General features: G+C 46.9%; 116 protein-coding genes, 2 tRNA genes and 1 riboswitch (2 of these 119 running past the window's edge). Of the genes, 31 read left to right on the forward strand and 87 right to left on the reverse strand.

Going from position 1 to position 115,343, the window contains the following annotated elements:
- The 4 genes in view from E3D00_RS01850 to E3D00_RS01865 are tightly spaced (at most 24 nt apart) and all read left to right on the forward strand, a layout consistent with a single transcriptional unit that may run on beyond the window.
- A protein-coding gene (locus tag E3D00_RS01850; protein WP_141459430.1) for an efflux RND transporter periplasmic adaptor subunit crosses the window boundary here: on the forward strand, positions 1-210 show its 3' end. The gene continues 993 nt to the left of window position 1, outside the view; only the last 210 of its 1,203 coding nucleotides appear in the window; its start codon lies beyond the left edge, outside the window; the stop codon is at positions 208-210.
- Positions 211-234: 24 nt separating this feature from the next.
- Entirely contained in the window at positions 235-3,420 is a 3,186-nt protein-coding gene (locus tag E3D00_RS01855; RefSeq protein WP_141459432.1) for an efflux RND transporter permease subunit, read from the forward strand.
- On the forward strand, positions 3,417-6,698 hold the full coding sequence (locus tag E3D00_RS01860; protein ID WP_141459434.1) for an efflux RND transporter permease subunit: 3,282 nt from the start codon (positions 3,417-3,419) through the stop codon (positions 6,696-6,698). The genes E3D00_RS01855 and E3D00_RS01860 overlap by 4 nt, the downstream gene beginning before the upstream one ends.
- Complete coding sequence (locus tag E3D00_RS01865) at positions 6,698-8,257, forward strand: efflux transporter outer membrane subunit (RefSeq protein ID WP_141459436.1); 1,560 nt, start codon at positions 6,698-6,700, stop codon at positions 8,255-8,257. Before E3D00_RS01860 ends, E3D00_RS01865 begins: the two co-directional genes overlap by 1 nt.
- A 57-nt stretch (positions 8,258-8,314) precedes the next feature.
- On the opposite strand, the gene E3D00_RS01870 is transcribed toward E3D00_RS01865, so the two are convergent.
- The 48 genes from E3D00_RS01870 to E3D00_RS02100 all read right to left on the reverse strand — a co-directional run bounded on the left by E3D00_RS01870 (position 8,315) and on the right by E3D00_RS02100 (position 50,289).
- Positions 8,315-8,542, reverse strand: a complete 228-nt coding sequence (locus E3D00_RS01870) for a hypothetical protein (protein ID WP_246091464.1) — start codon at positions 8,540-8,542, stop codon at positions 8,315-8,317.
- Positions 8,543-8,645: 103 nt separating this feature from the next.
- A complete protein-coding gene (locus tag E3D00_RS01875) occupies positions 8,646-9,956 on the reverse strand; it encodes an MFS transporter (RefSeq protein ID WP_141459438.1) in 1,311 nt (436 codons plus the stop codon).
- 291 nt (positions 9,957-10,247) lie between these two features.
- A complete protein-coding gene (rplQ, locus tag E3D00_RS01880; RefSeq protein ID WP_141459440.1) occupies positions 10,248-10,667 on the reverse strand; it encodes a 50S ribosomal protein L17 in 420 nt (139 codons plus the stop codon).
- Positions 10,668-10,684: 17 nt separating this feature from the next.
- Positions 10,685-11,704 carry a DNA-directed RNA polymerase subunit alpha gene (locus E3D00_RS01885; protein WP_141459442.1) on the reverse strand — a complete coding sequence of 340 codons (1,020 nt, stop codon included), beginning with the start codon at positions 11,702-11,704 and terminating at the stop codon, positions 10,685-10,687.
- The gene (locus E3D00_RS10495; protein ID WP_181441980.1) at positions 11,655-11,822 is read right to left on the reverse strand and encodes a hypothetical protein; all 168 of its coding nucleotides are present in this window, start codon (positions 11,820-11,822) and stop codon (positions 11,655-11,657) included. Before E3D00_RS10495 ends, E3D00_RS01885 begins: the two co-directional genes overlap by 50 nt.
- Before the next feature lie 8 nt (positions 11,823-11,830).
- Positions 11,831-12,223, reverse strand: coding sequence for a 30S ribosomal protein S11 (gene rpsK / locus E3D00_RS01890; RefSeq protein WP_007282744.1), 393 nt, complete (start codon positions 12,221-12,223; stop codon positions 11,831-11,833).
- A gap of 60 nt (positions 12,224-12,283) precedes the next feature.
- A complete protein-coding gene (gene rpsM, locus E3D00_RS01895; protein WP_141459444.1) occupies positions 12,284-12,661 on the reverse strand; it encodes a 30S ribosomal protein S13 in 378 nt (125 codons plus the stop codon).
- Between the two features lie 228 nt (positions 12,662-12,889).
- Positions 12,890-13,456, reverse strand: a complete 567-nt coding sequence (locus E3D00_RS01900; RefSeq protein WP_141459446.1) for an adenylate kinase — start codon at positions 13,454-13,456, stop codon at positions 12,890-12,892.
- Positions 13,453-14,838, reverse strand: coding sequence for a preprotein translocase subunit SecY (secY, locus tag E3D00_RS01905; protein WP_141459447.1), 1,386 nt, complete (start codon positions 14,836-14,838; stop codon positions 13,453-13,455). The genes E3D00_RS01900 and secY overlap by 4 nt, the downstream gene beginning before the upstream one ends.
- Before the next feature lie 99 nt (positions 14,839-14,937).
- Complete coding sequence (rplO, locus tag E3D00_RS01910; RefSeq protein ID WP_141459449.1) at positions 14,938-15,423, reverse strand: 50S ribosomal protein L15; 486 nt, start codon at positions 15,421-15,423, stop codon at positions 14,938-14,940.
- Between the two features lies 1 nt (position 15,424).
- Positions 15,425-15,613 (reverse strand): 50S ribosomal protein L30, encoded by a 189-nt coding sequence (rpmD, locus tag E3D00_RS01915; RefSeq protein WP_141459451.1) that lies wholly within the window; start codon positions 15,611-15,613, stop codon positions 15,425-15,427.
- Positions 15,606-16,178 (reverse strand): 30S ribosomal protein S5, encoded by a 573-nt coding sequence (gene rpsE, locus E3D00_RS01920; RefSeq protein WP_141459453.1) that lies wholly within the window; start codon positions 16,176-16,178, stop codon positions 15,606-15,608. Before rpsE ends, rpmD begins: the two co-directional genes overlap by 8 nt.
- A gap of 12 nt (positions 16,179-16,190) precedes the next feature.
- Positions 16,191-16,553, reverse strand: coding sequence for a 50S ribosomal protein L18 (gene rplR, locus E3D00_RS01925; protein WP_141459455.1), 363 nt, complete (start codon positions 16,551-16,553; stop codon positions 16,191-16,193).
- Positions 16,553-17,089, reverse strand: a complete 537-nt coding sequence (gene rplF / locus E3D00_RS01930) for a 50S ribosomal protein L6 (protein WP_141459457.1) — start codon at positions 17,087-17,089, stop codon at positions 16,553-16,555. The genes rplR and rplF overlap by 1 nt, the downstream gene beginning before the upstream one ends.
- Positions 17,090-17,099: 10 nt before the next feature.
- Entirely contained in the window at positions 17,100-17,498 is a 399-nt protein-coding gene (gene rpsH, locus E3D00_RS01935; protein WP_141459459.1) for a 30S ribosomal protein S8, read from the reverse strand.
- Positions 17,499-17,510: 12 nt separating this feature from the next.
- Entirely contained in the window at positions 17,511-17,816 is a 306-nt protein-coding gene (gene rpsN / locus E3D00_RS01940; protein WP_141459461.1) for a 30S ribosomal protein S14, read from the reverse strand.
- 133 nt (positions 17,817-17,949) lie between these two features.
- Complete coding sequence (rplE, locus tag E3D00_RS01945; protein ID WP_141459463.1) at positions 17,950-18,513, reverse strand: 50S ribosomal protein L5; 564 nt, start codon at positions 18,511-18,513, stop codon at positions 17,950-17,952.
- Positions 18,514-18,524: 11 nt separating this feature from the next.
- Positions 18,525-18,845 (reverse strand): 50S ribosomal protein L24, encoded by a 321-nt coding sequence (rplX, locus tag E3D00_RS01950; protein ID WP_141459464.1) that lies wholly within the window; start codon positions 18,843-18,845, stop codon positions 18,525-18,527.
- Entirely contained in the window at positions 18,845-19,213 is a 369-nt protein-coding gene (gene rplN, locus E3D00_RS01955) for a 50S ribosomal protein L14 (protein WP_007282731.1), read from the reverse strand. Before rplN ends, rplX begins: the two co-directional genes overlap by 1 nt.
- A gap of 12 nt (positions 19,214-19,225) precedes the next feature.
- On the reverse strand, positions 19,226-19,498 hold the full coding sequence (rpsQ, locus tag E3D00_RS01960) for a 30S ribosomal protein S17 (RefSeq protein WP_141459466.1): 273 nt from the start codon (positions 19,496-19,498) through the stop codon (positions 19,226-19,228).
- Between the two features lie 13 nt (positions 19,499-19,511).
- Positions 19,512-19,745 (reverse strand): 50S ribosomal protein L29, encoded by a 234-nt coding sequence (gene rpmC, locus E3D00_RS01965; protein ID WP_141459468.1) that lies wholly within the window; start codon positions 19,743-19,745, stop codon positions 19,512-19,514.
- Between the two features lies 1 nt (position 19,746).
- Positions 19,747-20,163, reverse strand: a complete 417-nt coding sequence (gene rplP / locus E3D00_RS01970; protein WP_141459470.1) for a 50S ribosomal protein L16 — start codon at positions 20,161-20,163, stop codon at positions 19,747-19,749.
- Positions 20,164-20,219: 56 nt separating this feature from the next.
- Positions 20,220-20,897 carry a 30S ribosomal protein S3 gene (gene rpsC, locus E3D00_RS01975; protein WP_141459472.1) on the reverse strand — a complete coding sequence of 226 codons (678 nt, stop codon included), beginning with the start codon at positions 20,895-20,897 and terminating at the stop codon, positions 20,220-20,222.
- Between the two features lie 3 nt (positions 20,898-20,900).
- A complete protein-coding gene (gene rplV, locus E3D00_RS01980) occupies positions 20,901-21,308 on the reverse strand; it encodes a 50S ribosomal protein L22 (RefSeq protein ID WP_141459474.1) in 408 nt (135 codons plus the stop codon).
- A 5-nt stretch (positions 21,309-21,313) separates the two neighbouring features.
- The gene (gene rpsS, locus E3D00_RS01985; RefSeq protein WP_007282725.1) at positions 21,314-21,592 is read right to left on the reverse strand and encodes a 30S ribosomal protein S19; all 279 of its coding nucleotides are present in this window, start codon (positions 21,590-21,592) and stop codon (positions 21,314-21,316) included.
- 16 nt (positions 21,593-21,608) lie between these two features.
- Positions 21,609-22,439: a 50S ribosomal protein L2 gene (rplB, locus tag E3D00_RS01990; protein ID WP_141459476.1), complete on the reverse strand. Its 831-nt coding sequence runs from the start codon at positions 22,437-22,439 to the stop codon at positions 21,609-21,611.
- Positions 22,440-22,455: 16 nt separating this feature from the next.
- Positions 22,456-22,797 (reverse strand): 50S ribosomal protein L23, encoded by a 342-nt coding sequence (locus E3D00_RS01995; RefSeq protein WP_141459478.1) that lies wholly within the window; start codon positions 22,795-22,797, stop codon positions 22,456-22,458.
- On the reverse strand, positions 22,794-23,408 hold the full coding sequence (gene rplD, locus E3D00_RS02000; RefSeq protein ID WP_141459480.1) for a 50S ribosomal protein L4: 615 nt from the start codon (positions 23,406-23,408) through the stop codon (positions 22,794-22,796). The genes E3D00_RS01995 and rplD overlap by 4 nt, the downstream gene beginning before the upstream one ends.
- 11 nt (positions 23,409-23,419) lie before the next feature.
- Positions 23,420-24,103, reverse strand: coding sequence for a 50S ribosomal protein L3 (gene rplC, locus E3D00_RS02005; protein ID WP_141459482.1), 684 nt, complete (start codon positions 24,101-24,103; stop codon positions 23,420-23,422).
- A 10-nt stretch (positions 24,104-24,113) separates the two neighbouring features.
- On the reverse strand, positions 24,114-24,422 hold the full coding sequence (gene rpsJ / locus E3D00_RS02010) for a 30S ribosomal protein S10 (protein WP_007282720.1): 309 nt from the start codon (positions 24,420-24,422) through the stop codon (positions 24,114-24,116).
- 126 nt (positions 24,423-24,548) lie between these two features.
- The gene (gene tuf, locus E3D00_RS02015; protein ID WP_141459484.1) at positions 24,549-25,739 is read right to left on the reverse strand and encodes an elongation factor Tu; all 1,191 of its coding nucleotides are present in this window, start codon (positions 25,737-25,739) and stop codon (positions 24,549-24,551) included.
- A 102-nt stretch (positions 25,740-25,841) separates the two neighbouring features.
- A complete protein-coding gene (rpsG, locus tag E3D00_RS02020) occupies positions 25,842-26,318 on the reverse strand; it encodes a 30S ribosomal protein S7 (RefSeq protein ID WP_141459485.1) in 477 nt (158 codons plus the stop codon).
- A gap of 12 nt (positions 26,319-26,330) precedes the next feature.
- Positions 26,331-26,702, reverse strand: a complete 372-nt coding sequence (gene rpsL, locus E3D00_RS02025; protein WP_010502158.1) for a 30S ribosomal protein S12 — start codon at positions 26,700-26,702, stop codon at positions 26,331-26,333.
- Between the two features lie 384 nt (positions 26,703-27,086).
- The gene (gene rpoC / locus E3D00_RS02030) at positions 27,087-31,406 is read right to left on the reverse strand and encodes a DNA-directed RNA polymerase subunit beta' (RefSeq protein WP_141459487.1); all 4,320 of its coding nucleotides are present in this window, start codon (positions 31,404-31,406) and stop codon (positions 27,087-27,089) included.
- A gap of 80 nt (positions 31,407-31,486) precedes the next feature.
- Complete coding sequence (gene rpoB, locus E3D00_RS02035; protein WP_141459489.1) at positions 31,487-35,659, reverse strand: DNA-directed RNA polymerase subunit beta; 4,173 nt, start codon at positions 35,657-35,659, stop codon at positions 31,487-31,489.
- Between the two features lie 238 nt (positions 35,660-35,897).
- On the reverse strand, positions 35,898-36,269 hold the full coding sequence (gene rplL, locus E3D00_RS02040) for a 50S ribosomal protein L7/L12 (protein WP_141459491.1): 372 nt from the start codon (positions 36,267-36,269) through the stop codon (positions 35,898-35,900).
- A gap of 67 nt (positions 36,270-36,336) precedes the next feature.
- On the reverse strand, positions 36,337-36,855 hold the full coding sequence (rplJ, locus tag E3D00_RS02045; protein ID WP_141459493.1) for a 50S ribosomal protein L10: 519 nt from the start codon (positions 36,853-36,855) through the stop codon (positions 36,337-36,339).
- 303 nt (positions 36,856-37,158) lie between these two features.
- On the reverse strand, positions 37,159-37,851 hold the full coding sequence (rplA, locus tag E3D00_RS02050; RefSeq protein ID WP_141459495.1) for a 50S ribosomal protein L1: 693 nt from the start codon (positions 37,849-37,851) through the stop codon (positions 37,159-37,161).
- A 4-nt stretch (positions 37,852-37,855) separates the two neighbouring features.
- Entirely contained in the window at positions 37,856-38,290 is a 435-nt protein-coding gene (gene rplK, locus E3D00_RS02055) for a 50S ribosomal protein L11 (RefSeq protein WP_141459497.1), read from the reverse strand.
- Between the two features lie 136 nt (positions 38,291-38,426).
- The gene (locus tag E3D00_RS02060; RefSeq protein ID WP_141459499.1) at positions 38,427-40,028 is read right to left on the reverse strand and encodes an efflux transporter outer membrane subunit; all 1,602 of its coding nucleotides are present in this window, start codon (positions 40,026-40,028) and stop codon (positions 38,427-38,429) included.
- Complete coding sequence (locus E3D00_RS02065) at positions 40,028-41,314, reverse strand: efflux RND transporter periplasmic adaptor subunit (RefSeq protein ID WP_141459500.1); 1,287 nt, start codon at positions 41,312-41,314, stop codon at positions 40,028-40,030. The genes E3D00_RS02060 and E3D00_RS02065 overlap by 1 nt, the downstream gene beginning before the upstream one ends.
- On the reverse strand, positions 41,311-44,478 hold the full coding sequence (locus E3D00_RS02070; RefSeq protein WP_141459502.1) for an efflux RND transporter permease subunit: 3,168 nt from the start codon (positions 44,476-44,478) through the stop codon (positions 41,311-41,313). The genes E3D00_RS02065 and E3D00_RS02070 overlap by 4 nt, the downstream gene beginning before the upstream one ends.
- A gap of 166 nt (positions 44,479-44,644) precedes the next feature.
- On the reverse strand, positions 44,645-46,051 hold the full coding sequence (locus E3D00_RS02075; RefSeq protein ID WP_141459504.1) for a sensor histidine kinase: 1,407 nt from the start codon (positions 46,049-46,051) through the stop codon (positions 44,645-44,647).
- Positions 46,038-46,763: a response regulator transcription factor gene (locus E3D00_RS02080; RefSeq protein WP_281279651.1), complete on the reverse strand. Its 726-nt coding sequence runs from the start codon at positions 46,761-46,763 to the stop codon at positions 46,038-46,040. Before E3D00_RS02080 ends, E3D00_RS02075 begins: the two co-directional genes overlap by 14 nt.
- Positions 46,764-46,816: 53 nt before the next feature.
- A complete protein-coding gene (locus tag E3D00_RS02085) occupies positions 46,817-48,025 on the reverse strand; it encodes a DNA recombination protein RmuC (protein WP_141459508.1) in 1,209 nt (402 codons plus the stop codon).
- 70 nt (positions 48,026-48,095) lie between these two features.
- Positions 48,096-48,341 (reverse strand): hypothetical protein, encoded by a 246-nt coding sequence (locus E3D00_RS02090; RefSeq protein ID WP_141459510.1) that lies wholly within the window; start codon positions 48,339-48,341, stop codon positions 48,096-48,098.
- 87 nt (positions 48,342-48,428) lie between these two features.
- Complete coding sequence (locus E3D00_RS02095; RefSeq protein ID WP_246091509.1) at positions 48,429-49,562, reverse strand: BaiN/RdsA family NAD(P)/FAD-dependent oxidoreductase; 1,134 nt, start codon at positions 49,560-49,562, stop codon at positions 48,429-48,431.
- A 58-nt stretch (positions 49,563-49,620) separates the two neighbouring features.
- Positions 49,621-50,289 carry a glutathione S-transferase family protein gene (locus E3D00_RS02100; RefSeq protein WP_141459514.1) on the reverse strand — a complete coding sequence of 223 codons (669 nt, stop codon included), beginning with the start codon at positions 50,287-50,289 and terminating at the stop codon, positions 49,621-49,623.
- A gap of 78 nt (positions 50,290-50,367) precedes the next feature.
- Here E3D00_RS02100 and minC point away from each other — a divergent pair, with 78 nt between their 5' ends.
- From minC to E3D00_RS02125, 5 genes are all read left to right on the forward strand, one after another.
- Positions 50,368-51,105: a septum site-determining protein MinC gene (gene minC / locus E3D00_RS02105; RefSeq protein WP_141459516.1), complete on the forward strand. Its 738-nt coding sequence runs from the start codon at positions 50,368-50,370 to the stop codon at positions 51,103-51,105.
- Between the two features lie 157 nt (positions 51,106-51,262).
- Complete coding sequence (gene minD / locus E3D00_RS02110) at positions 51,263-52,081, forward strand: septum site-determining protein MinD (protein WP_141459518.1); 819 nt, start codon at positions 51,263-51,265, stop codon at positions 52,079-52,081.
- The gene (minE, locus tag E3D00_RS02115) at positions 52,078-52,362 is read left to right on the forward strand and encodes a cell division topological specificity factor MinE (RefSeq protein WP_141459521.1); all 285 of its coding nucleotides are present in this window, start codon (positions 52,078-52,080) and stop codon (positions 52,360-52,362) included. The genes minD and minE overlap by 4 nt, the downstream gene beginning before the upstream one ends.
- A gap of 83 nt (positions 52,363-52,445) precedes the next feature.
- On the forward strand, positions 52,446-52,799 hold the full coding sequence (locus tag E3D00_RS02120) for a YidB family protein (protein ID WP_141459523.1): 354 nt from the start codon (positions 52,446-52,448) through the stop codon (positions 52,797-52,799).
- Positions 52,800-52,984: 185 nt separating this feature from the next.
- Positions 52,985-55,459: a TonB-dependent receptor plug domain-containing protein gene (locus E3D00_RS02125; protein WP_408909357.1), complete on the forward strand. Its 2,475-nt coding sequence runs from the start codon at positions 52,985-52,987 to the stop codon at positions 55,457-55,459.
- Between the two features lie 23 nt (positions 55,460-55,482).
- On the opposite strand, the gene holA is transcribed toward E3D00_RS02125, so the two are convergent.
- The 8 genes from holA to E3D00_RS02165 form a co-directional block, all read right to left on the reverse strand.
- Positions 55,483-56,481 carry a DNA polymerase III subunit delta gene (gene holA, locus E3D00_RS02130; protein ID WP_141459525.1) on the reverse strand — a complete coding sequence of 333 codons (999 nt, stop codon included), beginning with the start codon at positions 56,479-56,481 and terminating at the stop codon, positions 55,483-55,485.
- Positions 56,482-56,484: 3 nt separating this feature from the next.
- Positions 56,485-57,162 (reverse strand): LPS assembly lipoprotein LptE, encoded by a 678-nt coding sequence (locus E3D00_RS02135; protein WP_141459527.1) that lies wholly within the window; start codon positions 57,160-57,162, stop codon positions 56,485-56,487.
- Between the two features lies 1 nt (position 57,163).
- Positions 57,164-59,761, reverse strand: coding sequence for a leucine--tRNA ligase (gene leuS / locus E3D00_RS02140; RefSeq protein WP_141459529.1), 2,598 nt, complete (start codon positions 59,759-59,761; stop codon positions 57,164-57,166).
- Positions 59,762-59,768: 7 nt separating this feature from the next.
- Positions 59,769-60,221 (reverse strand): DUF3576 domain-containing protein, encoded by a 453-nt coding sequence (locus E3D00_RS02145; RefSeq protein ID WP_181442006.1) that lies wholly within the window; start codon positions 60,219-60,221, stop codon positions 59,769-59,771.
- 329 nt (positions 60,222-60,550) lie between these two features.
- Entirely contained in the window at positions 60,551-61,459 is a 909-nt protein-coding gene (locus E3D00_RS02150; protein ID WP_141459531.1) for an NAD-dependent epimerase/dehydratase family protein, read from the reverse strand.
- Positions 61,460-61,634: 175 nt separating this feature from the next.
- Entirely contained in the window at positions 61,635-61,916 is a 282-nt protein-coding gene (locus E3D00_RS02155; RefSeq protein WP_246091466.1) for a cupin domain-containing protein, read from the reverse strand.
- Positions 61,917-61,946: 30 nt separating this feature from the next.
- Entirely contained in the window at positions 61,947-62,468 is a 522-nt protein-coding gene (locus E3D00_RS02160; RefSeq protein ID WP_141459533.1) for an RrF2 family transcriptional regulator, read from the reverse strand.
- A gap of 939 nt (positions 62,469-63,407) precedes the next feature.
- Positions 63,408-64,316, reverse strand: a complete 909-nt coding sequence (locus tag E3D00_RS02165; protein WP_141459535.1) for a hypothetical protein — start codon at positions 64,314-64,316, stop codon at positions 63,408-63,410.
- A gap of 659 nt (positions 64,317-64,975) precedes the next feature.
- On the opposite strand from E3D00_RS02165, the gene E3D00_RS02170 reads away from it, so the two are divergent.
- The 5 genes from E3D00_RS02170 (at position 64,976) to E3D00_RS02190 (ending at position 66,580) form a co-directional block, all read left to right on the forward strand.
- On the forward strand, positions 64,976-65,470 hold the full coding sequence (locus E3D00_RS02170; RefSeq protein WP_141459537.1) for a hypothetical protein: 495 nt from the start codon (positions 64,976-64,978) through the stop codon (positions 65,468-65,470).
- Between the two features lie 23 nt (positions 65,471-65,493).
- Positions 65,494-65,733, forward strand: coding sequence for a hypothetical protein (locus tag E3D00_RS02175; RefSeq protein WP_141459539.1), 240 nt, complete (start codon positions 65,494-65,496; stop codon positions 65,731-65,733).
- Positions 65,734-65,835: 102 nt separating this feature from the next.
- Complete coding sequence (locus E3D00_RS02180; RefSeq protein WP_141459541.1) at positions 65,836-66,144, forward strand: hypothetical protein; 309 nt, start codon at positions 65,836-65,838, stop codon at positions 66,142-66,144.
- The gene (locus E3D00_RS02185; RefSeq protein WP_141459543.1) at positions 66,144-66,377 is read left to right on the forward strand and encodes a hypothetical protein; all 234 of its coding nucleotides are present in this window, start codon (positions 66,144-66,146) and stop codon (positions 66,375-66,377) included. The genes E3D00_RS02180 and E3D00_RS02185 overlap by 1 nt, the downstream gene beginning before the upstream one ends.
- Positions 66,374-66,580, forward strand: coding sequence for a hypothetical protein (locus tag E3D00_RS02190; RefSeq protein WP_141459545.1), 207 nt, complete (start codon positions 66,374-66,376; stop codon positions 66,578-66,580). Before E3D00_RS02185 ends, E3D00_RS02190 begins: the two co-directional genes overlap by 4 nt.
- A gap of 142 nt (positions 66,581-66,722) precedes the next feature.
- On the opposite strand, the gene E3D00_RS02195 is transcribed toward E3D00_RS02190, so the two are convergent.
- The 4 genes from E3D00_RS02195 to gatC form a co-directional block, all read right to left on the reverse strand.
- Positions 66,723-66,814, reverse strand: a tRNA-Ser gene (locus tag E3D00_RS02195).
- Positions 66,815-66,899: 85 nt separating this feature from the next.
- Positions 66,900-68,357, reverse strand: coding sequence for an Asp-tRNA(Asn)/Glu-tRNA(Gln) amidotransferase subunit GatB (gene gatB / locus E3D00_RS02200; RefSeq protein ID WP_141459547.1), 1,458 nt, complete (start codon positions 68,355-68,357; stop codon positions 66,900-66,902).
- Positions 68,354-69,841 carry an Asp-tRNA(Asn)/Glu-tRNA(Gln) amidotransferase subunit GatA gene (gene gatA / locus E3D00_RS02205; RefSeq protein ID WP_141459549.1) on the reverse strand — a complete coding sequence of 496 codons (1,488 nt, stop codon included), beginning with the start codon at positions 69,839-69,841 and terminating at the stop codon, positions 68,354-68,356. Before gatA ends, gatB begins: the two co-directional genes overlap by 4 nt.
- Entirely contained in the window at positions 69,841-70,128 is a 288-nt protein-coding gene (gatC, locus tag E3D00_RS02210) for an Asp-tRNA(Asn)/Glu-tRNA(Gln) amidotransferase subunit GatC (RefSeq protein ID WP_141459551.1), read from the reverse strand. The genes gatA and gatC overlap by 1 nt, the downstream gene beginning before the upstream one ends.
- A 69-nt stretch (positions 70,129-70,197) precedes the next feature.
- Between gatC and ruvX the strand changes: the two genes are divergently transcribed.
- Entirely contained in the window at positions 70,198-70,665 is a 468-nt protein-coding gene (ruvX, locus tag E3D00_RS02215) for a Holliday junction resolvase RuvX (RefSeq protein WP_141462330.1), read from the forward strand.
- On the opposite strand, the gene E3D00_RS10500 is transcribed toward ruvX, so the two are convergent.
- Positions 70,658-70,807, reverse strand: a complete 150-nt coding sequence (locus E3D00_RS10500) for a hypothetical protein (protein WP_181441981.1) — start codon at positions 70,805-70,807, stop codon at positions 70,658-70,660. The genes ruvX and E3D00_RS10500 overlap by 8 nt on opposite strands.
- Positions 70,808-71,055: 248 nt before the next feature.
- Between E3D00_RS10500 and E3D00_RS02220 the strand changes: the two genes are divergently transcribed.
- The gene (locus tag E3D00_RS02220) at positions 71,056-71,823 is read left to right on the forward strand and encodes a DUF421 domain-containing protein (RefSeq protein ID WP_141459553.1); all 768 of its coding nucleotides are present in this window, start codon (positions 71,056-71,058) and stop codon (positions 71,821-71,823) included.
- 48 nt (positions 71,824-71,871) lie between these two features.
- Here the strand turns inward: E3D00_RS02220 and rlmB are convergent, their stop codons facing one another.
- Positions 71,872-72,699, reverse strand: a complete 828-nt coding sequence (gene rlmB, locus E3D00_RS02225; protein WP_141459555.1) for a 23S rRNA (guanosine(2251)-2'-O)-methyltransferase RlmB — start codon at positions 72,697-72,699, stop codon at positions 71,872-71,874.
- A gap of 34 nt (positions 72,700-72,733) precedes the next feature.
- On the opposite strand from rlmB, the gene E3D00_RS02230 reads away from it, so the two are divergent.
- Positions 72,734-72,819 (forward strand) — tRNA-Tyr (locus E3D00_RS02230).
- A 15-nt stretch (positions 72,820-72,834) separates the two neighbouring features.
- Positions 72,835-72,914, forward strand: a riboswitch (Fluoride riboswitch).
- 36 nt (positions 72,915-72,950) lie between these two features.
- Positions 72,951-74,306, forward strand: coding sequence for a voltage-gated chloride channel family protein (locus E3D00_RS02235; RefSeq protein WP_141459557.1), 1,356 nt, complete (start codon positions 72,951-72,953; stop codon positions 74,304-74,306).
- Between the two features lie 19 nt (positions 74,307-74,325).
- On the opposite strand, the gene E3D00_RS02240 is transcribed toward E3D00_RS02235, so the two are convergent.
- From E3D00_RS02240 to gap, 7 genes are all read right to left on the reverse strand, one after another.
- Positions 74,326-75,723, reverse strand: a complete 1,398-nt coding sequence (locus E3D00_RS02240; RefSeq protein WP_141459559.1) for a cytochrome c — start codon at positions 75,721-75,723, stop codon at positions 74,326-74,328.
- Between the two features lie 23 nt (positions 75,724-75,746).
- Entirely contained in the window at positions 75,747-77,933 is a 2,187-nt protein-coding gene (locus E3D00_RS02245; RefSeq protein WP_141459561.1) for a PQQ-dependent dehydrogenase, methanol/ethanol family, read from the reverse strand.
- A 315-nt stretch (positions 77,934-78,248) separates the two neighbouring features.
- Entirely contained in the window at positions 78,249-79,514 is a 1,266-nt protein-coding gene (locus E3D00_RS02250; protein WP_141459563.1) for a class I SAM-dependent methyltransferase, read from the reverse strand.
- A gap of 87 nt (positions 79,515-79,601) precedes the next feature.
- On the reverse strand, positions 79,602-80,171 hold the full coding sequence (locus tag E3D00_RS02255) for an NADPH-dependent FMN reductase (RefSeq protein ID WP_141459564.1): 570 nt from the start codon (positions 80,169-80,171) through the stop codon (positions 79,602-79,604).
- A gap of 32 nt (positions 80,172-80,203) precedes the next feature.
- Positions 80,204-80,836, reverse strand: a complete 633-nt coding sequence (locus E3D00_RS02260; protein WP_141459565.1) for a glutathione S-transferase family protein — start codon at positions 80,834-80,836, stop codon at positions 80,204-80,206.
- Between the two features lie 162 nt (positions 80,837-80,998).
- Complete coding sequence (locus tag E3D00_RS02265) at positions 80,999-82,216, reverse strand: phosphoglycerate kinase (protein ID WP_141459567.1); 1,218 nt, start codon at positions 82,214-82,216, stop codon at positions 80,999-81,001.
- Between the two features lie 2 nt (positions 82,217-82,218).
- A complete protein-coding gene (gene gap, locus E3D00_RS02270; RefSeq protein WP_141459569.1) occupies positions 82,219-83,241 on the reverse strand; it encodes a type I glyceraldehyde-3-phosphate dehydrogenase in 1,023 nt (340 codons plus the stop codon).
- A 191-nt stretch (positions 83,242-83,432) separates the two neighbouring features.
- On the opposite strand from gap, the gene E3D00_RS02275 reads away from it, so the two are divergent.
- The gene (locus tag E3D00_RS02275) at positions 83,433-83,891 is read left to right on the forward strand and encodes a hypothetical protein (RefSeq protein ID WP_141459571.1); all 459 of its coding nucleotides are present in this window, start codon (positions 83,433-83,435) and stop codon (positions 83,889-83,891) included.
- 85 nt (positions 83,892-83,976) lie between these two features.
- Here the strand turns inward: E3D00_RS02275 and E3D00_RS02280 are convergent, their stop codons facing one another.
- Entirely contained in the window at positions 83,977-85,017 is a 1,041-nt protein-coding gene (locus E3D00_RS02280) for an exodeoxyribonuclease VII large subunit (protein ID WP_141459573.1), read from the reverse strand.
- Between the two features lie 88 nt (positions 85,018-85,105).
- Here E3D00_RS02280 and E3D00_RS02285 point away from each other — a divergent pair, with 88 nt between their 5' ends.
- Positions 85,106-85,510 carry a DUF4186 domain-containing protein gene (locus E3D00_RS02285; RefSeq protein WP_141459575.1) on the forward strand — a complete coding sequence of 135 codons (405 nt, stop codon included), beginning with the start codon at positions 85,106-85,108 and terminating at the stop codon, positions 85,508-85,510.
- Here the strand turns inward: E3D00_RS02285 and E3D00_RS02290 are convergent.
- The 5 genes from E3D00_RS02290 to E3D00_RS02310 form a co-directional block, all read right to left on the reverse strand.
- Entirely contained in the window at positions 85,486-86,820 is a 1,335-nt protein-coding gene (locus E3D00_RS02290) for an amino acid permease (RefSeq protein WP_141459577.1), read from the reverse strand. The genes E3D00_RS02285 and E3D00_RS02290 overlap by 25 nt on opposite strands.
- Positions 86,821-86,898: 78 nt before the next feature.
- Complete coding sequence (locus E3D00_RS02295) at positions 86,899-87,081, reverse strand: hypothetical protein (protein WP_141459579.1); 183 nt, start codon at positions 87,079-87,081, stop codon at positions 86,899-86,901.
- A gap of 294 nt (positions 87,082-87,375) precedes the next feature.
- Complete coding sequence (locus E3D00_RS02300) at positions 87,376-87,729, reverse strand: arsenate reductase (RefSeq protein WP_141459581.1); 354 nt, start codon at positions 87,727-87,729, stop codon at positions 87,376-87,378.
- Positions 87,730-87,741: 12 nt separating this feature from the next.
- The gene (locus E3D00_RS02305; RefSeq protein WP_141459583.1) at positions 87,742-88,953 is read right to left on the reverse strand and encodes an MFS transporter; all 1,212 of its coding nucleotides are present in this window, start codon (positions 88,951-88,953) and stop codon (positions 87,742-87,744) included.
- 87 nt (positions 88,954-89,040) lie between these two features.
- Complete coding sequence (locus E3D00_RS02310; protein ID WP_141459585.1) at positions 89,041-90,393, reverse strand: RsmB/NOP family class I SAM-dependent RNA methyltransferase; 1,353 nt, start codon at positions 90,391-90,393, stop codon at positions 89,041-89,043.
- A 76-nt stretch (positions 90,394-90,469) separates the two neighbouring features.
- On the opposite strand from E3D00_RS02310, the gene E3D00_RS02315 reads away from it, so the two are divergent.
- The 5 genes from E3D00_RS02315 (at position 90,470) to E3D00_RS02335 (ending at position 95,996) form a co-directional block, all read left to right on the forward strand.
- Entirely contained in the window at positions 90,470-91,144 is a 675-nt protein-coding gene (locus E3D00_RS02315; RefSeq protein ID WP_141459587.1) for a YggS family pyridoxal phosphate-dependent enzyme, read from the forward strand.
- 130 nt (positions 91,145-91,274) lie between these two features.
- Positions 91,275-93,281 carry a potassium transporter Kup gene (locus E3D00_RS02320; protein WP_408909352.1) on the forward strand — a complete coding sequence of 669 codons (2,007 nt, stop codon included), beginning with the start codon at positions 91,275-91,277 and terminating at the stop codon, positions 93,279-93,281.
- Positions 93,278-94,429 carry a radical SAM family heme chaperone HemW gene (hemW, locus tag E3D00_RS02325; protein WP_141459592.1) on the forward strand — a complete coding sequence of 384 codons (1,152 nt, stop codon included), beginning with the start codon at positions 93,278-93,280 and terminating at the stop codon, positions 94,427-94,429. Before E3D00_RS02320 ends, hemW begins: the two co-directional genes overlap by 4 nt.
- A 37-nt stretch (positions 94,430-94,466) precedes the next feature.
- Complete coding sequence (locus E3D00_RS02330) at positions 94,467-95,546, forward strand: nucleoside hydrolase (protein WP_141459594.1); 1,080 nt, start codon at positions 94,467-94,469, stop codon at positions 95,544-95,546.
- Between the two features lie 24 nt (positions 95,547-95,570).
- Positions 95,571-95,996 carry a DUF1489 family protein gene (locus E3D00_RS02335; RefSeq protein WP_141459596.1) on the forward strand — a complete coding sequence of 142 codons (426 nt, stop codon included), beginning with the start codon at positions 95,571-95,573 and terminating at the stop codon, positions 95,994-95,996.
- A 39-nt stretch (positions 95,997-96,035) separates the two neighbouring features.
- On the opposite strand, the gene E3D00_RS02340 is transcribed toward E3D00_RS02335, so the two are convergent.
- The 9 genes from E3D00_RS02340 to rimP all read right to left on the reverse strand — a co-directional run bounded on the left by E3D00_RS02340 (position 96,036) and on the right by rimP (position 107,201).
- Positions 96,036-97,454 carry an NAD(P)H-dependent flavin oxidoreductase gene (locus E3D00_RS02340; protein WP_141459598.1) on the reverse strand — a complete coding sequence of 473 codons (1,419 nt, stop codon included), beginning with the start codon at positions 97,452-97,454 and terminating at the stop codon, positions 96,036-96,038.
- A gap of 68 nt (positions 97,455-97,522) precedes the next feature.
- Positions 97,523-99,673, reverse strand: coding sequence for a polyribonucleotide nucleotidyltransferase (gene pnp / locus E3D00_RS02345; RefSeq protein WP_141459600.1), 2,151 nt, complete (start codon positions 99,671-99,673; stop codon positions 97,523-97,525).
- A 197-nt stretch (positions 99,674-99,870) separates the two neighbouring features.
- Positions 99,871-100,140 (reverse strand): 30S ribosomal protein S15, encoded by a 270-nt coding sequence (gene rpsO, locus E3D00_RS02350; RefSeq protein ID WP_141459602.1) that lies wholly within the window; start codon positions 100,138-100,140, stop codon positions 99,871-99,873.
- Complete coding sequence (gene truB, locus E3D00_RS02355; protein WP_141459604.1) at positions 100,130-101,101, reverse strand: tRNA pseudouridine(55) synthase TruB; 972 nt, start codon at positions 101,099-101,101, stop codon at positions 100,130-100,132. The genes rpsO and truB overlap by 11 nt, the downstream gene beginning before the upstream one ends.
- A gap of 33 nt (positions 101,102-101,134) precedes the next feature.
- Positions 101,135-101,557 carry a 30S ribosome-binding factor RbfA gene (gene rbfA, locus E3D00_RS02360; protein ID WP_181441982.1) on the reverse strand — a complete coding sequence of 141 codons (423 nt, stop codon included), beginning with the start codon at positions 101,555-101,557 and terminating at the stop codon, positions 101,135-101,137.
- Positions 101,554-104,355: a translation initiation factor IF-2 gene (infB, locus tag E3D00_RS02365; RefSeq protein ID WP_141459606.1), complete on the reverse strand. Its 2,802-nt coding sequence runs from the start codon at positions 104,353-104,355 to the stop codon at positions 101,554-101,556. The genes rbfA and infB overlap by 4 nt, the downstream gene beginning before the upstream one ends.
- On the reverse strand, positions 104,352-104,966 hold the full coding sequence (locus tag E3D00_RS02370) for an RNA-binding protein (RefSeq protein WP_246091468.1): 615 nt from the start codon (positions 104,964-104,966) through the stop codon (positions 104,352-104,354). Before E3D00_RS02370 ends, infB begins: the two co-directional genes overlap by 4 nt.
- 71 nt (positions 104,967-105,037) lie before the next feature.
- Positions 105,038-106,552, reverse strand: coding sequence for a transcription termination factor NusA (gene nusA, locus E3D00_RS02375; protein ID WP_141459610.1), 1,515 nt, complete (start codon positions 106,550-106,552; stop codon positions 105,038-105,040).
- Between the two features lie 31 nt (positions 106,553-106,583).
- On the reverse strand, positions 106,584-107,201 hold the full coding sequence (gene rimP / locus E3D00_RS02380) for a ribosome maturation factor RimP (protein WP_141459611.1): 618 nt from the start codon (positions 107,199-107,201) through the stop codon (positions 106,584-106,586).
- Between the two features lie 190 nt (positions 107,202-107,391).
- On the opposite strand from rimP, the gene E3D00_RS02385 reads away from it, so the two are divergent.
- Genes E3D00_RS02385 through E3D00_RS02395 form a run of 3 tightly spaced genes read left to right on the forward strand, consistent with a single transcriptional unit; the run spans position 107,392 to position 110,177 of the window.
- Entirely contained in the window at positions 107,392-107,991 is a 600-nt protein-coding gene (locus E3D00_RS02385) for a hypothetical protein (RefSeq protein ID WP_141459613.1), read from the forward strand.
- Between the two features lie 33 nt (positions 107,992-108,024).
- Complete coding sequence (locus E3D00_RS02390; protein ID WP_141462332.1) at positions 108,025-109,278, forward strand: AAA family ATPase; 1,254 nt, start codon at positions 108,025-108,027, stop codon at positions 109,276-109,278.
- Positions 109,275-110,177 (forward strand): hypothetical protein, encoded by a 903-nt coding sequence (locus E3D00_RS02395; RefSeq protein WP_141459615.1) that lies wholly within the window; start codon positions 109,275-109,277, stop codon positions 110,175-110,177. Before E3D00_RS02390 ends, E3D00_RS02395 begins: the two co-directional genes overlap by 4 nt.
- On the opposite strand, the gene E3D00_RS02400 is transcribed toward E3D00_RS02395, so the two are convergent.
- Together E3D00_RS02400 and E3D00_RS02405 are read right to left on the reverse strand one after the other, a co-directional pair.
- Positions 110,171-111,715, reverse strand: coding sequence for an ABC transporter substrate-binding protein/permease (locus E3D00_RS02400; protein ID WP_141459617.1), 1,545 nt, complete (start codon positions 111,713-111,715; stop codon positions 110,171-110,173). The genes E3D00_RS02395 and E3D00_RS02400 overlap by 7 nt on opposite strands.
- Entirely contained in the window at positions 111,715-112,464 is a 750-nt protein-coding gene (locus E3D00_RS02405; protein ID WP_246091512.1) for an amino acid ABC transporter ATP-binding protein, read from the reverse strand. Before E3D00_RS02405 ends, E3D00_RS02400 begins: the two co-directional genes overlap by 1 nt.
- Positions 112,465-112,600: 136 nt before the next feature.
- On the opposite strand from E3D00_RS02405, the gene ccmA reads away from it, so the two are divergent.
- The 3 genes from ccmA (at position 112,601) to E3D00_RS02420 (ending at position 114,546) form a co-directional block, all read left to right on the forward strand.
- The gene (ccmA, locus tag E3D00_RS02410; RefSeq protein WP_141459621.1) at positions 112,601-113,230 is read left to right on the forward strand and encodes a heme ABC exporter ATP-binding protein CcmA; all 630 of its coding nucleotides are present in this window, start codon (positions 112,601-112,603) and stop codon (positions 113,228-113,230) included.
- Positions 113,227-113,892, forward strand: coding sequence for a heme exporter protein CcmB (gene ccmB / locus E3D00_RS02415; RefSeq protein ID WP_141459623.1), 666 nt, complete (start codon positions 113,227-113,229; stop codon positions 113,890-113,892). The genes ccmA and ccmB overlap by 4 nt, the downstream gene beginning before the upstream one ends.
- Positions 113,893-113,967: 75 nt before the next feature.
- Positions 113,968-114,546, forward strand: a complete 579-nt coding sequence (locus tag E3D00_RS02420) for a YqaA family protein (RefSeq protein ID WP_141459625.1) — start codon at positions 113,968-113,970, stop codon at positions 114,544-114,546.
- A 55-nt stretch (positions 114,547-114,601) separates the two neighbouring features.
- Here the strand turns inward: E3D00_RS02420 and E3D00_RS02425 are convergent, their stop codons facing one another.
- Positions 114,602-115,343 carry the end of a transglycosylase SLT domain-containing protein gene (locus E3D00_RS02425; RefSeq protein ID WP_246091469.1) on the reverse strand. Its footprint extends 1,181 nt past the window's final position, so only the last 742 of its 1,923 coding nucleotides appear in the window; its start codon lies off the right edge, out of view; the stop codon is at positions 114,602-114,604.

The following is a 115,343-nucleotide window of genomic DNA, read 5'->3' on the forward strand; positions in this document are numbered from 1 at the left end:
GCATTACAAACTGGCCCAGAAGGCCCATTCGTCTACCGTGTTGAGCCGGATATGACGGTTAAAGATATTGCCGTAAAAGTTGGAAACACAGACACTCAGAATGCTGTCATCCTTTCAGGAATAAAAGCGGGAGACCGTGTGGTTACAGATGGAGTGAGCCATTTACGACCCGGGCAAAAAGTTTCCATCCCAAACGACAAACATTCATAATTTCTTTTAAGGAACAGCAAGACCGTGAACCCGTCCCGCTTGTTCATCGAACGTCCCGTTGCCACCAGCCTCCTAATGTTCGCTATTTTGCTAAGTGGTTTGCTTGGCTATCATTTCCTTGCTGTTTCTGCGCTACCACAAGTTGAATACCCCACCATAACCGTATCAACCTTCTACCCGGGCGCTGGGCCTGATGTGATGAGCACGTCCATCACTGCCCCTTTAGAAACAGAACTTGGCCAGATGCCGGGGCTTGATCAGATGACATCCCAATCATCAGGTGGGGCATCTGTCGTTACACTGCGCTTTGATCTTGATATGTCTATGGATGTTGCCGAGCAAGAAGTTCAGGCAGCAATCAATAATGCCAACTCTCTCCTACCTTCCGACCTGCCGGCTCCCCCCATTTATGCCAAGGTCAACCCAGCAGACACGCCCGTTCTCACTCTAGGGATCACATCCAAAACCTTACCGCTTCCTGAGGTCGAGGATTACGTCAACACAAGACTTGAACAAAAGATCAGTCAAATTTCGGGGGTTGGGCTTGTCTCCCTGTCTGGTGGGAACCGCAAAGCCTATCGTATTCAGGTTAATATACCCAAACTCACCTCTTACGGTATCGCCATTGATACCCTACGCACCATCATTACAACCGTAAACGTCAACTCCCCGACAGGAACGTTTGACGGGCCGAAAAAAGCAACATCCCTTCGCATTGATGGGCAGATCCAATCTGTGGATCAGTTAATGAATCAGGTTATTGCCTATCAAAATAACGGCCCCATTCGTGTAAGAGATATTGCTACGGTTGTTGAAGGCGCAGAAAATTCTCAGCTCGCGGCGTGGAGCAATAGAACGCCTGCGCTCATTCTCAATGTCCAGCGCCAGCCCGGCGCTAATGTGATTGGTGTAGTCGACAACGTTTTATCTATCCTTCCTCAACTGAAGAAAGATCTTCCTCCTGGGATCGATATCACTCCCCTAACGGACCGCACCACGACAATCCGTGCATCTGTAAAAGATGTGGAATATGAACTCACTCTTGCCATGGTTCTGGTCGTGGGAGTGATTTTCGTTTTTCTACGCAATATCCCTGCCACCATCATTCCCAGCCTTTCTGTTCCATTATCTCTAATTGGGACGATGGCCGCCATGTATCTGCTTGGCTTCTCCCTCGATAATCTGTCTCTTATGTCACTCACCATTGCGACGGGATTTGTCGTTGATGATGCGATTGTCGTCATTGAAAATATCGCACGCTACGTCGAGGCTGGTGAAGATCGTTATACAGCAGCCCTTAAAGGCTCTCAGGAAATTGGCTTCACCATCATTTCACTCACCGTCTCTCTTATTGCGGTGCTCATTCCATTACTTTTCATGAAAGACGTTGTCGGGCGGCTCTTCCATGAGTTTGCCATGACGCTCGCCGTAACGATCGTTATTTCCGCCATTGTCTCCATAACCCTCGTCCCAATGATGTGCGCCCGAATGCTAACGGACACGCATGCGCACTCTCAAAGCAATAGCCTCTGGGCCCGGTTTTCGAATAAAACAGAAGATATTATTCACGCGATCATTGCCACATATGGCCGGTGGCTGGATGTGGTTTTACACTTCAGAACCACAACATTAATTGTCACTGTTGGAACGATCATTCTCACCGGCGTTCTCGCTTACACCATTCCAAAAGGATTTTTCCCCACACAGGATACAGGCGTTATTCAAGGCATTTCCGTTATGCCTCAAGCCATCTCCTTCGATGGTATGCAAGAAAAACAAGCGGCTTTAGGAAATGAAATCCTCAAAGATCCTGATGTTGCCAGCCTCTCCTCTTTTGTTGGGATTGATGGTCAGAACATGACCCTTAATGTGGGTCGTTTTTTAATTAACCTAAAGCCACAAGAACAGCGCACTTCAGACCTTCCAACGCTGTTAAACCGTTTAAGCCAAATCAGCCATAACGTTGTCGGGGCAGAGTTTTATGTTCAGCCTATTCAAGACCTATCTCTTGATTCCTCTGTTTCTGCCACACAATACCAATTCATCTTAGAGAACCCAGATTATAACACTTTCACAACATGGGTTCCCAAATTTATTTCAGCCCTTCAGCATGAACCATCTTTATCTGGTGTAACCTCTGATCTGCAGGCAGAAGGGTTAATCGCGCAAATCTATCTGGATCGGGCGACGGGAGCACGTTACTCCATCACACCACAAACCATTGATAATCTCCTATACGACAGTTATGGCCAGCGCCAAATTTCAACGATTTATACTCAAGCCAACCAATATCGCGTCATCTTAGAGGCTATGCCCACCCTTCAGCATGACCTAACCTCTCTTGACCACCTCTACCTTCCGGGAATTTCCTCTCAAGCAGGCGGAAGCACTACTGGCCCAGCACGTCAACCCACTTCTGGTCTTGTGCCACTTAATCAGGTCACGACCATTACTCACAGCACTGCTCCACTGCTCATCAGCCACTATGGGCAATTCCCTGCTACGACCATCTCTTTTAATGTGACCAAAGGATATTCGCTGGGGCAAGCGACAAATGCTATCGAACGTGTTGAAAAACAAATCAACCTTCCCCCAGCCTTTCAAACCTCCTTCCAAGGAACCGCTGCGGCTTTCCGTTCCTCATTGTCAAATGAAGTTTGGTTAGTTCTTGCTGCCATTATCGCTGTTTATATTGTGCTCGGCGTTCTCTATGAAAGTTTGATCCATCCCATCACCATTTTGTCCACTCTGCCATCAGCCACCATCGGTGCCTTAATTGGGCTTTACCTCTGCGGGATGGATCTTGATATTATGGGTATTATTGGAATTGTACTCCTGATCGGGATCGTGAAGAAAAACGCTATTATGATGATTGATTTTGCTTTGGAAGCTGAACGGCTTGAAAAGCAATCTCCTCTTAACGCTATCCGGCAAGCAGCTATCTTGCGCTTTCGCCCTATCCTTATGACCACGCTTGCAGCTCTGTTCGGGGCCCTTCCTCTCATGCTTGGCCATGGCGTTGGCTCAGAACTACGGCGCCCACTTGGTGTTGCTATCGTCTGCGGACTTATTCTTTCTCAAATCCTCACTTTATTCACAACACCTGTTATTTATCTTTTCATGGATCAACTGGGCAAAAAAACGAAGTCCCTCTTTAAACGCAATTCACCAACACGTCCGCCTCACCATAACCCCAATAATGCTTCATGAAACTCATACGCCTTTTCGTCATGAGGCCTGTGGGCACGTCTCTCATGGCCTTGGCGCTTCTGCTTGGAGGATTAATCGGATATTTACATCTCCCTGTTGCTGATCTTCCTAATGTTGATTTTCCTGTCATCATGGTCACCGCCAACCAACCAGGCGGTGCTCCATCAGAAATTGCAAGTACGGTTGCAGCCCCCCTAGAGCGCCATTTAGGGGCTATTTCCGGCGTGACGGAAATGACCTCAGAATCAACCGTCAATCAAACACGGATTACTCTCCAATTTGATCTTTCAAGGGATATAAACGGCGCTGCCCGAGACGTAGAGTCTGCTCTACAAGATGCCCGTCAAGACTTACCTTCTTCCCTCAGAGCAAACCCGACCTACCGAAAAGCCAATTCCAATGGGCCACCCGTCATGGCCTTCACGCTTAGTTCCACTACACATACCCCACAAGAACTTTATGACTTTGCGACCAATGTTTTGGTTCAGCAACTCAGCCAAATTCAAGGAGTTGGGGAAGTTGATATTCATGGAGGTGCCCTCCCTGCCGTTCGGGTTGAATTAAACCCTCTCAAATTATTTCGTTATGGAATTGGCTTTGAAGATGTTCGTGCTGCTTTAGCATCAGCTAATGCTCATACTCCCAAAGGTTTTATTGACGCACACGGCACACGCCTCACCCTTACGACCAATGATCAAGCAACGAATGCCAAAGATTACCATGATCTTGTTATTGCGTATCGCAATGGGCAGCCTGTTCAACTCACAGATGTCGCAGACATTCAAAATGGTCTTGAAGATATTCGCCAAGCAGGTTTTTTCAATGGGAACCGAGCTGTTATTGGAGTTATCTTCACACAGGGCGGTGCAAATATTATCCAAACAATTGATGGCATCCGCAGCCGCTTACCTTTCCTAAAAACGGCCCTTCCCGGCAATACATCTCTGCATATTATGATTGATCGCTCTCAAACTATTCGAGCGTCATTACAAGATACCAAGCAAACCCTTATCATCGCTGTTGCTCTTGTCATTATTGTCGTCCTGCTTTTTCTCAGAAGTGTATCAGCCATTCTGATCCCAGCTCTTGTTGTCCCTGTTTCTATTATTGGAACATTCGGGTTTATGGCTCTGGTTGGGTATCAACTCGATAATATGTCTCTCATGGCTCTCACGATTGCGACCGGCTTTGTCGTCGATGATGCCATCGTCGTTTTAGAAAATATCACACGCTATAAAGAGATGGGATATTCACGTGAAGATGCTGCAATCTATGGCGCAAACGAAGTTGCCTTCACTGTTTTTTCTATCACGATCTCCCTGATCGTAGTCTTCGCTCCAATTATGTTCATGGGAGGTATAGCAGGTCGGCTTTTCCATGAATTCTCTATGGTAATGGTAATAACATTATCTATTTCCATGATACTCTCCCTCTCCCTAACTCCTATGATCAGCGCTCAAATTCTGAGCCACAATCCTTCGTCAAAACACCCTTTCTGGACCAAAATTAATTCTATTCTTGAATATACGATTAACCACATTGCACTGGGTTACGAACACTCACTCATATGGAGCCTACGCCACCGCCTGCTTATTGTTTTATCTCTTCCAGCCACGCTTATCCTTGCCGGCTTTCTCTTTGTAAAAATGCCAAAAGGCTTTTTCCCTTCCGAAGATACCGGCCAACTCATGGGGCGTGTTGTCGCAGATCAATCTATTTCCTTTCAAGCACTCCGAACTACCGTAGCTAAGACCATGAAACTGATTGCCGCAGACCGTGATGTCGCAGGCGTTATGGGAGGGGCTGGCGGGCACGCAGCAAATTCTGCCAATATTTTTATCAGTTTAAAGCCCAAAGAGCAGCGCAATGATCAGCTCGCTACCACCATCCAAAGGCTTAACCATACATTCCAAAAACACGTTGTTGGGGCACAACTCCGCCTCCTTGCCCCCGGCTCTGTCCGCATAGGCGCCCGGGGAGGAGACGGAGCTTATCAATACGCCCTTGAAGGTTCTTCTGCGGAGGAATTGTTTGAATGGACACCTAAAATTGTATCCGCCCTCTCTAAAATCCCCCTTCTTATGGATGTCTCTTCCAATGTAGAAGAAGGCGGTCAAGCAATCGCTCTTGGTATTAACCGTGATACAAGCTTTCGATATGCTATCACTCCTCAACTCATGGCCAACACGCTCTATGATGCTTTTGGTCAACGTTCTGCATCGATCATTTATAAAGAACTCAACCAGTATCGTGTCATTATGGAAGTGGCACCCGAGTTTTGGCAAAACCCTGCAACGCTTCAGCAAATATGGGTAAGTGCATCGGCTGGAACCGCAGCAGGTGGCACGGCTTCTAACAATTTACGTGTTAGAGCCACAGAAACGACCAACACACTCTCGCAAAGCGAACTTTCCTACATGAACTCCATGGCGAACTCCCTCGCCGGCGGCAAATCAGCATCAAGTGGTGCAGCCGTTACAACCAATGCTGAAAAGATGGTGCCTCTTTCTGTATTAAGTCACCAACGTTATACAAATACTGCCCTTGCTGTAAGCCATCAGGGACAATCTGTTGCCACCACCATTTCCTTTAATCTGGCACCTAATGTTTCTCTAGGCCCTGCGGTTCAAGCCATTGAATCGACCATGGTCAAACTTCATGTCCCTTCCACTATCCATGGTGGATTTGCAGGGAATGCCGCCGCTTTCCAAAAATCTGTCAATGATGAGCCTTTACTCATCCTTGCCGCCATCGCTGCGGTCTATATTATTCTTGGTGTGCTTTATGAAAGCCTTATCCATCCTTTAACCATTCTCTCCACCCTTCCCTCAGCCGGTGTTGGTGCTCTTTTTGCCTTACAGCTCTTTGGTGAAGAATTTTCTTTAATGGCGATGATCGGCGTTATCCTTTTAATTGGAATTGTAAAGAAAAATGCCATCATGCTGATTGACTTTGCCATTAAAGAACAACGAAATGGAGTTCCAGCTTTTGACGCCATTCAAAAGGCCAGTATCCTACGTTTTCGTCCCATCCTTATGACCTCACTTGCTGCTGCTTTTGGTGCTGTTCCTCTCATCATAGGAAGCGGCTATGGCAGTGAATTGCGTCATCCTTTGGGGATTGCTATTCTTGGAGGCTTGATCTTCAGTCAGCTTTTAACGCTTTATAGTACGCCTGTTGTTTTTCTTTATCTTGATCGTTTTGGTACCATACTTGGCAGCATCCCTAAGTTCCTGCTTGTCCACCTACGCATTTCATCACGGAAAACAAAACCCTAATGCCTATATTTCCCCGCCCCCAAGCATCCGTGCCTTTACATCCATTACATTTCGCACCTCTTGCTCTTCCCTTATTATTAGCCCCTTTACTCAGTGGGTGTATCCTTGTCGGGCCCAACTATCATAAACCAAAAGCCATTATTTCTTCCAAATTTAAGGAAGCCCCGCCTCCTCCTGGATGGAATAAAGCACAGCCAGATCTAGCTACATTTCCTAAAGGCAACTGGTGGATTATTTTCAATGATCCAACCCTTAATGAGCTTGAAGAGCGGGTAGCCACATCCAATCAAAGTCTCAAACAATATGAGGCACAATATCGTAAAGCTGCGGCAACGATCGACTCAATCCGCGCTCAGCTCTTCCCGACCCTAAACGGAACATTCAGCTATAACCGTGCAGCAAAAGGCGGAAGCTCCGTTAGCCTTGGGAATAATCAATTCCAAAATACCGGGACCACCACCAACACGTGGCAAACAGGACCATCGGCAAGCTGGACCATTGATGTATGGGGCAAAATCCGACGCCAAATTCAGGAACAAGTAACGGCTACACAAGCAAATGCCGCACTCGTTGCCAATATGAAGCTCTCTTACGAATTACAATTAGCACAAGACTATTTCAGCTTACGCTATCAAGATAGCTTAGTCGATCTGTTCACACGGAATGTTGGCCTTTACAAACATAACCTACAAATTCTGCAAAACCAGCTTGATGCCGGCGTTGCTAATCCAACAAGTGTTTTCCAAGCGAAATACCAGCTTCAATCCACCCAAGCGAGCCTTGCAAATGCTCATATCGCTCGTGCTCAATATGAGCATGCTATCGCTGTTCTAACGGGCCGCCCGCCTGAAGAACTTACTATTCCCCCAATGCCATTGCCTGATAACCTTCCACCAGCGCCATTATCTACCCCATCCATGCTCCTTGAAAGGCGCCCGGATGTAGCACAAGCAGAGCGCAACATGGAATCAGCCAATGCAGAAATTGGCTACGCTATTGGCGCATTCTATCCTGATATCACTTTATCAGCATCCTACGGCTATAGTGGAAATCCGCTTCAGCATCTTATCCAAATTGCCAATCGAACATGGGGATTAGGGGCAGCTGCCTCTGAAACCATATTCCAAGGAGGGGCACGAACAGCCGCCGTTCGTCAGGCAGAGGCGGATTATGACAATGCGGTTGCTAATTATCGACAAACCGTTCTTTCTGCTATGCAGGACACAGAAGATCAGATGTCAAACCTGCACTATCTTGCTGATCAATTAAACTTACAAAACCAAGCCATTGCCAGCGCTCAATCCGCAGTAACGGTTTCCATGAATGCCTATCTTGCTGGGACAGAAATTTACACGACAGTTATTGATGCCCAACAAGCAGCGCTGCAATATGAACAAAACCAATTGAATATTCGTCAGCAGCAATTCCTTTCTGAAATCAGGCTCCTGACAGATCTTGGCGGCGGGTGGAATATCAATCAATTACCGACTAAATCTTCCCTGCAACAAGATAACCCTTTCCTGCCATCTTTCATTCAGAAAGATAAAAACGGCCGTTAACAAAAAAGCGACCTACTAAGGGTCGCTTTGTTGCCGCACTCTAACACACATTAACTATTACTTCTTGGCACTCCATAAACGTGCCAACAGCACCCCACTCACAAATGCAGAGAGCACAACAAACCAAGGTTGATCTAGCGTCAAATCCTGAACTAACGATTGGCTCTCCTTTGCAGCAGAGCAAAGTGTTTTCCGTACCTTCTTACAATCGAATAGCTTATCTGCTCCCTCTTGAAGAGGACGAACACTTTCATCCAAATAAGCTTCTAAATCTGCATCCATCATAAAGCTCCTCTTTTCACTCAATAACTTCGCAATAATATACCATAAAAAAAGGAAGCCCATACATATGAGCTCCCTTTCTAAAATTACAGTACGGAATCTGTATTTAGTGTCCAACTGCTGTCGTCTGCTCCCCACGAGCAGCAACTTCTTCATTATAACGGCGCGCTTCTGGCGAAATCGTCAACACTAACGTCATCCCGGCAGAGGCAAGATAAATCACCGCAAATGTCCAGATCACATATTGCATTCCAGGGCCGAAAACAGCAGAGCACAATGCTACAATGGCAGGACCAACCCACGTAGATGCTCCAGCCCCCAATCCTAGAATAGACAAAGCTGCTGCTTTTTCACGCGGAACAATCTGCGGCATTAACCCTGAAAGAGGAACGAAGGCAGCCACTGTAGCGCCGTAAAAAATACCTGCAGCCGCAACTGCCCAGAAATTTCCTGTAAACCACAGCGGAACATAATAGAATAATGGAATTGCTATAAAACCACCAATTCCACCAAACACAGATACAACCAAACGGTGCCCCAATGTATCTGCGACCATGCCTGAAACAAGGTTAAACAGGATGTTACTTAAAAAAATCAGTGAGAGAAGATTCAACCATTGCTCAAGCGAGAAATGAAGTTCATCGACAAAAAAAGCCGGCATAATTGCCAAAAATGCATATTCTGAAGACGTATCAATAATACGAACAATACCTGCGACCAAAGTCTTTGGTTCACGCCACATAATACTTAACGAACCAAAGAAAATATCCTTAGTCGGCACACTTTCTGGTAATAGCCTTTTCTTTCCGGTAGGCTCATGCGTGAAAAGAAGAGCTATCAAGCCTCCAATAATGACCAGCACCAATGAGCACCAAAAGGTTTTCACCTCGCCGAGGTAAGGAATGGTATAACGTGCAAATTGAGAGCCTAGCGTTGGCAAACCGGCAGAAAACGAGAACCAAAACCACCCCGCAGCAGACCCTAGCATGGATGTCGGTGTTGCCGCTGCAATCCACACAAGAAAGCCATATGCAAAAAGTGGATAAGCGAAACCACGTAATGTATAAAATAAAAGGATCATTGAGCCATTATTGGGCCCTAGTCCTAACGATAAAAACCCAACTTCGAACAGAGCCCATAAGAAAAGGCCGATCCACATAACCTTTTTCGGCCCCATCAAATCAGACAGCGGACCAGAAAACCAAGCCGCTATCATGACTGTAACACCATAAAAGGTGAATAATTCGTTTACAAAGCCCTGATTATGACCGTGATGAAGCATAAAGGTATCAAGATACCCCGCCTCTACACCGTCTCCAACCATGAATAAAAGTAAGCCAACAAAAGCCCAGAAAAGAGATCGTGGAATACCGAGGATTTCGGCTAATCCTCGCTTGGATGATGTTGCTTCGGTCATTAGAGATGCTCTCCAAATCTAAGGACGCATCATAGATTGTTTCGATCTCATTACCAAAACAATATGAATCCGTCGTTGTAGCCCCTACGAGAGTGCTCGGGGTCAATTCAGACGTGACAGAACAGAAGACGATAAAACTTTTTATGAAAGAACCACACAAGTGGATCTTACCTGTCCTGATTCACTTTTTCTGAGCGTAACATAATTATGACGCAAATGTGAACCGATTCACATAAAAAAAGCCGATGCTTTTATCGCATCGGCTTTCCTACTCAACTCAATTCAGTCGAATTAAGCTGCAGCTTGCTCTTCAGCAACTGGTTTAGGACCACTGTCTTGGCCTTTTGCCGCAACATCCCGATCCACCAATTCAATCACAGCCATATCTGCATTATCACCATAACGCATACCAGCTTTAAGCACGCGGGAATATCCGCCTGCACGTGATTTATAACGCTCTGCTACTGTCGAAAAAAGCTTCGATACAATTGCGTCATCACGCAATTGAGCAAAAGCTTGACGACGAGCATGCAGATCACCACGCTTACCAAGCGTAATCAACTTCTCAACGACAGGACGAAGTTCTTTCGCCTTTGGAAGAGTTGTTGTGATCTGCTCATGCTTAATAAGTGCAACTGCCATGTTACGGAACATAGCAGCGCGGTGAGAAGATGTGACGTTTAATTTACGTCCGCTCACACCATGACGCATTGTTAATTTCCTTAATCTTAGAAGTTCTCATCAAGACGCTTGGCGAGATCTTCAATGTTCTCAGGTGGCCAAGCAGGGACATTCATGCCAAGCGACAAGCCCATACCGGTGAGAACTTCCTTGATCTCATTAAGCGATTTACGCCCAAAGTTTGGCGTACGGAGCATTTCCTGTTCGGATTTCTGCACCAAATCACCAATATAGACGATGTTATCGTTCTTGAGGCAGTTTGCGCTACGCACAGAAAGCTCAAGCTCATCAACCTTACGCAGAAGATTACGATTGAACGGTAGATCATCTTGTGGCTCTTCCTGCTCAACAGGACGAGGCTCATCAAAGTTGATGAAGAGCTGCAATTGATCCTGAAGAATACGGGCTGCAAGAGCCAAACTATCTTCAGGTGTTACAGCGCCGTTTGTCTCAACCGTTAACAGCAGCTTGTCATAGTCAGTAACCTGACCAACACGCGTCTGCTCAACTTTGTAAGAAACGCGGCGTACAGGAGAATAAATCGCGTCAATCGGAATCATGCCAATAGGCGCATCCTCTGGGCGGTTTGCTGCTGCTGCAACATATCCTTTACCCATATTGACGGTAAACTCCATGCCGAGCTTTACACCATCATCTAAAGTACAAATCACAAGGTCTGGATTCATGATTTCAATATCATGCCCAGCCTGAATTTGCCCCGCAGTAACTTCTCCTGGCCCTGTAGCCGTCAAAATCATGCGCTTTGGCCCCTCACCATGCATACGCAAAGCAAGTTGCTTAACGTTAAGGACGATATCCGTAACGTCTTCACGCACTCCAGGAACCGCTGAGAATTCATGCAGAACGCCATCAATTTGAATAGCAGTAACTGCTGCACCCTGCAGAGAAGACAGAAGAATACGACGCAGCGCATTCCCAAGCGTCATACCGAAACCGCGCTCTAACGGTTCTGCCACTACAGTAGCAATACGCGAAGGAACCGTGCCGGGCTCGACTTCAAGCTTCTCCGGCTTGATGAGGGACTGCCAGTTTTTCTGGAGAACCAAGGTCGTGGCCTTTCAAACAACGAAGCCCGCCAATTAAATTGGCGGCACCTGGCCCGCACGGATCGTGCGGTAGAAGATGCAATAACGACAAAAGCCACTCTATGAAAAGATGTGGCATTTCATCACTTAGACGCGACGACGTTTACGCGGACGACATCCATTATGTGGAACCGGTGTCATGTCGCGGATAGACGTAATCGTAAAGCCAACAGCCTGCAGCGCACGAAGTGCACTCTCACGACCAGAACCTGGACCAGAAACTTCGATCTCAAGCGTTTCCATACCATGTTCACGCGCTTTACGGCCTGCATCTTCTGCAGCAACCTGAGCAGCGTATGGTGTAGATTTACGCGAACCTTTGAAGCCCTGTGCACCAGAAGAGGACCATGCAATTGCATTACCCTGTGCATCGGAGATGGTAATCATGGTGTTGTTAAACGTGGAAAGCACGTGTGCCACACCAGAGATAATATTTTTGCGCTCTTTCTTACGAATGCGCGGCGCTGCGGCCTTAGCCATAATAGAGGTCGTCCTAAAAGTTAACGAGTACGTCTAAAGTGATGAAAAAGCTATACGCGATTAGCGCGTAACTTTCTTTTTACCAGCAATAGCAACAGCTTTACCCTTACGCGTACGCGCATTGGTATGAGTACGCTGACCACGAACTGGCAAGCTGCGGCGGTGACGTAGACCACGATAGCTACCAAGATCCATCAAACGCTTGATGTTCATTGCTGTTTCACGTCGAAGGTCACCCTCAACGCGATATTCACTATCGATAATTTCACGGATCTTTACGATCTCATCATCTGATAGTTCGTTTACGCGCTTAGCATCAGGAATGCCAAGCTTGCTGCAAATTGCTTGCGCTGTCGACGGACCAATGCCGTAGACATAACGCAGGCTGATGACCACCCGCTTGTTGGTCGGAATGTTTACGCCGGCAATACGTGCCACGCCAAATCTCCCATCGACACGGCCTAACCGTGCCTACCTGTTTACACTGTCGATCAGAATTGGATCGATTGCATTACAGCTAAACTATTTTCCCCTAAACCGATTCCAAGGGACATAATACGTCTATAACTGTAAATAGCTTGAAAGCGCGGAATATACTGTTCTCCCGCACCCTGTCAAACACCAATGATCACTTTTGCGTGATTATTGGTGTTTTATTTTTATACCTTACCCAATCAAAGCATCTATCGACGCCCCAACATCATCGACAGAACGCATTCCATCGATCCGTTTTAGGCGACCAGCCTTTTCATAATAAGGTAAAATAGGCGCTGTTTGTTGGCGATAAACTTCTAGTCTTGACCGCACCACATCAGGGTTATCATCCGCACGGCGCGTACCGTCTTCCCCTGTGCGCTGCTCAAGGCGTTCCAAAATCTGACCTTCATCCACTTCCAACAAAATGACAGCACCAATCGTCTGGTGCGTCTTAGAAAGCATGCCATCTAATGCAACAGCCTGACTTTCTGTCCGAGGGAAGCCATCAAGAATAAACCCGTGGGCACAATCAGATTCCGCGATACGGTTCTCAATCATGCTCACCATGACAGGGTCAGGAACAAATTGTCCCTTTTCCATAATAGCCTTTGCTTCTTTCCCGAGTGCTGTTCCTGCCGCAACTTCCGCACGAAGCATATCACCCGTCGAAATCTGCTTTAGCCCATATTTCTGCTCAAGACGCTTCGCCTGCGTTCCTTTTCCAGCCCCAGGAGGGCCTAGAAGAATAATATTCATCGGCGTTTTATCCCACTCGGGACCCCATTATTCCGTCCACCTCGATTCCGCTTCTGCTTACGAATCAGTCCTTGATACTGATGTGCCACAAGATGAGACTGCACTTGGGTAACGGTATCAATCGTAACGGAAACGATAATGATCAAACTCGTACCACCAAAATAAAACGGGACATTATATTTACTGATCAAAATCTGCGGAAGAAGACACACAACAACCAGATAAAGAGCACCAATTGCAGTTAAACGTGACAAAATACGATCTAGATAAACAGCCGTATTAGCCCCAGGCCGAACACCAGGAATAAAGCCACCTTGTTTTCTTAAGTTATCCGCTGTTTCTTGTGGGTTAAACGTAACCGCTGCATAGAAATAAGAGAAAAACACAATCATCGCAGCATAAAATAGCATGTACAGAGGCTGCCCCTGACCAAGCTGCTGCCCCAAAACCGACAACCAGTGCGGCATGGAGTGTTTATTACTCATAAATCCAGAAATTGTGACAGGGATCAACAATACCGAAGATGCGAAAATAGGAGGGATGACCCCTGCCGTATTAACCTTCAAAGGCATATGTGTTGAATCACCACCATATATCCGATTGCCAACCTGACGCTTTGGATACTGTATGATGATCCTGCGCTGAGCCTGCTCCATAAACACAATGAATGCGATAACAGCAATCGCCAACACAAGGAAAACAAGCACAAACACAGGAGAAAGAACTCCTGTCCGACCCAACTCAAACAAGCTTGCCAGAGCATGAGGCAAGTTTGCAACAATCCCCGTGTAAATGATCAGAGAAATTCCGTTCCCGACCCCACGCGCTGTAATCTGCTCACCTAGCCACATTAAGAACATCGTTCCGCCCACAAGTGTAATCACACTTGAGATCAGAAAAAATGGTCCAGGCGACACAACTGCAGTTGCTCCGCCTTGTGCAGTCATATTTTCTAGCCCAACGGCAATCCCGTAAGCTTGAAACAACGCGATAAAAACTGTCAAATATCGTGTGTATTGATTCAGTTTTTTACGCCCAGACTCTCCCTCTTTTTTCATCGCTTCCATGGAAGGAAGAGCTGTAGAGAGAAGCTGAATAATAATAGAAGCACTAATATAAGGCATAATATTCAGTGCAAACACTGTCATACGCCCAAGCGCACCACCGGTAAACATGTCAAACATGCCTAAAATACCGCCTTGGTGCTGCGCCAAAAGCTGCCCCATAACAGTCGCATCAACTCCTGGAACAGGGATATATGTTCCAAGGCGATAAACTATCAGAGCAAGAAGAGTAAACCAGATACGCTTCTTAAGTTCAGTTGCCTTTGCAAAAGAACTCAAATTGAGATTGGCGGCGAGTTGCTCTGCTGCGGAAGCCATCCCCCTGTCCTTTCATGAAAACAGCGCCACCGTACATATGCACGGGACGCTGCTCTCTATCTACCCATTCCAGAACGATTATTCTGGAAGAAAGACATCTTAGGCCTCAGCCTGAGTCTCTTTCTTTGGTGCAAGTACTTTTACAGTACCACCAGCTTTTTCAACAGCAGCAATCGCTGTTGCTGAAGCGCCATCAACCTCAATGGTCAGCTTATGGGACAATTCGCCTTTTGCAAGCAAACGCACACCATGAACCTTACCATTCACAAGGCCAGCAGCACGTAATGTTTCTGCTGTCACTGTGGATGATGCATCCAGCTTTCCTGCTTCAATTGCTTTGGAAAGAGCACCAAGATTTACAGGCGCGTATACTTTACGGAAAATGTTAACAAATCCGCGTTTTGGCATACGACGATATAAAGGTAGCTGACCACCTTCAAAACCGTTCAAAGAGACACCTTCACGAGCCTTTTGACCCTTAACACCGCGACCGGAAGTTTTTCCCTTACCGGACCCAATGCCACGTCCAAGACGCTTTTTACGATAGCGAGAACCCTCGTTATCGCGCAATTCGTTGAGGTTCATATCAATCCTCCACCTTAACGAGGTGGGCCACTTTACGGATCATTCCACGCACAGCTGGAGTATCCTCCAGCCGACGTGTGGAACCAATTCCGCGCAAACCAAGACCTATTACCGTCTCTGCTTGACCAGGCTTGCGACCAATAACAGAAGCGATCTGCGTCACCTGAATGGTTTTACCCTTTTCAGACATTAGCAGCCTCCCCAGCATTATTCTGGTCGCGCTTACCAAAGATCTCAGCAACTTTTTTACCACGTCGTGCTGCCACGTTACGTGGGCTTCCTGCTTTTTGAAGAGCAGCAAAAGTCGCTTTAATCATGTTGTGTGGGTTACGCGTTCCCAAGCTTTTAGCAACAACATCGTTGATGCCAAGGCTCTCAAAAACAGCACGCATCGGACCACCAGCGATGATTCCCGTACCTGCTTCAGCTGCACGAACGACAACCTTACCTGCACCATAATGCCCAAAAGCATCGTGATGAAGTGTCCGACCTTCCTTCATAGGAACACGGATCATGCTGCGCTTAGCGCGTTCTGTAGCCTTACGGATCGCTTCAGGAACTTCGCGAGCTTTACCCGCTCCGTAACCAACGCGTCCTTTCTGATCGCCAACAACAACCAACGCTGCAAAAGCAAAGCGACGGCCACCCTTAACAACCTTAGCAACACGATTGATCGTTACGAGCTTATCGACCAGATCATCGCCCTGCTCACGTTCACGACCACCACGGCCGCCTTCTTTTGGCTCTCGTGCCATGTATGATCCTCCTTAGAACGAGAGTCCGCCCTCACGGGCAGCCTCAGCTAGGGCCTTGACCCGGCCGTGATAGACATAAGCGCCGCGATCAAACACGACGGTCTTTACACCAGCTTCCAGTGCGCGTTCTGCTATCAGCTTTCCGATAACAGACGCGGCGTCAACATTCGCGCCAGTCTTACCGTTAGAACGGATGTCTTTTTCCAGCGTAGACGCACTAGCAAGCGTACGCCCCTGAGCATCGTCGATGATCTGGGCATGAATATGTTTGCTGGAACGGAAGACCGACAAACGCGGCCGGCCGCCGCTCTTGCGACGAAGCTGGAAACGAAGCCGTTGACGACGACGCTCCTGCATTCCTTGCTGCGATGCCATTATTTCTTCTTACCTTCCTTGCGACGCAGAACTTCAGTTTCGTAACGAACACCCTTACCTTTATAAGGCTCAGGCTTACGGAAGCTGCGGATATCAAGAGCAACCTGACCAACACGTTGTTTATCATTACCTTCAACAACGATGGAGGTTGGACGAGGCGTGGTGATTTTTACATCACTTGGTACAGGGTACACCACATCATGGGAGAACCCAAGATTCATAACCAAGTTAGACCCCTGAACAGCAGCACGAAAACCCGTACCCTGAATTTCAAGAGACTTCGTAAAACCAACAGAAACGCCTTTAATTACGTTTGCAATCAAAGCGCGTGTTGTTCCCCACATAGTCCAGTTGTCACTGGAACGACGTCCAACTGGAGCAACAGCAACCTCATTGCCCTCAATCTTAACGTCAACATAGCGAGAAACAGGAATACTCAGTTCACCACGCTTACCTTTGGCTGTAAAAACGCCATTAGCAAGGGCAACTTGGACGCCTGACGGAACTTCTACAGGATATTTACCTACACGAGACATGCGCCCCTCCTTAGAAGACGCGGCAGAGAACCTCGCCACCAACATTGGCAGCGCGGGCCTCAACGTCCGAAAGGACGCCACGTGGGGTGGAAAGGATCGACACACCAAGGCCCGCATAAACGCGAGGAAGTTCCTTGATCTTCGAATAAACACGACGACCAGGCTTAGAAACTCTGTGAATTTCTTTAATTACTGGTTGTCCGTCCGTATATTTCAACTCAATACGCAATTGAGCTACACCTTTACGGACTTCTTCAAGTGCAAAACCGCGAATATACCCTTCACGCTTAAGAGCTTCGAGTACATTCGAGCGCAGTTTTGACGCCGGAGCCACACAAGCGGCATGACGAGCACGCTGCGCATTGCGGATCCGGGTCAACATATCACCCAGCGGATCAGACAAAGACATTTAACCTACCCTTTACCAGCTCGACTTAACCATACCAGGAATCTGGCCGGTAGAGGCAAGATCACGCAGAGCAATACGGCTCAACTCAAACTTGCGATAATTTGCACGAGGACGCCCAGAAACCTTACAACGCAAACGAACGCGCGTTGCAGACCCGTTACGAGGCAATTTCGCCAACTTTAAAGTCGCTTCAAAACGGTCTTCGACCGAAAGAGAACGATCTTTGATGATATTTTTAAGAGCGGTCCGTTTTTCTTTATCGCGCTTTGCCAAAGCTGCACGATGGTTATTACGGTTAACCGCTGAGACCTTCGCCATCTCGAATTTTCTCCCGGAACCTGTCAGGCCTATCCCGACGGTTTTCCAATCAGCACTATATAGAGGAATTCGACCTTCAATTAAAAGGCCGAATCCTAAATTTTTAGCATGATCGGTCTGAAAAGTAATCTAATCAACCTTGAAAAGGTAGATCGAAAGCTTTCAGCAATGCTTTTGCTTCAGCATCTGTCTTCGCAGAAGTAACAAAAATGATGTCCATTCCACGAACAGCATCAATTTTATCATACTCAATTTCTGGAAAAACAATCTGCTCTTTAATGCCCATGGCAAAATTACCACGGCCATCAAACCCTTTATTCGCAGGTAGACCACGGAAATCACGCACGCGAGGCATAGCAATTGTAACTAAGCGGTCTAAAAATTCGTACATCCGCTTGCGACGTAAAGTAACTTTACATCCAATTGGCAAACCTTCACGAATTTTAAAACCTGCAATCGCTTTACGTGCTAGAGTTTTAACAGGCTTTTGCCCAGAAATAGCTGCCATTTCGGCTACGGCTGCATCAAGCTTCTTTTGATCGCCTGCTGCTTCACCAACGCCCATATTCAACACGATTTTTTCTAACCGTGGAATTTGCATTGGGTTTTTGTAACCGAACTGCTCGCGAAGCTGTTGCTTCAGAACGTCTTCATAACGCTGCTGCATACGTGGCAAAGCGGTTTTTGTATCGCTCATCTCTTGCCCCCTCAGCCTTCAATCACTTCGCCGGTTGCCTTAGCAACACGAACTTTGCGACCATCATCAAGCACACGGAACCCAACACGTGTTGGTTTTCCACTCTTTGGATCAACCAATTTCAAATTGGACAAATGGATCGGCATTTCACGTTCGATAATACCGCCCTCACCGCCCATCCGGTTAGGCTTCGTATGACGCTTTGCAACAGCAACACCACGAACTACAGCTTTTTCTGTTTTTGGAAAAACAGAAAGAACTTCGCCACGGACTCCTTTGGACTTGCCGGAAAGGATCAGAACCTGATCACCTTTTTTAATACGAGCAGCCATTATAGCACCTCCGGTGCCAAGGAGATAATCTTCATGAACTTACGTGCACGAAGCTCACGAACGACCGGGCCAAAAATACGTGTTCCAATTGGCTCTTGCTGTTTATTAATAAGAACAGCAGCGTTCTTATCAAAACGAATAGCAGAACCATCAGCACGACGCACGGGATAAGAGGTACGAACGATAACGGCTTGATGCACGTCACCTTTCTTTACCTTACCACGAGGAATAGCTTCCTTTACGGATACGACAATGATGTCGCCGACCGAGGCAGTCTTTCTTTTGGAACCACCCAGTACCTTGATGCACTGCACCCGACGTGCGCCAGAATTATCTGCAACGTCTAGGTTGGTCTCGGGATGTATCATGTGCCTACCCCCTTACGCGCTAACTGAAGAAGATGCTGCGGACAGATCCTCTCCATTACGAGCAACAACAGCCCAAGTTTTACGCTTGGAGATTGGTGGACATTCTTCAATACGAACAAGGTCACCAACCTGGCAAACATTCTCTTCGTCATGAGCCGCATACTTTTTAGAGCGGCGAATGAACTTTTTATACAGGGGGTGCATAACACGACGATCGACAAGAACAGTAACTGTCTTATCCATCTTATCGCTTGTTACCCGACCTGTCAGGACGCGCCTTGGCATCGTCCGTCTCCTCTCAGGACTTTGCGGCGGACGTTTTAGCGCCCGCACGGTTCTTCGATTGATGCATCAATGTCTTAATGCGAGCGATTGCGCGCCGCACGACTTTGACGTGACTAGCGTTTTCTAGCTGACCTGTAGCCGCTGAAAAACGTTGATTGATTTGTTCACGCTTTAGCTCGACGAGAAGAGTTTTCAACTCATCATCGCTTTTTGCGCGCAAATCAGCAGACTTATACTTGTCAGCCATCTTAAGCGTCTCCGATACGCTGAACAAACTTGGTCTTGATCGGAAGCTTAGCAGCTCCCAAACTCAATGCCAAACGAGCAACTTCTGGTGGAACGCCTTCGATTTCAAACAAAATGCGTCCCGGCTTCACACGAGCCGCCCAGTACTCAGGAGACCCTTTACCAGAGCCCATACGCACTTCTGCAGGCTTTGTCGAGACCGGAAGGTCAGGAAAAATACGAATCCATACACGACCAGCACGTTTCATCGCACGAGTAATCGCACGACGCGAAGCTTCGATCTGACGAGCGGTAATACGCTCTGGCTCAAGAGCCTTCAGACCATAAGCCCCGAAATTTAATTGTGTTCCACCCTTTGCAAGACCGTGAATACGGCCTTTATGGGCTTTACGAAACTTAGTCCGCTTTGGAGAAAGCATGTTGTTTAATCCTCAATCAGCACCAGCAAGAGAACTGTAGGCTAAATGCCTACAGATCAGCGTTGTGGAGCCTGCTCAGCAGCACGGCGATCTTGTGCCAAAGGATCCTGGGCCAAGATCTCGCCTTTGAAGATCCAAACCTTTACTCCACAGGCACCATAAGTCGTCATGGCGGTAGCAGTCCCGTAATCGATATCCGCACGAAGAGTATGCAAAGGCACACGACCTTCACGATACTTCTCATCACGAGCAATTTCGGCTCCACCAAGGCGTCCGCTACATGTGATACGAATACCCTGTGCGCCAAGACGCATTGCTGATTGAATCGCGCGTTTCATCGCACGACGGAAAGCAACACGACGCTCTAGCTGCTGAGCAATATTCTCAGCAACCAATGTCGCATCGATCTCTGGCTTACGGATCTCAACAATGTTCAACGCAACATCAGTTTTCGCCATACGGCTCAACTCTTTGCGCAGAGCATCAATGTCCTGACCTTTTTTACCGATCACAACACCAGGACGTGCTGCATAAATCGTAATGCGAGGTTTCTTCGCAGGACGTTCAATAACAACACGAGATACACCAGCACCAGACAACTTACGACGCAGGAATGCACGTAACTTCAAATCTTCATGCAACAAGCGTGCATAGTCCTGACCTGCATACCAGCGACTATCCCAAGTGCGGTTTACACCGAGCCGAAGCCCGATTGGATTGACCTTATGTCCCATGGGTTAAGCTGCCTTCTGTTCTTTGCTGGTGTCCTGTACATCTGCACGTTCAGCAACAACAATCTTCAGATGACTAAAGAATTTTTCAACGCGTGCTGAACGCCCACGACCACGTGCATGAAAACGCTTCATGACGATCGATTTACCAACTTCAGCTGTTTTAACCACTAAGCGGTCAACATCCAACTGATGGTTGTTCTCGGCATTCGCAACAGCGCTCTCAAGAGTCTTCTTGACTTGCTGAGCGATACGACGACGTGAAAAAGTCAAAGCGGCAATAGCTTTGTCGGCTGGCTGGTTGCGAATCATCGCTGCAACCATGTTCAGCTTACGCGGGCTAACACGGATGTTGCGCGTAATTGCTTGCGCTTCCGTATCAGCGAGCGTGCGGATATGTTTTGGCTTACTCATATCTCTTAGCCCCGCTTTGACTTCTTGTCAGAGCCATGGCCAGTATAGGTACGTGTTGGTGAGAACTCACCAAACTTGTGACCGACCATATTCTCTGTAACCTGAACAGGCAAAAACTTATGCCCATTATAAACGCCGAACGTAAGTCCGACGAACTGTGGTAAAATCGTAGAACGACGTGACCAGATTTTGATCACTTCATTACGACCAGAAGCACGTGCTGCTTCTGCTTTACCGAACAGATACCCGTCAACGAACGGGCCCTTCCAGACGGAACGTGCCATCTCTAATTGCCCCCTCTTACTTACCGGACTTACGACGACGGATAATCAAGCTGTCCGTCTTCTTATTAACGCGAGTTTTATAACCCTTAGTTGGAATACCCCAAGGCGTCACTGGATGACGACCACCGGAAGTACGCCCTTCACCACCACCATGTGGGTGATCAACAGGGTTCATCACGACACCACGGTTATGTGGACGGCGACCCAACCAACGAGTACGTCCTGCCTTACCCATATGTTGGTTCATATTGTCTGGGTTAGATACAGCGCCAACAGTCGCCATACATTCACCACGGACAAGACGCAACTCACCAGATTGAAGCTTAATCTGAGCGTAACCTGCATCTTTACCAACAAGCTGAGCGTAAGTACCCGCAGAACGAGCCAGCTTACCACCTGCACCAGGCTTCAACTCGATATTGTGAACAATCGTACCAACAGGCATTGCCCCTAGAGGCATTGCATTGCCTGGCTTTACGTCTGTTTGCGCGCCAGAGACAACACGATCACCAGCTTTAATACGTTGGGGAGCAAGAATATAAGCAAGCTCGCCATCTTCGTACTTAATTAAAGCAATGAATGCTGTACGATTAGGATCGTATTCAAGACGCTCAACTGTAGCTGCAACATCAAACTTACGACGTTTGAAGTCAACATAACGATAAGACTGCTTATGCCCACCCCCACGGAAACGTACTGTTGTACGCCCGTGGTTGTTACGACCACCAGACTTGTTCTTACCCTCTGTCAGCTGCTTAACCGGCTTACCTTTCCAAAGGTCGCTCCGATCAATCAGAACAGTATTACGCGTGCTTGGCGTCGTGGGATTAAAGTGCTTTAGTGCCATTAGTAAATACCCCGCTTCAGCCTAACTTTGCCGTCAGGTCAATGGATTGACCTTCTGCAAGACTGATATACGCCTTCTTAATATCAGAACGGCGACCAGGACGCCCTTTGACGCGCTTCGTTTTACCCTTCTGCACAAGTGTGTTTACACCTGTTACCTTCACATTGAAGAGTTTTTCGACAGCTGCTTTGATCTGCAGCTTTGTAGCTGCTGGAGCGACCTTGAAAACAACCTGATTACGCTCAGAAAGCAATGTTGCTTTCTCGGTAATCAAAGGAGCACGAATAACATCATACAAAGCTTCTTGAGAAAGATTCTCTGCGACTTTACGTGCATTTAGAACGTTAGAAGCTGTCATGCTAAGCGCTCCTTCAGACCCTCAAGCCCTGCACGTGTAATCACGAGCATATCATGGTTGAGGATATCATAAACGTTTGCGCCGATTGTAGGCAAAACGTCAATTTTAGGCAGGTTTGCAACAGCACGAGCAAACTGCTCATCAACTGCGCCATCTACAATTAGAGCAGATGTCCAACCTAAAAGCTTTAGCTTAGCAGCAGCTTCTTTGGTTTTTGTAACGCCATTAGCAGCGTCCAAAACAACCAGCTTTCCATCTGCAGCTTTCTGCGCCAACGCAGAAATCAAGCCTAAACGACGTACTTTTTTCGGCAAATCATAACCATGATCACGGACAACCGGACCATGCACTACGCCACCTGTACGGAACTGCGGTGCACGCAATGAGCCCTGACGAGCAGAACCCGTTCCTTTCTGGCGGTATGGCTTCTTGGTCGTTCCAGAGATCTCACCCATACCTTTTGTACGATGAGTTCCTGCACGGCGCTTCGCCAACTGCCAGTGAACAACGCGCGCCATAATATCGGCACGAGGTGCAACTGAAAAAATCTCTTCCGGAAGCGTGATAGATCCTGCGCTACCGTTATCGAGGGTTTTGATATCGTATTCCATGCCCCTCGTCCTCAACCGGCGGCTGCCACAAATGCTGCCGGATATGGCGCATCAGCATGGCGAGCCTTCTTGATTGCATCACGAACCAGCACTAAGCTGTTTTTCGCACCAGGAACCGCTCCTCTGATCATAATCAGATTACGTTCCACATCTACAGCTGCCACTTCAAGATTCAACGTTGTTACACGTTCATCTCCCATATGGCCGGCCATCTTCTTACCCTTGAACACTTTTCCAGGGTCTTGGCGCTGTCCTGTAGAACCGTGAGAACGGTGACTAATGGACACACCATGTGTCGCTTCAAGCCCTGCAAAGTTATGACGCTTCATAACACCTGCAAAACCTTTACCTTTACTCTGGCCCGTAACGTCCACTTTTTGCCCAACAGCAAAATGAGCAGCAGATAGTTTTGACCCAGCTTCAAGCAACGCATCCTCCGCAACGCGGAATTCAACGAGATGCTTCTTTGGCTCAACCTTGGCGCGGGCAAAATGACCACGATTTGCTTTGGTAACATTTTTTACCTTAGCTTTTCCAAGACCAAGCTGAACAGCTGTGTAACCATCGCGCTCGCTTGTACGAGCATCCACAACCTCAACTTCATCAAGGTGTAGAACAGTTACAGGCACATGAGTGCCATCTTCCTTAAATAGCCGGGTCATCCCCAGCTTTTTTGCAATCAATCCGGTACGCATCGTCTGGACCTTACAGTTTAATCTCAACATCTACGCCAGCGGCGAGATCGAGCTTCATGAGGGCGTCCACGGTCTGCGGGGTTGGCTCAACAATGTCGAGCAGCCGGCGATGTGTTCGAATTTCGAACTGTTCGCGGCTTTTCTTATCCACGTGTGGAGAACGATTCACCGTGAATCGTTCGATGTGCGTCGGCAGCGGGATCGGACCCCGAACCCGCGCACCCGTACGCTTCGCCGTGTTTACGATCTCTTTTGTGCTATTATCAAGCACACGATGATCGTACGCCTTTAGGCGAATGCGGATGTTCTGGTTGTCCATAGTTATTAATTCGTCCAACTCGAAAATTCGGGTCTCGTCCTACCGCCATTACGCTTGAAAGGGAACCCCGATCAGAAAAAAAATCTGATCGGGGTCCAACTTTCTAATGGCGTTTACTTGTAGGACTTAGGCGCTAATTGAAGAAACTACGCCTGCACCTACAGTACGACCGCCTTCACGAATAGCAAAGCGCAGACCTTCGTCCATAGCAATCGGAGCAATAAGCTCGACGTCCATAGCAACGTTATCGCCTGGCATTACCATTTCTGTGCCTTCTGGCAACTCAACAACCCCGGTTACGTCCGTTGTACGGAAGTAGAACTGAGGACGGTAGTTGGAGAAGAATGGTGTGTGACGTCCGCCTTCTTCCTTCGTCAGGATGTAGGCTTCAGCTTTAAACTTTTTATGAGGTGTGATTGAACCTGGTTTAGCCAAAACCTGACCACGCTCAACATCTTCACGCTTCGTACCACGAAGAAGCGCACCAATGTTATCACCTGCCTCACCACGATCAAGAAGCTTACGGAACATTTCAACGCCCGTAACTGTTGTCTTAACCGTATCCTTCAGACCAACGATAGCAACTTCGTCACCAACGTTAACTGCGCCACGCTCAACACGACCGGTAACAACAGTACCACGACCTGAGATTGAGAATACGTCTTCGATCGGCATTAGGAATGGACGATCGATTGGACGCTCTGGCTGAGGAATATATGTATCAACAGCTTGCATCAACTCAAGAACACGGTCTTCACCAATTGCTGGATCACCATCTTCTAGAGTTACAAGAGCTGACCCCTTAACGATAGGAATATCGTCACCTGGGAAAGAGTAGGAAGATAGAAGTTCACGAACTTCCATTTCAACCAACTCAAGCAACTCTGGGTCATCAACTTGATCAACTTTGTTCAAGAAAACAACTAGAGCTGGAACACCAACCTGACGTGCAAGCAGAATGTGCTCACGTGTCTGTGGCATTGGACCATCAGCAGCAGATACGACAAGGATAGCACCATCCATCTGAGCCGCACCGGTGATCATGTTTTTAACATAGTCAGCGTGGCCTGGGCAGTCAACGTGAGCATAGTGACGATCAGCCGTCTCATACTCAACGTGAGCTGTAGAAATAGTGATACCACGAGCACGCTCTTCAGGAGCAGCGTCGATCATATCATACGCTCTGAATTCTGCACCACCGGATTTAGCCAGTGTTTTTGTAATAGCAGCAGTCAGAGATGTTTTACCGTGGTCAACGTGACCGATGGTTCCAATATTACAATGCGGCTTATTCCGCTCAAACTTAGCCTTTGCCATCGTCTTTCTCCAAAACTCTACTCGAAAGGTAGAGGTAAGACTGAAAGTTCAATTCAACAAAATCCAAATAGACTCTGTTGAACGCCCTTTAGCGGGTTATAGTTACCAGCGATAGTGACTGAAAGCTTTATTTGCTTCAGCCATACGATGGGTGTCCTCACGCTTCTTGACGGCAGCGCCACGATTGTTGATCGCATCCATCAATTCGTTAGACAAACGTTCCTGCATCGTGTTCTCGCCACGTTTACGAGAAGCATCAATAATCCAGCGAATAGCCAGAGCTTGACGACGCTCAGCGCGAACCTCAACAGGAACCTGATACGTAGCTCCCCCAACACGACGAGAACGAACTTCAACAGCTGGCTTTACATTATCCAGTGCTGAATGAAACATTCCGACGGGGTCTGCAGACGAACCACCACGATTGCGCAAAACTTCAAGCGCACCGTAGACGATACCCTCAGCAGTAGATTTTTTGCCATCATACATAAGCGCATTCATGAAGCGCGTAATGACAACATCTCCAAACTTCGGATCGGGAAGGATCTCACGCTTAACAGCGCGGTGACGGCGACTCATTCCAAATACCTCTTACTTCGGACGCTTCGCGCCATACAGCGAACGGCGCTGACGACGTTTTGCGATGCCCTGCGTGTCAAGCACGCCGCGCAGGATGTGATAACGCACACCGGGAAGGTCCTTTACGCGCCCACCACGGATAAGCACAACACTGTGCTCCTGAAGGTTATGACCTTCACCCGGAATATAGCTAACGACCTCGTACCCGTTGGTCAGACGCACCTTAGCGACCTTACGCAAAGCGGAGTTCGGCTTCTTTGGCGTCACTGTGTAAACACGGGTGCAAACACCACGTTTTTGGGGACATCCCTGTAATGCAGGGACCTTATTCCGCTTTGCGGCCGGCTCACGGCCGTTCGCGATCAACTGGTTGATGGTCGGCATGCGCCCTTCCCAATCCTTGTCCTATTTTGAGACAGAAATCTTATTATCCCTGCCATGACATTTAATTATTCAACACACAGAAAGAATCCATGTGTCATCCCACACTTAGCAAAGAAGGCTACATTTTGCAGCCCACTTTCTTTAATAGCCTATGGCCTTAGCCTCCCCTTCGTTGAAGAGAAGGCGGCACCATATGCAATTTTTTTCTTCGACGGCTTCTATATCACCTTTAACTGGTGAGGTTAAGCCTAGGGCGCGAAAACTACGAGGGCTTCCGCCTTTAGTCAAGCCTTTCAATACAAAATGAGCCGATTCTTAAGCTTTTACTCAAGAATCGGCTCTAATAAAGCACCCGATTAACGTATTTTTAAGTGTGCCTTAATATTATTCAGCAGCATCCTCGATTTTTTTCGAAGGAATTCCACTGACTCTTGCCCGGTCCTGACTCGCAGCAATCGTCCGCAAACGATTAATCACGCTTCCTGTTCCTGCTGGAATGAGTCGGCCAACGATGACGTTCTCTTTCAAGCCATTTAGCGTATCAACCTTGCCGGACGTTGCAGCATCCGTAAGAACCCTTGTTGTCTCTTGGAAGGACGCGGCCGAGATAAAGGACTGCGTCTGTAGGGAAGCTTTGGTAATACCTTGTAGCACGGGCATACCCCTTGCTGGCGTATCACCATTCTCCATGAGGCGCTGATTCTCTATCTCGAACTCAATACGATCAACCGTTTCCCCAATGAGGTAGGTTGAATCGCCGGGTTCTAGCACCTCTACCTTCTGAAGCATTTGCCGCACGATCACTTCAATATGCTTATCGTTAATCTTCACACCTTGAAGACGATAAACATCCTGAATTTCATTCACCAAATAATCAGACAGAGCTTCGACGCCCATCACCTTCAGAATGTCATGCGGCACGCGAGGTCCATCCACGAGGGGGTCACCTTTCTGCACGAAGTCACCTTCCTGAACAGAAATGTGCTTTCCTTTTGGAATGAGGTACTGCGTTTCTTCATCCGTTTCATCATTCTTTACAATGATGCAACGCTTAGACTTATAGTCTTTCCCGAACTCAATACGGCCATCACCTTCGGCAATGATCGCATGGTCTTTCGGACGACGTGCCTCAAACAGCTCAGCAACACGTGGCAAACCACCGGTAATATCACGTGTTTTCGAACCTTCACGTGGAATACGGGCGAGCACGTCTCCGGCGTTTACTTCAGCACCATTCTCAACAGACAAAATACTATCTGGGGAGAGGAAGTAACGAGCATCATTGCCATTCGCAAGTTTGACAACGTTGCCAGAAGCATCCTTCAACTGCAAACGAGGCCTTAAATCGACACCTTTTGCAGCTTGTTTGTAATCAACAACAACCTTCGAGCTTAGACCTGTTACTTCGTCCATTCGCTCCACAAGCGTAATACTGTCGATTAGGTCCAGATACTCAACCTTACCTGCACGCTCGGTAATAATTGGAAGGGTGTATGGATCCCACTCGGCCATCTTCTGACCGCGTGTTACCTCTTCACCTTCACCTACCATCAAACGCGCACCATAAGGCACACGATAACGCGAACGTTCTACCCCATTTTCATCCACCAATAGAATTTCACAGTTACGTGACATCACTACGGGAACTTTTTGTGAGTTTTCTACAACGTTACGGTTCTTGATCTTCACAACGCCATCACGCGCTGCTTCCACCATGGATTGCTCCGCACCACGCGTTGCCGCACCACCAATATGGAAGGTACGCATGGTCAGCTGTGTTCCTGGTTCACCAATCGATTGAGCTGCAATAACACCAACAGCCTCACCGATGTTAACAGGTGTACCACGGGCAAGATCACGTCCATAGCAATGAGCACAGATACCGACACGGCTATCACATGTAAGCACAGAACGAATTTCGACGCTCTCTACCCCTGCCTGCTCAATGACATCTGAAAGAGCTTCATCAACAAGCGTATTGCGTGCGACAAGGAGTTCCTCAGTCACAGGATGCAACACATCTTTTGACAATGTGCGACCGAGAATACGCTCAGATAGTGAAGAAACAACCTCACCACTATCCATAACAGCTCGCACTGTTAGCCCACGCTCCGTTCCGCAATCTTGTTCAACAATGATGCAGTCCTGAGCAACGTCCACCAAACGACGTGTCAAATAACCAGAGTTTGCGGTTTTAAGCGCTGTATCGGCAAGACCTTTACGCGCACCGTGGCTCGAGGTGAAGTAATCGAGAACCGACAAACCTTCTTTAAAGTTTGCAATAATCGGTTGCTCAATAATTTCACCCGATGGCTTCACCATCAGACCACGCATACCCGCAAGCTGCTTCATCTGCGCTGGCGACCCACGAGCACCAGAATGGCTCATCATCCAAACAGAGTTCGTTGGCTTACCAATAACCTGCTTGGAAATTTCCTTCAGCATCGCCGCTTGAACTTCGTCTGTGCAGCGTGACCATGCGTCAACAACCTTGTTGTAACGCTCACCAGCTGTAATCAGACCATCCTGATACTGTTGCTCAAACTCTTTTACTTCTTCAGAGGTTTTAGCAACCAACGTCTTCTTGGCTTCTGGGATGATCATATCATCCTTACCGAAGGAGATACCTGCGCGAGCCGCATGACGGAAACCAAGTTCCATCAAACGATCACAGAAGATAACCGCTTCTTTTTGCCCACAGTGACGGTAAACCGTGTCGATAACGTCTGACACATTTTTCTTGGTCAGCTGCTTATTAATCAGCGCAAAGGAAATATCTGAATGCTTTGGTAAAATCCGAGCAATCAGCGCACGCCCTGGTGTCGTTACAAGGGTTTCACGAACTGATTTACCATCAGCGTTCACTGTTGTTAAACGCAGACGAATTTTATCATGTAATTTAAGAGAGCCAGACAACATGGCACTCTCAATTTCAGAAACATCGCCATATGCTGGTGGGCCGGCTTTAACAACCTTTCCATCAACAATTTCAGCCTCATCCGGCGTTTCACGATATTCAGGAACTTCCAAGCTCAAATAGTACAAGCCAAGAACGATATCCTGAGAAGGAACAATAATCGGCTTACCATTCGCAGGGCTGAGGATGTTATTGGTCGACATCATCAACACACGCGCTTCTAGCTGTGCCTCTAAGGAAAGAGGAACGTGCACAGCCATCTGATCACCGTCAAAGTCTGCGTTAAATGCAGTACAGACCAGTGGATGGAGCTGGATCGCTTTACCTTCAATCAGTGTCGGTTCAAACGCCTGAATACCCAAACGGTGAAGTGTTGGCGCACGGTTAAGCATAACCGGATGCTCACGGATAACTTCTTCAAGGATATCCCAAACTTCTGGACGCTCTTTCTCAACCATCCGCTTTGCAGCTTTAATGGTTGTCGCATGACCGTACTTTTCAAGTTTCGAATAAATAAATGGCTTAAACAATTCCAAAGCCATTTTCTTTGGCAAGCCACACTGATGCAGTTTCAGTTCCGGGCCGACCACGATCACAGAACGACCAGAATAGTCGACGCGCTTACCCAAAAGGTTCTGACGGAAACGTCCTTGCTTTCCCTTCAGCATATCTGACAAAGATTTTAATGGACGTTTATTTGCACCCGTAATCGCACGGCCACGACGACCGTTATCAAACAGCGCATCAACCGCTTCTTGCAACATACGCTTTTCATTGCGAACAATGATATCTGGCGCACGAAGCTCCATCAGTCTTTTTAGACGATTGTTACGGTTGATCACACGACGATACAGATCGTTCAGATCAGACGTTGCGAAGCGGCCACCATCCAATGGCACCAATGGACGCAATTCCGGCGGAATAACCGGAACGATATCCATGATCATCCAATCTGGATTTGAACCACTTTCTACAAATGATTCAACCAGCTTTAAGCGCTTAACTAGTTTTTTACGAGCCGCTTCTGATGTCGCCTTACGTAATTTCTTACGCATCATCGTTTTTTCAGAATCTTCTTCCATGACTTCAGCGTCATAGTCGAACGGATCTGGCAAGCCTTTTGCTTTAGCGGCTAAACTTAATTCACGCTCTTCGGCGTTAGGAATACCCCAGTTATAGCTGGATAAAGCGCGTTTAATGGCTTCCGCACCAATTCCAACCTCAATACCGGCATCAGGATATTCATCCAGAAGATCTTCACACCGAATTTCATCCAGAAGATATTGATCGCGCTTTTTACCGTGCTTGTAAGAATCAATTTGATCCGTATCTGCAACACCTTTATCGAGCACCAAAAAGCGCTCAAAGTACAGAACAGGCTCAACATCCTTCAAAGGCAAGTCCAGCATCGTAGCGATACGACTTGGAAGAGACTTCAGGAACCAGATGTGTGCAACAGGAGAAGCTAACTCAATATGGCCCATCCGTTCACGACGGACTTTAGCAAGAGTAACTTCAACACCACATTTTTCACAAACAATACCGCGGAATTTCATCCGCTTATATTTGCCGCACAAGCATTCATAGTCCTTAATCGGACCAAAAATACGTGCACAGAACAGACCATCGCGCTCTGGTTTGAACGTACGATAGTTAATCGTCTCAGGCTTTTTAATTTCACCATAAGACCACGAACGAATTTGTTCGCTCGAGGCTAGCTGAATCTTAATTTGATCAAATGTCACAGACTGGCCGGACTGACCAAGAATCTTCATGAGCTCGTTCATGCGCCGAAATCCCACTGCACACCATGGAAAACCGTGGGTGCTTTAAAATTGAACCGTATAACGAAAAACAACCGCATCAATTACAGTGCACTTTGTTCAAGCTCGACGTTCAGACCAAGCGATTTCAACTCTTTGATCAAAACGTTAAAGCTCTCTGGAATACCAGCTTCAAAGTCATCCTGCTCACGCACAATCGCCTCATAGACTTTCGTACGGCCAGACACGTCATCCGACTTAACTGTCAGCATTTCCTGCAAGGTATAAGCGGCACCATAAGCTTCAAGAGCCCACACTTCCATCTCACCAAAGCGCTGCCCACCAAACTGGGCTTTACCACCCAATGGCTGCTGAGTAACCAACGAATATGGACCGATAGAACGTGCGTGGATCTTATCATCAACAAGATGGTGAAGCTTTAGCATGTAAATGTAGCCAACCGTTGTCTGACGCTCGAAAGGCTCCCCTGTTCGACCATCAATCAATTGAGACTGACCAGATTTATCAACACCTGCCTTCACCAGCATATCTTCAATATCTGGGATCGATGCACCATCAAAAACAGGGGTCGCGATTGGCAAACCTTTACGTAAGTTATTTGCCAATTCAATCAACTGCTCGTTCGGAAGCGTTGCCACATCTGAGTTGAAGATTTCATCGCCATAAACTTCACGAAGACGGTCGAGAAGCTCTTGCTTACGCTCACCTGTCCGTTGGTATTCATCGACCATATCGCCAATGCTGCTACCAATATTGGCACAAGCCCAACCCAAGTGAGTTTCCAGAATCTGACCGATGTTCATACGTGATGGCACACCGAGTGGATTCAGAACGATATCAACAGCCTGACCGTTTTCAAGGAATGGCATATCTTCAACAGGGACAACCCGTGAGACAACACCCTTGTTACCATGGCGACCAGCCATTTTATCCCCAGGCTGAAGCTTACGCTTCACAGCAACGAAGACTTTAACCATCTTCATAACGCCCGGAGGAAGCTCATCGCCCCGCTGCAGTTTCTCTACTTTGTTATCAAAGCGAGCGTTAATTTTTCCAACGGCAGCATCAAACTCCGAACGCAGTCTTTCCAATTCCGCCGTTACTTCATCAGAAGCAACAGAGATATTGCGCCATGCTCCACGTGGATGCTCTTCTAATACTTCACGGGTAATAGGCGTTCCAGAACGAATACCTTTGAAGCCTGCTCCAGCAACTTGACCAACCAAACGCTCACGCAAACGATTGTAGAAACTACGTTCTTGAATTGAACGCTCATCATCACGGTCTTTCGTCAAACGCTCAATTTCAGCACGCTCAATCGCCATTGCACGTTCGTCTTTATCTACACCACGACGTGAGAAAACACGAACATCAACAATGGTACCGCTTGTTCCGGGTGGCAGCTTCAAGGAAGTATCACGCACATCTGAAGCTTTTTCACCAAAGATCGCACGCAAGAGTTTTTCTTCCGGCGTCATTGGGCTTTCACCCTTTGGCGTCACCTTCCCAACAAGAATGTCTCCAGGATTAACTTCAGCCCCAACATAGACAATTCCAGCTTCGTCCAAATTACGAAGAGCTTCCTCGCCTACGTTTGGAATATCACGTGTTATTTCTTCCTGACCCAGTTTTGTATCACGAGCCATGACCTCAAATTCTTCAATATGAATTGAAGTAAAGACGTCATCACGAGCAATACGCTCTGAAATCAGAATGGAGTCTTCAAAGTTGTAACCGTTCCATGGCATAAACGCGACAAGTACGTTACGGCCAAGCGCTAGTTCACCTAGTTCAGTCGATGGTCCATCGGCAATAATATCACCTGAATGAACCGTATCTCCAACCTTTACCAATGGACGCTGGTTAATACAGGTCGATTGATTGGAGCGCATGTATTTATGCAGACGGTAGATATCAACACCTTGTGTTGATCCTGCATCATCTGTGGCACGCACAACAATACGCGCACCATCAATCTGATCTACGATACCACGGCGTTTTGCGACAATGGTCGCACCAGAGTCACGCGCAACAGCAGCTTCCATCCCTGTTCCAACAAGTGGAGCATCTGCTCTCACCAATGGAACAGCCTGACGTTGCATGTTCGCGCCCATAAGTGCACGGTTCGCATCGTCGTTTTCAAGGAATGGGATAAGAGCCGCAGCAACAGAAACAAGCTGCTTAGGTGAAACGTCACATGCCGTAACCTGCTCTGGAGGCACAACACGGAAGTCACCAGACCTACGAACAGAAACCAATTCATCCGTCAAACGGCCATCTTGATCCTGCTTCGCATCAGCCTGAGCAACAACAAGCTTCTCTTCCTGCATTGCAGAAAGATACTTCCAACCATCTTGAAGCGTACCGTCTTTTACAAGACGATATGGCGTTTCAATAAATCCGTATTTATTGACCTTCGCATACGTCGCAAGAGAGTTGATCAGACCAATGTTTGGTCCTTCAGGCGTCTCGATCGGACAAATACGACCATAATGTGTTGGGTGAACGTCACGAACCTCGAAGCCTGCGCGCTCACGTGTCAAACCGCCCGGACCAAGCGCAGAAAGACGACGTTTATGCGTCACTTCTGAAAGTGGGTTCGTCTGATCCATGAACTGGCTCAACTGTGATGAACCAAAGAACTCACGAACCGCAGCAGCAGCCGGTTTAGCATTAATCAAGTCATGCGGCATGACCGTATCAATATCGACAGAACCCATCCGTTCACGAATGGCACGTTCCATACGAAGCAAGCCAATACGATATTGATTTTCCATGAGTTCGCCTACAGAACGAACACGACGGTTACCTAGGTTATCAATATCATCGACCTGACCACGACCATCTTTCAGATCGCACATAATCTTAATCGTACGTAGAATATCTTCTTTACGCAAAACACGCAGGGTATCTGGAGCATCCACATCCAAGCGCATGTTCATTTTTACACGCCCGACAGAAGACAAGTCATACCGATCAGAATCAAAGAACAGACCATTCAGCATAGCTTCTGCTGTTTCTTTGGTCGGAGGCTCACCTGGACGCATGATCCGGTAAATATCAATTAACGCTTCGTCTCGGGACGTATTTTTATCCACGGATAATGTGTTACGGATCCATGGACCATGAGAACCGTCAACAGCCAAAGTTGGCAGTTCCGTTACGCCGATTTCTTCCAGAGCAGCCAAACGTTCTTCGGTTAGCTCTTCTCCGGCCTCTCCGTATATCTCGCCCGTTTCTTCATTAACCAAGTCATGAGCAAGAAAACGACCAAGAATATCAAGACGACCAACCTGAACGACGCGTGTCTTCTCAGCAATCTTACGGACCATACGCGCAGTGAGCTTCGCTTCCGCTTCCGCTACCACTTCACCCGTATCAGCATCAACCAGAGGGCTTAAAAGCTTCATTCCGCGGAAAGCTTCTGGCTCAAATGGACGCGCCCACCCATCATTCAGTCGCGTGAAAGGAACAACGCCGTAAAAGTAAGCAAGGATTTCATCTTGATCCATGCCATAGACATCTAAAGCGTCAACATCCCCACCTTCCGCAATTTTTTTCTCACGAGCAAGGATAGAGTTTGCACCTTCAAGCGCATAAAGTAATGTCGTTACTGGAAGCTTACGCTTCCGATCAATACGAACATAAATTAAATCTTTAGCGTCAAATTCAAAGTCCAGCCATGACCCACGATAAGGGATGACGCGTGCGGCAAAAAGATATTTCCCAGAAGAATGGGTCTTACCTTTATCATGATCAAAAAACACACCTGGACTACGGTGCATCTGTGACACGATAACACGTTCAGTCCCGTTGATAATGAACGTTCCATTATCCGTCATGAGCGGCATATCGCCCATATATACAGGCTGCTCTTTCAAGTCATGAATAGAGCGTGAACCTGTATCTTCATCAATATCCCACGTTGTTAAACGGAGAATAACTTTAAGCGGAGCCGCATAGGTCAACCCACGTTGAATGCACTCTTCAACGTCATACTTCGGTTCTTCAAATTCGTAAGAAACGAAGTCCAAACGACCACGACCAGCAAAGTCATTGATAGGAAAAACAGAACGAAAAACTTCCTGCAAGCCCGCATTCTGACGTGCGTCCGGACTCACATGCATTTGTAAAAATGCTTCATACGACGCGCGCTGCACATCAATAAGATTGGGCATCGGCGCTATTTCGGGAATATGCCCGAAGCTCTTGCGTATCCGCTTGCGTCCCGTGAACGATTTGGTGATCGCGTTCATCTATTCCTGCCCTCTGCACCAGACCTTCGAGTCGCCCGAGAAACTGCTGCCAGACAAGATCTTCTGACATAACGGACGACCGGAACGACCGGCTTTAGCAATTTCAACCCGTGGCGAATTGTCTACTATACTCTTCGAATCACACAACGGCAAATCGGGCGGGAACCGCAAGCAGTCCCCGCCCCATTTGTCTACTTTCATAGAAACCATTCCTATAAAAAGAATGGCTCCAAACTTATTACTTAACTTCGACTTTTGCGCCGTTATCTTCAAGAGCTTTCTTGATTTTAGCAGCTTCGTCTTTTGATACACCTTCTTTAACTGTTTTAGGTGCACCTTCAACAAGATCCTTAGCTTCTTTCAGGCCAAGACCTGTGATGCCACGGATTTCTTTAATGACGTTAATTTTCTTGTCACCAGCATCAGCTAGGATAACATCAAATTCTGTCTTTTCTTCTGCAGGAGCAGCAGCTGCACCTGGAGCAGCAACAGCAGCTACCGGAGCAGCTGCAGAAACGCCCCATTTTTCTTCAAGAAGCTTAGAAAGTTCAGCAGCTTCTAAAACCGTAAGAGCTGATAGCTCTTCAACAATCTTTGCCAAATCGGCCATGATTCTATCCTATATGATGCACTATGTTATTTGTTCAGAGATTACGCCGCAGCGCGCACTCCAAGCATTAAGCGGCTTCGCCGGTCTTGGCATAGGCGCCAAAAACACGAGCAAGCTGAGCGGCTGGAGCTTGAGTAACACCAGCGATACGTGTTGCTGGTGTTTGGATCATACCAACCAACTTCGCACGTAGCTCGTCTAGAGACGGTAGTTCTGCAAGCGCCTTAACCTCTGCAACACCAAGTGTTTGAGAGCCAAGAGCACCACCAAGGACTACCAGCTTGTCATTTGTTTTGGCGAACTCAACGATTGCCTTTGCCACTGCCACTGGATCTTCTGACCAAGCAAGAGCTGTAGGCCCTTTTAGCAATGGAGCAATACCGTTGAATTGGGTCCCATCCAGAGCGCGGCTGGCCAGCCGGTTTTTCGCGACCTTATATGTTGCCCCTGCCGCACGAACGCGTCTACGCAACTCCGTCACATCAGCAACTGTCAACCCTTTATTCTCGGTGACAACTACCATGGACGTGCTGTTAAACACATCTGCGAGGAATGCAACAAAGGCCCGTTTTTCCGTACGGTCCAAAACCTGTCTCCCCGTCAGTTCGAATCTCTCGAACCAAAGTTACCCATGAGATATCCTATCGTTAGGATACCCCGCTCGCCTGTCCACAGAAGTGAGCGAAGCTAGTGCATCATCAAATTCAACACTGCCGCCCCGTCTGACGCCCGCACCCAATATCTAGGTTTTAAAGCACCTAGGCGCTACGTGCGATCTTGGACAGGATTAGAAATAAAGAATAACAAAGCTATTCGTTATTTCTTACACCATATCGAAATATGATGTTATTCCTAAAGAGAGCCTTCTACACGAAAGCTCTCTAATAAATCAAGCCTGAAAACTTGAAACATCCACACGAACGCCAGGACCCATTGTAGAAGACAAAGCAGCCTTCTTCAAATATGTTCCTTTTGCGCCTGTTGGACGTGCTTTTTGAACCGCATCAACAAGAGCATTGATGTTTTCAATTAGCTTATCTTCACCGAAAGAAGCCTTACCAACGCCAGCGTGAACAATACCGGATTTTTCAGCACGGTATTCAACCTGACCAGATTTAGCAGCTGTAACAGCACCCTTAACATCCATGGTAACCGTTCCCAAACGAGGGTTAGGCATCAAACCACGTGGACCAAGGATTTTACCCAAACGGCCAACAAGTGCCATCATGTCAGGTGTTGCAATGCAGCGGTCGAAATTGATTTCACCAGCTTGAATTTTTTCAGCTAGATCTTCTGCACCAACTACTTCTGCACCAGCAGCCAAAGCTTCCTCAGCTTTTGGACCACGAGCAAAAACACCAACGCGCAGAGTTTTACCTGTTCCATTCGGCAAGGAGATCAAACCACGAACCATCTGATCAGCATGACGTGGGTCGATTCCCAAGTTTAATGACACTTCAATCGTCTCATCAAACTTAGCTTTCGCATTACCTTTCACAAGAGCAACGGCTTCCGACAAAGTGTAAGGCTTATTGCGCTCAACTTTTTCCTGAGCAGCTTTCAGACGTTTATTCTTAGCCATTATTTCAGCCCTCCACCACGTTCAGACCCATTGACTGAGCAGATCCAGCAAGCATGCGGATTGCACCATCAATATCATTGGCATTCATGTCTTTGAATTTTGTTTCAGCAATCTCGCGAAGCTGAGACTTCGTGACAGAACCAACGGCCGCAGACTTACCAACAGTTTGGCTTCCTTTAGAAATCTTCGCAGCTTTCAAAAGGAAGTATGTGTTTGGTGGAGTCTTCGTAATGAAGGAGAATGTACGGTCTGCATAGGCGGTGATGACAACTGGAATTGGCATTCCAGGCTCAAGACCCTGTGTCTTCGCATTAAATTCTTTACAGAATTGCATAATGTTAAGACCACGCTGACCTAGAGCAGGACCAACTGGTGGTGATGGATTAGCTTTTCCAGCTGGAATCTGAAGCTTGATGTAGCCAACAACTTTTTTGGCCATATCCGGGACTCCTTAATGTTGTGTTCCCGAACCGTGGTCAATGGAGCTCAAGAAAAGCCCCTCCCACGTTCGACGTTAAGCTGGCTCGTAGAACAGATTTTCTTCTGCCCGTCAAGAAATTAACGAGCAGCCTGCTTTAATTCTTATGATCTCCCCGCAAATCATTATCTTGAGGCAATGGGGCCCTGCCTATGCCAGCTACAGGCTTAGGATTTCTTAAACCTTCATATTGGAACGGACCAAAAGTGTTAATTTGATCTGTTGAAGGTAGTTTTTGAACATTCCAACCCCCTCCCAATGCACGCATCAGACGAACAGATGCCTGCACTTGGGCAGTTTGCGTTGCAACAAGCTCCAGCCTCGCAGCCAAAGTGTCTTGCTGAGCAACGAGCGCATCAAGATAGTTCGAGAGCCCTCCGGTATAAAGCGCCATCGTCATACTTTGCGTTCGCTGCGCAGCCGCAACAGCCTTCGCCTGCTCATCCTGAGCTTTTTTCAGCTGTCCAGTTTGGGTCAAACCATTCTCAACATCCTGAAAGGCAGAGAGCACAACAGAACGGTATTGATCTACTGTTTCACGGTACTGCGACCATGCTCGTTGCAAAGCCGCACGTCTTAACCCGCCAGTAAATGCAGGCTCAACAGCTTGCACAGCAACGCGCCAAAACGCATTTGAAATACTCGCCAAATCAAAGCCGCCATCCTCAAAACCACCCCCAACACTAAGAGTGATGTGCGGATAAAAGGCAGCCCGTGAGACACCAATGGCTTTTGATGCTGCCGACATCCGCCGTTCAGCCGCAGCAATATCTGGGCGCCGTTCCAACAATGTCGAAGGAAGGCCTGGGTTGATTTTAACAACTCCTAGCGACATTTTGACATTTTGAATCGGAGCAATATGGAAGCCTGCAGGTGCAGTATTTAATAATATCGCAATCGCATTTTCCAGAACCCGTCGCTGAGCAACCAATTTGCTCTGAGCAGCCATCGCTGCATATAATTGGTTCTGCGCACGGGAAACATCCAATCCAGCTCCAATCGCGCCTTCTTGCCTTAACGACGTGATTTGAACAGCCGTACGGAAATAATGGATTGAGTCTTCATAAACTGCGTTTTGCGCATCCAACCCACGCAATGCGACATAATCACTCGCTAATTCGGCCTCAAGGCTCAACTTTGCAGACATGTATTGCGCAGCAGAGACCTGAGCTAAATTTCTATGGAGCCGTGTGGAATTTCGAATAGCATCCCAAAAATCAGGCTCCCATGTCGCAGCACCACTATAGGCTTCATTCGATTCATAAACCAGCGAAGTACTAGTGCGCGGATTATTATAGAGCCGTCCATCAGAGCCTTTATTCGCACTCATATGCCCAAAGCCCGTGATTTGTGGGTAGAGACGGCTTTCCGTTTCTCTCGCTACATCTCTCGCTTGAGTGAATGCTTCTGCGGCAGCCTGCAAGTCCGGATTAGTCGCAAGCATACGTGTTTCCAGATCATTTAATACTGGATCATTAAATGCCGTCCACCAGTCTTCACGATTAACATCGTCCGCTGGACGGGCATCTCCCATAATGCCCTTCCCTTCCCAGCCATCCGGGTAAAGGAATTTTTGCGGATGATATTCAGGCGCCAGATCACAAGAGGTCAACCCTATTGATAGAGCACCCACAAGAGCCGTCGCAGACCGCAACACATTTCTTGGCAAATCTAAACGTTTCTTACTTACAAGGCTCATTAACGTGATCCCGCTTCGGCAGGGTTGGCATCATGAGAGTTAATGGATTTCTGATCATCATCCTTAGAGGCTTGAGGAGTGTCATTATATCCATGCGTTGTAGGAACGGTTCTAACGGCATCACCTTCAAGCAAATCTGCTGTTGGATTAGCCACTAATTCATCTTCACGCTTAAGACCACTCAAAACCTGAATGGTTGTTCCAAAATTGATACCCAACCGAACATTTTCCAAATGAACATGATCATTAACTACTTTTGCAACCTGTGTCCCCTGCGCTCTAAACACAACGGCTCCAATAGGAATAATCAAAATACTAGGATCACTTGGCGCTGAAAGATGTGCGGTCGCATACGAATTCGGCCATAGCAGGTGCTGCTCATTCCCTAACGTCAACTCTGTTGTAACTGTACGTGTCGCGGCGTTAAACGCATTCGCAGTTGCAAGGAAGTCTGCTTTGAAGCGGCGTCCCGGATATTGCGGCACAGAAAGTTCTGCAAAAATTTTGGGCGAGATAACACTCGCAAAATCTTGCGGCACAGAGATAAACACGCGCATCCGATGAATATCAGCGACAGAAAACAACTCCGCAACAGTACCGCGAGAGCTTAGATTCCCTCCCCCCGAGTTAACATAATCCCCTACGTTCACAAGACGAGATGTTACAATTCCATCAAAAGGGGCCACAATTTTCTTGAAGTTCTCCAGCGCCTGAAAACGCTCTACTTCATATTCAGCCGCTTCCAGTTCAGCCTTCTGAGCAGCGGCATTCGCGGCCTGAACATCAACCTCTTGCCGTGAAACCGCTTGTGTTCCCTTTAAAGCGGCCCACCGTTTAGCTGTAATCACCGCCAAATTATACCGCGCTAAAATAACGTTATAGTGCGCTTTTGCGGCTGCATACTGCGCATCAATACTCGGGGTACTAATCTCAGCCAGCAAATCACCTTTTTTAACGTGTGCCCCGTAGTCTTTATACCACATTTTCACGTAGCCCGAGACCTGAGCGTATATGGGAGCTTCATACCAAGCCGCTAAGTTAGCAGGCAAATCCACCTCACGAGTTTTTGGCCCCGGTTGAGGCTGAACAAGCGTTACAGGGGGAATTGCAGCTTCTTCTGTTCGGTTTGTTAAGGAATGATAGTGTATTCCTCGTTCTATGATGCCCCAGACAGCAAGACATACGGCAACCAGAACAACAATAATCAGTATGAGCTTATACTTCGGACTACCGTGCGCAGAACGTGGCTCTTGTGGGAAATGTCCCTGTTCAGTTGAATGACTCACGCGCGGTCTCCTTCAGGCCCAGCAGGTCGCCTGTAATGAAGTAATGCAAAAACACAAGGAACAAATAGCAACGTAGCAATCGTTGCAACGATCAGGCCACCAATCACGGCCTTACCAAGGGGAGCATTCGATGAATTGCTCATGGACATGGGAATCATCCCAATGATCATAGCTAGCGCCGTCATCATAACGGGACGAATACGCTCATAACCAGATTCCAACGCAGCTAACAAAACATCTCCGTGCTCATCAAGCCGTTCACGAGCGAAGGCAACCACCAAGATCGCATTGGCTGTGGCAGTTCCCATACACATAATGGCACCCGTTAACGCTGGAACCGATAAGGTTGTATGAGTAAGGAACAAACTCCAAGCAATTCCCCCCAGTGCTCCTGGCAACGCTGTAATAATAACGAACGGGTCTAGCCATGACTGGAAATTAACCACAATGATTAGATAAACCAGAGCAATTGACAGAGCGAGACCACCAATCAGCTGCACATAAGCCTCGTTCATCGTCACCGCTTGCCCACGAACAGCAAGGCTAGAGCCGTGGGGTAAGTTTTTACGCTCTTGATCCACTACCTTATTAACGGCCCTAGAGATTGTTCCTAAATCAATACTCTCTGGAGCCGCATAAATATTAAAGACAGGCATAATATTATAGTGAGATACTTCAGCAGCAGTCCCAACCTGTTGGAAGTTTGTTAATGCTCCCAAAAGCTGAGGGGTTCTATTGCTTGGGTTATTATCTCCCTTATCAATCGGAAGTATCTCAAGGTCATTCATCGTTTGAATATAATTTGCAGGGGTCTGCACATCGATCAGCTGAGAAGTCCCTTGTGCGTTCAGGTAATAAGTTTGCCCCACCTGAGCACTTCCTGAAAGAGTAATAAGCGTATTAAACGCAACATCTTTCTGGGTGATACCGGTTCCTAAAGCAAAGCTACGCCGGTTATTGACCAAAAGCGTAGGCTCCGTCATGGGCTCCTGAACTGAGATATCAGCGATCCCAGGGATATGCCGTAATTTTTGAGCCAACTGGGATGCAAAGGTAAAGTTCGCTTTTAGGTTACGCCCTACAATCTGAACATCGATTGGTGACGGCAAGCCAAAATTCAAAATCTTTGCAGTCATATCACCCGGTTGGAAGGTGAAAATCGTTCCAGGGAAAGAATCAGTTAAAGCCTTCCGTAATTTCTGACGATATTCGGCAATTGGGCTTTCTGAATCAAACAACTGTATTGTGATATCGCAATCTTGAGCGCCAGTCGTCGGGGTCGGAACCATGGCTTGGTTCAACTGACTGAAAGGCAAACCACAGTTATTAACAACATTATCTACCTTATCTGGCAGCACTTCTCGTATCCGCTTTTCAACAAGGCCTGATATTTTCCCTGTTTCTTCAATCCGGGTACCAATAGGGGCGCGCATATGCATCTGAAGTGTGCCAGATTTAATCTCTGGGAAGAAATTCTGCCCCACAAAGAAAAGCAAGCACAAAGACGCAAGCGCAGCCAACAAGAACAATCCGACAAAACGACCTCGGATTGTGATCAGCAGATGGAGAAACCCTTTATACACTTCACGAAACCGATTGAAGCGCTCATCAAACCCTTTTTGAAAGCGGGTGAAAACTCCTGGCCTTTTATTCTGATGCTCTGGATTGCGATGCTGCTCAACTTGTGCAGCCAACAACCAGTTCGCCATGGTCGGAACAAGAGTACGTGACAAAATAAAAGAGGCGATCATTGCAAAAATAATAGCCTCAGCCATAGGCATGAACAGCCAACCAGATACACCGGTTAGTTCAAATAATGGCAACCAAACGATACAAATACAGGTTGTTGAAACAAAAGTTGGAATAACAATCTGGTTTGCTGCATCAATAATAGCCTGCTCTAAATCTTTACCCATCTCAAGGTGAGTATCGATATTCTCAATCATGACGGTTGCATCATCCACGAGAATACCAACAGCAAGCGCTAACCCCCCTAACGTCATGACATTGATCGACTGACCAGCAAGGCTCAATCCTATCATTGAGCTGAGCATGGCTAAGGGAATAGATGTTGCAACAATGATCGTTGAACGCCACGACCCCAAGAAAAGCAAAACTGTTAAGCTGGTTAAAATGGCGGCAGTGATCATCTCACGCACGACATCAAAAACAGACTCTTTCACGAAGCTGGAAGCGTCTGTTAACACATGCATCGTGGTGCCAGGAGGTAACGTCGCTTCAATCTGTGGCAGAAGTTTTTTAACACCACTAACAACAGAAAGAGTAGACGCATCCCCACTTTTCAAGATCACAATCAAAACAGCTTGCTGCCCTTTAACAAGCACAGCGTTGATCTGCGGGGGCCCTCCTCGATGAACCCATGCGACGTCCCTCAGATAAATAACTGAGTTACCAACCTGTTTAACCGGCATTTTATTAAAATCAGATAAATCGAGCGGTGATGAATTGGTTTTCACCATCCAATCCAACGCTCCGACTTTCTGATCCCCTGCTGGCAAGACGATATTCTGGCCGTTTAATGCATTCGCCACATCTTCAGGGGAAAGGCGATGGGCCAGCAATTTAACCGGATCGATATCGACCATAATATCAGGCGCCAAACCACCGTAGGGGTTCGGAATAGCCGCACCTGCAACTGAAACCAGCTCAGGCCTGATAAGATTGGACGCCATATTGTAAATTTCCGACCCTGACATAGTCGAATTATTCACTTGCAGCGTCAGGACAGGAACGGATGAAGCATCCAAGGCAAGAATAAGCGGCGGTGTTGCACCCGTAGGTAGCTGTTTAATAACAGTTTGAGATACGGATGTAATTTGAGTTTGGGCAACAGCCGTATTTGTTCCGGGTTGGAAAAATACCTTCACAATCCCACGACCATAGTAAGATGAGCTTTCAATATGCTCAATATTACTCACAGTTGCCGTCAGCGTCCGCTCATAATAATAAACGATACGACCAGACATATCCTCTGGCATCAGACCGTTATAAGACCAGACGACAGCAACAATTGGTATCTTAATCGATGGGAAAACATCTGTTGGAGTGGAAACTATTGCCTTAATTCCGAAGATCAAAATCATGATCGACAGAACGACAAAGGTATAAGGCCTCTTAAGAGCCGTTACTACAATGGCATTCATGCGTCTTTATTACTCTCGGTCTCCGGGATGTACATAAACTCAATCATCTCTACCTTTATTCATATCAACGCCGCTTGCTCTCTACGACTATCCCATTCATATCGAACAATCCAAGAGCATCAACGAAATTTGATTTTAATTAATAGCCTTTTGTAATTTATTTTAGCTATTCACCTCCCACAGTCTCATCAAAGCAAATGGTGAAGACCGCCCCGGGCAGTTTTTCATCAGTTCTAAATGAGGTGATTTTTAAACGAGCTCCATGCAAGTTAAGCACCGCTGATACAAGACTAAGCCCTAACCCGCTGCCCGGAATGTGCCTGCTTTTATCTGAACGATAGAAGCGCCCCATTACCGCTTCCCTCTCGTTTTCAGCTATTCCTATACCTGTATCGTGCACTTTTAACCAAATAAGGCCACCTGCTTCTTTGCCAGCAGTAATCCCTACTTCTCCACCTTCTGGTGTAAACTTTATAGCATTATCAATCAGATTGGCGAGCACCTCATTCAGCAGGTCTCTATCACCATTCAGCGCAATCGTCTGATCAACACCACGCGTAATAAGTGAAACACCTTCCGTTTCAGCGATCGGTTCATACAGATCAACAATTCCTGCAATCAGCTCAGACAGATCCATCTTGGTGAAGCCAACACGCCGGCGCCCATTCTCTATCTCCCCAATCCGTAAAAGAGCCGTAATAATTGCAAAACACTGGTCTAAATCCTGTGTTGCCTTCAAAATAATCTCTTTTAATTGCTCTGGATCGGACTGCCACGATAAAGCTCTTTCAAGACGCGCTCGAACCCGGGCAAGCGGGGTTCTCAAATCATGAGCAATATCATTTCCAACATCGCGAATTTCATCCACCAAATGCCCTAAACGATCCAGCATTCGATTAACGGAGCCTGCCAAACGCTCGATATCATCCCGCTCGCGCCCAGCGGGAAGACGTTCGTGCAAGTCCCCCGCCATAATCCGCTCCATGGTCTGACGAATCTCTTTCACCCGAGCGAGTGCCCTATGGCTTAAGAATACTCCCGCCAGTAACGCAAAGAGCACCATCGGCACTACAGAAATTAGAGCGGCCTGTTTGGTGATATAACGCAGCTCATCAACCATATGCATTGAGCGCGCCAAGATCAGGATACGCCCATTAGGTTTCCCATCATCCCCAGGGACTTTTACGGCCAAATAGCGCATTTCATACGCTTTATCATCCGCTGGAATAATCCGTATCCGCACCGGAATACCAAAAGCCGTTAAGCCCGCGGGCCAACGCGGAATATCACCCGCAATCTGATTGTGGTGCAGATCAAACAAAGCAGCGCCATTTAAAATAACGCGTAAGTCCGTTTTGCTACGATCTCTAATTTCAGACTCTAATAAGCTTGGGTCTTCTTGCACCAAAAGAGCAGCTTCTCGATGCAAAAGATCGCTCGAGCGTGCACTCTCATAATTCGCCATTTGGGCATATACCAAGGCGAACTGGAGCATAATTCCCGCCACCATAGCGATCACAAAACCCAGCGTTAACCGAAATGTTCCTGTTCGAAAAAGATCAGTCTGAGACACGTAAACTAAACCCAGCCCCTCTTATACTTTGTATAAGCGGGGCTTCATCGGGACCATCAACCTTACGTCTTAACTTGCCAATATGCACATCGACTAAGTTTGTTTGCGGTACAAAGCGATAATTCCAGACATCTTCTAATAACATCGTCCGCGTCAACACAGCCCCAGGGCGACGCATCATATATTCAAGAAGGCGAAACTCACGTGGCAACAAATCGATCTCTCGACCATCACGGAAAACTTTACGTTCAATGAGATCCATCTCTAAAGGACCAAAACGTAATACCGTTTCCCGACTATCTGTTGGCCGACGCAACAAGGCTTCCAACCGTGCTGCCAGTTCTTCCATGGCAAAAGGCTTTGTCAGGTAGTCATCTCCACCTGCCTTTAAGCCATTCACACGGTCATCAACGGCCGATAAGGCTGACAACACCAAAACAGGCGCTGTAATCTTCTGGCGGCGCAATCTTTCAATAACACTCAAACCATCCAATTCTGGAAGCATCCGATCAACAACCATAAGATCGTAGCGTCCGGTTTGAGCTTCTTCCAAACCATGCAAGCCGTTTCCAACGCGCGCCACATCATATCCCCGCGCAGACAACTCGGCAGCAATTTCAGAGGCAAGACTATCATCATCTTCCACCAAAAGGAGACGAATGATTGAATCAACTGGACGGAGTACCGTCTCATCTTCATGTTCTGACATCATGTTCATATCTCTTCACATGACGGAATTTTTTCTACTTTCCCATTAAATTCCCGTTAAAGTTCTGCTTGCCCCTCAGATATACTCTCTGGCAACTCTTCTTCTGGGTGGTCCAAAACTTGCAAACGTCGCCCTAAAACACGCGTTCTACGCCGTGCTTCTTCTATTGTATTTCCCATAGCGCCGGCGCTTCTTTGTAGTTTCTCCAGAACTTGATCCATCTTCAACATTTCCTGTCGCGTTGCGCCTAACAGATTCGCAATCGCTTCGGTGCGTTCTTCTAAGGCTAAAGTCACATATCCGAGATGAACCGTCCTTAACATAGCAGGAAGCAAAGCAGGCCCCATCACCATGACACGATGCAGCCGTCCAATCTCGTCAATCAAACCTGGAATTCGTGCTATCTCTGTATAGAGCCCATCTGTAGGAACATAGAGCACCCCAAACTCAACCGTGAGCGGGGGCTTAATATACTTCGCCGCAATTTTGCGTGCTTCCAGCCTTACAACGGCTTCTAATTCTTTCCGAGCTGTTTTCTCACCAAGAGCATCAGCTTGTTCCGTTGCATTTAGAAGACGCTCATACGCTTCTGTAGGAAACTTACTATCAATGGCCAATCGTGGTTGCACTGTCCCGCGCACAGGCATTTTTATCGCAAATTCAACAACCTCGCCTCCATCACCCAAGCGAAAATTGGTGTCGTAACTTCCTTCTGGCAATACATCATCCAAAATGGAGCGACATTGCGCCTCTCCCCATCCGCCACGAGTTTTTACATTTGAAAAGAGGCGCTTTAAATCACCAATTTGTGCCGTAACACTTGTAACTTCACCCATTGCTTTTTGCATAAGGCTAAACTGCTCGACAACGCGCTGGAAACTCGTCTGCATTTGCTTTTCAACAGCACCATGCAATTGCTCGTTCACCGCAGCACGAATACGCTCAATCTGTTCACTCTGATTTTGAGCCATGTCACGCAGAGAATTGGAAAGGAGAACTCTACTTTCGGCCTGATCATGACCAATTCGTTGCGTCAGATCATTTAGTCGATCGGTCGTTTCCTGTCGCAAACGATCTATTCTGATAGAAAGAGCCCGTTCGACTTCAGCTAAATGGGCACGTTGATACTCTACATCTCGTACCCGCTCATCAGCCTCTCGCTCCAACAAGCGTGTAAAATCTCTCCCATGGGATGGACGCAACGCCATGATCAAAACGATCAACAAAGCTACGCACGTTATAATCCATGGGAGAAACTGCATCATATCTTGACCTTACCTCTACATTAAGAGGTCGGTTTAACCGTTTCTTCAGTCTTCCGCCAAGATCAATCTATTATTTTGCAAAAACATTCCCATAACTTGCAGCACCCAAGCCAGGACAAGAGCATGGACCATTCAACGGCGCCTTTACAGGAAGCTTACAAGAATAGATGCCCGCTTTGCAGACATTTCCATAACCCGCTACCGGAGCTTTAGGATCTACCGGCCCAGGGGAAGCCGTTCCAACGCAGGCGCTTAACCCAAGGAGGGAAAGGCCAATAACACAACTCTTTAGTGTGCGAGCAAGATTTAGGGACATTAATGACATCCTTTTAAGCATCGATTTCTTATCAACTAAAAAACGTATTATAAGTTTTATAATTGATCTATCTGTTTCTTCTGGATGCTATTCTTTACGCAAAGCTGCGGCCTTTCCGGCCGCTACACCACTTGACCAAGCCCATTGAAAATTATGCCCCCCCAACCAGCCTGTTACATCCACTGCCTCACCAATGGCATATAACCCGGGGACAGACATAACTTCCATCGTCTGAGACGATAAATCCCGTGTATCAATTCCACCACGCATCACTTCAGCTTTTGCATACCCTTCTGTACCGACAGGAGCAATCTGCCAATGAGCAATAGATGCCGCTAAAGCTTTTATTTTCTTATCTGGCAGATTAGCCAATGTGACGTCCCCTAAAGCAGCGGAAAAAGCCTTGGCTAAACGAGAGGGAAGTCCATCCAACAAAGCAGGAGGAGACGCTTTCGGGCGCGCATGCTTCATGGCCAACAAATGCTGCTCCGCATTCATATCAGGCAATAAATTGATCTGCGCGGTTTCCCCCTTTTCCATATAGGATGAAATCTGAAGCACTGCGGGGCCAGATATCCCTTTATGCGTGAAAACCATTCCATCACGGAAAGAGGGCTTTTTCTTTCCCACTTTTGCTTCCACTATTAAAGACACACCCGCAAGCGAAGGATCTGCATCCGGCAGAATTAAAGGGGCCAACGCAGGCGCGGTAGGAACAATTCTCACTCCAAAAGAACGAGCAATACGTAAAGATAAGTCAGAAGCGCCAAGCTTCGGAATGGACAGACCTCCTGTCGCAAGGATAACGGCACGAGCAATATATTCTTTTATATTCGTCTGGATTGAAAAGCCACGAGCGTGACGTTGAACATTCTTAATTGTCGTTTGCAGCTGTAGCTTACACTGCCCGGCGCGGCACTCTGATATAAGAAGGTCAACAATCTGCTTTGCTGATTGATCGCAAAAAAGCTGCCCCTTAGCCTTTTCATGCCATCGGATATGATACTGATCGACCTTTTTTAGAAAATCATGCGGTGTAAAACGTGCAAGAGCCGAACGAACAAAATGCTTGTTTTGTGATAAAAAGCACTGCGGAGCAGTCTCTAAATTCGTAAAGTTACACCGACCACCACCAGAAATCAGAATTTTTCGCCCTGGCTCTGGCCCATGATCCAACACCAAAACACGCGCGCCATCTTGAGCAGCCGAAGCAGCGGCCATAAGACCTGCCGCACCGGCTCCTAAAACAACAACATCATATATCTCTAGAGACACTTAATCAAAAATCGAGGTTGGCGTAATGTGCAGGCGGCGTAATCCCACTCACTTTATCCGTCAGGAGCCCACGAAAAGATGGGCGTGACTTAACCCTCGCATACCAATCTTTTGCAGACGGCGCCTTATTCCAATTAATATCGCCAATAAAATCTAAAGCAGAAAGATGAGAGGCAGCCGCAAAATCAGCTAACGAAATCGATGATCCACCCAACCATGAACGACTTTCAGCTAACCAACCAATGTAATCGAGATGAAACCGCATATTCGCATAGCCGGCTCTTAAGGCATTCCCATCTGGGTGCCCAAGGCCGAATAAACGCTTATCCACTTTTTCACCCAACAAATTACGCGTTACGCCGGAAGCAAAAAGCGTCTCAAACCAATCAACCAAACGCCGAATCTCAACACGTTCTGCCAGCGTCTTCCCTAAGAGGGGAGTATCAGGATATGCTTCATCCAAATATTCACAAATAACGCGAGCCCCCGGTACGGCTAGGCCGTTTTCTTCAACGAGGACAGGAACTTCTCCTGATGGATTAAGTTCGATAAATTCTTCACGTTTATCCCACACGCGCTCAATCATGAGTTCGCATGGGAGTCTTTTTTCACTCAACGCAAGTCTAACAAGACGACATTGCGGAGAAAGAGGAAGATGGTACAGAATACGCATTCCTCAGTTTCTAAGACAGCAAATACTTCACTACAAGAGTTTCCGTCACAGCTTTCTGACAAGGCCTATTATTTTACGATGTCAAACACAGCACCCTCCCCAGTTTCCCCTACTCCGATGCGTATCCGTGCTCGTGGCCGTTCATTCTTGGCTCTTGTCCTGTCCCCGGAACCCCCACTGCAAGACTGGCTCGCCGGGCTAGATGCGCAGATCAAACGTTCTAGCGAACTTTTCCGCGGAAAACCTATTATTCTGGACCTTAGTCTTCTCGCTCACGATACCCCTGATCTCGCGGCTTTGTATGAGAATCTTGTAACCCGTGGCGTACGAATCATCGGGATTGAAGGAGGAGACCGCACATGGGATGCTGTCTCTTCTTGGGATTGGCCGGATTCTTTTGCGGGTGGAAAACCTTCTGGTGAAATTGAACTCCCTGATCAAGACACTACTTCCGATTCGTCCAAATCACCGCCTTCTACTTCTCTGGGCGAGCCTCTTATTATCGAAACAGCAATACGTTCAGGTCAACGGTTCCAAAATCTTCACGGAGATATTATCGTTTTAGGATCCGTATCTTCAGGAGCCGAACTCATTGCAGGAGGCTCCATTCATATTTACGGAGCATTACGAGGCCGCGCTTTAGCTGGCATTAGCAGCAAAAACGCTCGCATTTTTGCCACTCGAATGGAAGCAGAGCTTCTTGCTCTCGATGGATACTATGCTGTCTCTGAAGACATTGATCCATCAATTATTGGCAAGTCTGCCCAAGTATTGCTTCAAGACGATCAAGTGGTTGTTTTCCCTTTACCACGTTAATAACAATTCTTTTTCACAAAAAAGTTAAATTTTCTTTCAATTTATCCTTATCCCTTGTTGCCGTCATGGCACAGTATCTCATAAGATAAAGAGGATAAGGGATTGATGAAAATAATGTGTAGCGGTTTCACCGCCCACGATTGATTTTGGAGTATTCATGGCCAAGGTTCTGGTTGTCACCTCAGGAAAAGGTGGCGTCGGCAAGACGACATCGACCGCCGCCTTAGGCGCGGCGCTCGCGCAGACGGGACAAAATGTTGTCCTAGTTGATTTTGATGTTGGTCTTCGGAACCTTGATCTTGTCATGGGGGCAGAACGACGTGTTGTTTTTGATCTGATCAATGTCGTTCAAGGCGATGCACGTCTCGCTCAAGCTCTTATCCGCGATAAAAGGTGCGAAACACTTTCTATCCTTCCCGCTTCTCAAACACGCGATAAAGACGCTCTTACCTCTGAAGGCGTTGCCAAAGTGATGGCAGAACTTCGTGAGAAGTTTGACTGGATCATCTGTGATAGCCCAGCAGGTATTGAACGCGGTGCTCAGCTGGCTATGTATCATGCCGATATGGCGGTCATTGTTACGAACCCAGAAGTAAGCTCTGTCCGCGATGCAGACCGCATTATCGGTCTTCTTGATAGCAAGACAGAAAAAGCTGAACGGGGCGAGAAGATGGATAAGCACCTTCTTCTGACCCGTTATGATCCAGCACGTGCAGCACGCAAAGAAATGCTAAACGTCGAAGATGTTCTGGAAATCCTTTCCATTCCTCTCGTTGGCATCATTCCAGAAAGCGAAGATGTTTTAAACGCATCAAACGTTGGTGCTCCTGTTACACTCGCCAATCCAGAAAGCATCCCTGCCCGCGCTTACTTTGAAGCTGCCAGACGTTTAGCTGGAGAAAAACTGGAAGTATCTGTTCCAGTAGAGAAAAAAGGATTTTTTGACTGGCTCTTTGGCAAGAAGAGGGTCGCATGAGTTTTCTAAGCAATCTTTTCTCCAAACGGCAACAAGCCAGCGGTGCAATAGCTAAAGACCGGCTCCAAATTCTGCTAGCGCATGAGCGTAGCGCCGGAGATGGAAGCACTTCCGAACTGATCCAGAAGCTCCATAAGGAAATTATGGAAGTTGTCGCCCGACACGTTGCCGTGGATCAGGACAAAGTGCAGATCAAGGTTGATCAGGGAAGTGGCGGATGCTCAACATTAGAAATTGATGTTGAGGTCCCCCAAGAGCTTTACCATCAAAAAGCATCATAAGACCCTAAAAATGCCAGAAACTCTTCTGGCATTTTTTTCTTTCACTTCATGAACATATTCAAATAGCAACTAAGGTATAATTTATGAGCGGGTTTTTCGGTAATATCATGAACCAAGCTGTCGGTGCTTTAGGCGGCCAACTTGGCGATAAAATTGGTGAGCATTTTGGTGATTTCATTCGAGGTAACGGACTACAAATGCTGCTTAGCCAAGCCAGCAAAGTAGGCCTGCAAGATAAAGTACAATCCTGGATTGGAAATGGTGAGAACCTACCCATTTCAGCCGATGAACTACGTAGCCTTCTTTCAAACGAACAGATCAACGCAATTCTGGAAAAGACAGGCCTTCCCGTTGGGACAGTCCTACCACTAATCGCTCAGGTTTTACCGAATTTAGTGGATAAACACACACCTGAAGGCACAGTCCCTTCAGCATAATTTCTACCAGCGCTACGTTTCTCACCGTAGCGCTGGCTCCTCCTTTTAAGCTTCTGCATTGCGATAATTACGCCACACTTTCCACAAAAATCACGTCGTCGTGATTATTTACGCAAAAAGTTATTGATTTTTATTTTACACGATAAGATTTTGTAATTCGTTTTATTTACTTATGAGATCGTGAAATCGTGTCTGTACGTAATCTTACCCGGCATCCTCTCCTCCTAAGCACTTCATTGCTTGGCTCTTCACTCTTAATGCCGATCAGCGGATTATGTGCAGCGCCTACCCATTTTTCAAAAAATACAAAACCGCATATTCCATCCCACGTGCATCCCAAAGCCGCGCCTAAAACAGAAGTTTCAGGCGGGAGTGAATCCGTTATTGTTACCGGAACACGAGAATTTGGTAAGAAAGCGCGTGATTCGATTTCTCCCATTGATGTTGTATCCAATAAACAAATTACATCGACTGGGCAGCCCACCTTAAGAGATGCCCTCTCTCTCTTGCTCCCCTCCCTCACCATCCCAACTTCTGGGTTTGATGCAGGCGCTTTAACGGACACCATCGCCTTACGTGGATTAAACCCGAACGAAACGCTTATTCTTGTTGATGGCAAACGCCGTCACACCACCGCAAACATCTATGCGGATCCAGGCCCATCTCAAGGTTCTACACCCGTCGACATTGACATGATCCCCATGTCAATGATCGATCATATTGAAGTCCTAAAAGACGGCGCATCCGCCATGTATGGCTCGGATGCCGTTGCAGGAGTTGTCAATATTATCCTGAAAAAACAGGCTCGCGGCCTGCACATGCGCTCTAATAGCGGCATCACAAGTGAAGGCGATGGGTTCCAACAAGGTGTGTTCCTAGATGGAGGGTTTAACCTTCATGATCGTGGATTTGTACATATCGGAGGGGACCTGGTTCGCCAAGATCACGCCTTAAGGTCGGCAGCAGATAGCCGGACAGGTACATATGTCAATAAAGTCCTCAGCCAACCGGAACAAACAAGACAAAGCGTTGCTATTAACGCTGGATATAATATCACAGACCACATTCAGGCATATGTTACCGGCACCTATGCACACCGCCATGCGGAATCTTTCCAGAACTATCGCACCCCATCTTCTTTAAGCAAATATCCTGGATATGCTGCCATCTTCCCAGATGGCTATTCTCCGATCCTCGCTTTAGAAGAAAATGATTACGAAATTACAACAGGCTTAAAAGGAACTCTCTCTGGATGGCACTGGGACCTTTCCACTGTTTACGGTCGTGATTATAATCAATTTGATGCCTTAAACACGACAAATACAGCCGTTTATACTGCTACCGGTCGTACACCTACCCGCTTTGATACCCAAGGCTATAATAACTCTCAATGGACAAGTAGCTTTGATCTTTCCAGAAAGTTTAATCTCTCTTTTTGGCCCCATAGCATTAACGTCGCAGGAGGAGCCGCTTACCGTTATGAATCCTATTCTGTAGGCACGGGCTCCCCTGATAGTACTCTTGGAACGGGGGCCGATGCTGTTCCCGGGACCCAGCCTTATAATGCAGGCAATTGGTCCCGCGATGTTACATCCGGCTATATCGACCTTGCCACCCATCTGATGAAACATTGGTCCTTAGACCTTGCTGGCCGCGTAGAGCATTATACCGATATTGGCGATGCCAAGACAGGAAAGGTCGCAACGCGCTATGACTTCAGCAAGCGTTTCGCTATTCGAGGAACGTTTAGTAATGGCTTCCATGCCCCAACGCTCCCTCAGCAGCATTATTCAGCCTTGGCTATTTCCCCAAATGCCGCACGTGGTTTAATTGCCAATAGTTCTCCAGGGGCTCTTGCCAATGGTGCTTCCAGCCTTAAACCTGAATACTCAACCAGTGTTGAAGGTGGGATTGTTGCCGAACCCATTAAAAAACTCCACATTACAGCAGATGCGTATCAAATTGATTTAAGAGATCGCATTATGCCGGGCGGAAATGTTCGTGGGGCAGCGGCATATAACACCCTCCTCGCAGATGGGTTTCCTCTCCCTGCCAGTGCAGCAAGCTGGCAAGAAGGGCAGCTTTCAGCACATTGGTTTGCCAATGTCGCCAATACACGAACGCAAGGTTTGGATATTACGGCAACATACCCTGTCGAATTACATCAATTTGGGCATATCGATTGGGATACAGCTATCAATTTAAACCGTACACGTATGCGCCATCAGGCAAGCAGCTCCACAGGGCAAGGACTACTTGATGCGCAGTATGTTGCTTATATGACGACGGCTTTTCCTCGCTCTAAAATTATCTTTGGTGCTCAATGGCGATCCCCTCACAATAAATGGAATGTAGGGGTTCACGAAATCCGATACGGCCAAACAACATCTCAACTGACCTATTATTCTGGTCCCAATGCTTTTAGTGGCGGTTTCCGTGAATTTAAAAATGCTCCTAAATGGACGACAAATGCATCCGTGACTTACAATATCAATCATCATTGGAGCGCAACAATTGGAGGCAATAATATCTTTGCAGCTTTCCCATCCGCCGTTCCCAAAGAGAATCGTTATTTAGGGGCACCCCAGTATTATATGAGCACTAACCAGCTTGGGATTCTGGGGGGATACTACTACCTCGATGTCAGCGCTCGTTTCTAAAATATAAGCAGGATCTTTCCTGCTTATTTCCAAATCTGACTCAATGCTGCGATATGCCTCCGACACAGTAACTCGTCTGGGGCACCACTTTGCTTACAGGCTAGTTCGAGTGCTTGCGTTTCATTTAAAGCTTTCTCTAAAGAGGATAAAGGCCAACGGTCTAAAGCTTGATTAAAGGCAGGCACTTTCTTAAAAAAAACGGGAGGCCTTAAATTTTTCATCGCCTCCGCACGCCCTTGACCACTTCCTACAGCAAGAGCCACTCGTTCTAAACGCCCCAAAACGCCCAAAGCACTCCGTGCCACTGCAACAGCATTTGCCCCGTCTGCTAAAGCGCGTTCCAACGCCTGATCTGCTTCTGCCCGATTACCGGACAAAGCTGCAAACACAGCATCCTCTAAAGAATTTCCTCCACCATCCCCGATACAATCCTGAACAGAGGACAAATCCAACTGCCCACCCTTGCCGGCATAAAGAATAAGCTTCTCTATTTCTCCACGGATGCCGCCACGATCTGCCCCTAAATGATTAACCAGCCAAAGCAAAGCATCCCGATCAATCGTGACACCTTCTTTTTGCAAGGCATCTGTCACTGTTTTTGAGAGGGCTTTTCCTTCTTCAGGATAACAAGCAATGGATGCAACGTCCTTGTGCTTTTCTGCAAAAGCCCGGAGCTTGGAGCGAGGGGTTAAACTGGCGGCCTCTATAACAATGAGCGTATCTGTTGATATTTCAAGGGCTTTTGTTAGCTGCGTTACGATGTTTTCTTGAGCATCCCTCAACCAAACTACACGACGACCACCGATAAGAGAAAGCGCTGTTGCTTCTTCTTCCAACCGGTCCTGTGTGTCTCGATTCAACTGCGCCACACGAAAGGGATCATCTGTCGTTTGAGCAACGTACCGTACAACCTGAAGCGCACGTTCTCTTATTAACCCAGTATCCTCTCCATAAAATAATAGAGCCCGCCATGATCCCGCATCTTTTAAGATCCGTTCAACATTCCTAGGCTCTATTTTCATGTTTTATTGGGCAGACTGTGTCGTTGTTACCGTTGGCAGACGACCAATAGAGGCGGCAGGGAAACCATCTATTCCAACAGGGACAGTTGTTTTTTGTCCGTTATCTTTAGGCATTCCATCCATATCCACATAACGAGGCATCTCTTGAGCCGCATCTGGATTATTCTGCGATGGTTTGGCACGAGACTTAAACCACGTTGCTACCTGCATCATCACTTGGTTCGCCAAATTGTCTGCAATACGCGCTTGCAACGTTTCATCATTCAAAGTCTGAGCAAAATATTGCTCATAAGTCGCATTATATCCATCTAAGGTATTCGCATCGCCTTGAGCGATAAGCTGAGGATATTGCGCTACCGTGAAAAGCTGCCAGTGCGCTGTACCATTTCCACGTAATCTACCGGCTGTGTTATCCCGGTGAATATCCAGCACTTCTTCTCCCATGCTGGAATTAACACGCAACGTATATTTCTGTGGATTCTCTGGCCCTGAGCCGCTTAAGTCTTTTTGCAGAGCAAGGCGCAACAACTGACCATAACGACCATAAATATTCTCAACATACACTTGAGAAAGCTCAGAACCAACGCTCGTGGTGGGGCTTAACTTTCCATAAAGAGGTGAAAAACCACACCCCCCCAACATGAGTAAGCTTAATAAGAAAACAGCACCTTGTCGTTTCATTTCACCCTGCCACCACAAAATTAACAATGCGGTTCGGAACATGAATTTCTTTCACCACACGCTTACCTTCCAATGCTTTCGCTACATTGGGCTCTGCTTTCGCCGCTGCGAGAACATCTTCTCTTGGCGCATCGGGAGGAACATCAATCGTTCCTCTCAATTTTCCCAAGACCTGTACACCAATCGTAATGCTTTTCACTGAAAGCCACTCTTGCTGCGCCTCAGGCCATGCCCGATTAACAACCAATTCACCTTCAGGCTCAAGACGCGCCATCATGTCTTCTGCCAAATGTGGCATCATCGGCGCAACAAGCAAAGACAAAACATAAGCAGCCTCACGACGGGCCGCCGGTAATCCCTCTGCTTTTTTAGTCATGGTATCGGCCAATGCTGATGTCAGCTCATGTAAACGAGCGACGGCAACATTCGGTGTAAAAGCTTCTAAAGCCTCTGTTACCGCAACGATCGTACGATGTGTAACACGTCGTAAATCGTCCCCACCCTCTCCATGAACACTATCAATCGGATCCTGCTCGGCAACAGCGGTGACTAAACGATACAGCTTTTGCCCATACCGAGCTGCGGCTGCAACGCCTGCTGCCGTCCACTCCATATCACGTTCAGGAGGACTATCAGACAGAACAAACCACCGCGCTGTATCAGCACCAAAGCGCTCAATAATATCCACGGGGGATACGGTATTGCGCTTGGATTTGGACATTTTTTCAGAACGCCCAACCTGAACAGGAATCCCGGTGTCCTTCCGAACAACACTCTCCCCTCGATGTTCTACCTCTTCAGGATAAAGCCATTCGTTACCATCTCGATAGCTTTCATGGGTCACCATGCCTTGGGTAAAAAGACCATCGAAGGGTTCATCTATACCGACATGCCCTGTCTCATGCATCGCCCTTGTAAAGAAGCGCGCATAAAGCAGATGCAAAATCGCATGCTCAATCCCGCCAATATATTGATCGACAGGGAGCCAACCATTAGCCGCATCAGGGAGTGTCGGCGTATCAGCGCGCGGGCTTGTGAACCGTGCGAAGTACCATGAACTATCCACAAATGTATCAAATGTGTCTGTCTCTCGGGTCGCCTTGCCACCACATTTAGGGCAATCAACATGCTTCCATGTGGGATGATGATCCAACGGATTACCAGGACGATCAAACGTAACATCTTCTGGCAAAACAACAGGCAGCTGATCATCTGGGACAGGAACCGTCCCACAAGAAGAGCAATGAATAATCGGGATCGGGCAACCCCAATAACGCTGGCGAGATACTCCCCAATCTCTCAAGCGCCAATTAACGACACCATGCCCTACGCCCATACCTTCAAGGCGCTCTATGACCTTCTTCTTTGCAACCGCAACATCCAACCCATCAAGAGGGCCCGAATTATAAAGCGTTGCATCACCCGTAACCGCTTTTTTGCCAATCACAAATGTTTCTGGGTCCTCTCCTTTCGGGAGAAGAACTTGCGGGACAGGAAGGTCATATTTCCGTGCAAAATCCAGATCTCTCTGATCACCACAGGGGCAACCGAACACAGCACCTGTTCCATAATCCATCAGAACAAAATTCGCGATCCATACTGGTGCTGTTTTATCTGGATCTAACGGATTAGAAACACGCAAACCCGTATCAAACCCACGCTTTTCCGCTGCTTCAATCGCTTCTTCTGACGTTCCCATACGGCGACATTCTTCAACAAATGCCGCTGCCTGTGCATTATTCTTCGCAATCTTCGCAGCCAAAGGGTGATCAGCCGAAATACCGATAAAGCTCAGGCCAAACAACGTATCGGGGCGTGTTGTAAAGACCTCAACACTATCCAGATCAATATCAAAGCCTTCAGGAGGATTGCTTAATGGGAAACGAACTTTGGCCCCTTCTGAACGACCAATCCAACGCTCCTGCATCGTCCGAACGCGTTCTGGCCAACGATCAAGCTTGTTCAGGCTTTCCAATAATGGTTCAGCAAACTTGGTAATCTTCAAGAACCATTGAGACAGGGTTTTCTTCTCAATGAGTGCTCCAGAACGCCAGCCTCGCCCGTCAACAACTTGCTCATTCGCAAGCACTGTTTGATCGACAGGATCCCAGTTCACAGCTGAATCACGACGCTCAACCAGCCCTGCGGCCATCATATCCAGAAAAAGCTTTTGTTGCTTGCCGTAATATTCTGGCAAGCATGTCGCAATTTCCCGATCCCAATCCAATGAGAAACCGAGCCTTTGCAGCGTTCCCCGCATGGTTGCGATATTTTCCATCGTCCATTTGCCGGGGTGCACATTTCGTTCACGCGCTGCATTTTCAGCGGGAAGGCCAAAAGCATCCCAACCCATTGGGTGTAACACACTAAAACCACGGGCACGTTTATAACGAGCGACCACATCTCCTAATGTATAATTCCGTACATGCCCCACATGCAGCTGTCCCGATGGGTACGGAAACATTTCCAGCACATAATATTTTGGCTTATCAGCAGGTGGGATATCAGGAACTGAAAAAACATTCTTCCGTGCCCACTCTGCTTGCCAGAAGGGTTCACGAGAATGGAAATCAAACATTGGAATTGTCGTATCGCTCATATTAAACTCAGTTATCCCGACCGCCATTCTCTGCGCGCAGTTGGCGTGCACGTGCAAGAATACGTGTTGTTATGTCGGATGTAATCGTTTCAGAAACAGGTGTATCCTGCCATTGGCCACCTTGATATTCCTGACGGAATACAGACACACGCAAAGCATCTGACCGCAAACGACGATCAAGAACATAAGCCGCAATTTTAAAGCGCTCATTCTTGCTCGCAACAGGCTGATACCAATCCGTCAAGATAACACCGCCAACCGCATCAGCCGATGCAAGCGGCATAAAGGATAATGTATCAATCGCACCGCGCCACAAATACGCGTTAACGCCACCTTTTAATTGATCAGCTCCGCCTTCTGCGCCTCGATCCACACCCAAGAGGTGATTACGTGGTTTTGTTAAGCTGTTAGGATCCCGCTCGCTATGTCCGCAAGCGGCGATTGTTCCTAATGCCAGCATACCTGCGGCAAACCGAACTGCCAGACGTCGAGAAGAACTAGTAACTGTCATTTGCATACGAGGCATCATGGTATCCTGCGGGCCAAGCCAAGGCCGATCTCGGAATAGATATAAATTGGCAAAATTCATATCCCAAACATTTCACTCTTCATATCGTGCTCATGAGAAGAGGCCAAGCTTTCTCTGCGCATTAATGCTTTAATACGCATGCTACATACAATATTTCGAGCATTTTTCACATCGTTGTATAAAACAATACATATTTTATCAAATAACGAACGGCCACCCTCAGCCTCTTACAAGCACAGAATCATCTTTGCTTTTGTCATTTATTGCTTCACCCAAGGTTGTACGCGAGGAGCAAAAGCAAGCTGTTTTTTTGCTTTCTGAGGAGAAGCTCCATCTAAATTGTTGTAATAATAGACGCTTTCTATCCCCATTAAACGAGTGGCCTCACTTTCTTCCATAAAAACCGGCTGAGCCGCACCGCTCCAATGCGCATAAAAAGATAACCACTCACACATTTGAACAGGATGATCATCCACAATATTATAAATGCCAGCCGGAGCTTGCAAAGCGGCAATCGTTGCAGATACAGCGTCTTCCACATGAACAAATGATAGAATACTGCTCCCTCTCCCGATGAGAGGCACTTCTACATTGCGAAAATGCTGGCTAAATGCGCCATTTAAAGAATACCACGTTCTTGGCCCATAGAAAAAACCATATCGCAATGCCACTCCCTCCATAGGGCTCTCCAAAACCCTTTTTTCCAAGGCGGCATACATTCTTGAACTTTCTCCAATGTGGCCGGGCGCATCCATCTTAAATGTCGAACTTTCATCCGCAAGGCCACCGTTTTCAGCATTCAAATAGAAGCCGCTTGATTGCTGAATATATCGCTTTACACCGCATGCGTGAGCCGCAGCATGTAAATTTCCCCCTCCTTCCAAGCGTAGTTTCTTATCTGCTGGCAAACGTTCGGCTAACTCAAATGGAGAAGATGGGAGAGAAGTAAGCTGATCGATAACAACATCAGGACGAATATCTTCCATAATAGACATAATATTCGTTCGGTCCAATACATTCCCTTTAACAGCACAAGCCCCAAGTTCAGCAATAAAGGAAAGGCTTTCAGGCCTTTGCGCCATTCCCCATACATCATGGCCAGCTTTTAATAACTGTACCATTAATGGCCGACCAAGCGCTCCGCTCGCGCCTGCAACAAAAATTTTCATATTTTATTTTCCAATATATTTATTCTGAAAAGTTATCGAACAGGCGTGACAAACGGGTTGTTTTTATTTTTTACAAAAAAAGCCAAAAATTGCGCGGGCTCGGTCTTACTCATATTGCGTCCTATAATATGGACATCGTCAGGCCCTTCAAAAAAAGTCTGCCCCGCATGCAGTTTTACAAGTGCGCCCCCTTTGACTTACATGGTTGCATGGCTATTACACCTTGCAAAACATACACAAATACAGATGCGTTATGTCTATGAATGGGGTCCGATGCGCCCGGGGGATAATCCACCCTTAACAAAGCACCCTCCTCCCCCGATAAACCTTTTAAATCATGTATGATTAAAGGTGTCACTTGTGTAACAGAAGCAGCGTGTGCTGTAGAAAAGCTCACCCCCCAGCCACACAAAACAAGAGAGTATAAAAGTTTTTTAGCATATATAAATCCTACCATCCGAATGATGAATTATTTTAAGAACACTTACTATGTTTTGCTTTTCCTAGCCCGACGCATCTCAATACGCTCATCAAACCAAGATTGAACTTCATCTAAAAAAACATCCGGCGCTTTATTTTTAACTGTTAGGACTAAGTCTGCGAGAGATGTCTTTGCTAGTTCCGCACGCATAGCCTGCTCTGCACGCAACATAACGGCATGAATACTACAAACCCCTTGGGACGCCCACGCAGGCGGTTGCTCAGAAAACAGGATGCAACGCTCTCGAATTTCCTGACAGTTAAAAACTGTTTTGCGTCCTTCAACAGCTTCGACAACGTCAAGCACGCAAATATCTTCTGGAGGACGCGCTAATTTATATCCCCCTCGGACCCCTTCTGAGGATTGCAAAATCCCTGCTTTTTCTAATTTTGGCAGAATCTTCGCCATCAACGCAGCAGGAATATTCTGCAATTCCGCTAAATCCATACTGCTTATCGAAGCGGGATTATCCACCAGCCAAAGCAAGCTGTGCAAAACATATTCAGTGCTTGTACCATAAAGTGCCATACGCGGACTATATTAGTCCGTATTTAATTTACAAGACTAAAAAGCTGATTCAACACAGGCTGTCAAAACTGAATATTAAAAAGATAATTCTATGGTGTCCGTGAGAGGATTCGAACCTCCGACCCCAGGATTCATACTACTTCGATTTTCACCGCCATGCCGCAAAATACAACATGTTCGTAGTCTGGACTGTCTCTTTGCCACAACGTTTTAACGTTAAGGCACCACCCGTACAGTCTCTACACCTTCTGCTTACACAGCTTGGCTCGGGATTGGCACGAGATAACCTCAGAGCGTTCCCCGAATTTGAGTGGATCCACTATAAAGTTTCCTCTATAGCGCCCAATTAAACCTTAGGAATCCTGTGCTCTATCCTACTGAGCTACACGGACACACCCTGGAAACATAAATTCCAACACCAGAAATAGCAAGGTTATTTTAATATCAATCCAAACTCAAAGCCGGAGGCACTTCAAACGATAAAGAGGAAAGTGTCAGAATTAAGCACCATCTAATTTGAAGATATACCATCCTCCTCGATGAGCTGCCTCATAATGATCGAGAGTATAATGATGAAGCTGTGCCCACCAGAACAATAACGGATGAGAAAACACTGTGAAGAACAAAAACAAAAAAAGTCCAGAACCTAAAAGTATAATCTCGATCGTTTGATCATTTATATTATTTCTTACGTACGCAACTAACATTGAAAGAAATAAAAAAATAAAAAGAAGTGCATCAAAATTTATAAAAATTGTACTATAGACTGTGATCGTTTTATCATTTTTATTAAAATCTAGAATTCTTTGAATAGTTTCGAACAGTGAGTAAGAACATATGATTGATATGACTCCTAAAACACTTAACCTAAATAAAGCTTTGTTACGTGGAGTTTTATAAATCACACATTTTCTAAGAAAAGGCATTTTCAATGCACTCCTAAGCCCTAACTTTTAGGACATTCTTCCAATATAGATATTCAAAATACACTCCAGGATGAGTTACAAATTCTTTGTAATCAGCTCCAAGATCTTCAACATATTCTATTGCACTTTCAATCGGGTTATTTACTTCCACTTCTTTAGCTATAGCAATAGCTTTTTCTGTTATTTTATACTGTGAATCCCATTGAGATAATTTATAGCCTGCATAGACGCATGTTGCGGATACAAGACAGCAAGTTAAAACAACAGGGGCACCGCCGGCGATTAAAACAGACCCCACAACAACCCCAGCTGCCGTTCCCAGTACAGCCTGAACGACGTCACTTAAAATAGTAACCCCTAAGCGAGTCATATCAAATTTATCTTGCAAACATTCATGTACCACATCCATTGCAATCAGACACACAACAGCCACCTTGACACCTTTAGCAGCCTCTTTCAGCATTTCCGCACGCCCAATAACAAGGCCCATTTCTTGAACCAATGTCTTTTCATCAAATAGCGCATCCCTATTAAAACTGCCTTCTTTTACTTTTATACTCAGAGTTTGATACACACGATCACGCAAACTAAGAGGCCCTTTTACTATAACGACTTCTTTTCCGGTCTTTGTTGTCGTAAATAAGAAAGTAGCAGACAAACCCAAAAACCAAATTTGTTTCGCTGCGCTTTTTCCACTAGAAATAGCATCGCGCCAACCAAACATATCTATATTTGTTTTGTCCTTTAGCCATTCATTTCCCTGATCCACTCTTCTAGCGATGGAGGGTGCAGGATTGCCTACGCCTGAACCCAACTTCCAAATAGGATCAAGACTATTTTGCCCCTCTATCGCAGACAACGCCTGAAATTGCGCTGGAGACATAAAAATCATTGTTGTGTCATTAGGCGGAACAGCACTCATAAAATCTTTTATATCCTACGGCTCAGTCGTATCTTTTGAAAAAAACCAATACGCTCATATTTGTGAGAATAAATAAACTCTCGTTTGTTACCCATTATTATCCCCTCTATTTCAAACTTACTTTCACAATGCAACCCCATCTACTTTTTCTTCAACCAACCGTGTAAATTCTCTTGCCCTTGCCGGCAGTTTCTGGCACATAAATATTAAATTGCATTTATTAAGTTAAAGTGCTTTTTATAATGCTTTCCTATGTGGAATAGTCCAGTCTTTCTCCGTTAAAATATTCATACAAACGGCAACAGGTACCGTCGTACCCGATCGGACAATTTTTACCTTACAAATATTGGCGCGCAAGCTTCGCATTATATGACAACAAAGGTTGATCGATTGAAAGTCACTAGTTTGAGCGGAAACGCCTTCGCGTGCTTGGATGCGACCGGGAAGTTATTCTGTAGCGATACACCATGTAAGTAATCCTATCCACCACACTCCTAGCCACCTTCGGGTGGCTTTTTTTATGCCGAAAGGAAAGAAGAAATGCCAAATATTCAAATACAACTTGCTGAACAAAAGCATCGGCACGGTCAAAGTAATCAACGTTTAGATAATATTAAATCAGCCATCTGGCACGCGCTCCAAGCGGGAGTGCATCCGTAATGGGAGGCGTTGCTGCACGCGGGATTGATCTGGCACAGGTAAAATATGAATGGGTTCAGCCTGCCCTTGCCACTCTTGGGCTTCTATCGCCAGCACGCCTCAATCTTGTCACCGGGATTGGGTTAGCCGAGAGCAACTATATCTGGATGAAACAACTCAATAATGGTCCCGCTCTTGGCTTTTGGCAGATGGAGCCCTTTACGCATGATGATCTGTGGAAGAACTCATTGATTGCACCATGTCGCTCGCGCATTGCTTACGGATTGCATCAGCTTCTTCATGGCGTTGAGCCAGCATCCTCCCAGATGATCACTAACCCGCTTTATGGTGCTGGAATGTGTGCGGTGAAAGTCTGGCTTGCGCCTCAATCCCTCCCTGCCGCCGATGATGCTGTTGGCATGTCCGCCTATCACAAGCGCTGGTATAATTCCGCTCTTGGGGCGGCTGATCCTGTGCGAAATATTCCTGCTTTTAAGCGGGTAATCCTCGCCTAACTCCTTTTTAAAACGAGACCACTATGGACCCTGTCTCTTTGATGCACACTATCGCCCCTTTTCTGCCTGCGCGCTATAGCGCGGACCTCTTGGCGATTGTGACCTTTCTGATTTCCACTTGCGCTTTGATCGCTCGTTTCTGGGCGCGGCCTAAAGATGGGTCAAAATGGCTCTTCCTTTACGTTCTGATCAATCAAATCGCGATGAACGGCAATCACGCGGCCAATGCGGATGATGTAGACGCGCACACCGGCAAAACGTGACTGAACCCTCTTAACCCCGAAGGAGGCAGCGGCAGCGCTGTCAGACCGAACGATCTTTTCAATGCTCCTACTGAGGAGCTTTTTTTATGGGAAAAACACACCATGGCAACCGCCTCTGACGTTACCAAACAACTTGTCACCATTATTGAAAATGCCGCAGGCAATGCGATTAAGCCAGCACAGAAAGCCAAACTGGAAGCGACGGCCGCTATTGTGGGCGGTCTAGGCGATGATATCGCGCCTCTTTTAGAGGAGCGCTATGACGTGGATGCTCTTTTAGCGGGCATCAGCAAGGTCGAAGGCGGCGCAATCCAGATTGAAGACGGCCTTGATGACATTAAGGTTGCGTTGAAAGGCAAGCCTGTCTCAACTCCGGCTTCATCCGTGCCTGTCACAGGCTATGCTCAATAATGTTGGGCTATGCTCATCTTGCCGAGGGCCTTTGTGCTCTCGGTGTTCTGCTCTTTCTGGTGACGTTTTCCTATCGCGCAGGAAAGAACAAGGCCTCCATTGTATCATCCCGTCAACAGGCACAAGCCGCCAATGTCATGACACAGAAATCCCAAGCTATGGCTCAGGCTGAAGCGGATAAACCTGCGACAGAAGATGCTCTTTTAACGCGTCTGAAGGATGGGAACGCATGAAGTGGATTGTTCTCGCTCTTGCCCTCACCGGCTGCACATCGGTGCAATATGTGCCGTGTCCCGTTTTGGTGCATTACACCAAAGACGATCAGGCTCGTCTGGCGTCTGAGATCAAGAAATCTCCACAGCCAGAGACTATTCGATGGCTGGGGGATTATGTTGGGTTACGCGATCAGGTGCGGGCTTGTTCGGGACATGAATAAAAGGGGTATAATCCCCTTTTTCTAACCACGAACCTTTTTCTATATCCCCACAAAATACCCCACACCCAAAAAGACACACCAGAAAATGGAGTAAATAACCGTTGTATGATTGATATTTTTTTGGCTGTTTTCTGCGGTTAATTGGCGGAGGGGATGGGATTCGAACCCACGGTACGGTATGACCCGTACAACGGTTTAGCAAACCGCCGCCTTCAGCCACTCGGCCACCCCTCCGCTTTGAACGCGAATCACACGGCGTTTGCAAGAACGTTCTTAGGAGGGTTTGAGCTTGCGGTCAAACCCCCCAAGAGCATTTTTCTTATTCTGAGAGAAGTTTCTTCAGAATTTCATTCACCAGGGCAGGGTTTCCCTTCCCTTTCATGGCTTTCATGGTTTGACCAACAAAGAAACCAAACAGCTTATCTTTACCGGACTTATATTCAGCCACCTTGTCGGCATTCGCTGCTAGAATCTCACGAATAGAAGCCTCAATAGCCCCCGCATCGGTTACCTGCTTCAGACCTTTACGTTCAATGATCGCTGATGCTGTGTCTCCAGTATCAAACATATCTTCCAGAACTTCTTTGGCGATTTTTCCATTAATGGTCGAATCAGAAATCAAGGCTAATAATTCACGCAGATTTTCAGCACTTACGGGGCTATCTTCAACCGTTTTGCCCGTGCGATTTAATGCACCGAAGAAATCTCCCAACATCCAGTTTGTCGCTAAACGTGCATCAGCGTTTTTAGCAACCGTTTCATAGAAATCAGCAACAGATTGCTCTGCGGTTAAGACGCCAGCTTCATACCGTGTAACGCCATACTCTTTTTGTAGACGGGCTATTTTATCTTCAGGCAATTCAGGTAAAGACGCTTTTAAAGCATCAACCCATGATTGCTCGATAGTTAATGGAAGCAAGTCTGGGTCTGGAAAATAACGGTAATCATGAGCGTCTTCTTTTGAACGCAACGAGCGTGTTTCTCCACGCACGTGATCAAAAAGTCTTGTCTCCTGATCCACTTCGCCACCAGCTTCCCATACTTCGATCTGACGCTGTGCTTCTGTTTCTATCGCCTGCATAACGAAGCGAATAGAATTCACATTCTTGATTTCACAACGCGTGCGATAGCCGCTCTCACCAGGTTTACGGACAGAGACGTTCACGTCTGCACGCATTGAGCCTTCGTCCATATTCCCGTCACAGGTGCCGATGTAACGCACGATCTGACGAAGCTTCCGCAAATATGCCCCAGCTTCTTCAGGTGAGCGAATGTCTGGCTCACTCACGATTTCCATCAAAGCGACGCCAGCACGATTCAAATCAATGAAAGAACGTGTCGGATCCTGATCATGGATAGACTTACCAGCATCCTGCTCAAGATGCAGGCGTGTCACCCCAATCTCACGCGTGCTGCCGTCTGCCAAATCGACAACTACGGCGCCTTTTCCAACAATCGGGTGCTCAAACTGACTAATCTGATACCCGGTTGGCAAATCAGCATAAAAGTAGTTTTTACGGTCAAAGCGACTGAATAAATTGATTTCAGCGTTCAAGCCTAAACCCGTCCGTACAGCCTGCGCAACGCACTCCTGATTCAAAACCGGCAACATACCGGGGAAACCAGCATCAACTAAACTGACATGAGTATTAGGCTCTCCACCATATTCAGCGGAAGCCCCTGAAAAAAGCTTAGATTGACTAATGACTTGGGCATGAACCTCCAAGCCAACAACAATTTCCCACTCTCCAGTATTGCCGGTGATACGATAGCTCATGCCGACACTCCTGCATGAATAGATGGTTTATGAGTAAAAGCGGCGGCCTGTTCAATGACATGCCCTGCTGCGATCAGAGTTTCTTCATCAAAGAATTTACCAATCAGCTGCAAACCAAGCGGAACGCCATGAGCATCCAAACCCGCTGGAACAGATAGGGCTGGCACACCAGCCATACTTGCAGGAACTGTAAAGACGTCATTCAGATACATCTGAACCGGGTCTGTTGGTTTTTCATCCTGAGCAAATGCACCAGAAGGCGCGGTAGGTGTCAGCAACACATCAACCTGCTCATAAGCATTTAAGAAATCACGCTGTATAAGCGTTCTGACCTTTTGAGCCCGTAAATAGTAAGCATCGTAATATCCAGAAGACAGAACATGTGTCCCAATAAGAATACGACGTTTCACTTCCTCACCAAAGCCCGCAGCACGCGTCGCTTCATAAAGGCCATCAAGCGTATCAGCCTTAACGCGCTCTCCAAAACGAACACCATCATAGCGTGCCAAGTTAGAAGATGCCTCCGCAAGAGCTGCAATATAATAGGCTGGCAAACCATATTTTGTATGAGGTAATGAGACCTCAACAATTTCTGCACCGGCCTCTTTAAGCCAGTTCATTCCTTGCTGCCACAAGGCCTCTATTTCTGCAGGCATTCCATCCACGCGATATTCTTTTGGAATACCAACGCGCAATCCTTTTACACCACGTGTCAAAGCCGCTTCATAATGAGGAACTGGGACATTAACACTCGTCGAATCACGCTCATCAAAGCCAGCCATTGATTCAAGCAAAATCGCACAATCCTGAAGATTACGCGCCATTGGACCAGCCTGATCTAACGAGCTTGCAAAAGCGATTGTCCCAAACCGGGAGCAGCGACCATAGGTTGGCTTAATCCCTGCAATCCCGGTAAAAGACGCAGGCTGACGGATGGACCCGCCCGTATCTGTCCCTGTGGCGCCGAGTACAAGCCCAGCGGCAACAGCTGCCGCAGAACCCCCAGAGGATCCACCAGGAACCAGCTTTGCATCTGAGCCTTTGCGTTTCCAAGGGTTTTCAACAGCACCGAATGCCGACGTCAGGTTAGCTGATCCCATCGCAAATTCATCAAGGTTCAGCTTACCTAAAAAGACAGCGCCATCACGCAATAAATTCGCTGTCACTGTGCTTTCATACGGTGGAACAAAATTACCAATAATCTTGCTCGCAGCCGTGGTGCGAATGCCTGTCGTACAAAACAGATCTTTAATACCAAGCGGGATACCGCACAGCTTACCACCCTCGCCCTTTTCCAAGGCTTGATCAGCAACCTTAGCGGCAGCACGCGCTTGATCTGGTGTGCGGGTAATGAAGCTGTTTAAACGGCCATCCAAACGGTCAGCCGCATCAATATACGCGTCAGTTAATTCAACTGCTGAAATCTTACGTGCCTTAAGAGCATCACGCGCCGAAGCCAGCGTTAGGTCATAAATGCTGGACATTATTCTACCACCTTCGGAACTGTGTAAAATGGACCTTCACGCTCTGGAGCGTTCGACAACACCGCTTCACGGTTGTTCCCGTCTGTCTCCGCATCTTCTCTCAAGCGCGCTTTAGCGAGGCCTGTTCCAATCATGGGTGGAACATCAGAAATATCCACCTCATTCAGTTGTTCTACCCAATCAATGATAGAACCCATGTCTTTACCAAGAGCATCAATCTCTTCTGGTTTCAGACCAATTCTGGCCAATCTGGCAATTCGTGTAACCGTTTTCGCGTCGAGCGACATGGAAATCCCTAAAAGCAAAAGAAAATAATGATAGCATTATCAGTGTAAATTAGATCATAACGCTTGGCTATGTCCCTATTCAATCCACAAGAACTTCGAAAAGCGATTCAACCCAACCAACGTGTGCTCGGTTTGGACCCAGGATCCAAGACAATTGGCATCGCTTTAAGTGATGTGTCTCTTATGCTGGCATCCCCTTTCGCAGGGATCCGCAAGCGGAAACTCAAGGAAAATACTCCCGAGATCGCCAAAATTATTAAAGAGCATGATGTAGGGGCTCTTATCGTCGGACTTCCACTCTCCCTTGATGGGGATTTCGGCCCTGCCGCACGCGCCGCCTCTGACTGGACTGAAGCCCTATCTGAACGATTACAGATTCCCGCGTGTTTGTGGGATGAGCGCCTCTCATCAAGTGCGGTGAATCGCTTTTTAATTCAAGACGCTGATATGACTCGAAGCAGAAGAGCAGATGTTGTTGATAAAATGGCAGCAGCTTACATGCTTCAAGGATGGCTTGATGCCACCGCTCTTACATAACCAGTAATCCAATTAATATTCCAGCAGCGGACAAGCCAAGAAGAATAGAAATAGGAAGCATTGTACTCGACATTAAAGATTCTACTTCTTCTGTCGCTTCCAATTCAGTGTTATCTTCTAATTCTTCTTGGTTTTCATTCATAGCCACATCCAATTTTCAAGTAATCCAAGCGTCTTATACGCGAGTGTCTTTTTTATGAATTGAAACAGATCAAATATACTATACGTCAATACAATATATTTCGACAATCACCTCATATTTTCGATTTCTGTCAAAAATCGAACGCTTACTCATAAAAATTATACATCTTTCATATAAAGATTGTTATTAATTCACACGCTTTTGTGAAAGCAGTCCACTTTTGTTTATCAAAGGACACATCAAACGCTATGACCTTTTACTTATTGGTGCTTGTTAAAGTCTTAATTGGCCTTGTTATGGTGGTTGTTTCATTAAACATAACAGGAAGGACACAGTTTAGCCAAATGACGGTTATCGACCTTGTCGGTAACTTTATTATTGGTGGTGTCATTGGTGGTGTTCTTTACAATAATGACATTAGTTTGTGGCGCTACATCATTGTATTGCTGTTCTGCCTCAGCATTATGGGCATCGCAAACTATATCACCAGAAACTGCGCCACAATACGACATGCTTCAATCGGAAAACCCATCCCAATTATTGAAAATGGGCGTTTCCTTGTCGAATCTTTTCAAAAATATAAGAGCAAGCTTGATATTTGCGATATTGCCACAAACCTCCGTCAGCATGGTATTTTTGGCTTTGATGATATTCAATTCGCCCAACTTGAGCCAAGTGGCCAGCTCAGCGTTATTAAGGGAGAGGAAGAACACCCAACGCGCTTTGTCGTTTTCCAAGGTGAATTGTTAAAATATGAACTTGAAGTTGGAGACCTAAAAGAAGACTGGGTTCTGAGTGAAATCACCCATGCGCTTGGTCAGTTTGATCTAAAAGACATATTCTTGGCGGAATGGTGTTATAACCACATGACCGTTATTATGATGGATGGCCGTATTATCAAAGGGCCTTTACGTCCTGAACGCTCCGTCAATGCTCAAGGTATATTAAACTCCAAATATGCAAACGATATTTCCAATAGTCGTTGGCTACGAACAGAAAAAAGATATTTCCACTAATATACATAACATTTTACCCCGATATCATATTGTATCGGGGTAAATACTTTATCGAATAAGTTCATATAAAGCGACAGCCGCCGCATTCGAAACATTCAAACTTTCCATATCACCGGGCATATAGACACTTGCAATTTCATCACATGATTCACGCGTTAAACGCCGCAACCCTGCACCTTCCGCACCAAGCACTAACGCAACACGTCGCTTTCCGAAGGACTGACCATCCAAACGAGCACCACCAGCATCTAGCCCTACAACCCATAAATCTTCTTTTTGAAGAGAGGCCAGCGCGCGCGACAAATTAACTTCCCGAATAATGGGCACAACATCCAACGCACCCGAAGCCGCTTTTGCCATAGCCCCACTTTCTTGAGGGGTATTCCGGTCTTGCACCAACAAAGCACATGCCCCGAAAGCGGCAGCAGAACGTAAAATAGCACCTATATTTCTTGGATCTGTGACCTGATCCAAAACCAAAATTGCTCCCGGACGCCCTAACGCTTCAAAGATTGTAGGGGGCTCTAAAGCTTCAACACGCAAACAAACACCTTGATGAACAGCATCCCGCTCACACAACCGGTCCAAACGCTCACGCTCAACGATTTGAGGCTGTATGCGCTCATCCTTATCAAAGGATGATGCAGCTTCTTTCGTTGCCAAGAACTCATGAATAACGCGGTTTGGATTTTTCAAAGCCGCTTGAACAGCATGCTTTCCATAAATCCAATAACTCGAAGAAGAGCCTGCTTTAGGAGAACGCTCATGATGTGAGCGTTTCCCCATCTTATCAGGTGTTTTTTGCGACAAAGTCGAACGGGAAAAAGAACGTTTAGCCATAATTTTTATATATAATTGAGGATAAGCAATTGACATAGAGATAAAATCACCATATTCCAACCGCGGAGCCGGAGAGGTGCCCGAGTGGCTAAAGGGGGCGGACTGTAAATCCGCTGGCGTACGCCTACGTTGGTTCGAATCCAACTCTCTCCACCACGATCTTTTTTGATCTATGCTCTTGGCAATGGATTCTGCCAGATCTTTGGATCGAACCGCATCATATTTTCGATGCTGATGATTCCTGTCTTTTAAACTTTTAATGAAGTTTTATAGGCGGGGTCTGTCTTATGTCTTCTAAAGCAAAATTATTATCCGCATTGAGAATAGTCCTTCTCTGGACCGCACTCCTCATTCCACTTGGCCTTTCTGTCGGCTCTCTTTGCGCTTTCTTCCTATGGGCACTTAAGGCTGTAACGGACTATCGTCTTTCTCACCCATCTATCCTTTTTGCCCTCCCCATAGCCGGCGTGGGGGTTGGACTGCTTTATTATTGGTGCGGCGGCAAAGCAGAAGGTGGCAATAACCTCATTATTGACGAGATCCATAAGCCTGGTGGTGGTGTCCCTCTCCGAATGGCCCCACTTGTCTTACTCGGCACCATAATCAGTCATCTTTTTGGAGCATCTGTTGGCCGGGAAGGCACAGCGGTACAAATTGGTGGAAGTATTGCAGGTGGGATTGCCAAGCTTTTCAACCTCTCCCCACAATCAACACGATTGCTTTTAACCGCAGGGATTGCCGCAGGCTTTGGTGCCGTTTTTGGAACACCTATTGCAGGAGCCATTTTTGCTTTAGAAGTTCTAGCATTAGGCGAACTAAACTACGCCGCTCTTTTACCCGTTGCAGCCGCATCCATTATCGCGGATTGGGTTTGTCATCTATGGGGTATCCACCACACTGCATATCATGTTGGCTTCCAAGGCGGATCGGCACAAAATGGTTCTTTTTTCCATACTAATGCTCTTTTATTTATCAAAGTTTGCTTAGCATCCATCGCTTTTGGCTTAGTAAGCCGTTGCTTTGCGCGAAGTATTCAATTTCTTTCATCCACCTTTAAAAAACTATGCCCTCTTCCATGGCTACGCCCTGCAATCGGTGGTCTTCTCACCATTCTTCTCGTCGAAATTCTCGGAACGCGTGATTATCTTGGTTTAGGCGTTACATCGCCTTTACCCGATCACCCAAGTATCGTGAATTTTTTTACACTCCATCATTATACGTGGAGTTGGTTTTTCAAATTAATCTTCACAGTAACGGCCCTCTCTACAGGATTTAAAGGCGGAGAAGTAACACCTCTTTTCTTTATTGGCGCAGGCCTAGGGAATGCGCTTGCCCCTCTCCTCAACGTTCCCGTAGATCTTCTCGCAGGGATTGGGTTTGTCAGCGTCTTTGCTGGAGCGGCGAATACACCATTGGCGTGCACGTTCATGGCCGTAGAACTATTTGGAGCCACCAACATCGTTTATTACGCAGCCGGATGCTTTATTGCCTACATCACTTCCGGCCATACCGGGATTTATCAATCCCAAATCATTGGATATCCCAAAAATATATGGTCCAATCTTTTAGCTGGAAGAACGTTACGTGACACGCATAACCTCCCTCCAGCCTCTATTCATAAAACCACATCACAACACGAATGAGGAAATATCCGTTCAACCTTTACTGAGCGTTATCAACGCCCGTATGTGTTTCTGGTGAGAAGGTCCATCCTTCTCCATAAGGTTGAGGAGAAAGCAAACTCCACCCATTACTTGCCGTCGCCCATCCTGAAGCGGAAGAATCTGCTGCGCCTTTAGAGAACTTTCTCACATCACTCGCTTGGACATCCCCATGCGCAGTATTCCCCCAACCATGCCGAACATAATCAACCACCATTGCAACCTGATTAGGCGTTAAGATATTTTGATAACCCGGCATTGCAACAGCCGATGGTGCCCAATTCGTAGGCGGCAATACGCCACCATGCACCACGACATTTACAATGGATGCTGGATTATGTGTTTGTAAAACAGGATTTCCCGCTAAAGGCGGAAACATACGAGCAACGCCTTGCCCATCATTTTTATGACAGATTGCACATTGAGCCACATAAATTCCTGCTCCCGTATTCATCGAAGCAGCCGTATGGTCTAATTCATTTTTCGTTTCATTCTTATAAATATATGCCCCTTGATCCTGCACTTTCGGGAGCGTCTTTAAGTAATGAGCAATGGCTTGCAAATCATCGTCATGTAAATGCTGCGTGCTCCATGCGACAACATCACCCATTCCGCCAAACACAGCAGCCCGATCAATACGGCCAGTCTTCAAAAATTGAGCAATATCCTCTTCCGACCACTCACCTAGCCCTTCTTTACGATCACTACGCAAACTTGGTGCTACCCAATTATCAATGGGCGCTCCCCCAGAAAGATAAGAATCATCCGATGCATCCAAAGCGCGTTCTTCCATCACCACTCCCCTTGGAGTATGACATGCCCCGCAATGCCCGGGCCCTGTCACAAGATATTCTCCTCGCGCTGTAACAGGATCTTCTCCAGGTTGCGGTTGGAATGGCCGAGGAGACGGAGCATACAACATCCGCCAGATTGAAATTGGCCAACGCATCGAAAGTGGCCAAACGATATTTACAGAACGGTTCGGTTTATAAACCGCAGGCACCCCATACTGAAAATAAGCATATAATGCGCGAATATCCGCATCGGTTATCCGAGAGAAACTCGTATAAGGCATGGCAGGATAGAGAGTTGAGCCATCTTTACGAATGCCTTTCCTGACAGCAGCGGCAAACTCATCTAAAGAATAACTCCCAATTCCAGTTTGATCATCAGGTGTTATATTCGTGGAGTAAATGGAGCCTATTGGCGTTGCGATCTTTAAACCACCCGCATATCCCTGCCCATGCAAAGCCGTATGACACGCCATACAATCAGCCACACGCGCAAGGTAAGCCCCTTGTTTTATTAAAGCTGGGTCTTTCAGATCCTGAGCAATACCGTGAGATGCGACACCGATTGATAATGTAGCACCCAACGCCATGATTAAAGCTTTTTTCATTGTATAATTCCTATACATGATGCTTACTTCTGCCCGTTACTTGAATTTATAGGTGCTTGATTGGTATTTTCAGGTATTTGATCTTTGTTTTTGCGTGCATCAACTTCAGATTGATACGTATCATTCGCTCTTTTTATAATGAACTGACGGATATGCTCGATTTGTTCTGGCGTCATTGATTTATCAAAACGATCCATTCCATAAGCGGTTAGAGCACCACGTCCGACGACATTATAAAAACCATCCTGACTGCGGATTGCACCAGACCAACGCAAATCAGGTAAAACCTCACCAGATTCAACGTTATCTCCATGGCAACCGGCACAGAACGTTTGGAATTGGAAATATCCGTCTGCCGTTTTACTTGGATCATACTCCGCAGGCGGTTTTACAGGTAAATATCCCTTATTATTCTCTGGCGGTAATTTATCTTTTCCATCAAGTGAAAACGCTATCACTCGTGAATGATTAACCGTCCACCCCGATGTCCGGGCAGCGCTTCCTAAGAAAAGAGGATAAATACCGCCCCAACCCACTTCCACAGCGACGTACTGCTTACCGTGCGCCAAGTATGTAACAGGTGGCGCAATAATCGCACTTTGTGCTGGAAAACTATATAAATCCTGCCCTGTCGTGGCATTATAAGCATGGAATGTTCCATCTGCGAGACCTTGGAACAAGACATTTCCTGCTGTCGTTAAAATACCCCCATTCCATGGCCCTTTATGGGGGATCGTAAACGCAGCCTGCTGCTTCTGAGGATCCCACGCTACGATAGAGCCCTTTAAATCATTATAAAATTGTTTGACGAGTGCATTATTCTCTGGAGAACCATCATTCACTAAGCCAATCTTGGACATATCAAGCCCCAAGTTCCAGCTATCGGGATGAGGCTTAAACCCACCAACTTGCGGGCTATATACAAAAGGAACTTGTTGCTGTGGGATATAAACGAGCTTTGTTTGCGGATCATAAGACATCGCCGCAAAGTTATGGCCTCCCAAATCTCCAGGAATGCCATACCAAGGCTTACCTGTCTCCGTCCATAACGCATTTGGGTTATAAATTGGACGGCCAGTTTTAGGATCTAACCCCTTTGCCCAATTGACGTATGTATAGTTTTTGCCGGAAATAAACTCGCCCGTTTTTGCATCCAAAACGTAGAAAAATCCATTTTTGGGTGCATGCACAATCACATGCCGCATTACTCCATTAACCGGCATATCCAACGTCATAATTTGCTGAACAGAGGTATAATCCCACTGATCCATCGGTGTTTCTTGGAAATGCCAGACATACTCTCCCGTTTCTGGGCGTATCGCAACGATACTTCCCAAAAACAGATTATCTCCCTTCCCTTCTGAGCGGAATTTATAGTTCCAAGGAGATCCATTCCCAACACCAAGGTAAATCAGATCCGTTACGGGGTCATAAACAATTGAATCCCATACGGTGCCACCACCTCCTTGCTGCTTCCAAGCTCCTTTAGCACTCCATGTTGGATAAGCCTTCGACATCAGGATTTTATCTGAAGGTGCTCCATCTGGCTTATTTTCAGCATTAGGAACTGTGAAAAAGCGCCAATCGAGCTTTCCTGTCTCTGCATCATAAGCCGAGACAAACCCACGTGCTCCAAATTCAGCACCGCCATTTCCAATAATGACCCGCCCCTTAGCAATACGGGGCGCACCATCAACCGTGTATGATTTTTGCCTACCGAGAGCAGCGTCTTGTGGAATGGTGTTCACACTCCAAACTAATTTTCCAGTTTTTGCATCTACAGCGATAAGACGCCCATCAAATGTTCCCCAAAAGATCTTGCCATTATAATAAGCAGCCCCACGGTTTACGGTATCGCAACAGCCTCGATCTGCTACATTCCCGGGAACTTTGGGGTCATAATCCCACAAAAGCTTTCCTGTTGCGGCATCTAATGCTTTCAGCTTGCTCCAATTCGTCGTCGCATACATCACACCATTAACAATAAGTGGCGTACCTTCCTGACCTCTATTTGTATCCAAATCAAAATGCCAAGCTAATTTAAGGTCATGCGCATTTTCAGTGGTAATTTGCTGTAACGGACTAAAACGCTGCTCAGAATAGGTACGTCCATAAGTTAACCAATTAGCTTGGTCTTCATCTGCATGATCCAACACAGATTGAGGATTTGGCTGAGCATATACTGGCAGAGCGATGCCAAAAGTTCCCATAATAAATGTCGTTAATACAACAGTCTTAAAAAAATTGGACTTCTTATTCCTGCTATAGAAATGAAAACTTCTTATTTCTTTATTACTCAAAGAATTATCGAATTTCATAAATAAAAGACCTTAGTTTGATCAAAGCAGACTTAGATTCTGTTGATCAAACTAGTACTCAAAATATCTACTTACAAAAGTAACAATTTAGATACTTCAATCGCAAATAGAGAAATTTATAAATATTTCGTTTCCATATAAATCAACAAGTAAGGAAACAGCGATAAATAGGAAGAGTATTCCCTCTATCACTGTTTTTATAACACTTTAATTTGAATGTGTTGAAGCACGAACAAAAGTCCGATTAAGAGACTCTAATATGGGGAATGCTTCTCTCCAAATGCGCAAGAACTTCCCTTTAGACATTCCCGTTCCACTCATAATCCTAATTAAATCTGCAATTGTGTTTCCCCCGTTAATATGAGGGAGAATACTTCTGATCTGATGAGGCAGAGCAATCGGTACGGTCAACGTTCCAAATGAGAAAACAAGTGTTCCATCCATCCGAATTTGTTTTGCCAATTCATCACCCGGAATCTCACGCATAATGGGAACAGAATTTACATCCATATAGTCTGGAGCATCTTTCTTAGCTCCTTTCTTCACAACATACACAACATGCGTTGCCATATTCCCTGTAAGGGCCTCAGCAACGGCAGCTTGCTCTTGCCATGATAGCTTTTCAATACGAGAGCGCAATTTAGGATTAGGCAAAAATAAGGCTGGATTATAGCGTGCGGGCTCCAACAAGCAGGTTGTTTCTAACCCGGCATCATCAAGCAACTGAAGAAAATCCGTAATTGTATAGGCCCGATCACGTGGGTTAAGCAGCAAGTCATATAGTCCGGCATCCCCACCCGTTAAATGATCTCCAAAATTGCCATTTTGTCTTAACCAAGCTGTAGCCGGTAATGTTTGCATAACGCGCTTTGCAACATCCAGCCGTTCCGATGGCTTTTCTGAGAACGGAGACAGAATTTCCAGAGCCTCCTGCACCATATACACACCTGTCCGACCATGAGGTGCATAAACCATCAACCCCATGCCCCCATCAGGCTTTAAAAGCCCTGTCAATGCACGCAAGGTCTCTAACGGGTCTGGCAAGTGATGAAGAACACCACAGCAATCAATATAATCAAACTCGCCTAAATTCAGACGATCAATCTCCGTCAAGGAGCCTTCAATAAACCGTATATTCGTTAACCCACGCACCTCTGCGCGTGCTTTTGCAATAGATAAGGCATGTTTGGAGCGATCAACACACACCACTTCTCCCGGACGCGATGCGCGCATCAAATGCGTTGCTAGCATAATGGCCCCATCTCCTGTCCCACAGCCAGCAACAAGTGCCCTTAATGGAACTTCAGGAGATCTTTGCGCCGCAAACACCCAATAATCAATTTCACGGAGATGGCTTGGACTACCAATTAATAAACGTTTCTCTTCATCACGCGGGTCACGCTCTGGATAGGGATAAGCTTCATACTGTGCTGCGAGTTCTTGATCACGAGCATCGTTGCTAGAAGATGTCATAAATTTCCCTATCCAAATAAAAACATGGCCGCAAACAATGTTTACGACCATGTCCTATTCATCTTCTCAAAGAAGAACAAATATTTTTTACGCTTTTACCCGACGAGCAAGATTTGCAAGAGATGCAATCTGAAGAGTGAGGAACTCTCTCGTTTTCTCATCCGTCAGTTGTAAACTCTCAGAATCTACTTTGGTCATAGACTGGCCAATCATAACTTCTGGTTTATTCAGAACGAAGCAATCCAAGAAGACAAGGCTCTGACGCAACTGATACTGAGCCCGCGCCCCCCCAATTGGCCCTGGCGATGCTGTCTGGATCGCAACAGGTTTACCTGCTAACGGCTGCGGAGCAACACGAGACAACCAATCAATCGCGTTTTTAAGAACACCCGGGATAGAGTAATTAAACTCAGGCGTAACAATAATAACACCATCTGAATGCCGAATCTGCTCTGCCATTTCTTCAACAGCTTTAGGAAAAGCCTGATTTTGAACATCCTGATTATAATGTGGGATGTCACCAATCGACCCTAACGCAGAAATTGTTACACCCTCAGGTGCCAATTCAGGCAATGTGCGTGCAATCGCTGCGTTTATAGAACCTTTTCTCAAACTGCCAACTAAAGTCACAAAATGAAGAGGTTTCGTATCACTCATTATGGAACAACCTTAAAATCTAAAATTATGCTTTATTTACCTGCTTCCCGCGCCAAGACACGCTGCACAGCAGGATCAGCCTCAAGCCGATCATGAAGAGCTTTAACATTAGGCCACGAGGAAATACCACCCTCTAGAATTTTATCTGCCCAGCGAATCATGGGGAAAGCATATGCATCCACCACAGACCTTACGCCTTTTCCTTCGCCCACAATCCATTCACGTCCAGCAAGATGTTTATCCAACACATCAAAACGTTTGCGGATCATGCTATGAGCAGCTTCTAAAACCTTTTTCTTGGCCTCTTCACTTGGATCTGTCGTATAGCGTTGAGGGAAATAAACCGGCCAGAATGCAGGGTGAACATCAGCTCCAAAGAACGAAGACCATTGCTGTGCTTTCCCACGTTCTTTTACCGATTTTCCACCAGAAAGATTAGCTTCTGGATGTTTATTCGATAGGTAATCTAAAATAGCACCGGCTTGTGTTAATAACCAACCGTCATCCTCTTTTAATGCAGGAACAGCACCTGTTGGGTTAACAGCCAGCAACTCTGGAGAGCCAAACTTCACTTTGACTGCTTCATATGGAGCGCCAATCCATTCTAAAACAATATGAGGAGCAAGAGAGCAAGCACCGGGTGCATAATAAAGCGTTGTTGACATTCTGAATGCCTTTCTCTGTAAAATTTTATTTATGATAAAATAACACAGAGCTGCCGTCACGCCTGAAAATAAAACAATACATTCACAAAAAGTTTATAATTTGATATTATTATTAAATAATATAAGGTGCACCATTAAGTAAAAAGATGCACCTTACAAGTATTAACCTAACCCCAATTCATGAGATGTAGCTTTTAATACCTCAATCCCAGGCAATAACTTACCCTCTAACCACTCAAGGAAAGCACCACCTGCTGTAGAAACATAAGTCATTTGATGCACAACCCCTGCATGACGCAGAGCCGACACCGTATCACCACCACCAGCGATGGTTTTTAACTTGCCGTCTTTTGTCAAACGAGCTGCTTCTTGTGCAACCGCAACCGTAGCACGATCAAACGGCTCAATTTCAAAAGCACCTAACGGACCATTCCAGACAAGTGTCTTTAACTTCGCAAGGTGTTGATTAATCAACTCAACCGTCTTTGGACCTGCATCCAAAACCATTGTATCCGCTGGAATTTTATCAATCGGACATACATCCGATGCTGCACCCGCTTTAAATTCACGCGCTACAACAGCATCCACAGGCAACACAATTTCACAGCCCTTGTCTTTCGCAATCTGTGTAATCTTGCGTGCTGTGTCATGCATGTCAGCTTCTTGCAGGGATTTCCCTACATTTACACCATCAGCAGCCAAAAACGTATTGGCCATAGCACCTGTGATAAACAACACATCAACTTTTTCGATGACATTGCCGATCAGATCAAGCTTGGTCGAAATCTTGGCACCGCCAATGATCGCTCCCACTGGGCGCTCTGGATTTTCCAAAGCAGCAGAAAGTGCTGAAAGCTCAGCTTGCATCAAACGGCCTGCGAATGATGGCAAAAGACGTGCTACGCCTTCTGTAGAAGCATGTGCACGGTGAGCTGCTGAGAAAGCATCATCAACATACACATCACCAAGCTTGGCTAATGCTTTTGCAAATTCCGGATCATTCTTTTCTTCACCCGGATTGAAGCGCGTGTTTTCTAGAACCAGAATATCACCGTCTTTAAGAGCAGCGACCTCTGCTTCCACTTCACTTCCTTCACATGATGAAGCAAATTTTACTGAAGTGCCGAGAACTTCTCCCAGTCGCTCTGCGATCGGGCGCAGAGACATACTGGATACAACTTTCCCTTTCGGGCGATCAAAGTGGCTCAAAACAATGACGCGAGCGCCCTTATCAGCCAATTCTTTAATCGTTGGAGCCACGCGCTCAATGCGTGTGGTGTCAGAAATGACACCATTTTGCATTGGCACGTTCAAATCAGCCCGAAGCAATACACGTTTACCGCGTGCTTCAAGGTTATCAAGCGTGCGGAAAGAAGACATTTTTAGAGGTTCCCGAAAGCAACAGCTGTATCGGCCATACGGTTAGAGAAGCCCCACTCGTTATCATACCATGAGCAAACACGAACCATCTTACCGCCATCAATAAGAGCTGTCTGTGTCGCATCAAAGGTTGAAGATGCCGCGTTATGAATAAAGTCCGTGCTCACTAAAGCTTCTGTCGTATAGTCAAGAATACCTTTAAGCTTCTTCGTTTCAGAAGCTGCACGCAATGCTTCATTCACCTCTTCAACAGAAGATGGGATCTTCTTTGGTACAAAATCAAATGAAACCAAAGAAACATCTGGCGTAGGAACACGAATTGATGTTCCGTCCATCTTTCCTTTTAGATGAGGAAGAACCAACCCAATCGCCCGTGCTGCACCTGTAGACGTTGGAATAATATTTAACGCTGCTGCGCGTGCACGGCGTGGGTCTTTATGAAGAGTATCAACTGTTCTTTGATCACCCGTGTAAGAGTGAACCGTGACCATATAACCGTGCTCAATTCCAAAAGCTTCATCGAGAACATAAGCAATTGGTGCCAAGCAGTTTGTTGTACATGAAGCGTTGGAAATAATCTTCATGTCTGGTTTGAGAATGTCTTGGTTCACACCATAAACAATCGTTGCATCTGCATCGTTAGATGGAGCAGATACGATCACGCGTTTTGCACCAGCTTTAAGAAGAGCAGAAGCTTTGTCACGTGCAGTGAAAAGGCCTGTGCACTCAAGAGCAACATCTACGCCTTGGAATGGAACTTTCTCAGGATCACGTTCTGAAGAAACTTTAATTGGTCCGTATGTACGACCATTCGCTTCAATAATTAAAGAGCTACCTTCTGTGCGCACTTTGCCAGGCAATGCTCTATGAACACTATCATAGGCAAGAAGGTGAGCATTAACTTCCACTGAACCGAGGTCATTAATGGCAACAACTTCGATGTCGGAGCGCCCGCTTTCAATAATTGCTCGTAATACGAGACGTCCGATACGGCCGAAACCGTTAATAGCGACTTTTACTGCCATGTCTGCCTACTCCGCTTAAATGACGAACACCGTTACCCATAGCACTCTTCTCAAAAAGCAACAGGGGATAAAACAAAGATTTGATCAACTTGCACTGGCAACCTTGTCAAAACTTCTCATTCCTGCGATTTTCCTATTAAAACTTCTTTAAACTGATCATTCGACCGCACCACTATCGACTACGAGGCTCCATGAACTCTCGCCTTTACCCGCTGGCAACAGCACTTTTGCTTGCATCGACTCCTTTTATTACTGGGTGCAATCTCGTTGATCAGCGCACATTTAATCCCAATGCTGGAAAACCGCCTCAACCCTACATTCCACCCGCACCTCCCGCACCTCCTGCCAAGCCTCCCTTCCTACGCATAGAAGCTGGCACCTCAGAGCATGACTACGCACCAATTATTAAACGAGCCGTCAAAGCTGCCTTAGAGCGGAAAGAAAACGTTCTCTTCTTGGTTCAGGCCAGAGTCCCTGTGCAAGCTGATCCAGCAGCTCAAGCCAAAGCCCTCACACAAGCTACTCAATTCGAGCTTGAGCCTGTTGCACATCAGATCAATGCAGCGGGAGCGCAACCTATTCAGATTGAAATGCAAGCGATTACCGACCCTAATACCTCACATGATTTTATTCAGGTTGATCTTCGCTAAAACTGAATTATTATTCGCATAAAATACAACAAGGCTTGCTCTTACTTATCTTTAACAAAGTAATGAGCAGGCTTTATTACTTGAACTATAAAATCTTTTGCAAAATCAAACACAAAATGCAGCCCAATACTAATGATATAAGGGCTATCTTTATATATCGTCCCCATGGCTGGACCACTGGCTGAGAAGCGACTGTTACACTCTCTCTTAATGCTGCTATTTCTTCTGCTTGATCACGGGCTTCTTCTTGCCGCTGCCAGATCCGGCCACTCATACGCCGAATATAATGCCCCGCATCTGCAGGCGTTGTAGCGGAATAATCAACTACACGTTCTGCCAGAGTACGATTAGCACTATGCCCCAATCCCAAAATACGGTGCGCTGGGCACGAAGCAAGCGCCGTCAAAACTTCAGGTTGCTCAAAAACAACAAACTCTGATGCATCTCCTCCCCCGCGAATAATCACCAAAAGATTTTCACGGCATGATGCAACAGCATCTGCGATACGCTGGGGATCATTCATAGGAACACCGAGTGCTCTCACCCGATCCGAACGCCAAACCCCTCCTAACGCTTGTAGAAAATCCTCTACAACCAAAGCATTCGATGCAGCAGAATGAATTAAAAATATCTTTGGATCGCGCACTTCTGGATAAGCATGAAACTCCGTTTTTAACTCACGCAAAAAATCCAGCGCTAATGTTTCATCTCTCTTTTTCTTTACATAACCAGCTTCATAAGCCTCAAGATGAAACACCTCAAAACGTAAAACAATATTTCCACGGCTATTTCTGGCTTTTAACGCCCCAATGACACGTACATGATCCCCAGAACGAATATCCGCTCCACTCACCAAGGATTTGTTGACCTCCAAAGGAACAGAAACGCCTGTTTTGTGATCAATCAAAGGGAGCTGATAATATTTGCGATATGTATTGGGAACGATTTCACCAATCTGGCCCGACACAGCTAACGGAAACTTCCACTCATCAAAATGCATACACATTTCATCAAGACGAGCAGAAAAAAGCTCCTGCACCTGCTCTGGTGTCAGTACAGGCATAGAGGCGGAATCTTCATGCATTCCAGCCGAATCAGAACGGTAGCGTCGAGGAAAAGCGTCCATGCCCATCATATACAAGAAAAGAACGAATGTTCTTAAAGGTTAATTTATAAAAACTCTTAACACTTTATATTTCTGCAAAGGGATTTAAATGTCTAATGATTCTATTGAGGCTATTTTAAAAAGGCTCAAACAATCTCACTTCCGCGCCCGGTTTCATCTGGACGATTTATCCAGAAAGTATATCAACCAAAACGGCCTGCCTGTTATTTTAGACCAAGGCAAAGAATTTCTGAATAAGCGCCTCGCCCCTGCTTTCCCACCCAAAGATGGAAAACAAACGCCCATGCGAGGGCACCCTATTTTCATCGCTCAGCATGCCACAGCATCCTGTTGCCGTTCTTGCCTCTATAAATGGCACAATATTGAAAAAAGCCGCTCATTAACTGAAAATGAAAAAGCCCGGATAATTGACATTATCCGGGCTTGGATCATTGAAGATTATGGAGAGAATCCACCCTCTTCACCAGCTCAAGAAGCTTTTTTCTTCTTCTGAGAAGGTGGCTTACTTTCACGAGGGATAAACCGTTCAGCAAGCATTGTGATCACAATCGCACCAACTGCCATCTCAATTTGAGAACGCGTTTCTGCATGGATACACATACCAAAGATGGAAACACCAATCAGAAGCAATGCTAAATAAGCACCTGCTGGTTTTTCTGGAACAACCTTCAAGCGACCAATAATAAGCAGCGAGTTGTAGAACAACATAAAGCCACCCGTTAAGCTCAACAGGATAGAGAAGACCGTATCTGGAGATGCATAAGCTGTAAGAGCAACCAAAACAGCCACACCAACACTCATCAACAATGCACGTCGTGGCAACTGAGTTTTAGGATCAATCGCCAAGAAGAAAGCAGGCCCTTCCTTATGGTCAGCAAGCTCATACAAAATACGTGATGTGACAAAGATACCAGAGTTCAAGCTTGATAGAGCTGCCGTCAAAATGACGATCATCATTGACGTTTCAGCAAATGGTACGTGATATTTTTTCAGTACCAACAAGAATGGTGAGTGACCAGAAACAACACTTGTCCAAGGGACAAGACACAGAATCAAGCTGATTGAAACGATATAAAACAGCCCCAGACGCATTGGAATCGTTTTTGTCGCACGTGAAATGTTGTCTGTTGTGTCAGCACTTTCCACAGCAGCCACTGTTGCAATTTCACTTCCACCCATCGAGAACACGATTGTAGGAACAACAGCAAGAAGCGCCATCCAGCCATGAGGGATAAGACCACCATGAGCAACCAAGTTTTCCTGAACTGGTGGAGCGCGGAATCCAAGAGCCCAACCACAGATCACAATAAAAAGGATAATGGCAACAACTTTTACGGTAGATAACCAGTATTCAAATTCCCCGTAACCTTTAACGGAGAATAGGTTAACACCCGTCATAACACCTAAGATGAGCAACTCAACCCCGACATAAGGCAGGGGAAGGTAATCTGCAATCATATTGGTGACCGCAATGGTTTCTGCACCAATCACGATGACCCACGTAATCCAGTAAATCCACCCTGTAACAAACGCTACGCGCTCACCCAGAGCATAACGGATCTGCCCCAAAAAGGACTTATCGCCCGGAACTTTGATGGCGAGATCACGCAGCATCATGTTAACAAGCCAAATAAGTGTCCCTGCAAGAACATAGGACACAATAACGGCAGGCCCTGCCATATGTATGGCTGCTGAAGCTCCGATAAACAACCCGGCTCCGATCGCACCACCCAGCGCAATCATCACAACGTGTCGAGTGTCAAGACTTTCAGCTAGTTGATCAGATTGATCAGATTGAGACATTAAGCTTCCTAGCCCCCATTAAAATTACGAACAGAAAACCACCACTGAGCACTCTACCCCTGTCCTCCACATTCCACCTTACGTCTTATCAGCTAACGTTCCATGAAATAGAAAAGACAGGCCTCCCTCATTCTTGCGATATTTTCGTAAGCTTTCATGCCCAACCATACCCTTGAGAAAATTAAGGGTGCTATTGTTTGACTTCAAAATGAAATCTTTCAGATCATCAATGTGTTCTGAAGCATGAGCGGAACGAATCATACATAGCAAAACTCCTGCTATGCCTATCTTCTATCCACTTTTTACCAACGAATATTCTGCGACAAAAAAACTTATCGTTCTAAGCTTATTTGAGAATGGGCATCCTTATCTCTAAAGAACCTACAGAATGGTATAACCGTTTCATTCTTTGTTAGATTATATGTTATATTACCGTTTGGCAATATAAAAAACAATTCCACATTCAAAAAGAAATAATCTTTCCTAGCCAAGGTTCTAGAAAAGATCTTCCTTTTTTAGAGGCAGAATACAGCTTTGACGTAAAACATTATTCAGCTAAAAAAGTTTCTTATATTCTTCTTCTTTAAAGCCAATACTTAATATTTTACCCCCCTGCGCAACCACAGGGCGTTTAATTAACGATGGATGTTGCTCCATCAAAGAAATTGCCTTTTCTTGGGTTAATTCTTCTTTATCTTCCTGAGGCAATCGCCGGAAGGTTGTTCCCGCTTTATTCAACAAAACCGTCCAATCAACCTGTCCCGCCCACTCCCTCAGGGTTTCCTCAGAAATATTCAATTTTTTATAGTCATGGAAATCATACGCAACATTATGTTGATCCAGCCAAACCATAGCCTTCTTCATCGTGTTGCAATTCTTAATGCCATAAATAGTCAGCATTTTATCCATCCCCATTCTCCCCTAATGCATCACATGATCCGTCGTCTCGGACCCTGAGCTCAACACGCGAGGAAATGCTCCTGAACTCGATAGAGCCAAAATAAGACCACTCAAGACCGTAATAATGGCAAACGGCGTTAATCCCTTAAACCCAACATATGTTAGAACTTGCCCCCCAACAGCAGACCCTAATAAAATCCCAACATTGCTCGCCGCATTAATCGCGGCACCGGCCACATCTGGGCGCGTTGCTTGCGCTCTTATTGCCCCAGACATGACAAAAGGAATAATGGAGGTGTAACCAATACACCAAACAGACACTGCCGCTACGGACACCCATCCTGAAAGAATATGGCCATACATTAGGCCCATCCCGACGAGCATAGCCATGCCGCTTACAAAAACACCACCCGCTGGCCAACGATCTACAACCTGCCCTGCACCCCAAAGGCCCAAAATGCTCAGAGCGCCGCTCACCAACAACGCCACGCTGATTAAATTGGATGGCAATCCATGATCCAGCAAAAGTGGGGCTACATAGGTGTATAAAAGATTATGACCAAGGAAAAAGATCGCATCAACAGCCGTCACAATAAGGAAAAGCCGCATCGCTTTTGGTGATCGAATGGCCGGGATTGCATTATTCGCCGTGCTTGAGTTCGCAACAGCTGGCAAGAAAAATGCTATACACACAGTTAAAACAAGTGCTAGCCCCGTGATCAGCAACATAGCGATCCGCCAACCACAATAATGCCCTATCGCCGCCGCTCCCGGAACACCTAAAATCGCCCCTAACGAAGTCCCCCCATAGACGAAAGAAATAGCCCTTCCCGTCATATGAGCAGGCACTAGCTTAGCTGCATAAGCAGCACAGATTGACATTAATACCGCATGGGAGAGCCCTCCAATCATACGGCCCATGCACATTACAGCAAAGCTTGGTGCAACCGTCACGATCAGATTAGAAACAACATACCCCGAAAGGGCATATATCATGAGCCGCTTACGGTCTATTTTCCCTGTTAAAATGGTAAGGGGAACAGCTCCCAAGGCCACCATCAATGCAAAAGCACTGACCGATAGCCCTGCCTCCCCTTCGGGGATATCAAAAGCATGAGCAATATTAATCAATAGCCCCACGGGGGCAACTTCACTCGTTAGCGCCGTAAAAGTACATACGAACAGCGCGCACAAACCAATAATGGCTTGCCTCTGAAGGTTCTTGAAAAGCATAAATCCCATTCAAAAATGACCTTGATCCACTTCAAGGCCATTGATCAACGTCTGATCAGCTGTTTTGATCAAAATCAAGCAAAAAAATCATTCTTTAATTAAACGAGCCGCAAAAAACCCGTCCATACCGCCTTTTTCCAACCACATCCCAGGATGAGTCCGAAAAAAACCATCGGGTGTGAGGGCAACGGACATATCGAACAATTCTTCTTCGGTGAAAGGTTTATGTGTCCATCCCCCTTTCTTCAGAGCTGCCTTAATGCGGTCGGGGCCTTCCTCATCCTGTAAGGAGCAAACAGCATACAGCAATACTCCACCGGGCTTTAACATTTGATGAGCAGCCTCAATAAACGCATCCTGACCTTCTGTCAGAGACACAATATCCCGTGGTCGTTTTATCCACAAAACATCCGGGTGTCGGCGCAAAGTTCCTGTAGCAGAGCACGGCGCATCCAACAAAACCGCATCCACAGGGTTGTCTGGACGCCACTTTATCCCGTCCGCAACAACGGTTCGCACATCCAACCCCAACCGTGTTATATTTTCACGCAAGCGTACCGCTCTATGCTCATCACGTTCAACAGCGGTCACTTTTGCCTTCGCCGTTGCCAATTGTGCCGTTTTCCCTCCAGGGGCTGCACACAAATCCACCACCGTCTTGTCTTGCAGTGGTCCCATCAGCTTCACAGGCATTGACGCAGCAACATCCTGCGCCCAAAAATCCCCTTCCTCAAAACCAGCCACTGCACTCATACGCGTCCCTGCCGGGTAACGAACACTCCCCGTAGGAAGAACTTCTTTCTCGATTCCTTCCTCATCAACAGGGGACCGCCCTGGACGATACGTTAAATCCAGAGGAGCTTCCCGGTGTAGCCCGCGCGAAATCGCCCGCGCGCGTGCCCCCCACGCACTCCATAACCATGGCGGCACATCCAGTCGGTCTTGATCCAAGCCCTCTAATAATGATTGGCCTTCACGCGCCACACGACGCAAAACCGCATTCGCCAAACCTGCAAAAGGAGCTAATCCCCGCCGACGCAGCAAATCAACAATTGTTCCAACAGCCGCATGAGGTGGTGTTTCAAGGTGCAATAACTGCGCCACCCCCAAAAGCAATGCACATCGAACCGGCTCTGGGGGCTCCCTGCGCAGCATGGGCTGTAGAATTTCGGTCATGCTCCCCAAATAACGCAACGTTGTTGCCGCCAAACGATGTGCAGAAGCCCGATCTCGAGCATCCATTTTCTCCGCACGATCAAGCGTCGTCTCCAACATCCGTCGATGTTCTACAACACCACATACAATATCAAATGCCAAATCTCTTGTCGGGTCTGCCGGAGGACGGTGCCCCTTCCCCCCGTGAGGTCGGCGTCCATTTTTGCGTGGTGCGTCCGTTTTTTTCACTCGTTTTTTCTCGTGCGGTTGCTTGTTGTTCGTCATAATGAGGTGCTATTCTTATTCATTCTTATAAAATCGCATCTTGCTACGTTTGATGCAATGGCGTGTTCTCTACGGTATGTCTTATTCTATATCCCAAAACCTCTCCAACATTCAGCAACGCATCACAGATGCCTGCCTTCAGAATGCCCGTTCACCACAAGAAGTAAACCTTGTCGCGGTGAGCAAATTTCATCCTCAGGCAGCCGTTGAAGCCGCTCTCAAAGCAGGTCAACGCCTCTTTGGAGAAAATCGAGTACAAGAAGCTACCGCTAAATTTCCAGCTTTAAAGGAAGCATACCCAGACTTGCAATTACATATTATTGGTGGGCTTCAAACCAATAAAGCTGTTGAGGCATGCCGTATTGCCAATATGATTGAAACATTGGATCGGCCGTCTCTCGCTGATGCCCTTGAGAAAGCATCCCAAAAAATTGGGCGTCTCCCAGATTTGCTCATTCAGGTTAACACAGGGAACGAACCACAAAAATATGGAATCCCTAAAGAGGAAGCCGAATTCTTTATCGAAAGCTCACTCAATCGTTTTGGCAAAAAAATTCGTGGGTTGATGTGTATCCCACCAGAAGAAGAAAACCCCATCCCTCATTTCCATTACCTGAAATCTCTTGCCAAAAAAAATAATTTACCTGTTATCTCCATGGGAATGTCAGCAGATTTTGAGCTCGCAATCCAAGAAGGAGCAACACTTGTCCGTGTTGGAAGCGCCATTTTTGGTAACCGCCCGGCATCTTAAATTACCCTTCACTTTGCATCTTTTACTTGCATCTTCAGTAAAAAGTTTGTTTTGAAGGGGGCAACAAAGCTATGATAGCATTTACTTATAGTTTTCCTGTAATATTTGCTCTCCGTAAATGGAACCACTGATGACAGAAAATGACGGCGATAATACGTCTCCTTCTCATGCAGACAACACTGCATCGAATGGGGCCGGCGATCCACAAAAACAGTCTTCAGAGCAACGTATCTCAGCATCTATCGGCGATGGTGATTACGAGCAACAACACAAAAAGCCTGTCGGCTGGAGTGCGATGCTCGGCGTTCTTGGTGTTGTCTACGGCGATATTGGAACAAGCCCACTTTATGCTCTTCAGTCCTCTGTTAATATCGTTGGCTCTGTAAGGCATCCGGCTCAAACCGGAGAAATTATGGGCTTGGCCAGTCTGACTTTCTGGGCCTTGATGTTCATTGTAACGTTTAAATACGTTATTCTCGTCATGCGGGCAGATCATGATGGTGAGGGTGGAATCATTGCCCTCATGTCTCTTGCCCAGCGTGTCTGTCAGTCACCACACTGCCGACGTATCCTTGGACTGGTCGGAATTGCAGGAACCTGTCTTTTCTTTGGTGATAGTATCATCACACCTGCTGTGTCTGTTCTATCAGCAGTTGAGGGAATAGAAATCGCTATTCCTTCTGCAAGCCATGTCGTTCTTCCTATTGCCTTGATTGTTCTCGTGGCACTATTCGCCGCACAAGCCCTTGGAACAGGAAAAATAGGTAAAGCCTTTGGCCCAATCATGGTCATCTGGTTTACAGTCTTATCTATTCTCGGCCTCCGTGGGATTATGCTTTATCCGCATATTCTCCTTGCTTTATCCCCTACCTACGCCCTCACCTTTATTGCTACGCACGGCTACTTGTCGTTTGTAACCCTAGGCTCTGTTGTTCTTTCTGTAACAGGGGCGGAGGCGCTTTATGCCGATATGGGGCATTTCGGCAGTTCACCCATCCGTAAGGCATGGATATTTTTTGTACTGCCCTCTCTAACCTTAAATTACTTTGGTCAAGCTGCACTGTTAATCCATGACCCAAGTACGCTGGCTAATCCGTTCTACCATCTTGGTCCAGCATGGGCGCAGATTCCTCTTCTGATTTTGGCAACATTCGCAACTGTTATTGCTTCTCAAGCAGGAATATCCGGTAGCTTCTCTCTCTGCCGACAGCTCATCCAGCTCGGCTACCTCCCTCGAACACAAATCGTTCACACCAATGCATCGGAAGAGGCACAAGTTTACCTTCCCTCTCTCAATAAAATTTTAGCACTGGGAGCTATCCTGCTTGTTCTTTCCTTCCGTTCTTCTGCGGCTCTAGCTTCTGCTTATGGAATTGCGGTAACAGGAACATTCCTATGCACCTGCGTTCTTGCGACAGTGGTTTTTCGTCGCATGTTCAAATGGAGCGCACTGCACGTTGGAATCGTCTTTGGAACGTTCTTCCTTATTGACGGTATTTTCTTTTCCGCCAACGTCCTGAAAATTCCAGACGGCGGGTGGGTTCCTCTTGCCATCGGTATCGGCAGCACCATTGTAATGACCACATGGAAACGGGGCCGGAGCCTTGTTGTGGCCAAACAACAAGCTGATTCCATGCCTATGGCCTCTTTCCTAGCTCGCTTACCCCAATCCCGTACTATTCGTGTTCCCGGACTAGCGGTTTTCTTAACCGCCAACCCAGAGATTGTGCCCAACTCACTCTTGCACAACCTGAAGCATAATAAGGTTCTGCACGATCACGTCTTCTTTGTTACGGTGCAAAACCTTAATCAACCTGAAGCCGATCGCAATAACCGCATCAGTGTCGAAGAGATGGCGCAGAATATCTACCGTGTTGTCGTAAGCTATGGCTTCATGGAAATGCCCAATCTTCCCCGCGCTCTTCAGGATTTAAAGGCCCTTCATATTGCTTTTGATCCCATTCAGGCCTCGTATTTTACATCACACGAGCTTGTCGTTCGGTCCCGTGTTCCTAAAATGCAGTTATGGAGAATGTGGCTCTTCCTCCTTCTCCTTCGGAATGCAACCTCAACAACTGAGTTCTTACGGATCCCACCTGACCGCGTTGTCGAGTTTGGCGTTCGGATAGCCATTTGACGGAGCCTCTCTCTCTTTATATCCATTGGCCGTTCTGTCTTGCAAAGTGCCCTTATTGTGATTTCAACTCACACGTCAGAGATGAAATTCCACAAAAGCGCTTTGCCGAGGCCCTTAAAAGAGAGCTCGCTTTTGATGCCGCTCGCTTAGGGCGCCGCCCCCTTCATTCCATCTTCTTTGGAGGAGGTACTCCTTCTCTTATGGATCCACAAACGGTGGCTTCTCTTATCGAAGAAGCACAAACACTGTTTGATCCAACGCCCGACTTAGAAATTACACTTGAAGCCAACCCAACCAGTGTAGAAACAGATAAATTCCGCGCCTTCCGAGATGCCGGGATCAATCGTGTCTCTATTGGCATACAAAGCCTTCGAGATGATGCTTTGAAAATGCTTGGCCGTGAGCACTCTGCCAATCAAGCTCTACGCGCACTCGAAATCGCACGGTCTCTTTTTCCCCGTATTTCTTTTGATCTCATTTACGCCCGCCCCAACCAGTCGGAAGAAGACTGGAATAACGAACTCACAACAGCTCTAAGCTTTGTCGCAGATCATCTCTCCCTGTATCAATTAACCATTGAACCCGGCACAAAGTTTGAAGCCCTGCACCGCCGTGGTGAGCTTTCCCTTCCCGATCCAGATACCGCTGCACACCTGTATGATCTGACGGGCGAAATTGCAGCTCGCCACGGGCTCTTACCCTATGAAGTATCCAACTATGCTAAGCTTGGAGCTGAAAGCCGCCATAACCTAACCTACTGGCGCTATACCGATTATATAGGCATAGGGCCTGGCGCTCATGGGCGGCTTTCTTTCGGAGGGGATGTATATGCTACCCGCCGCCATCGTGCTCCAGAGCCTTGGGCAGAACGTGTTGAACGTCTTGGCACAGGCATGACAGAGGAAACCCAGCTTTCAAATGAAGAGAAAGGCCGCGAGGCCCTCCTGATGGGACTTCGTCTTTCTGAAGGCATTAATATTCATCGGTTTGAAGAACGCACCAAACGCAAACTACATGAATGCCTCGATCCCCTCATTCTCGAAGCATGCCTTGAAGAAAACTACCTGACACTGAATAGCCAAACCCTTAAAGCAACGCCCCACGGGCGCCTCAGACTTGAAGCATTACTAGCGCGACTGGTAACTTAAGGGCATTATCCGTCAATCGATTTTATAAGGAAACATCATGCGCCGATCCCTTTTTGCTTTCTTATCACTTTTGATTGCCGGCAACTCCGCTCTCGCTGCCTCACAGACAACAGAATATGTTATTCAGGATAATGACTATCTAGGCCCAGGGGGCTCCGATATTCAATCCGTTCTCCCTTTATTAAACCGGCCCAATGTCTCTCTCCTTGGCCTAACTGTCACAATGGGAGATGATTGGGAAAATGCAGAATCCGCTCATATTCGACGTTTTTTAGAGATTGCCCATCAAACTCAAATCCCCGTATCAGATGGCGCAACCCTTCCTCTCCTCAACAGCGTCGAAGCAACAAAACTACGGGAACAACAATTCGGGGTTATTCCTTGGAAAGGAGCGTGGGGCGGCCTAGGATCTATTGATCATATTCCACATACACAACCCAACACTTTTCCTATGCCGGATGGCGCAGTAAATCTCAAAGCAAGTTCTCTCCCTGCAGCCGTTGCCTTAATCAACGCAGTCCACGCCCATCCCCATCAGGTAACAGTTATTGCCGCAGGCCCACTCACTAACCTTGCTTTAGCTATTCGATTAGACCCAAGCTTTGCTTCTACAGCCAAACAGCTTGTCTTCATGGGTGGTTTGCTTGATTCCAGCATGATGTCCATTACAGGTAATGCGGATTTTGCATCTGATTTTAATATGATTACAGACCCTGAAGCCGCTCACATTACCTTAACAGCCCCGTGGCCCGCTATTACTTGTGTTGGAAACGTTTCAAACGACATCATGATGACGCATGATCTTATGAACCGCATCACACAGAAAAAAACACCTGTAACGAACTATCTTAGCAAATTTTACAGCCCTCTCCCACTCTGGGATGAGCTCACCTCTGCCATTGCCGTAGACCCAACCCTCGTAACGAAATCTGTAAATGCCTATATGGATATCAATACAGCAGAAGGGATGGATTACGGACACGCACATGTGTGGCCAGACAGTACGGTGCCAAAAGGCATGAACCTTCGTAAAGTAAAAATTGTTCAGGCTATCGATACCAAACGCTTCATTGATGAATTTGTCTCTCAAGCACAAAACGCCATGGGTACGCACTAACCAATTAAGGGAGAGCGAGCAATTATGTTACATATGATTAAATTAGCCGTTGGTTGCTCCTCCCTCGACGAACTCCGCGCCCGTATGCAGCACCCACGTATTAACGGGCATGGAGCGGTCATCACCCGCACAATGCCTAAAAGAGCCTCCGAGATCCTCAATGGTGGCTCTCTTTATCGTGTTATGAATGGAATGGTTTTATGCCGTCAGCCCATTATTGGGCTGGAACCTTACCAAAGAGATGACGGCACTACCGGAACACTGATTATCGTTATAGACGACATCATACCCGTGCACCCCCGAACTATGCGCCCTTTTCAAGGTTGGCGTTATTTAACGCCTCAAGATGCACCAGAAGATTTAACTGGGACAAATACAAGCCATGACAACGGAATTGCCTCTCTACCGCCCCATTTGCGCAAAGAGCTAGCTGAGCTCGCTTTGATCTAGCCTTCTAAACCGATCAAACCAAACTCAGCTTTCCGTATCCTATTGCCCTGAAGCGATCCGCTCAACCAATTGAGCAACCGTCGGGACAAACCCTTCTGCATAAAATGGATCTGTTGCAAAGCGGTAAGCACTCGTACCACCAAACATCAGGTTGTGATCCACAACATAATCAGCGTTGTCTGCTGCTTTAACATGCGCAATATCTTGCAATGTTTTTTGAATACAAAAAGAGCGAGGATCAGCCTTTACACCGGTGGTAAAAGGCTCACGTTGTACCCAGTTCGAGAACTTGCACATCGACAAGCATCCCATACAATTTGCCTGATCCTGCACAATCTCACGTGCGCTCTGCGGTGTAACAAAAACCAGCGTATCATCAGGTGTACGTAACGCTTCTGTAAAACCAGCTTCTTCCCATTGAGCAATTTTTTGCCGATCAGCAGAAGAAACAAACACTTCGCGTTTACGTGCCCCAACGCCATATGGTTCATCATGGTCCACATTCGCGGTAACACTATAGCTCACCTGACGCTCAGAACGTCCGCGCAAATCTTTAAGGAAGCTATTATTAACAGCAGAGGAATAAAAACCTGTTGGTGAGAACCGGTTAAGATACACATCGCCCTTTTTCAACGTTAAAAGACGACGTTTCCAAGCATCTGGGATTGGGCTTTCTTTTGTCAGCAATGGACGCGTTCCAAACTGAAATGCAATCGGCCCAAGCTCCGGATTACCAATCCAATCCTGCCATTCATCCAAGCGCCATACTCCCCCGGCCATGATAATGGGAGTATCATGAAGCCCAAACTGCCTCATTGTACGCCGCAATTCAACGACCCGTGGGTAAGGATCTTCTGGGCTTAATGGGTTTTCTGTATTGGACAACCCATTATGGCCACCAGCGCGCCAAGGATCTTCATAAACAACCCCACCCAGCAGTTCAGAAACTTTACTATAAGAACGACGCCACAAAGCATTAAAGGCCCGGCCAGAAGACACAATCGGGTAGTATGGGATGTTAAAATGCGCAGCAATCTCAGCAAGACGGTAAGGCATTCCAGCCCCACACGTCAGACCATGAACCAACCCTGAAGTTTCCTCCAGAATACCACGAATAACTTCCTCAGTCGCACCCATTTCCCATAGGAAGTTTATGTGGATCCGCCCTTTCCCACCAGAAATCTCGTGGGCAATTTTTACCTGATCAATTCCACCTGCAACGGCATATTTCACAAGTTCACGCTGCCGCTCACGGCGCGTACGCCCATGATAAATCTGTGGAATGAGGTTCCCCTCATCATCATAACTATCCGCGTTAACGGCAGAAACAGTTCCTATTCCACCTGCTGCGGCCCAATGCCCAGCAGAGACTCCTGTGGACACAGAAACACCTTTTCCACCCTCAATCAAAGGTAGAACATCCTGACCACCAAACCGAAGGGTGTCGATAAGCTTCATGGGGACTTGATGTCTCCGATACTCAAATAATAAAAAATCATCACAAGTGGGGCAAAAGCCCCACCTACTTACTCTGCGTCGCGGCGAGGTGTACGACCAGGTTTTGCGCCAACACTTTCAGAAATATCAGCACCTGTTTCCTGATCAACAACACGCATTGACAGCTTGACTTTACCACGATCATCAAAGCCAATCACCTTGACCTTAACAGTATCATCTTGCTTCACAACATCCGTTGTCTTTGCAACACGACCAGCTGCCAGTTCAGAAATATGAACCAACCCGTCACGAGGGCCAAGGAAATTGACAAAAGCTCCAAAGTCAGCCGTTTTCACGACACGACCTTCATAAATTCGGCCAATTTCTGGTTCAGCAACAATGCCTTCGATACGCTTAATCGCTTTTTGAGCCTGCTCGTCGTTTGAAGCCGCAATGGTAATAACACCATCTTCAGCAATATCGACCTTAGCACCCGAATATTCAACGATCTCACGGATAACTTTCCCACCCGATCCAATCACATCACGGATTTTCTCTTTAGGAACAGACATTGTCGTCACTTTTGGTGCGTTTCCAGATACATCTGAACGACCTTCCGTCAACGCCTTGGCCATTTCACCCAGAATATGGATACGACCTTCATGAGCTTGCTCAAGAGCAATCTTCATAATTTCAGGTGTGATGGAGGTGATCTTAATATCCATCTGCAAAGCAGTGATACCTCTTTCTGTACCCGCAACTTTAAAGTCCATATCCCCAAGATGATCTTCATCACCAAGAATATCAGAAAGAACCGCAAACCCACGATCTTCCTTAATCAATCCCATGGCGATACCAGCAACAGGCCGTGGCAATGGCACACCAGCATCCATAAGAGCCAAGGAGGTACCACAAACGGTTGCCATAGAGGAGGACCCGTTACTCTCTGTAATTTCAGAGACAACACGCATCGTATATGGGAACTGTTCTTTAGATGGAATCAGAGGCTTCAGAGCACGCCATGCCAACTTCCCATGCCCAATTTCACGACGGCCAGGAGACCCAAGACGGCCTGCTTCTCCAACAGAATAGGGAGGGAAATTATAATGCAGCATGAAGTTCGAACGATGCTCACCTTCAAGGGCATCGATAATCTGCTCATCCTGCGCCGTTCCAAGCGTTGCAACGACTAATGCTTGCGTTTCACCACGTGTAAACAATGCTGAACCGTGTGCACGAGGAAGAACACCAACTTCTGCAAGAATTGGACGTACTGTTTTCAGATCACGGCCATCAATACGCAAGCTCGTCTTAAGAATGGATCCACGCACAACCTGCGCTTCCAGTTCTTTAAGCATTGGCTTAGCAAGATCAGCATCAAAGCCTTCTTCAACCAACGTCTCGTTGATGCGCTCTTTTGCTTCTGCAACTTTAACATGACGTGCTTGCTTACTTTTCTCTTTGTAAGCATCTGCCATCAATTTATTGCCGATTTTTTCCACTCTTTTACGAAGAGCAATCTCCTCTTTCGTCGGAGTTGGAAGATCCCATGGCTCTTTCGCAGCGTGCTCAGCAAGTGCAATAATCGCATCAATCACAGGCTGAAACGCTGAATGGCCGAGAGTGACCGCTTCAAGCATCACACTTTCAGAAAGCTCACCCGCTTCTGACTCAACCATCAACACACCTTCAGACGTACCGGCGACAACCAGATCCAGTGTGCTCTGCTTCATTTCAGAGAGTGTTGGGTTAACAACAAGCTTACCGTCAATTTGTCCTATACGAGACGCACCAACGGGGCCGAAGAAGGGAATACCCGACAATGTTAAAGCAGCCGAACAACCGATCAAAGCAACGATTGAAGGATCATTCTCCATATCGTGGCTGAGCACCGTTGCAATCACTTGAACTTCGTTACGGAAATTCTCAGGGAACAACGGACGAATAGGACGGTCGATCAAACGCGCAGTCAGAACTTCAGCTTCTGATGCACGGCCTTCACGCTTAAAAAATCCACCTGGGATTTTTCCTGCTGCGTATGCTTTTTCTTGGTAGTTAACGGTAAGAGGGAAAAAATCTTGCCCTTCTTTAACGGTTTTTGCACCAACTGCCGTACATAAAACAACAGTATCTCCATAGGTAACCATCACAGCGCCATCAGCCTGGCGAGCAATTTTACCTGTTTCCAGAACTAGGGGGCGACCAGCCCATTCAATTTCTTTACGAAAATAATCAAACATATTGTTTTCCCTAAACAACAAAAATTATCTCTAAATATGGGTAAGTAGACAAGCAGCGTTTCGGACGGCATGGCAGTGGTGTAACGGAGAATACCGACACGACACCATGTGGCCTGAAACGCCGGATACGCGCCCTACTTCCCAGCTTTCAGGAGCGAGTAAGTCCGGAAGATAACTCCCGGACTACACATAGCAGACTAGCGACGCAAGCCTAGACGTTCAATCAAAGTCTGATAACGAGACTGATCTTTACGCTTTAGATAGTCAAGCATGCTACGGCGTTGACCAACCAACATCAAAAGACCACGACGTGAGTGGAAGTCTTTTTTATGTGTTTTCAAGTGTTCGGTCAGATTGGTAATACGCTCACTTAAAAGAGCAACCTGTACTTCAGGTGAACCTGTGTCATTGTCACTCTGACGATAATCGGCAATTAACTCTGCACGACGTTCTGCACTAATCGACATCTTGTCCTCCAAAAAACTCATGGTTTTCTAACATACGTACGGCTCGCAAGCGTCCGTTTTGAACACTACACAATCCCAATACGTGCTCTCCGAGCATCGCACGCCACACATTGCTTCCAAAATGTGACGATACCGGCAAAGGATATGTCAGGCTGTCAGGATCAAGAGATTGCCCCCAAACCAATATCCTTCCCTCTTCATCAGTAACGGCCAACGCCGGGATGTCGACCAGCGCGGTCCCTACTTCCAGAAGAGAAACCGGAAGAGTATCGGCGTTGTCCACAGTTTCAGACGATTTGTCCAGTCTTATCTCATCAATTCTCTTTGCATGAGACAAATCAAACGGACCACATTTCGTTCGACGCAAGACCGAAATATGCCCAACCGTCCCACATGCCAAGGCGATATCTCGCGCAATAGAGCGCATATAAACACCTTTGCCAGACTGAACTTCAAATACGGCCGTATCCCGATCAGGACGATCAACTAACACAATCGAATCGATCCGAGCTGGTCTTGGCGGTAATTCTGGTGGCTTCCCAGCGCGAGCCAAGTCATAAGCACGCTGACCTCCCACCCTTAATGCAGAAAACACGGGAGGAACTTGCATCACATCTCCCGTAAGCGCAGGCAAAACAGCTCTAATTTCCTCATCCGACGGGCGATGATCCGAAGTAAACAAAACCTCCCCTTCACGATCATCTGTCGTACGGCTTTCACCTAAACTCAACGTGAAACGATATTTTTTTGTGGCATCCATAATATAAGGAATCGTACGGGTAGCTTTACCAAAAGCTATCGGCAAAACACCTGACGCAAGAGGATCTAGCGTCCCACCATGCCCTGCTTTTTTAGCATTAAACGCCCACCTCATTTTATTAACCATATCGGTCGAGGTGGGGCCAAGTGGCTTATCGAGAATTAACCAGCCGTCAACTTCCCGTCCATATTTCTTAGCCATTATTTTATTTTTATAACGCTTGGCTATGATTAATCACGAAGGATCCAGATCACGTTTCACTTCAGGAGAACGCAAAATACGCTCTAAATCCATCGCATGATCCAAAGCAGTATCAGGCTGAAAATGGATTTCAGGCACCGTACGCAATCTTAGCTTTTTCGATAATGCTGTTCTCAGAAAAGGCGCTACTCTTTTTAGAGCAGGAAGAACAACTTCAATATCACTACGTCCCAAACGTGCGACAAAAGCCGTTGCATGCCTAAAATCTGGGGCAATACGTACTTCAGTAACCGTAATGCGTACATCCAATAATTCAGGATCTCTAAACTCAGTCCGAGCAAAAACATCTGCCAGAACCCGACGGACCTCTTCTGCAACACGTAACTGCCGTGTGCTTGGACCGTGGGTGGAAGAACCACCCACGTCTTTTACGCTATATTTTGAACGATCGCTCAAGCTGGAATCACTTCCATTTCATAGCATTCAACAACATCCCCTTCTCTGAGGTCGTTATAACCTGCAAAGGAGAGACCACATTCATAGCCACGTGCCACTTCTTTTACATCATCCTTGAAGCGTTTAAGCTGGCTGAGCTCACCTTCATGGATAACAACGTTTTCACGCAGCAAGCGAACCCCGGCACCACGCTTGACCAAGCCTTCAGTGACATAGCAACCTGCGACCTTGCCAACCTTGGTGATATTGAAGACCTGACGGATTTCCGCATAGCCAAGGAATTTCTCGCGATGTTTCGGCGCAACCTTTCCTTTAACCAATTGCTCAACATCATCAGAAACCTGATAAATAATTGAGTAATAACGGATATCAACACCTTCACGCTGTGCCAGTTCACGAGCCTGCGTCGTCGCACGGACGTTAAACGCAACGATGATAGCATCCGAAGCTTTCGCAAGCTGGATATCACTTTCCGTAATCTGACCAACACTGGCATTCAATACGCGCACAGCCACTTCTTCATGGCTCAGCTTCTGAACTGTTGCAGAAATTGCTTCAGCAGAACCTTGAACATCAGCCTTCACGAGCAGAGCAACGGCCTTCTGGTCACCAGCCTGAATACGCGCCAGCATCTGATCCAAAGTTCCACGCGCTGCAACTTGGAGAGCAGCTTGCTTTTCCTTGATCTTACGCTGACGGAACTCGCTAATTTCACGAGCACGCGTGTCTGTTTCAACCACAACAAATGGTTCACCCGCAGCCGGAACGCCAGTAATACCCAACACTTCGACCGGAACAGATGGACCAGCTTCTTTCAACTGACGGCCACGATCATCAAGAACAGCACGGACACGTCCCCATTCTGCACCTGCAACAACAATGTCACCCCGGCGCAATGTTCCTTTCTGTACCAAGACAGAAGCAACTGGCCCACGCCCCCGATCCAAACGACTTTCAATCACAGAACCTTCTGCAACACGATTTGGATTCGCTTTCAGATCAAGGATTTCAGCTTGCAGCAAGATAGCTTCTTCCAGCTTATCTAGACCTGTACGTTTTTGAGCTGAAACCTCAACATCCTGCGTATCACCGCCCATCGCTTCCACCACAATTTCGTGGCTAAGCAATTCTTGACGAACACGATCAGGGTTTGCGCCAGGCTTATCCATCTTGTTAATAGCCACGATAATTGGCGCATCCGCTGCTTTCGCATGCTTAATGGCTTCAATCGTCTGAGGCATGACGCCATCATCCGCAGCGACAACCAGCACGACAACGTCTGTTACCGAAGCTCCACGAGCACGCATGGATGTAAACGCTTCATGACCAGGAGTATCGATAAAGGTGATTTTCTTCCCAGAAGGAGCCGTGATCTGATACGCACCGATATGCTGCGTAATACCACCAGCCTCTCCACCTGCAACATCGGCTGCACGCAGCGCGTCAAGCAATGACGTCTTACCATGATCAACATGCCCCATCACGGTTACGACAGGAGCACGTACGGTTAGATCTTCTGGGCGATCCTCTACACCCTCAATACCAAGTTCAACGTCACTTTCCGAAACACGCTTAATGCGGTGCCCAAATTCTTGCACAACCAGTTCAGCTGTATCTGCATCAATGCTTTGTGGACCTGTCGCCATCACACCAAGTGTCATGAGCTTTTTAATCACATCGCCTTGACGCGCAGCCATACGGTTAGCCAATTCAGCCACCGTAATCGTCTCTGGAATAATAACATCACGAACCACACGCATCTGATCAGAGCGCAAGCGTTCTAACTCAGCCTGACGGCGCTCACGATCACGTTGACGACGAACGGAGGCTAGTGAACGTGTTTTACCATCATCACCTTCGATCGCAGCCCGAACGTCAATACGTCCATTACGACGATCATTTCCTCCGCCTTTACGGGACGAAGATGAACGACGTGGAGATGAGCCTCCACCTCCACCGCCTTTACGTGGACGACGCTCATCATCAGCTGTTGCAGCAACAGCAGCTGCTGCGCCACCACGAAGATGAAGTGTGTCGTTATTTCCACGAGAGCGGTTATTGGATGACCCAGATGAACTCGCTCCAGAAGAAGAACCAGAGGAGGACGCAGCAGGCGCTTTCGTCTGAACTGGACGTTCTGGCATAATTGCGCGCTCGGCCAAAGGACGCAAACGCTTCACAGGCTCAGCAAGCTGAATACCACCTGTAGAGTGCGTTCTTGGGTCTAAAGGAGCTTTACGGCGTTCTTCTTCTGCTTCCTGCTTGGCACGCTCTTCAGCGCGACGAGCTTCTTCCTCTGCGCGTGCTTGAGCTTCCTGCTCAGACTGGGCAGCAGCACGTTCACGTTCTTGACGTGACGCTTCTTCAGCAGCTTGCTGTTCAGCAGCAATACGCTTTTCTTCTTCTTCACGTCGCGCGGCTTCTGCAGCCGACATGATTTGAATCTTTTCTTCTTCCCGACGTGCAGCTTCTTCTGCCGCCGCTTTACGCTGTGCTTCTACAACGCGCTGACGTGTAGCTAATTCAGAAGCTGTAAGCGCACGGCCGCCTGCTCCTTTTCCACCACGCCCACCGGCTCCGCCGCCGGATGCTCCACGCTTAGGTTTGCGCACTTCTACCTGCACGACCTTAGAACGGCCATGACTAAAACTCTGCCTTACAGAGCCTGCATCAACTGTACGGCCCGCATCCTTGCGGCCTGCTGGGCGAAGGGACAGGCGGCCACTCTTATTCGTCTGTTCGCCGCCCTGCGATGGGTTTTTTGTTCCGTCCTGATTGCGCTCGTTGCCGTCGCTCATAGTTCCGCCTGTTCCTTAATGACCCTTGCAGGGTCTGGGAGTAAGCTTTTTGCCACTCCCGAAAATCTCTCATATTCGGCGATCAGGCGGTGTGCCAGCGCACCTTGCGCCATCACCGCATAAACCGCCCGGTCCCGGCTAAATGCCGATACCAAAATGCGCTCGGGAACTGTCACTACCGACAGAGACCGTCGCCCTGACATCAATCTGGCAAACTCATCCAGGCTTGCATGCTCTGAACGGATCACCACCCCTCCCTTACCAGAAGTAATCCACTCCCGGCTTTTCTGAAAACCGCAAACGACCTGCCCGGCTCGCCTTGCAAGACTAATGCAATCTAACATACGCTGCACTAATCCTTTTTCAACCAGGTCAGCCAAACAATCTGGCACGCTCACTTTTTCTTTCGCCTCTCTGGAGAAAGATTGCTGTGCGCGTGGGCTATCTAACACATCCCGGCTGGCACTCAACCACATTCCTCGACCCGGCAGTTTTGCTGCCAAGTCTGGAACAATCTGACTGTTTGGCCCAACGACAAAACGAATCAGGTGTTCTGGCGGCTTTTTCTCTCGTGTGACCATGCAGCGTCGCTCTGAATTGCGACGCCCCAAGGCCCCACGAGCAGGATTGTTATCTGTATCAGAAACGTCAGTCGTCGGTCGACTCCCTGTGTTTAATTTCTCTATTCCGCCGATTCGTCTGCATCAAACCAATGAGCACGAGCAGCCATAATCACTTCGTTTGCGACGCTTTCATCCATCACGTCAGCCCCAAAGATTTCAACCAGCTCATCACCAGCCAGATCCGCGAGATCATCAAGCGTTTTCACGCCCTTTTCTCCCAAGGTTACCAGCATCTGATTGGTAAAGACACCTAAATCGGCAATCTCATCAACAACGCCAAGTTCTTTACGCTTGTCGTCCAATTCCTGCTCTTTACCAGCCAGATAATCGTTTGCACGAGTCATAAGCTCGTCTGCAACACTCTCATCAAAGCCTTCAATCTCGTTCAATTCTGACGGATCGGCGTAAGCAAGCTCTTCAATCGTATGGAAACCTTCCGTTACGAGCAAACCAGCGATCACATCGTCAACATCCAACGTGTCAACAAATAGGGCTGTTCTCTTACGGAATTCATCCTGACGGCGTTCAGACTCTTCTGCTTCCGTTAGAATATCAATATCCCAACGGGTTAGCTGACTAGCCAAACGCACATTCTGCCCACGACGACCAATCGCGAGAGAAAGCTGCTCATCAGGAACAACCACTTCTACACGACCTGCCTCTTCATCCATCACAACTTTTGTGACTTCAGCAGGAGCAAGAGCGTTTACGACAAACGTTGCTGCTTGAGGACTCCAAGGGATAATATCAATTTTTTCACCTTGCAGCTCAGCCACAACCGCCTGAACGCGTGATCCTTTAACACCGACACACGCACCCACAGGATCAATGGATGTATCTTTCGAGATAACAGCCATTTTGGCACGCGATCCAGGATCACGGGCAACAGCTTTAATCTCAATAATCCCATCATAAATCTCAGGCACTTCCTGTGCAAAAAGCTTTGCCAGAAATGCCGGATGCGTCCGGGAAAGAAAAATCTGAGGCCCACGTGTTTCGTCACGCACATCATAAATGTAAGCACGAACACGGTCGGAGTTTCTGAACGATTCACGGGGAATCAATTCATCCCGTCTCAGCAAACCTTCTGCACTGCCAATCTCAACCATCATGTTGCCGTATTCAGTACGTTTTACCGTACCGTTTACAATCTCACCAACACGATCTTTGAAGTCATTATACTGGCGTTTACGCTCATATTCACGTACGCGCTGCACAATCACTTGCTTGGCCGTTTGAGCCGCGATGCGCCCGAAATCAATCGGTGGCAATGGGTCGACTAGATGTCCACCAACCTTTAGGTCTGGCTGAAACTTACGGGCAATATGAATAGAGATCTGAGTATCCTCATTCTCCACATGCTCGACAGCTTCAGTCCAGCGGCTGAGACGAACTTCCCCAGTCTTACGGTCGATTGTGGCACGAATATCTTTTTCGTGACCATATTTCGCACGACCGGCCTTCTGGATAGCCTGCTCCATCGCTTCCAACACTTCTTCACGATCGATATTCTTCTCACGTGAAACTGCGTCAGCGACCATTAACAATTCAGGACGTAAAACAGACGTGTCCATCAGATCAGGCCTCCAGCCTTCTTAAGACGGGTCATTGCTTTTTCTTTCCCGGCTTTTTCGGATTCAATTTAGGAATACGACGTTTTTGACCATCGCCTTCCTCTTCCGTCGCTACCCCCGAAAGAGCAGCACTCGCTTCAATCAAGGCATCTGTCAAAATTAAACGTGCCTTACGGATGTCTGTTAAAGGCAGTTCGGCTTCTGTACCGTCATCCAACCGGATAACAGCCTTACCGTCACGCACTCCCATCACCGTTCCAGAAAAACGGCGACGTCCATCCAAAGGCACATCCAATTCAGCTTTCGCCAGATGCCCAGAAAAACGTTCCCAATCTTTCGCCCGGGTTAAAGGACGATCTATTCCGGCAGAGGACACTTCAAGCATCCATGCATTCGGAATAGGATCATCCACATCAAGTATAGTACCAACAGCATGGCTGATCTGCTCACAGTCCTCAACCGAGATTAACGACCCGTCAGCTTTATCAGCCATAACTTGGATCGTTGGTGTATCTCGCCCTAAAACTGCAAGACGAACAAGTTCATACCCCAAATCCTCCAAAGCTGGCGAAATGCGTTCTGCAATACGCGCTTCAAGCCCTGTAAGATGAAGTAGATCAGTGTCAGATGGTGGATTCTGTTGAGCCAAGACAAAAAAGGCGGCCCGCTAAGGCCACCCCCCGAAAGAAAGCGGAAGATAAATGGAATAGCTTTAGCTTAATGCACTTGCACTCGATATGCAAGAGGAACGATGAACAAGGCCTAATTCCCAATCACTATAATTTTTTTTACTTTATAAACTCTTGCAGACAACGAAATCTTCCTATGAAAATAACTGCATGCGTGACGATCTTCCCTCTCCCCAACCGCTCCATACCCCAAGCATTACAGAAAACGCTAAGCCCCATAGAAAATCTTGGCTTTCAATAGGAGCCATTGGTTTTACCATCCTCGCTGCAGGCTTTCATTTTTACAACACACACACACCACAAACAGAAAAATCTTCCACAGAGCAGGTTACCTCACACAAAAGTGACGCCCTTCGTGCTGTCACACAACTTTCCATGATTTTACCGGAAAATGCGCCTCAAGCTCTCGCTAAGAGCCGGTTCTCTCCCACTCAGCAAAGTATGATCCTCGCAGCTTTGAAAAGAGGGTCCATGCGTCTGGTCGAAATGCCGGTTCTTGATGCAGCAGGGCTATCTGGGCAAACCATAGATATTTCAGTCGCCGGCCTTACACAGCGCATCACATTAACTGGTCACTTTCAAAGAGTTATTCTGCCAATTTCTGAAGTGGGGCAAGTCACCATTACACCTGTTACAGCACCTCATGCGCCTGTCTTAAATATCGGCGCTATGACCGCTTTAGGACCAGAGGTTTTGCCAAGTCTAACTTCTCTTGATCAAAGTATCGTGCTCAATATTCTGGTGCAATAAAAGAGGCGAAAGGTGTTTAAATCCCTCATTCCAATGCTCAACCGAGCGATGCCGTTAATGATGGCTTTATTTGTTATTCTGGCAATCGTGCAGGTTGCCGTTATGCTGCACCTTTCTACGCATAGTTTATACACAATTATAGATAGTGGTCGTGAATTTTACTTACCACTTGCTGCTATGATGAGCTTTTTTACAATTATTGGTTTATGTCATGAAAGTTCTTCTGAAAAAATAGCACGCAAGGGATTACGCCGAAGGAAAAGCTTACTCATGGATGTTCTCAGCCGCCTCACCAACCGTACAGAACTTGAAGAGCTTATGGCTCGCGAACAACATGAAACTGTTATTGATGCAGAAGAACTCGCGGCATCCTTACGAGCCCGCATCATCGGACAAGATAAAGTCTGTGAAGATATATCCCAACAGCTCAGACGCCGCCTTGCTCTCAAAACCCGCGGAAAACCCGTTGGTGTGTTCCTTCTGGCCGGGCCGCCAGGAACAGGCAAAACATACTTGGCCAAACAGATTGCACGACAGATGGATCGCCCCCTTCTCCATTTCGACATGACGCAAATGTCGAGCGCTCATGCGGCCACTCAACTTTTTGGCTCGCCCAAAGGATATGTTGGTTCTGATACATTTGGAAAATTAACTGGTGGGCTAAAAGAAAACCCAGATGCTGTCGTCCTTTTGGATGAGATTGAAAAAGCACATCCAGATGTGTTTAAAAAATTCTTAACAGCATGGAATGATGGTCATATTACTGAGGCCTCTACGGGAGAGCAAGTTTCAACAACCCGTGCCATCTTTATGCTGACATCCAATATTGCAACAGAAGCCTTAACTGAAATTGCTGATCGATTGGCAGACGATCCAGATAAAATGCGCGCTGAATCCGTTGAGACACTGCGACGGTCAGGTTTTGCTCCAGAGGTTTTAAACCGTATTGATCGTATTTTTATTTTCCGCTCTTTGCGCGGATTAGATTTAGCGCGCGTTGCTGCTCTTGAGATCGAAGCCATGATTGAAAGCTATGGTTTGCATGTTGAAGCAGGTGGAATTGACGCAAACCTTCTTTTCCAAGTGATGCAAAAACAGAAAAACCTTGGCACGGGAGCCAGTGCGCGTGATTTGGTACGCTCTATTGAGGATATGATTAGTGAAAGCCTCATTATCGCTCGTCAGCAAGGCGCAAAGAAAGTCCGCTTAGTTTCACAGGAAAACAATGTTGTTGCTGAAATCGTTTCAGAACAAGACATTCAACTGAGGAAAGAAAGTCGTTTATGACGGCTTTCTCACGCCTCTGGAAAAGAGCCCCTATCTGGCGCGCCTGTTTGATAGGAGCAATCGCCACGACAGGAATGGCCGCTTTCTTCCCAACAGAAGGTCTTAAAAAAGCACTTCCTTGGCTACCGGGTAGCAGCCATAGTCTTTCTTTTCAAACCGCTCCCAATCCCAATAATGACAATCAAACTGAAGTTCTAGAGCCTGATCCGACCATATTCGTACATGACCATATTTCAATTGCGGGCCGTATAGTGCCTCTCCCTGAAGGAAACTGGCACCCCATTCTGTCTGCACGCTTGCCCCCCAATGAAGCGTTATCATCCCAAGCACTTGTCCGGACTGAGAATGGAAGCGTTTCTGGTATAATTATCGTCACAGCGACGCAAGAACCCATCTCTGCTGACAACATTAATTATCTTGATGCGGCATGTCATGATAATCGTAATTATATAACGCTTTTCGCGCCTCAAACCGATCAATCAGAGGAGTGTTCTTTTTTAGCGACTGCTCTGATGGTTGATCATCCAATCAGCCCAGATCCTTTTATCAAGACCACTTTCAATCGATTAAATACCTTAGGCTTCCCGGTTCCATCTTTTTTTATTACTGCAACCTGGGGTCATGCTACCTTACAACAGGGAAGCCCCAATGCCCAATTTGAAACCGTTCAAATGTTCATGCCTCCTCTTGATAAAACATCTCATCAATTGTTAGCGCCTCTTTCAAACTGGGCAAACAACTCCTTACATTCATATCCCGAAGCTTCGCTCTTTATGACGCATGCGAAAAAATGGCTTCCTCTTTGGGCACATCTTTTACAAGATGGGTTTAATGGACACCTTTCAACGCAAGACCTTAAAAATTCATCCGCCGGACAAGACCCAGCGGCCCCTCAGTGATGTCCAAGATGGGGCCCCATACTCCGCCCCATTCTTTTCTCTACGAACCGTGCTAAACGAACAAAAGGCAGTCCGAGCAGAAGGTACGCGGCACCCACCATCAAACCTGTGCCAAAATAATCATAATATGTTGCCGATAAGCGCACATACGTCTGGCTTAACTCAGTCAATGTAATGACAGAAACCAATGAACTGTCTTTCAGCAATGAAATAAAATCATTCGTCATTACAGGCACAACGGTACGGAAAGCCTGAGGGATAATCACTAGCCTTAAAGACTGCCAATGGGTCATGTTTAATGCAACAGCCGCTTCCATTTGCCCTCGCGGAACAGAAAGCAACCCTGCACGATAATTTTCTGCTTCATAAGCTGAGTAATTTAGGCCCAGCGATAAGACCCCTGCCATGAAAGGAGACAAACGCACTCCAAAAGCTGGCAGCCCATAGAAAATAAAGAGCACTTGAATCAGTAAAGGCGTGCCTCGAATAACTTCCACATATAACCCGACCAAAACCCTCAAGACCATCCCGCCATAGTGGCGTGACAAAGCCAGCACTAGACCCAACCCAACAGCTAAGACCATTGCCAAAGCAGAGACGGCAAGGGTCATCAAAGCGGCTTTCCCAATAAGGGGTAGAAAACCAATATATCGATGCAGCAGAACCTTCCACTCGCTTCCGCTCATTCCGGCCATAGCCGTCTTATACTGCTGCCATTTCACGGGGGGTATATCGAGGTGTGAATGATCCCCCGTATAGTTCTCCATTAAAGGGGTCCACAAATTCCATTGAGCCAGAATTTTATGAAGCGTCCCATCCTTTATCAATTCATTCAGGGCAACATTCACCTGATCCCGTAATGCCCGGCTACCCTGACTAAATGCTATCCCATATTCCATACTACCAATGGGTTCGCCCACCAGCTTCATATCATCCGTAATGGAGCCATAATACAGCGCTATAGGGGCATCCAACAAAATCGCATCCAACCGGCCATTTCTCAAATCTGAAAAGGCATTTGTCTCTTCTTCATACGAACTTAAGGTGACCTCTCCCACCCTTTGCAACATTCGTTCAGCAATTGTATTTTTAATAGTTCCAACTTTGTGCGTTTTTAAAGCATCCAGTGTATCCAGCCCTGTTTCATCCTTACGAATAACAATTCGCTCACTCGTCACGTAATAAGGACGAGAAAATAATACAGCAGCCTTATGCTCAGGGGTCATTTCAATACCATCGACCACCATCGCATATAAATCACGGGACAACCCGGGAATAAGACCGTCCCAATCATTCTGAACAAACCTTGCTTTTTTATGCATTCTTTCAGCAAGGGCATTCACCAGATCATACTCAAACCCGGTCATTTGTGATTCATGTTGCGGATCATGAAACACGTAAGGAACATTGGCCTCCCCATCCGAGGCCCATGGTAAATCTGTTACGCCCTTTGCACCGGGAATAGAGATAGGTTCAGCATAAGCCCCGGATGCGCACAGCACCATTAGAGCACAGAAAAGTGCTGTCACTCTTTTCATTAGAGAATTGTCCGCAAAAAGCGCCGTGTCCGTTCATGCGTCGGGTTAGCAAACATTAACTCAGGCTCCCCACTCTCAACGATCTGGCCACCTTCAATATACAATACACGATCTGAAGCCGCACGAGCAAAGCGCATATCATGCGTTACAACAATCTGCGTCATCCCCTCCGTATCCAAATCCCGCATGACAGACAGAACCTCTTCCGACACTTCTGGATCAAGCGCAGATGTCGGCTCATCATATAACATCACAGAAGGCTTCATCGCTAAAGCACGGGCAATGGCGGCACGCTGCTTCTGCCCTCCAGATAAACTATCGGGATAACGCTCTTTAAGAGCCCCCAAACCAACCTTCTCAAGCAAATTACACGCAATATCACGCACCTCTACAGATGAAACGCCCTTAACGTGCATCGGTGCCATCATGACATTATCTAATACCGTTCGGTGTGGAAAAAGATTAAAGGCTTGAAACACCATTCCTACGTGTGAACGCAATTGATGCGCTTGAGCCTCGTGCTTGCGGCTCCAATGCCCCCCTGAACACGACAGCATTATATTTTCGATACAGACAGAACCAGAATCAGGGTGCTCTAAAAAATTCAAGCACCGTAAAAACGTCGACTTGCCGCAGCCTGAAGGGCCAATAATGGAAACAAGTTCTCCACGCTCAACATCCAGCGATATTCCTTGCAGAATTTTATTCGCTCCAAAAGACTTAACAATAGCCTTTGCCTGCAATACCAGATCTGTCAGTTTAGAAACTCCCCCTCACCGATCATCCAACATGATAAAAACTGCTTTATCTATAGTGCTTTTCTCGTTTACAAAAAACATAAATTCGCTTTTCCCAAGCTGATCTTCTAATAAGACCCCTTACTTCATGCCTGATGCGCCCCTGTCTCCTCACGTCACCTCTCCCCTTTTGGATGTAAAAGACGTCTCTGTTATTCGTGGAGACAGGCTTGTTCTTGATCAGATCACTTTATCTCTCTACGCAGGAGATGCCTTGATTTTGACAGGAGAAAATGGAGCAGGAAAATCTACCCTTCTTCGCACAATCGCAGGCCTTAGAAAACCGGATCATGGCTCGATTTTACGCCAATGTTCTCTCTCTTGGCTCGGCCATCATGATGCACTTAAGCCCGGTCTTACAGTAGCACAAAATCTCGCCTTATCAGCCCAGCTTGGTCAAAACAATCTCACAACAGTCCTCAAAAGCCTTGAACTTGAACATCTCATCGACCAACCCGCACGCTTACTCTCCTCAGGGCAAAAACGCAGAGCGGCTTTTGCTCGTGTGATGCTTTCAAATGCCCCGTTATGGCTTTTAGATGAACCAACGGTCGGAATGGATGCTCGGAGCATTCAAAACATCGGCAGGATTATGTCTGCCCACCGCAATAACGGCGGGGCCATGATTGTGACAACCCACGTTCCTTTGCCTTTAGAAAATACCTTGTCCTATACGCTCCCTTCTTTAGCTCCATCCGATACATTCTGGCTTTTATGAAAATATTTACCGCTTTAATCTTGAGAGATTTAAATATTGCGTTTCGTTTTGGAGCAGATACCCTCGCTTCAGTCTTATTTTTTATCCTTTGCGGCAGTTTATTTCCTCTTGCTCTAGGTCCCTCACCAGATCTTTTACGCCATATGGGCCCAGGTATTATATGGGTCTGCGCGCTTTTAGCTTCCTTGCTTCCTCTCGACAGAATGTTTGGCGCTGAATTGGAAGATGGCTCTCTTGATCTCTTAATGCTCACCACACTTCCTGCTTATGCCATTGCTCTCGCCAAGATAACCGCTCATTGGCTTACAACAGGCATTCCCCTTCTCCTTGCAAGTATTCCTCTGGGCATTATGCTAGGCATCAAAATCAATGAACTGCCATTATTATTAACAACCCTCGCTATCGGCACAGCTTGCCTTTCTCTACTAGGTGGGATGGCCGCTTCTATTGTTTTAGGGGCCCGTCGAGGAGGAGTTTTGCTCCCCCTTCTCGTACTCCCACTCGCCACACCTGTTCTTATTTTTGGCGCTTCAGCCTCTTATGCCACACAGCTGGGCACCTCCGCCACAGCGAGCCTTGATTTACTGGGAGCATGCCTACTCGCCAGCCTTCCTTTGTGCCCATTTGCCGCCGGCCAAGGCCTTAAAGCAGCAGTGGGTTAAAGAAAAACATTCCAAAGAAAATTAACTCCCGCTAAGGAATACCGGCATCTTAAAAACCAAAGGTTGTTTTATATTGTGATTAAATCGCTCTATGATCGTGTTGCACGCCTTGCAGCATCTCCCAATGCTGTCTGGTGGCTTATCGCTATTGCTGTGGCTGAAGCCTCCGTGTTCCCTCTTCCAGTCGATTTAATTCTAATCCCTATTCTCTTAGAACAACCCCAACGGGCTTGGTTTTTAGCTACAATATGCACCTTTGCCAGTGTTGCAGGAGGGGTTCTGGGCTGGTTTATCGGAGCATTCCTGATGCAACATATCGGCTTACCCATCGCGCATTTTTATCATGCTGATGGCCGTATTCTGGCATTGGAAAACATGTTCCAACGCTATGGCATTTGGATTATTCTCGGAAAAGGCCTAACCCCTCTTCCCTATAAATTCGTAACCTTAGCAGCAGGCGCCGCACACTATCCTCTTACACCCTTTATTTTAGCAAGCATTGTCACACGAGGAGCACGTTTCTTTTTAGAGGCAGCCCTTCTACAAATATTTGGCCCATCCATTCGTGACTTTATTGAAAAACGCTTAACCATCATTTTGCTGGTTATACTGATTGTTATTATTGCTGGCGTAGCTCTGGTAGAGTTTTTCTAAAACACTCCACTCCCCCCGCCTTAATGATGGGGAAGAGGAGTGGATCCTAAAGGGCTTAATTCAAGGCTATATGTTCTTGAGCCAAAGCCCGTTCAGCCTTAAATGACGGCCATTCAGCGCGCGTCAAAGATTTTAAAGAGGGAGCTGCCATACCCATCTTTTTTGCATAACGCCATGTATATGTTAATGTTTTATGAACATAATCACGCGTTTCAGCATTCGGCAAGGTTTCTATAAAAAAGAGCGGGTCATGCACGCTTGAGCTTTGATTGCTTTCCCAACGCGCAATAGCTCCCGGGCCGGCATTATAAGAGGCCAAAACACGAACAAGATCCCCCCCGCCTGCTTGTGTTGCCGAAATGCCTGCATGGTCAGATTGATGCGCGAGATAAATAACGTAAAGCTGCCCAATTTCTAAATTCATGCTTGGATTATGTAGTCGAGCAACCATATCGGCTGGGATATTAATAACCGCTTGCCCATGAGCATCATACACAGGGTGAGACTGCGTTACAAAACTTGCTGTAATAGGCCGAATTTGCATCAACCCATGCGCTCCGGCTCCGGATGCAGCCATTGAGTCAAAATTGGATTCAACCCGCGTCAGCGCATAAACCAGAGCGGGATCCATCCGAAAACCGTTTCTTGGATGCAGATTAGGGAAAGGTAAAGCCTCTGTTTCCTCTTTAGGGTGAGCCCCCACACTCATAATCAGAGACGCCATTTGCTCTGATAAATCTTCAAAACCAGCAGCTTGAGCAACCAACTGTAGAGACCTTGATCGTGCACTATCTGCC

This window comes from Swingsia samuiensis, from assembly GCF_006542355.1.
GTDB lineage: Bacteria > Pseudomonadota > Alphaproteobacteria > Acetobacterales > Acetobacteraceae > Gluconobacter > Gluconobacter samuiensis.

Excerpts from the sequence above, each read along its gene's own strand:
- E3D00_RS01860 (WP_141459434.1), top strand. The coding sequence starts at position 3,417 with ATGAAACTCATACGCCTTTTCGTCATGAGGCCTGTGGGCACGTCTCTC.
- E3D00_RS01865 (WP_141459436.1), top strand. The coding sequence starts at position 6,698 with ATGCCTATATTTCCCCGCCCCCAAGCATCCGTGCCTTTACATCCATTA.
- E3D00_RS01870 (WP_246091464.1), bottom strand. The coding sequence starts at position 8,542 with ATGATGGATGCAGATTTAGAAGCTTATTTGGATGAAAGTGTTCGTCCT.
- E3D00_RS01875 (WP_141459438.1), bottom strand. The coding sequence starts at position 9,956 with ATGACCGAAGCAACATCATCCAAGCGAGGATTAGCCGAAATCCTCGGT.
- rplQ (WP_141459440.1), bottom strand. The coding sequence starts at position 10,667 with ATGCGTCATGGTGTGAGCGGACGTAAATTAAACGTCACATCTTCTCAC.
- E3D00_RS10495 (WP_181441980.1), bottom strand. The coding sequence starts at position 11,822 with ATGCCACATCTTTTCATAGAGTGGCTTTTGTCGTTATTGCATCTTCTA.
- rpsK (WP_007282744.1), bottom strand. The coding sequence starts at position 12,223 with ATGGCTAAGGCCGCAGCGCCGCGCATTCGTAAGAAAGAGCGCAAAAAT.
- E3D00_RS01900 (WP_141459446.1), bottom strand. The coding sequence starts at position 13,456 with ATGAATATTATTCTTCTAGGCCCTCCTGGGGCTGGAAAAGGAACGCAG.
- secY (WP_141459447.1), bottom strand. The coding sequence starts at position 14,838 with ATGGCTTCCGCAGCAGAGCAACTCGCCGCCAATCTCAATTTGAGTTCT.
- rplO (WP_141459449.1), bottom strand. The coding sequence starts at position 15,423 with ATGAACCTCAACGAATTGCGCGATAACGAGGGTTCTCGCTATCGTAAA.
- rpmD (WP_141459451.1), bottom strand. The coding sequence starts at position 15,613 with ATGTCTGAAAAGGGTAAAACCATTCAGGTGACGCAGATCGCTTCTGTT.
- rpsE (WP_141459453.1), bottom strand. The coding sequence starts at position 16,178 with ATGGCACGAGAGCCAAAAGAAGGCGGCCGTGGTGGTCGTGAACGTGAG.
- rplR (WP_141459455.1), bottom strand. The coding sequence starts at position 16,553 with ATGGCATCGCAGCAAGGAATGCAGGAGCGTCGTCGTCAACGGCTTCGT.
- rplF (WP_141459457.1), bottom strand. The coding sequence starts at position 17,089 with ATGTCTCGTGTAGGTAAATATCCTGTAGAAGTTCCGTCAGGCGTCCAA.
- rpsH (WP_141459459.1), bottom strand. The coding sequence starts at position 17,498 with ATGTCTTTGTCTGATCCGCTGGGTGATATGTTGACCCGGATCCGCAAT.
- rpsN (WP_141459461.1), bottom strand. The coding sequence starts at position 17,816 with ATGGCGAAGGTCTCAGCGGTTAACCGTAATAACCATCGTGCAGCTTTG.
- rplE (WP_141459463.1), bottom strand. The coding sequence starts at position 18,513 with ATGAGCGATACAAAAACCGCTTTGCCACGTATGCAGCAGCGTTATGAA.
- rplX (WP_141459464.1), bottom strand. The coding sequence starts at position 18,845 with ATGGCTGCTCGTATTAAAAAAGGTGATCAGGTTCTGATCCTTTCCGGC.
- rplN (WP_007282731.1), bottom strand. The coding sequence starts at position 19,213 with ATGATACATCCCGAGACCAACCTAGACGTTGCAGATAATTCTGGCGCA.
- rpsQ (WP_141459466.1), bottom strand. The coding sequence starts at position 19,498 with ATGCCAAGGCGCGTCCTGACAGGTCGGGTAACAAGCGATAAGATGGAT.
- rpmC (WP_141459468.1), bottom strand. The coding sequence starts at position 19,745 with ATGGCTGACAAGTATAAGTCTGCTGATTTGCGCGCAAAAAGCGATGAT.
- rplP (WP_141459470.1), bottom strand. The coding sequence starts at position 20,163 with ATGCTTTCTCCAAAGCGGACTAAGTTTCGTAAAGCCCATAAAGGCCGT.
- rpsC (WP_141459472.1), bottom strand. The coding sequence starts at position 20,897 with ATGGGACATAAGGTCAATCCAATCGGGCTTCGGCTCGGTGTAAACCGC.
- rplV (WP_141459474.1), bottom strand. The coding sequence starts at position 21,308 with ATGAGTAAGCCAAAACATATCCGCACGCTCGCTGATACGGAAGCGCAA.
- rpsS (WP_007282725.1), bottom strand. The coding sequence starts at position 21,592 with ATGGCACGTTCCGTCTGGAAGGGCCCGTTCGTTGACGGGTATCTGTTC.
- rplB (WP_141459476.1), bottom strand. The coding sequence starts at position 22,439 with ATGGCACTAAAGCACTTTAATCCCACGACGCCAAGCACGCGTAATACT.
- E3D00_RS01995 (WP_141459478.1), bottom strand. The coding sequence starts at position 22,797 with ATGACAGCTTCTAACGTTCTAAATGCACGTAAAGTCGCAGAGAATCTT.
- rplD (WP_141459480.1), bottom strand. The coding sequence starts at position 23,408 with ATGGAATACGATATCAAAACCCTCGATAACGGTAGCGCAGGATCTATC.
- rplC (WP_141459482.1), bottom strand. The coding sequence starts at position 24,103 with ATGCGTACCGGATTGATTGCAAAAAAGCTGGGGATGACCCGGCTATTT.
- rpsJ (WP_007282720.1), bottom strand. The coding sequence starts at position 24,422 with ATGGACAACCAGAACATCCGCATTCGCCTAAAGGCGTACGATCATCGT.
- tuf (WP_141459484.1), bottom strand. The coding sequence starts at position 25,739 with ATGGCAAAGGCTAAGTTTGAGCGGAATAAGCCGCATTGTAATATTGGA.
- rpsG (WP_141459485.1), bottom strand. The coding sequence starts at position 26,318 with ATGAGTCGCCGTCACCGCGCTGTTAAGCGTGAGATCCTTCCCGATCCG.
- rpsL (WP_010502158.1), bottom strand. The coding sequence starts at position 26,702 with ATGCCGACCATCAACCAGTTGATCGCGAACGGCCGTGAGCCGGCCGCA.
- rpoC (WP_141459487.1), bottom strand. The coding sequence starts at position 31,406 with ATGAACGAGCTCATGAAGATTCTTGGTCAGTCCGGCCAGTCTGTGACA.
- rpoB (WP_141459489.1), bottom strand. The coding sequence starts at position 35,659 with ATGAACGCGATCACCAAATCGTTCACGGGACGCAAGCGGATACGCAAG.
- rplL (WP_141459491.1), bottom strand. The coding sequence starts at position 36,269 with ATGGCCGATTTGGCAAAGATTGTTGAAGAGCTATCAGCTCTTACGGTT.
- rplA (WP_141459495.1), bottom strand. The coding sequence starts at position 37,851 with ATGGCTAAGAATAAACGTCTGAAAGCTGCTCAGGAAAAAGTTGAGCGC.
- rplK (WP_141459497.1), bottom strand. The coding sequence starts at position 38,290 with ATGGCCAAAAAAGTTGTTGGCTACATCAAGCTTCAGATTCCAGCTGGA.
- E3D00_RS02060 (WP_141459499.1), bottom strand. The coding sequence starts at position 40,028 with ATGAGCCTTGTAAGTAAGAAACGTTTAGATTTGCCAAGAAATGTGTTG.
- E3D00_RS02070 (WP_141459502.1), bottom strand. The coding sequence starts at position 44,478 with ATGAATGCCATTGTAGTAACGGCTCTTAAGAGGCCTTATACCTTTGTC.
- E3D00_RS02080 (WP_281279651.1), bottom strand. The coding sequence starts at position 46,763 with ATGATGTCAGAACATGAAGATGAGACGGTACTCCGTCCAGTTGATTCA.
- E3D00_RS02085 (WP_141459508.1), bottom strand. The coding sequence starts at position 48,025 with ATGATGCAGTTTCTCCCATGGATTATAACGTGCGTAGCTTTGTTGATC.
- E3D00_RS02090 (WP_141459510.1), bottom strand. The coding sequence starts at position 48,341 with ATGTCCCTAAATCTTGCTCGCACACTAAAGAGTTGTGTTATTGGCCTT.
- E3D00_RS02095 (WP_246091509.1), bottom strand. The coding sequence starts at position 49,562 with ATGGCCGCTGCTTCGGCTGCTCAAGATGGCGCGCGTGTTTTGGTGTTG.
- E3D00_RS02100 (WP_141459514.1), bottom strand. The coding sequence starts at position 50,289 with ATGCGTATTCTGTACCATCTTCCTCTTTCTCCGCAATGTCGTCTTGTT.
- minC (WP_141459516.1), top strand. The coding sequence starts at position 50,368 with ATGTCAAACACAGCACCCTCCCCAGTTTCCCCTACTCCGATGCGTATC.
- minD (WP_141459518.1), top strand. The coding sequence starts at position 51,263 with ATGGCCAAGGTTCTGGTTGTCACCTCAGGAAAAGGTGGCGTCGGCAAG.
- minE (WP_141459521.1), top strand. The coding sequence starts at position 52,078 with ATGAGTTTTCTAAGCAATCTTTTCTCCAAACGGCAACAAGCCAGCGGT.
- E3D00_RS02120 (WP_141459523.1), top strand. The coding sequence starts at position 52,446 with ATGAGCGGGTTTTTCGGTAATATCATGAACCAAGCTGTCGGTGCTTTA.
- holA (WP_141459525.1), bottom strand. The coding sequence starts at position 56,481 with ATGAAAATAGAGCCTAGGAATGTTGAACGGATCTTAAAAGATGCGGGA.
- E3D00_RS02135 (WP_141459527.1), bottom strand. The coding sequence starts at position 57,162 with ATGAAACGACAAGGTGCTGTTTTCTTATTAAGCTTACTCATGTTGGGG.
- leuS (WP_141459529.1), bottom strand. The coding sequence starts at position 59,761 with ATGAGCGATACGACAATTCCAATGTTTGATTTCCATTCTCGTGAACCC.
- E3D00_RS02145 (WP_181442006.1), bottom strand. The coding sequence starts at position 60,221 with ATGCTGGCATTAGGAACAATCGCCGCTTGCGGACATAGCGAGCGGGAT.
- E3D00_RS02150 (WP_141459531.1), bottom strand. The coding sequence starts at position 61,459 with ATGAAAATTTTTGTTGCAGGCGCGAGCGGAGCGCTTGGTCGGCCATTA.
- E3D00_RS02155 (WP_246091466.1), bottom strand. The coding sequence starts at position 61,916 with ATGGTAGGATTTATATATGCTAAAAAACTTTTATACTCTCTTGTTTTG.
- E3D00_RS02160 (WP_141459533.1), bottom strand. The coding sequence starts at position 62,468 with ATGGCACTTTATGGTACAAGCACTGAATATGTTTTGCACAGCTTGCTT.
- E3D00_RS02165 (WP_141459535.1), bottom strand. The coding sequence starts at position 64,316 with ATGAGTGCTGTTCCGCCTAATGACACAACAATGATTTTTATGTCTCCA.
- E3D00_RS02170 (WP_141459537.1), top strand. The coding sequence starts at position 64,976 with ATGGGAGGCGTTGCTGCACGCGGGATTGATCTGGCACAGGTAAAATAT.
- E3D00_RS02175 (WP_141459539.1), top strand. The coding sequence starts at position 65,494 with ATGGACCCTGTCTCTTTGATGCACACTATCGCCCCTTTTCTGCCTGCG.
- E3D00_RS02180 (WP_141459541.1), top strand. The coding sequence starts at position 65,836 with ATGGCAACCGCCTCTGACGTTACCAAACAACTTGTCACCATTATTGAA.
- E3D00_RS02185 (WP_141459543.1), top strand. The coding sequence starts at position 66,144 with ATGTTGGGCTATGCTCATCTTGCCGAGGGCCTTTGTGCTCTCGGTGTT.
- E3D00_RS02190 (WP_141459545.1), top strand. The coding sequence starts at position 66,374 with ATGAAGTGGATTGTTCTCGCTCTTGCCCTCACCGGCTGCACATCGGTG.
- gatB (WP_141459547.1), bottom strand. The coding sequence starts at position 68,357 with ATGAGCTATCGTATCACCGGCAATACTGGAGAGTGGGAAATTGTTGTT.
- gatA (WP_141459549.1), bottom strand. The coding sequence starts at position 69,841 with ATGTCCAGCATTTATGACCTAACGCTGGCTTCGGCGCGTGATGCTCTT.
- gatC (WP_141459551.1), bottom strand. The coding sequence starts at position 70,128 with ATGTCGCTCGACGCGAAAACGGTTACACGAATTGCCAGATTGGCCAGA.
- ruvX (WP_141462330.1), top strand. The coding sequence starts at position 70,198 with ATGTCCCTATTCAATCCACAAGAACTTCGAAAAGCGATTCAACCCAAC.
- E3D00_RS10500 (WP_181441981.1), bottom strand. The coding sequence starts at position 70,807 with ATGAATGAAAACCAAGAAGAATTAGAAGATAACACTGAATTGGAAGCG.
- E3D00_RS02220 (WP_141459553.1), top strand. The coding sequence starts at position 71,056 with ATGACCTTTTACTTATTGGTGCTTGTTAAAGTCTTAATTGGCCTTGTT.
- rlmB (WP_141459555.1), bottom strand. The coding sequence starts at position 72,699 with ATGTCAATTGCTTATCCTCAATTATATATAAAAATTATGGCTAAACGT.
- E3D00_RS02235 (WP_141459557.1), top strand. The coding sequence starts at position 72,951 with ATGTCTTCTAAAGCAAAATTATTATCCGCATTGAGAATAGTCCTTCTC.
- E3D00_RS02240 (WP_141459559.1), bottom strand. The coding sequence starts at position 75,723 with ATGAAAAAAGCTTTAATCATGGCGTTGGGTGCTACATTATCAATCGGT.
- E3D00_RS02245 (WP_141459561.1), bottom strand. The coding sequence starts at position 77,933 with ATGGGAACTTTTGGCATCGCTCTGCCAGTATATGCTCAGCCAAATCCT.
- E3D00_RS02250 (WP_141459563.1), bottom strand. The coding sequence starts at position 79,514 with ATGACATCTTCTAGCAACGATGCTCGTGATCAAGAACTCGCAGCACAG.
- E3D00_RS02255 (WP_141459564.1), bottom strand. The coding sequence starts at position 80,171 with ATGAGTGATACGAAACCTCTTCATTTTGTGACTTTAGTTGGCAGTTTG.
- E3D00_RS02260 (WP_141459565.1), bottom strand. The coding sequence starts at position 80,836 with ATGTCAACAACGCTTTATTATGCACCCGGTGCTTGCTCTCTTGCTCCT.
- E3D00_RS02265 (WP_141459567.1), bottom strand. The coding sequence starts at position 82,216 with ATGTCTTCTTTCCGCACGCTTGATAACCTTGAAGCACGCGGTAAACGT.
- gap (WP_141459569.1), bottom strand. The coding sequence starts at position 83,241 with ATGGCAGTAAAAGTCGCTATTAACGGTTTCGGCCGTATCGGACGTCTC.
- E3D00_RS02275 (WP_141459571.1), top strand. The coding sequence starts at position 83,433 with ATGAACTCTCGCCTTTACCCGCTGGCAACAGCACTTTTGCTTGCATCG.
- E3D00_RS02280 (WP_141459573.1), bottom strand. The coding sequence starts at position 85,017 with ATGGACGCTTTTCCTCGACGCTACCGTTCTGATTCGGCTGGAATGCAT.
- E3D00_RS02285 (WP_141459575.1), top strand. The coding sequence starts at position 85,106 with ATGTCTAATGATTCTATTGAGGCTATTTTAAAAAGGCTCAAACAATCT.
- E3D00_RS02290 (WP_141459577.1), bottom strand. The coding sequence starts at position 86,820 with ATGTCTCAATCTGATCAATCTGATCAACTAGCTGAAAGTCTTGACACT.
- E3D00_RS02295 (WP_141459579.1), bottom strand. The coding sequence starts at position 87,081 with ATGATTCGTTCCGCTCATGCTTCAGAACACATTGATGATCTGAAAGAT.
- E3D00_RS02300 (WP_141459581.1), bottom strand. The coding sequence starts at position 87,729 with ATGGATAAAATGCTGACTATTTATGGCATTAAGAATTGCAACACGATG.
- E3D00_RS02305 (WP_141459583.1), bottom strand. The coding sequence starts at position 88,953 with ATGCTTTTCAAGAACCTTCAGAGGCAAGCCATTATTGGTTTGTGCGCG.
- E3D00_RS02310 (WP_141459585.1), bottom strand. The coding sequence starts at position 90,393 with ATGACGAACAACAAGCAACCGCACGAGAAAAAACGAGTGAAAAAAACG.
- E3D00_RS02315 (WP_141459587.1), top strand. The coding sequence starts at position 90,470 with ATGTCTTATTCTATATCCCAAAACCTCTCCAACATTCAGCAACGCATC.
- E3D00_RS02320 (WP_408909352.1), top strand. The coding sequence starts at position 91,275 with ATGACAGAAAATGACGGCGATAATACGTCTCCTTCTCATGCAGACAAC.
- E3D00_RS02330 (WP_141459594.1), top strand. The coding sequence starts at position 94,467 with ATGCGCCGATCCCTTTTTGCTTTCTTATCACTTTTGATTGCCGGCAAC.
- E3D00_RS02335 (WP_141459596.1), top strand. The coding sequence starts at position 95,571 with ATGTTACATATGATTAAATTAGCCGTTGGTTGCTCCTCCCTCGACGAA.
- E3D00_RS02340 (WP_141459598.1), bottom strand. The coding sequence starts at position 97,454 with ATGAAGCTTATCGACACCCTTCGGTTTGGTGGTCAGGATGTTCTACCT.
- pnp (WP_141459600.1), bottom strand. The coding sequence starts at position 99,673 with ATGTTTGATTATTTTCGTAAAGAAATTGAATGGGCTGGTCGCCCCCTA.
- rpsO (WP_141459602.1), bottom strand. The coding sequence starts at position 100,140 with ATGTCGATTAGTGCAGAACGTCGTGCAGAGTTAATTGCCGATTATCGT.
- truB (WP_141459604.1), bottom strand. The coding sequence starts at position 101,101 with ATGGCTAAGAAATATGGACGGGAAGTTGACGGCTGGTTAATTCTCGAT.
- infB (WP_141459606.1), bottom strand. The coding sequence starts at position 104,355 with ATGAGCGACGGCAACGAGCGCAATCAGGACGGAACAAAAAACCCATCG.
- nusA (WP_141459610.1), bottom strand. The coding sequence starts at position 106,552 with ATGGACACGTCTGTTTTACGTCCTGAATTGTTAATGGTCGCTGACGCA.
- E3D00_RS02385 (WP_141459613.1), top strand. The coding sequence starts at position 107,392 with ATGCGTGACGATCTTCCCTCTCCCCAACCGCTCCATACCCCAAGCATT.
- E3D00_RS02390 (WP_141462332.1), top strand. The coding sequence starts at position 108,025 with ATGCTCAACCGAGCGATGCCGTTAATGATGGCTTTATTTGTTATTCTG.
- E3D00_RS02395 (WP_141459615.1), top strand. The coding sequence starts at position 109,275 with ATGACGGCTTTCTCACGCCTCTGGAAAAGAGCCCCTATCTGGCGCGCC.
- E3D00_RS02400 (WP_141459617.1), bottom strand. The coding sequence starts at position 111,715 with ATGAAAAGAGTGACAGCACTTTTCTGTGCTCTAATGGTGCTGTGCGCA.
- ccmA (WP_141459621.1), top strand. The coding sequence starts at position 112,601 with ATGCCTGATGCGCCCCTGTCTCCTCACGTCACCTCTCCCCTTTTGGAT.
- ccmB (WP_141459623.1), top strand. The coding sequence starts at position 113,227 with ATGAAAATATTTACCGCTTTAATCTTGAGAGATTTAAATATTGCGTTT.